The following is a 112,104-nucleotide window of genomic DNA, read 5'->3' on the forward strand; positions in this document are numbered from 1 at the left end:
ATGCGCGCGCACCCCGCGGCGTCCTCCGGGAGCAGCGGGTCCTCGAGCCAGGCGAGGCGCGGGTCTCCCCACTGCGCGATCTCGGCCAGCGCCTCGTCGGCATCGCGCCAGCCGAAGCCGACGTCGACGACGAGACCGGTCCCCGACGGCAGATCATCGCCGAGCAGGGCCAGCAGTTCGCGCATGTATGCCGGATCGGGCATACGCGAGATCTTCACCTGCGACCACCCGTCCGCCTGGGCGAGCACCTCGTCGGCGACCTCTCGAGGCGCACGCGCCGCCGAGGGGTAGGCGGCCACGAGCATCGCGTCGCGCGGGGCGTCCCCCGTGCCGAGCATCCGCCACAGGGGCATCTCCGCCCGTCGCGCGGCGACATCCCACAGCGCGATGTCGACCAGTCCGATCGCTCGGCGCACGAGGCCGACGCGCCCGACGATCGCGGTGCCGCGCAGCATCCGGTCCCATGTCGCGGCCGGATCGTCGGCATCCGCTCCGATCGCGTGCCCCACCACGAGCCGCTCGACGATCTCGGCCATCGGCGCCTCGCGCGACAGGCAGTAGGCGACGCCCGAGAAACCATCGGCGTCGGATGCGCGCACCGCGCTGTACTCGCGCCGGGTCACCGTCATCGCCCCGAGGTGCAGGGGCGCCGGAAGGGGCAGCACCGCCGTCGCCGTGTCGATGCGCGCGATGCCGGTCATGCGGGCTTCTTCGCGAGCGGCACACCGTAGTCGACGAGGAATCCGCCGTCGACGTACAGCGTCTGCCCGTTCATGTAACGCGATTCGTCGGACACGAGAAAGCTCACGGCCGCCGCGATCTCGCTCGCCTCGGCCAACCGCCGGGCCGGGATGCGCGACAGGATCGTGTCGAGGCTGAGCGTGCCCGCCTCGACGCCCTGACGGAACACCCCGGTGTCGACGTAACCCGGGGCGACCGCGTTGACCCGCACGCCGCGCGCGGCCCACTCGGCACCGGCGGTCGCGGTGAGACCGATCACGGCGGCCTTGGTCGTGGCGTACGGCGCGCGTCCGGCCGAGCCGCGCGACGAGATCGACGAGATGTTCACGATGCGGCCATCCCCGCGCTCGAGCATCCGGCGTCCGGCCGCCTGCAGCGCCGAGAAGACGCCGTGCAGGTTCACGTCGACGACCGCCTGCCATTCGCTCCACGTGAGGTCTTCGATCCCGCGATGCCGCTGGATCCCGGCGTTGTTCACGAGAACTTCGATGGGCCCGAGCTCGGCTTCGATGTCGCCGAACACGCGATCGACGCCGTCGTGATCGGTGACGTCGAGCTCGCGCCAGAGGATGCCGGCGGGGTTCTCACCGGCGGTGAGTCCGGGCACGCGATCGGCGGCGACGACGAGGTAGCCGTCGGCCGCGAGACGCTGGCCGATCTCCCAGCCGATGCCGGCGGAACCTCCGGTGACGATGGCGACGAGACGGGTCATTTCTCTCCTGGGGTCGTGGTCGCCAGAAGCGCGGCGACGAGGTCGGTGGCGTGCTTCTCGAGAAGCTCGAGAGCGCCGGGGGCGAGCGGGGTCTGCCAGGCCTGGTAGGCGCCGCGGTCGTAGGCGTCGCGCGTGGGGAGGTACACGAAGCCGGGTCCGTTCGCGAGGTTCATCACGACGATCGGGTTCTCGGGGAACCTCGCGCGCAGGGTCGTCTGCAACCGCGAGTACGCCTCGCCCGGGTGTCCGACGATCACCGCATCGCCGAGACGCCACGCCCACACGGGGTGCGCGACGGTCGGACCGTCGATGTACCCCTCGCGCAGATTGCGCGCGCGCCCGAGGCGCTCCTCGCGGGAGCGCGGATCGATGTCGGCCCACTCGCGCGCCAGATCGTCGAGCGTCGGCAGGTCGCGCAGGGGGAGGGAGACGGATGCCGTGACGCCGGCCGAGCGCCCTTCGTCTCGTCGCTCCGCTCCTCGCTCAGGGACCCGTTTGCGCCCCGCCCACACCGCCAGCGGCGCACCCGACTCGACGATGCGATCGAGCGTGAGTTCCTCGCCCGGAACCGGCAGCGCGTCCACCGCCGCGAGCACGGCGTGCCCGAGCGAGCGGCCGTGACGATCGGCCACCGTCACATCTCCCGTGTACTGCTCGCGCGGGGCGAGTTCGCCCGACGCGCCCTGCACGAACAGGCACGGGGCACCGGTCGCCGCCTCCACGACCTCTCGCATCGCGCCCACGTAGTCGGGCGACACCGCGCGACTCTGCCACGCGAGCGTCGTCGGGTGGCAGGCGTAGTTCACGAGCGTGGCGCGCACGCGACCTGCGACGCTCACCCGACCGATCACGACGGTGTCGTCGGCGACGGCATCCGGGTGGAAACCCACGAGCGCACGCCCGTCGAGATCGAGTTCGCGGTCGGCGGCGAGGGTGCAGTGTCCGGTCGTCCATTCGATCAGGCCGGCCTCGGCGGTGCTCAGCGCCTCGCGTCCGGCCGCGATGCCCGCGGCGGCGAGCGCATCGAGGTACCCGGGGATGAACTCGCCGCCGGGCAGATGCGCGTCGGCGGCGCAGAGCACGGCGCCCGCGTGCGTGTGCGAGAGCGAGAGCATGAGCTGGTCGGGAGCGAGCCCGAGGCCCGCGAGGATCGACCCGCGCACCCCCTGCTCGTCGGCGACCCGCCGCCACCAGGTGCCGTCGACCGCGAGCAGAACACGCGGACGGTCGTCGTCGCCGATCATCGCGAGGGCCGTCAGCTCGAACGGCCGATGCGCGCCCTCGGAGCGCTCCCAGTCGGCGGGCCCCCAGTTCTTGGCGCGGATGCCGGTGGGTGGCGTGATGTCTCGGCGCGCCACCCCGACCCGCAGCGCGCTGCGCGGAATGCGAATGCTGTCACCCAGAGCGGTGTTCATCGTGGGTGCTCCCGTCGTTCGGCCGTCTCATCGACCGATGCCATAGCATCGGTGCGAGCGTGCGACCTCGGAACCCCGAGCTCCGCCGATCGCCGCCCGTTCGGAAGGACTCCCCCGATGCGCACCGTGTCAGACCAGAACATCGCCGAGCAGGTCGCCGACGAGCTGCGCGCCGCGATCCACTCCGGCGAGCTCGCCCCCGGGGAGCGCCTGGTCGAGCGCAAGCTCGCCGACCGCCTCGGCGTCAGCCACATCCCGGTGCGCGAAGCCCTCACGCGGCTCGCCGAGGAGCGGCTCATCGTGCGCGAACCCCGCCGGGGTGCACGGGTCGCGGAGTTGACGGCATCCGATCTCGACGACATCTCGAGCCTGCGCATCGTGCTCGAGCAGTTCATGGCGATCCGGGTGCAGGAGCGGTGGAACGCGGATGCCGCGACGCGCCTCGAGACGATCGTCACCGCGATGGGCGCCGCCGCCCCCGGCGACGTCGACGAGGTGCTGCGGCAGGACCGGCTGTTCCACGAGACGCTCGCGGAACTGGCGGAGCACCGCTTCCTCGACGAGGTCAGCGCGCAGCTGCGCGGACGCATCGCCGGGTTCATCCGCGCCGCGAACGCCGCCCTCGACGTCGACGAGCAGGAGGAGCACGTGCGCAGCCACCAGGTGATCGTCGACGCGCTCGCGAGCGGCGACCCCGACCGCGTGCGCACCGTCGTCGCCGGGCACATCGCCCGAGCGGTCGAACGCATCACCCCGACGACAGGAGCAGACGCATGACCGCCAGAACGATCGTCCTCACCGGAGCATCCGACGGCATCGGCGCGGCCGCGGCCCGCCAGCTCGCCGCGACCGATCACCGGCTGATCCTCGTGGGGCGCTCGCCCGAGAAGACGAAGGCCGTGGCCGACGACACCGGCGCCGAGTACTTCTTCGCCGACTTCGCCCGCCTCGACGACGTGCGCGAGCTGGCCGCGAAGCTGACGGATGCCGTGGGCGCCGACGGCATCCACGTGCTGGCGAACAACGCCGGCGGCATCTTCGGCGACCGCACGCCCACGGTCGACGGTTTCGAGAAGACCATCCAGGTCAACCACCTCGCGCCGTTCCTGCTGACGAACCTGCTGATGCCGACGCTGCTGGCGTCGAAGGCGGCGGTGATCAACACGTCGAGCGTCGGGCACCGGCTCTTCGGGCACATCGACGTCGACGACCTCGACAACTCGAAGAAGTTCAGCGCCAACAAGGCCTACGGCGACGCGAAGCTCGCGAACGTGCTCTTCACGAAGAGCCTGCACACGAAGTTCCACCCCGACGGCTTGAGCTCGGTCGCCTTCCACCCCGGCACCGTGCAGACGAACTTCGCCTCGGACTCGTCGAGCCTGATGCGGCTCGTCTACCGGAGTTTCCTCGGCAGGCTGCTGCTCACGAGCACAGAGGAGGGCGGCGCGATCCTGCGCTGGTTCATCGAGGGAACCCCCGATGAGACGTGGTTCTCGGGCGCCTACTACGACGAGCGCACGCTGTCGTCGAAGACCAACCCGCAGGTCGACGACCCCGCCCTCGCCGAGGCCCTCTGGCAGCGCAGCGCGGAGCTCGTCGGGCTGTAGGGGATCCGGCGACTTCGATACTCTTCCGGAATGCCTCTCGCACTCGTCACCGGAGCCGCACGGTCGAACAGCATCGCCGCGGGAATCGTGCCCCGCCTGCGCGCCGACGGCTGGACCGTCGTGACCAGCGACCTCGACAGCGGCGACCACCCCGCCGACCTCTCCGACCCGGCCGCGCCCGAAGCCCTGATCGACCGTGTGCGTCGCGACCACGGCGAGCTCTCGGCCCTGGTCCTGAGCCATGCCCACGACGTGGAGTCGGGCATCCTCGACACGACCGCCGAGAGCTTCGACCGGCACGTCGCGGTCAATGCGCGTGCGAGCCTGCTGCTCATCGCCGCCTTCGCGCGTCAGGTCGGGCCCGACGGCGGTGCGGTCGTGGCCTTCACCAGCGACCACACCACCGGCAACCTCCCCTACGGAGCATCCAAGGGCGCACTCGACCGCATCGTGATCTCGGCCGCCCGCGAGCTGGGCCCGCAGGGCATCTCGGCGAACGTCGTCAACCCGGGGCCGATCGACACCGGATGGATGGACGACGAGATCCGCGATGCGCTGACCCCGATGCATCCGCTCGGCCGTGCGGGCACGCCGCGAGACATCGCCGGCATCACCGCCTTCCTGCTCTCGCCCGAGGGTCGGTGGATCTCCGGCCAACTCCTGCACACCGACGGCGGCTTCTCGGCCCGCTACTGACGCGGATGCCGCGCGGCGGGGCCCTTCGACAAGCTCAGGGACCCAGGTCTGCGCGCGGCGGGGCCCTTCGACAAGCTCAGGGACCCGGTCGCAAGAAACTGGGGCGCTGAGCCTGTCGAAGCGCCCGCCACGCATGAGCACCTCAGACCGTGACGTTCGCGGTGTCGACGACGCGGTCGCCCGCGGCGGGGAAGGCCGTGCGCGTCACGCCGGACTCGACGTTGGCGGTGTGCACGAGCGTCGACGACGACCCGAAAGCCCCGTCGCCGAGTTCGATCGCGCCGCCCTCGAAGCGGTTGCCGACCGCACGGTAGTGCGTGGCGCCGGTGGTGATCGACACGTGCGTCGCCGCCCCCTCGGCGCGGAACGTGCTGTCGGACAGCGCCACGTGCAGCTCGCCCGCTCCGGTGCGCGCCAGGCCCGTGCCGCCGACGTTCACGACGTCCGACCCCGCGACCTCGATGGTCTGGCGCTCGCCCCGCGCCGCCGCCACACGGGCGTTGCGCAGGGTCGAGCCCTCGAACCGCAGCCGCTCCGACTGCGACACGATCGGTGCGGCGTCGTCCGCTCCCACGAGCGTCGACCCCCGGAACGTCACGGCACCCGGGCCCGTGATCTTCAGTCCGCCCACTCCGTTGAGCACCGTGTCGACGAAGGTGACCGGGGTGGTGACGGCCGCACTCGTCAGCTCGCCGCCGGCCGCGACGAAGGTGACGTGCGAGCCCTCGATGAGGTTCGGCCGCGACGAGGCATCCGACTGCTGGGTGATGATGAGCGTGTCGGATGCCGTGCACCCGCGCAGCTGCGCACCGTCGGCGTTGATCCACAGCATGCCGGAGCCCGCGAGCGACGGCTTGCCGATGACCTGCACGTCTTCGAGCGTGAGGTCGGTGATGCGCACGCGGGCGACGAACCACGAGCACACGTGCTTGCGCACCGTGATGCGCTTGGCCGCCGAACCCCATGCCGCACCGGAGTTCGCGAAGGTCATGAGCCCCGAGTTGCCGGTGTAGGTGAGGTCGTGCTCGTACTGGCCGTGGGTGACGAACGGTCCCTGGTCGTCACCGTCGCCGTGGCAGTTCTCGACGAGGCAGTAGGCGCTCGCGGTGAAGTCGTTGAGGTGGCGCGCGTTGGCCGTATGGCAGTTCGCGACGTAGCCGTAGAGGCAGTAGATCTGCTGCGTCAGGTACCCGGCACCACCCCAGGTCACCGAGGTGGGGTTCTTGAGCGTGCAGCTCACGGTCGAGTAGTAGGTGTTCCAGCGGCGCTGGATCAGCGGCCAGAAGGTGCCGGTTCCGTCGATGTGGTCGACGTCGCAGCGCACCGCGTACTCGAAGGCGAGGGGGTGCGACCCGGTGTACTCGTCGGTCCCGGTGCCGAGGAACTTCAGGTTCGAGACCGTCACGTCCTGCACGGGCAGCACGTGACGCCAGGTCATCGTGCGGTCGGCGGCGAGCGGCCAGCCGTTCTTGTAGTTGATGCGGATGTGCGTGCCGTCGACGATCTGCGTCACCTGCACCAGTCTCTGCAGCTCGCGCTCCCAGCGGCCGGCGAGCGCGTTCACCTCGGCCGCGTACCAGTCGCCGACCGTGAAGAACGACGAATCGGCGACCGGGAAGACGTCGCCGAGGTCGGGCACGACCTCGTTCAGGCGCGCCTCCTGCGCCGCACCCGTCACCTCGCCCTGGAAGAACATCACGGCGGCGAACGGGTCGTCCTTGCCGGCGTTCTCGATGCCGACGGTCGTCATCAGGTGGTTGCCGAAATCGAAGGCGATGCCCGAGCGGCGGAAGATGTGCCGACGCACGAAGTTGAGGTCGCTGTGCGCCTCGACGCGGTGGATGCTCGGATCGTTCACCATCGCATCGAGCGCATCATCGGCGTTCACGCTCGCGTCCATGATCCCGAACGCGCGGAAGTCGACGACGCCGTGATGCACGAGCACCCACGCGCCCTCCTTCCGCGCGGCGATGACGGTGCCGCCGTTCACGGCCGGGGCGTCCTTTTTCACGAACCGGTAGAGGCCGTTGCCACCGTCACCCGGCGCCGCGTAACCGCTCGTGCGTACGAGGTCGCCCGCCTTGCCCTTCAGCGAGGGCAGGTCGGTCGCGAGACCGGCGTTGCCGACGTCCTTCGAGCCCGAAGAGCTCATCGGCGCCACCGGGCCGGCGGCCTGCGCGGGTGTCTGCACCGCGACCGCCGCCACACCGCCGAGGGCGGCGGCGCCGAACCCGGCGAGCAGCATGCGTCTGCTGCGCAGCGCGGCGGTCGAGGTGGTGCTGTCGGTGTCGTGCGTGATCGTCATGTCGTACCTCCTTGCGGCAGCGTGGCCGCGGTCGGGCGTGCGGCCTCGCGGTCGTCACGCAACATCCGGTTCAGTCCCCAGAGCCCCCAGAGGTCTTCGGTTTCATGCCATCGACGCCAAGTGCGCGCGATCGACGGCATGGGCGAGCGGTCGACCCGAAGCGAAGCGATCGAGCTCGTCGGCCACGATGCGCCCCTGGCGCAGCCGGCCCTCGGTCGTGCCGGCCGCCCGGTGCGGCGTGAGCAGCGCGCCGGTCAGCGTGCGCAGCGGATGCTCCGCACCGAGGGGCTCCTCGTCGAACACGTCGATCGCGGCGCTGAGACGCCCCGCTCGCACCTCGTCGACGAGCGCCTCCTCATCGACGAGCCAGGAGCGCGCGGTGTTCACGAGACCGGCGCCGTCGGGCATCAGAGCCAGTTCCCGGCGTCCGATGAGATGGTGGGTCTCGGGCAGCGTCGGCGCGTGCACGGCGACGATCCGCGCCCGCTCCATGGCGGCGTCGAGCGTGACGAGTTCGGCACCCAGAGCGGATGCCGCGGCCCGATCGAGCGTCGGGTCGACGAGCAGCGGACGCGCGCCCAGCAGCCGGATGAGTTCGAGGTAGGCGCGACCCGTGCGCGATGCCCCGATCACCGCGATCGGGGCATCGAGGATCTCGTGCTGCGCCGGGACGCCCGCGTCCCAGCCGCCGCCCCGCAGCCCGTTGTGCATCTCGGGCACGCGATGCAGCAGCGCGAGCGTGAAGGCGAGCGACACCTCCGCGACCGATCGCGCCATGCCCGCCCCCGCCTGCGTGACGACGACGCCCCGGTCGAACAGCTCCGCGGTCGCGAACGCCTTGATCGAGGCACCCGTGTGCGCGACGAGCTCGAGCCGCGGCATCCGGTCGAGCACGGCGGCGTCGAACGGATCGATGCCCCAGCTCGTGATCACGACGCGCACCTCGTCGAGCGGCGCATCCGTCAGCCGGTCCACCCGCACGAACGATCCCCCCAGCCGCCCGGCGACCCCCTCGAGGCGATCGGCATCGTCGGGCGAGAAGAACTCCGCGTACAGCGCCTCGGACACCACTGCGACCACGACGGGGAGGGCGCTCATCGCAACCAGTCCTCGCGGTGCGCGGCGATGAACGCGTCGTCGTTCAGCGCGGGGTAGGCCCGGCGTACGCGGGCGATCTCCTCGGCCTGCCCGGGGGAGAGGCCCTCGGCGGGGTCGAGGCACCAGGTGCCCTCGAGCAGACCCTGCTGTCGCAGCATCTCGTGCACTCCCGCGATCACGCCGTGGAAGTCGTTGCCCGGGTCGAACACCGCCTGGTTGACGTCGACCATGTCGGAGGCGAGGAGGCTCAGCTCGCGATAGGCCGTGGCATCCCCCGCCATCGCACGGTGCGCCTTCTCGAGCAGCGCGACCGCGGCGCGCGTGCCGACGGCCCACTGGCCGAGCAGTCCGCCGACGAAGCGCAGCGTGCGCGGCCCGTCGGGCGACTCGACGTGGAACTCCGCGAGCAGGTCGGCGACGATCGCATCGTCGTTGCCGGTGTACAGCGCGATCGCGTCGGCACGACCGGATGCCGCGACCCCGCGCACCAGTTCGAGGGTGCGGTAGCGGTCGAAGGGCGCCGCTTTCACGGCCACGACCGCGGGGATCGCCGCGAACTCGCGCCAGAAGTCGCGGTCGAGAACCGGGCCGCCGATCGCGGTCTGCAGGTAGAAGCCTACGAGCGGCAGCACCTCGCCGACGGCGCGGGCGCGGTCGAGCAGCGCGCGCTCGTCGGCACCCGCGACGCGCGGGCTGATGAGCACCGCGTCGTAGCCGAGCGAGCGTGCGAGCTCGGCTTCGGCGACCGCCTGCGCGGTGTCGCCGGCCACCCCGGCGATGCGCACGAGAGCGGGATCGGAGCGGGCATCCATCTCTTCGGCCGCGAGCGCGAGCACCGGCTCGAAGAGGGCGTGCTCGGGGTCGCGGATCTCGAACTGCGTGGTGTGCACGCCGACGGCGAGGCCCCCGGCCCCGGCGTCGAGGTAGTAGCGCGACAGGGCGCGCTGGCGACGCTCGTCGAGTGCGCGATCGGCGGTCAGTGCGAGCGGATGCGCGGGGATCACCGCGCCGCGGGCCAGAGTGGCCGCGGCTTCGGGACGCAGCGACGGCACGGTCGCGGTACGCGCGGCGGAGGTCGCCATCAGAACTTCCCGTCCCGCACGGCCCACTTGGTGGGCTTGGCGATCATGGGCAGGCCGCCCGCGATCCAGTCGGCCTGCATCGCGATGAGCGTCTCGGCCGACACCGACGGGTAGCCGAACAGCGCCATGCACCGACGCGCATCGCTGAGCAGCGCGGTCGGCTGGGGCTCGTCGACGAGGTCGACCTCGCGGTCGAACAGCGCTCCGAAGCGGCTGGCGATCGACTCGACGCTCAGCAGCTCGGGACCGGTGAGGTTGATCGTGAACGGGTCGGTGGAGGCGTGGTTCAGACTGCGCAGCACCACCTCGTTCGCGTACCCCTGCCAGATCACGTTGACGTTGGCGGTGGCGACCGACACCGGCTCACCCGCGTTCACCGCGCTGCCGATGTCGGCGAGCACGCCGTAGCGCAGATCGACGGCGTAGTTGAGGCGGAGGATCGCGACCTTCGTCCCGCGCTCCTGCGCACCGAACTCGAACACCCGCTCGCGTCCGAGGCACGACTGCGCGTACTCGCCGATCGGTGCGGGAGCGAGCTCTTCCGATGCTCCGCCCGACGACGCCGGCACGAAGGGGTAGACGTTCCCGGTCGACAGCACCGAGATCGCGCTGTCGCGGTAGCGGCGGGCGACCCGGTCGGGCAGCGCCGCGTTGACCTCCCACGCCCACGAGGCGTTGGTCGCGGCCCCGAACTTCGCCCCCACCATGAACACCACGTTCGGGGCATCCGGCAGCGACGAGAAGTCGTCGTTCTCGATGAGGTCGAACGGCACGACGCGCACGCCGGCCTTCTCGAGGCGCGCACGGATCTCGGCGTCGCCGAACCGCGAGACGGCGTAGACCGCATCGGCCTCACGGCCCGCGGCATCCATTCCCCGACGGGCCAGCATCGCGAGGGTCGGGCCCATCTTTCCGCCGGCCCCGAGGATGACGAGGTCGCCCGAACCGCTCGCGAGGTCGTCGACGAGCGCGTCGCTCGGTGTCGCGAGGGCCTCCTCGAGATCGGCCTCGGAGGTGAAGTGGCGCTGAGGCATGTGGTGCTTTCCCTTCTTCTCAGCTGGTGTCTCTAGCCCTTGATGCCGGTGCCCGTGACGCCCTCCTGCACGTAGCGCTGAGCGATCAGGTACGCGAGGAAGATGGGCAGCAGCGCGACGACCGACCCCGCGAGCATCGTGCTCAACGGGACGTTCTGCTGCTGCAGCGACGAGATGCCGACGGTGAGGGTGAACATCGAGTTCGACTTGGCGATGATGAGCGGCCACAGGAAGTCGTTCCAGTGCCACAGGAACACGAAGATGCCGAGGGTCGCGAGGATCGGCTTGCACAGCGGCAGGACGATGCGCAGGAAGATGCGGAACTCGCCCGCACCGTCGATCCGCGCGGCCTCGAACAGTTCGTCGGGCAGCCCCTGGATGAACTGGCGCATGAGGAACACGGCCTGCGCGTTCGCGAGCGTCGGCAGGATGAGGCCCCAGTAGGTGTCGATGCCGCCGAGGTTCGCCATCAGGATGAACGTCGGGATGAGGGTGACGTGGAACGGCACCATCACCATCGCGAGGAACGACCAGAACATCACCTCCTTGCCGCGGAAGCGCTTCTTGGCGAACGCGTACCCGGCGAGCGCCGACAGGAACAGCACGGCGACGACCGAGACGAGCGAGTAGACGAGCGTGTTGAACAGCCAGCCGAGGATGTTCTGCCCGCCGAGCACCTGCTCGTAGGACTCGAAGGAGATGTCGGTCCAGGGGATCAGCGATCCGGGAAGGTCGACCACCATGCCGGGCTTGAGGCTCAGCACGACCATGGCGTAGAAGGGGAAGAAGCTCAGGATGCCGGCGAGGCTCAGCCAGATCCACCGCACGACCACGCCCATGCGGGTCGGTTCGAGGGCGCGGAACGAGCGATGGCGGCGCGGGGCGGCCGGTTTCTGCGGCGGCGCCGAGACCGGCGTCTGCGTGGGCGGCTGGATCAGGGCGGTCATTTCTGCTTTCCGATCACGAGGCGCTGGATGAGGGCGACCACGAGGGTCATCACGAAGAGGGCGACACCGACCGCGGCCGCGTAGCCGTAGTCGAAGTACCGGAAGCCCTGGTCGTAGAGCAGGTAGACGAGCGAGTAGCTGGCGTTCGCCGGCCCACCCTGGGTCATCACGTAGATGACGTCGAAGACCTGGAAGGCGGCGGTCGTCTCGATCACCGCGAGGAAGAAGAACGTCGGGCGCAGGTACGGCAGCACGATGTAGCGGAAGCGTTTCCACGCCCCTGCCCCGTCGACCAGCGCCGCCTCCTCGAGCTCGCGAGGGACGTCCTGCAGGGCCGCGATGATGATCATCATGCCGTAGCCGAACCGCGACCAGACGCCCACGACGACGATCGCGGGGATGACGAGCACGGTGCTGCCGAGCCACGAGCCGCCGAGCCCGAGCGGAGCCATGAGCTGCGACCAGGGCCCGTTGCTCGAGAAGATCCAGACGAAGATGCTGCCCGCGAGCACGAGCGAGGTGATGACGGGGAGGAAGAAGATCGACCGGAAGAACCGCGCACCGCGGAACGCGCGTCGCACCCCCAGCGCCATGATCGTCGAGAGCGCCAGGGAGATCGGCACGGCGAAGACGGTGTAGACGAGCGTCGTGCCCATCGCCCGCCAGAAGAGCGGATCGGCGACGAGTCGCTGGAAGTGGTCGAGTCCCCGCCACGCGATCTCACCGGAGATGTCGTAGTCGAAGAAGCTCAGCGCGACGCCGGCGATGCTGGGGCCGAAGCGGAACGCGATGAAGAGCAGGAAGGCGGGGAGCACGAAGAGGTACGCCACCCGCGCCTCGCGCCGGGCGAGCAGGCGGGTCACCGTGCCCTGCGGCTTCTTCGGCATGGTTGCCGTCGTCATGAGAACCTCACGTCGGGTCGGGAAGGGACGGGGGTGCGCAGCGGATGCCGCGGCGCACCCCCGTGGTCACTACTTGATGAGCGGGGCCGCGGCGGTCGCGGCATCCTTCAGCGCGTCGGCCGGGGACTTCTGACCCAGCAGCGCCGCCTGGATCTCGGGGGCGAGCACGCCCATGAGCGCACGCGAGCTCTCGTTCAGCTCGCCCACCGTCGTGTCGGGCACGTACTTCTCGACCTCGCCGAGGAGCGGGTCGTCGGCGTAGAGCGGCTCGGTGGTGCTGAGCGCCGAGAAGTACCCGGCGGCGGTGAGGTAGGGCTCGACGACCTCGGCGCTGGTGGCGTACTCGGCGAACTTCGCCGCGGCATCCTGCGCCTTCGATCCCTTGAGCACCGAGAGCGAACCGGCCGTGCCGTAGGCCACCGACTTCTCATCGGTGAGCGGAGCGAGCACCTTGACGTTCTCCTCGCCCCAGAACGGAGCGACCTCGGTCACGCCGTTGTTCCAGGTGCAGGCGACCTTGCCCTGAGCGATCGCGGTCTGCTCGAGCGGCACGTTGGTGGTGAGCGCCTCGGGGTCGAGGGCCCCCGCCTCGGCCAGATCGGTGATGAAGGTGAGCGCCTCTTCGCCGGCCTTGCTGTCGAAGCCGACTTCGCCGTCGTCGTAGACCTGTCCCCCGGCCTGCCAGAGCAGCGGGTAGAAGGTGAGGTTGAGGGTGTTCTCCGCCGACGCCGGGTAGTTCAGCACGTACATGTCGGCCGCCGTGAACTCCGGCGCGATGTCGATGATGTCGTCCCAGGTCTCGGGGTACTCGGTCACGCCCGCGGCCTCGAAGGCGGCGGCGTTGCAGATGAGCGGCTGGGCGCTGGTCAGGATCGGCGCCCCGAGGATGTCGCCGTCGATCGTGACGGACTCCTTGACGTTGGGGAGCAGGTCGTCCTGCCGCTGCTCGCTGAGCAGGTCGTTGAGCGGGGCGATCGACGACTGGTACGCCGACAGCTGGTCGGGGATGAGGTAGACCACGTCCGGACCCTTGCCCGCGGCGATCGCCGTCTGCAGGGACTCGTCGCGGTTGGCCCACGGGAAGATCTCGTAGTTCACGTCGATGCCGTCGTTCTCGGCCTCGAAGGCCTCGATCGTCGAGTCCCAGAAGTCCTTGTGCACCGCCTCGTCGGCGATGACCGGGTAGAGCCAGACCGTGATGCTCTGGTCTCCTTCAGCGGTGCTTCCTCCGCCGGCCGAACATCCGGCCAACAGGGTGGCGGTCGCGACTCCCGCGACGACGCCGGTGATCTTGCTGACGCGCATGGTGCTCCTTTGCTTGAACCGTGCTGAGTACGGTTCATTATGACATCGGGATGGGATAATTCGTCAAGGACAAGTTCTCAGACGGTTGTTTCCGCCGTGTTTCCGGCTCGAGAACGTCCGAGCCTGATCTGAGAATCCGGTGTGCTAACTTGTTCGCACACCGACCACGTCGATGAAGAGAGGACCGCACATGGGCGTGTCAGGCCAGCTGTCGATCGTCGCGCGATCCGCGCTGCAGCTCCGCGATGGCGGGCCCTCGACGGTCAACGACCTCTCCCGGTCGCTCGAGATCTCGCGCACCTCGGTCGAGAACGCCGTGTCGGTGCTGAGCGATTCGGGGCTGATCGTCGACGCCCCCGTCGCGAGCGTCGGCGGAGCCGGCCGCCCCGCGCGGCACTACTCGTTCCACGCCGAGGCGGGCACCGTCGTCGGAGTCGACATCGGCGTCGCGAGCGTGCGCGTGCTCCTCTCCGACCTCGCCGGCCGCGTGATCGCCCAGCGCAGCTTCCCCGGGGTCGAAGCGCACCCCGACGGCGCCGCCAAGCTCGCGGCCGTGATCGACGACGTGCGGCAGACACTGGGCGGAGCATCCGTCGCCTCGTCCCGCGTGCGGGCCATCGGCGTCTCGCTCCCCGGTCTGGTCGACGACGCCGGCCGCGTGGTGCTCTCGGTCGTGATCCCCGAGTGGTCGGGGGCCGACATCGGTGCGCAGCTGCGTCAGGCGTTCGGCTGCCCCGTCTCGGTCGACAACGGCGTGCGACTCGCCGCGGTCGCCGAGCACCACCTCGGGGTGGCACAGCTCGTCGACGACGTCATCTACCTCTCGGTGGGTAACCGCATCTCGATGGGACTCATCCTCGGCGGGCGCCCGCGGCGCGGCATCCACAACGCCGCCGGCGACATCGGCCGCCTCGCCTTCCGCGGCCTCAACACCGAGACCGGGCAGATCTCGTGGCGCACCGCCCCGACGGCCGCGGAGGTGTTCGCCGCCGCGCGGGCCGGGGACCGTGCCGCGCAGGACGAGCTGGACGACTTCATCGAGGAACTCGCGCACGGCATCGCGACCCTCACGATGACCGTCGACCCCGCCATGATCGTGATCGGCGGCGGTCTGTCGGCGGCGCACGAGCAGCTGCTCGATCCACTGCGCCAGGCGCTCCCCCGGCATCTGGGACTGCCGTTCCAGGTGCCCCTCGCCGAAGCGCGCCTCGGCGGCGAGGCCGCGGCGCACGGCGCGGTCGTGCACGCCTTCCAGCGGCACGCCGCCGACATCTACGGCATCGACGACATGCCGGTGCCGCCCATCACCCCGCTGCCGCACGACACGGCATCCCCCACCCCCGAGGAGACGAAGTGAGCACCCTGAAGGTCGGACTCATCGGAGCCGGCGGCATCTCGCGCGTGCACGCCGACGCCTGGAGGGCGCTGGGCGCACAGGGCTACGTGACCTCGCTGGCGGGTGCCGAGGAGATCGCCGAGGAGTACGGGTTCGAGCTCGTCGCCGATGTCGACGCGCTGATCGACCTGGTCGACCTCGTCGACATCGTGACTCCCAGCAGCACGCACGCCGACTTCGCGCTGCGCGCCATCGCCGCCGGCCGCGACGTCGTCTGCGAGAAGCCGCTGGCGGCGACGTCGATCGACGCCGCACGGGTGACGGATGCCGCGGCCGCCGCGGGTGTGCGCCTCTTCCCCGCGCACGTCGTGCGTTACATGGGCGAGTACGCGCAGATCAAGGCCGCCGTCGACGCGGGGCGCATCGGAACTCTCGCCGTGCAGCGGTTCAGCCGGGCCGGTGCCGCGCCGCAGTCGCCGTGGTTCTTCTCCGAGAGCGCGGGAGGCGGGTTGATCCGCGACCTCATGATCCACGACATCGACCAGGCCCTGTGGTTCGCGGGAGACGTGTCGCAGGTGTTCGCGGTGCAGAACCCGCCGACGATCGACGACCGCGTGCCCGCTCCCGTCACCTCGCACATCGTGCTGACGCACGCGAACGGGGTCATCAGCCACATCCACGGCAGCTGGGTCGCGCCCGGCATCCCGTTCCGTACGAGCGTCGAGGTCGCGGGCTCCGAAGGACGCCTGCGATACGACAGCGCCGAGGACCGCACGCTGCGCACGGATGCCGCAGCCCTCCCCGGTGCCACCGACTACCTGCCGCCGATGTCGCCGCAGGACAGCCCGTACTACGCCGAGATCGCCGATTTCGTGGCAGCGCTGCGCGAAGGGCGGGAGGCGCGGGTGACACCGGCCGACGGCATCCGCGCGGTCGCCGTCGCCGAGGCGGCAATCGCGTCGATCACCGCCGGGACGCCCGTCTCCCCCATTCCCTCGCCGACCGAGGAGGTCGTCCGATGACCACGCCCCTGCGGATCGCCGTGCTGTCGTTCGCGCATACGCACGCCCTCAGCTACGTGCACGCCCTGTCGGCGATGCCCGGCATCGAGCTGATCGCGACCGACCCCGACGGGGCAGCGGCGCCGGATGACGCGCCGCGCGGGGCCGCACTGGCCGCCGAGCTCGGCGTCGCGTACGTCGAGACTTACGACGAGGCGTTCGCCTGGAAGCCGGATGCCGTCGTCGTCGCGGCCGAGAACTCCCGGCACCGGGCGCTGGTCGAGCGCGCCGCCGCCGAAGGAGTGCACGTGCTGTGCGAGAAGCCGCTCGCGACGACGGTCGAGGATGCCGTCGCGATGCGCACCGCCTGCGACGACGCCGGAGTGATCCTGATGGTCGCCTACCCCGTGCGCTTCGCGCCCGCCGTGCGCGACGCGATCGCCGAGCTGCGCAGCGGACGCCTCGGCCGGGTGCTCGGTGTCACCGGCATCAACAACGGCAAGCTGCCGCAGGATCGCGCGTGGTTCACCGACCCGTCGCTGGCCGGCGGCGGGGCTCTCGTCGACCACGTCGTGCACTGCGCCGATCTGCTCGACGACCTTCTGGGTGAGCGCGCCGCGTCGGTGAGGGCCGTGTCGAACGGCATCCTGCACGGCCAGCGCGACCTCGCCGTCGAGACCGGAGGGCTCGTGACCCTGCAGTACCCGAGCGGCGTCATCGCCACGATCGACTGCTCGTGGAGCTGGCCGATGAGTTCGGCGACCTGGGGCGGACTCACCCTGCAGGTCGTCGCCGAGCGCGGCACCGTCACCGTCAGCCCGTTCGCGAAGGGTGTGGCCGGTCACGACGCCGCGGGCGAGACCTGGGACCCGATCGGCGCCGATCTCGACGCCCTGCTGCTCGAGGAGTTCGTCGCGTCCGTGCGCGCCGGGCGTCAGCCGCAACCCGACGCCGGTGTCGGCATCCGCACCGTCGAGATCGTGAAGGCCGCCCAGGCCTCCGCCGCTCGCGCGGGCGAGGTCGTCACCCTGTAGCCCGGCTGGCCCTTCGCTGAACTGGGTCTCTGAGCCTTGCCGGCAGCCCCCACCCCGCTCCGGGCGGAGATCATCGCGTCGGGCGGAAGCATCCACCCGATTCCTCCGCCCAACGCCGAGTTCTCCGCCCGAGACGTCGCCCCTCCCCCGCGCACAACGCAGGAGTTCTCCCGCAGCACAGGAGCGGATGCCGCACACACTCCTCCGTTGCGCGAGAACTCCTCCCGAGCGCGCGGGCGGGATGCTTCGGCAGGCTCAGCGACCCAGTTCCTAGACCCGCAGCGCCCCTGCGCTGAACTCGGTCCCTGCGCCTGTCGAAGGGTCCCAGCACGCAGAAACCTGCCAGAACCGAGGAGTATGCTCTCCCCTTGGGTCGAGTGACCCGATGAGTCCCGAAAGGCGGTGATGGCGATGTCCGACGATAGTAACGACGCCGCCCTCGCTGCGTCGCGACTCCCTGCGCTCGCGCGTTGAGCATCCGCTCCGCGTTCGCACGTCGATCTCCGCAGTCCCGGGTGGCGTCCTCCGCATCCTGACGAACCCGCGCACCCGACCCCGGTCGGTGTGCGCCTGCGAGAGAAGAAGCACTCCCATGGCCCTGATCGACAACGGCGTGTACGTCCACGGACGTCGCGTGGAGACCCCCCAGAACCTCGACGAGACCTACCGCATCCTCGACTCCGTCGGTGGCATCGCGTGGATCGGCCTCTACCGACCGAGCCCCGAAGAGGTCGCCTCGGTCGCGCGCGAGTTCGATCTGCATCCGCTCGCCGTCGAAGACGCGCTCTCGGGCCACCAGCGCTCCAAGGTCGAGCGCTACGGCGACACGCTCTTCGCGGTGCTGCGGCCGGCGCGCTACCGCGACGAGCAGGAGTCCGTCGAGTTCGGCGAGCTGCACCTGTTCGTCGGCCCCGACTTCGTGGTGACGATTCGCCATGCCGAGTCGCCCGACCTCGCGGCCGTGCGGCGGCGGATGGAGGCGCACCCGGAGCTGCTCGCGATGGGACCCGAAGCCGTGCTCTACGCGATCCTGGACGAGGTCGTCGACGAGTACGAGCCGATCGTCGCAGGGCTCGAGAACGACATCGACGAGATCGAGGACCAGCTCTTCGGCGACAGCGACGACGACGCGCTCTCCCGGCGTATCTACGAGCTCTCGCGCGAGGTCATCAACTTCCAGCGGGCGGTGCACCCGCTCACCGGCATGCTCGAGTGGCTGCGCCGAGGGTCCGACAAGTACCGCATCGACGAGGAACTGCAGCGGTCGCTGCGCGACGTGCTCGACCACACGATCCGCGTGAACGAGCGGGTCGACTCGTTCCGCGCGATCCTCGAGAACGCCCTGCGCGTGCACTCCGCCCTCGTCGCGCGGCGCCAGACCGACACGAGCATCGCCCAGAACGACGAGATCAAGAAGATCTCCTCGTGGGCGGCGATCATCTTCGCCCCGACTCTCGTCGGCACCGTCTACGGCATGAACTTCGAGGTCATGCCCGAGCTGCACTGGGCGTTCGGCTACCCGCTCGCTCTCGGCGCAATGGCGGCGTTCGCGATCGGTCTCTTCGGGATCTTCAAGTACAAGCGCTGGCTCTGAGCGCGGCGGCGCGCGCCCCGGGAGGAGAACTCGGCTTCCGCAGGAGGCATCCGCTCTTTCGATCCTGCGGAGCGTGAGATCTCCTCCCGTTGCGTGGCCGCATGCACGACGTCGGATGCTGTGGATAGGGTCGGAGGCGTGTCCGACACCACCGCCCCCACCGCCGCGTCCGATCTCGCCCGCCTCGCCGACCTGCTCGCGGGCGGCGACCCGCTGACCTGGGTGATCACCGGAGACTCGATCACCCACGGCCTCGTCTTCACGCAGGGCGGCCGCAGCTACACCGAGCACCTGCACGAACTCGTTCGCGGTGAGCTCGAGCGGGTGCGCGACATCGTCGTGAACTCGGCGATCAGCGGGCATCGGATCGTCGACATCCTCGGAGACTTCGAGCGCCGGGTGTCGTCGTGGCGGCCCGACGTCGTGACGCTGATGATCGGCACGAACGACCTCTCGACCGGTGGACCGCAGCCGGTCGTCTCGCCCGAGGAGTATGCCGCCTCGCTGCGCGAGTTCGTCGCACGGGTGCGGGCGCTCGGCGCGATCGCGGTGCTGCAGACCCCGCCGCCGATCGACGTCGCCAACGCCCCGGAGCGCGCCCGTGTCGCCGAATTCGCGGATGCCGTGCGGCAGGTCGCCGCGAGCGAAGACGTCATCCTCGTCGATCAGTACGCCCGGCTCATCGAGCTCGGCGCCGGCGGAATCCCGTGGGGGCTGATGGGCGACCCGTTCCACCCGAACGCGGCCGGGCACGCCGCCCTCGCGCTCGAGATCGCGACGGTGCTCGGCATCCGCCCGAAGCCGGAGCGCTCACGCACGCTGCCGCTGCTCGAGGCGCAGGTCGGCGCGGCGCGCATCTACAGCTGAGCGGTCGCGCGGGGTGCCCCTTCGACAGGCTCAGGGACCCCGTGGGGCGGAAGAAACTGGGTCGCTGAGCCTGTCGAAGCGTCCCGCGGGCAAGAACCTTAGGCGTCGTCGCGGCTGATGTGGTCGAGCAGCGCGTCGCCCGAGGCGAAGGAGATCGTCTCGACCCCGTCGTCTTCGGCGACCTCGACGCCGTCGACCTCGAGTTCCTCGTCGAGCTGCACGAGGATGCGCGAGTCGGGGAACTGCCGCGGGGCATCGAACGACACGAGCACGGCATCCGCGAAGACGACGACCGACGCAGCCTCCATGTCATCGCGCAGGTCGATGCGCTCGCTGACCTCGGACTCGCCGACGGCCTCCTCGATGTCGGACGCGGCCTCGTCGACGATGGCCCGCCAGCGCTTCTCGGTGATCGACAGGATGCGCTCGACTCCCGCGACCAGCTCGTCGACGTCGGCCTCGGCATCCGCATCGCCGTCTTCGATCTCGGGGTCGATGTTGACGGTGACGTCGGTGCCGGCGGCCTCGAGGTGGGCGCGGCCGTGCACGATGCCGTCCTCGGCGACCGGTTCGTCGAGGTGGCCGCTCTCGATGACGGCGGCCAGGAGTTCGTCGAGTGCAGTGGTCATGTTCCCATCCTTGCCGACAACTCCCGTCTCCGGTCTGGCTATGATTAATTCATGTCGTCAAGTAACCCCGTTCCGGACAGCGCCGTTCCGGAAGCCACGCACCTGCGCAACGGAGGCGTGAGCCTCGTCGTCAAGACCGACGTGTTCGGCGCCCCGACCATCGCGCACTGGGGTGCACCGCTGACGGATGCCGACGTCCCCGGCCTCCTCGCGACCGCCACCCCGGCCGTGATGAACAGCTCCCTCGACGTCGCCCGCTCGTTCTCGATCGCGCCCGGCCGCGCGCACGGATGGTCGGGCACCCCGGCGATCGAGGCGACCGCAGCGGATGCCGTGATCGACGGGTTCGCGCGGACGCGGACGGTGCAGACGGATGCCGCGAGCGCGAGCTTCGTGCTGGTGGATGCCCGCGCCACCGTCGAGGCGACGTTCACGTTCGCGCTCGACGAGGCCGGTGTGCTGCACTCCTCCGTGGTCCTCGAGAACATCGGCGCCGAGCATCCGGTCGACGTCGCCGCCGTGCGCTCCCTGCTGCCGCTTCCCGCCCGCGCCGCCGAGGTCGTCGACTTCACGGGCCGCTGGACGAACGAGAAGGTGTCGCAGCGCGCGGCGATCCACGACGGCACCTGGCTGCGATCGTCGCGTCGCGGACGCCCCGGCCACGACTCCTCGTTCCTGACCCTGACCGGCACCGAGGGCTTCCGCTTCCGCTCGGGCGAGGTCTGGGCCGCGCACCTCGCGTGGGGCGGCAACCAGGAGATGCTGGTCGAGCGTCTGCCCGAGGGCGCCGGAGCCCACCGCTCGGTGCTCGGCGGCGGCGAACTCGTCGATGCGGGCGAGGTGCGCCTGCAGCCCGGCGAGACGTACGGCTCTCCCGAGCTGCTCTCGACCTGGAGCGACGAGGGGATCGACGGTGTGACCGCCCGGTTCCACGCGTCGATCCGGTCGCGTCCGAGCCACCCGAAGACGCCGCGGCCGCTGCTGCTCAACACGTGGGAAGCTGTCTACTTCGACCACGACCTCGACACCCTCACCGCGCTCGCGACGACCGCCGCCGAGCTGGGCGTGGAGCGGTTCGTGCTCGACGACGGCTGGTTCCGCGGACGCCGAGACGACCATGCGGGCCTCGGCGACTGGTTCATCGACGACGACGTGTGGCCCGAGGGGCTCGCACCGCTCTCGGCGCGCGTGCACGACCTCGGCCTCGAGTTCGGCCTGTGGTTCGAGCCCGAGATGGTAAACCCCGACTCCGACCTGGCGCGACAGCATCCGGACTGGCTGCTCGGCGAGAACCCGCTGCTCGCCTCGCGCCACCAGTTCGTGCTCGACTTCTCGCGCGACGACGTCGTCGACTACATCGTCGAGCGGCTCGATGACGTGATCACGCGCGCCCGCGTGGACTTCGTCAAGTGGGACCACAATCGCGACCTGCACGCCTCGCTCGACGCGCGCGGCCGCCGCCGCGTGCACGCCCACACGCTCGGGGTGTACCGCGTGCTCGACGAGATCCGTCGCCGGCATCCGCGTCTCGAGATCGAATCGTGCGCCTCGGGCGGAGGCCGCACCGACCTCGGCACCCTCGCCCGCACCGACCGCGTCTGGGCGTCGGACTGCAACGACCCGATCGAGCGCCAGAGCATCCAGCGCGGCACGCAGACGCTGCTGCCGCCCGAGCTGATCGGCGCGCACGTCGGCCCGACGGTCTCGCACACCACCGGTCGGCACGCGTCGTTCGCGTTCCGCGCCGCGACCGCCCTGTTCGGTCACGCCGGCCTCGAGTGGGATCTCACGACGGCATCCGACGACGACCGCGCCGCGATCGCCGCCTGGACCGCCCTGTACCGCGAGCTCCGGGGACTGCTGCACTCGGGCGTCACGGTGCGCGGCGACGATGTCGACCCCGGCAGCCTTCTGCACGGCGTCGTGAGCGCCGACCGCGAGGAGGCCGTGTTCGCGTGGGTGCGCACCGAGACCAGCGCGACCGCGCAGTCGCCGCGCGTGCCGATCCCCGGCCTCGACCCCGCGACGACGTACCGCGTGCGCGTGCGCGACGAGATCGGCGCGGCGCACCGCCACCAGGTCGCCGACCCGGCGTGGCTCGCAGCATCCGACCTCACCGTCACGGGCGCGGTGCTCGCGCAGGGCCTCCCCCTGCCGGTGCTGAACCCCGGCAACGCACTGCTCCTGCACTTCACGGCCGTCTGACCCGCGGCATCAGCCCACCCCGGCCCGGCACGCTCTGCGTTGACAAGGAAACTGAGTTGACTCATAATTGAGTCAACTCGACCTTGGGAGACGCTACATGCGCGCGTTCGCGTTCGACACCTACTCACAGCCGCTGCACGAAGTCGCAGCGCCCGAGCCCGAACTCGGCGTGCGCGACGTGCTCGTGCGCGTCGAGGCGGCCGGCGTCAACCAGTTGGACGAGAAGATCCGCGCGGGCGAATTCAAGGCGATCCTGCCCTCCCCGCTGCCCCTCGTCCTCGGTCACGACGTCGCCGGCACCGTGCTGCGCGTGGGCTCGGAGGTCAGGGGATTCGCCGTGGGCGACCACGTGTTCGCCCGTCCCCGCGACCAGCGGATCGGAACGTTCGCCGAGCGCATCGCGATCGACCAGGCCGACCTCGCCCCCGCGCCCACGTCGATCGGCATCGTCGAGGCCGCATCACTGCCGCTCGTGGCACTGACGGCATGGCAGGCACTCGTCGAGAGGGCGAACGTGCAGGCCGGTCAAAAGGTGCTCATCCACGCCGGCGCCGGCGGAGTCGGCTCGATCGCGATCCAGCTCGCGAAGCATCTCGGCGCGCACGTGGCCACCACAGCATCCGTGAAGAACGCGGACTTCGTGCGCGAACTCGGGGCCGACGTGGTGATCGACTACCGTACCCAGGACTTCGAGAAAGAACTCTCGGGTTACGACCTCGTACTCGACAGCCTCGGCGGTGAGAACCTCGAGAAGTCGCTGCGCGTCCTGCGCCCCGGCGGAAAGGCGATCGGGATCGCGGGGCCTCCCGACCCCGCCTTCGCTCGCGCGGCGGGACTCAACCCCCTCCTCCGCCTCGCGATCGCGGCGCTGAGCCGCAAGGTCCGCGCGCGGGCGAAGAAGCTCGGCGTCGGCTACGAGTTCCTGTGGATGAGGGCCGACGGCTCGCAGCTGCGGGAGATCGCCGCGCTCGTCGACAGCGGCAGCATCCGCCCCGTCGTGGGCGCGGCGTTCCCGTTCGACGAGACCCCGCAGGCCCTGGCCGCGCTCACGCGCGGCGGCCTGCGCGGCAAGGTCGTCGTCACGGGGGCGGGGGCGGTCGCTTGACCCGCCCCTGCACCATCGAGCGCGGACGGAGAGGAACTCGATCATGACCGCAGACACCCCACCCATCACCTCCTACGCGCAGGCGCCGACCCGATCGATCACGGTCGACGGCAAGAAGTTCGCGTACCGCGAGCTGGGTCCCACGGAGGATGTACCGGTCGTCTTCTTCACGCATCTCGCCGCGACCCTCGACAACTGGGATCCGCGCATCGTCGACACCATCGCGAAGACTCGGCACGTCATCACGTTCGATCAGCAGGGCGTCGGCGCGTCAGGCGGCACCGTGCCGCCCACGCTCGAGGAAGCCGCAGACGATGCGTATGCGTTCATCCGCCGGCTCGGCTACGACACCATCGACGTCTTCGGGTTCTCGATGGGCGGAATGATCGCCCAGGACCTGGTCGTCGCGCATCCCGAACTCGTGCGCAAGCTCGTGCTCACCGGCACGGGACCGCGGGGCGGAAAAGACATGGACAAGGTCGTGGGTGTGACGTACTGGGACATCTTCCGGTCGGCCCTCACCCGATCCGACCCCAAGGAGTTCCTCTTCTTCAACCGCGACGCGATCGGCAAGCGGGCAAGCAAGGCGTTCGTCGAGCGTCTCAAGGAACGCGCGATCGACCGGGATGCGCCCATCGGAAACAAGGCGTTCAGCACGCAGCTCAAGGCGATCCAGCGCTTCGGCCGCTCCGCCCCGTCGAACCTGTCGGTGATCACGCAGCCGACGCTCATCGCCAACGGTGACAACGACCGCATGGTGCCGTCGGTCCTCTCCGAGGATCTGCACCGGCGCATCGCGGGGTCGGAGCTGATCATCTACCCGAACTCCGGGCACGGCGGCATCTTCCAGTACTGGGAGAAGTTCGCCCCGATGGCCGCGAGGTTCCTCGCCGCCTGACGGCCTTCGGCATGCGAAAGAGGGCGCCACCGCTCGGTGGCGCCCTCTTTGTCGCAGAAGGCTCAGCCCTGCGCGAGCTGCGGATAGACCACCTCGAGCGGAGCCGAGAGTCCGGCCTTGGCCTGCACCGAGGTCTGGTCGGCGAGAACCTCGTACCCGCCGGCCTCGAGCGTGTCGAAGATCTGGGTGACGAGGTCGGCCGGGTCGAGCTTGGGGCTGGTGGCGTGCGCCGCCATCGCGGTGTCGACGTAGCCGACGTGCACGCCGACGACCTGCACCCCGGCGGGCTGCAGCTCGAGCCGCAGCGAGTTGGTGGCCGACCAGAGGGCCGCCTTCGTCGCCGAGTAGATGCCGGCGACGGCGTACCACGACAGGGCCGAGTGGATATCGATGATGGCGGTCTCCCCGCCGTGCGCCGAGAGCAGCGGGGCGAAGGCCCGAGCGAGGAACAGCGGTCCGAGGAAGTTCGTCTCGACGTTGTGGCGGATCTCCTCGTCGGTGTGGGTGAGGATGCCGGGGGTGGGCGTCGAGGCACCGGCGTTGTTCACGAGCACCGTGACGTCGGATGCCGCGGCGACGACGGCCGCGATCGACGCCGGGTCCGTGACGTCGAGAGTGAGCGGAACGACGCGCGGGTCCGCCCACTCGCGGGGCTGGCGGGCGGTCGCATAGACCTTCGCGGCGCCCCGGGCGAGTGCCTGCTCGACGAGATGCGTTCCGATGCCTCCGTTCGCTCCGGTGACGAGGACGACGGCGTGGGTGAGGGAGGTCATCAGGACTTCTTTCGGCTCGTGGAACAATGATTCCTGTCGCTCGTGGCCCGCACGATCGCGACTAAACTCATAACTGAGCCTGGTCAGAATCTATTCCAAGGGGAGTCTCGTGCCCGCAGAGAGCGCACCCGTCGGAAGACGCGAACGGAACAAGCAGCAGAAGCTCGAGCGCATCGTGGCCGCGGCCGCCGAGCTCTTCTCCGAGCGCGGCGTCGACGAGGTGACGACGCAGCAGATCGCCGATGCGGCGGACATCGGCACCGGCACCCTGTTCCTGTACGCCAAGACCAAGGGCGAGCTCCTGCTGCTCGTGCAGAACTCGCACTACGCCGACGCGCTCGAGCGCGGCCGCGCGGCATCCGCCGATGCCCGCACGCCCCTCGACGGCATGATGGCGCTGGCGACGCCCATCATCGAGTGCAATCGGGTGCAGGTCGAGAACGGGCGCACCTACCTGCGCGAGATGGTCTTCGGCGACCCGACCGAACCGCATCACGCCGCGGCACTCGCCATCGTCGGGGAGACCGAGCAGGCTCTCGCCGAGACCCTCTCCCGCCTCGCAGGCGTCGCCGCCGCCGAGGCCTCGGCCCTGGCGCGGGTGGTCTCGTCGATCATGTTCCTCACCATGGCGTCCAGCGATGCCGAGGTCGACGTCGCGCAGATCGTCGAGGGAGTCCGCACGCAGATCTCGGCGATCCTTCCCCGCTGACCACGCCCACAGCCTTTTCGAAGATGGGCTAGCGGGACCCCCGGCACACCGATATCTTGGCCGCATCTGCAGTCGAGAGCGGGGTGGCTCATGTCTCATGTGGTGGCAACCGGAGCGGGCAAGGCGATGATGGAGCGTCGGAATGATCCGACGCACGACTACATCCTCGGTCTCACACGCAAGAAGAGACCGAGGGTCCTCTTCGTGGGCACGGCGACCGGAGACGACGCCGCGTACATCGTGAGCTTCTACTCGACGTACGACTCCGACCGGTGCGCGCCGCACCACCTTCCGCTCTTCCACCGCGCGGTCGACGATCTCGCCGGCTTCGTGAAGGGCTTCGACGTGATCCACGTCGGCGGCGGCAACACCGCCAACATGCTCGACGTGTGGAAGCGGCAGGGCCTCGACGAGATCATGCGCGAGATGTGGGAGGACCCCGACTCGAACGTCGTGTTCACGGGCGGCAGCGCCGGCGGCATCTGCTGGTTCGAGGGCGGAACCACCGACAGCTACGGTCCGACCCTCCAGGTGCTCCCCGAAGGACTCGGGTTCCTGCACGGCAGCTTCTGCCCGCACTACGACGCCGAGGACCAGCGGCGCCCGCTCTTCCACGACTCGCTGCTGAGCGGTGAGCTCGCGACGGGCTACGCGGTCGGCAACCTGCAGTCGCTGCACTTCGAGAACGCCGACTTCGTCACCGCGATCAGCCCGGCCGAGAACCCCCTGGCCCTGCGGGTCGAGGCCATCGACGGACGCATCGTCGAGACCGAGCTCGCGACCGAGATCCTCACGGGCACCGGCCCCATCACGCGGGGACCGTCGTCATGAACGACAACGTGTGGATCCTCATCGCGCAGCTGATCGTCGTCATCCTCGCGATCTACATGGGCACCCGCACGAGCGGGATCGGCCTGGGCGTCTGGGGACTCGTCGGCGTCGCCGTGCTGATCTTCGTCTTCGGCGAAGCGCCCGGCAACGCCCCGGTGGATGCCGTCTTCATCGTCATCACGGTCATCACCGCGGCATCCACGATGCAGGCGGCCGGAGGCATCGACTGGATGGTGTCGGTCGCGGCGAAGGTGATCCGGCGCAAACCGAAGTCGGTGGTGTTCCTCGCGCCCGCCATGTCGTTCCTCTTCACGGTCGGCGCGGGCACCGGCAACATCTTCTACCCGCTGCTCCCCGTGATCTACGACGTGTCGTACCAGCAGAAGATCCGCCCCGAACGGGCGCTGTCGGTCTCGGCGGTCGCCTCGCAGGTCGGCATCCTCTGCTCGCCCGTCTCGGCCGCCACCGCGTCGATGGTGGTGCTGCTCGCGCCGCAGGGCGTCGACCTCGGTGGGCTGCTGCTCATCATGTGGCCGGCATCCATCGCGGGCCTGTTCGTCGCCGCGCTCGTCATGATGCGCCACGGCAAGGACCTCGAAGACGACCCCGAGTTCCAGCGCCGTCTGGCCGACAAGCAGATCCAGCCGCCGACGGTGGATGCCCACGAGAACAAGCTCGCCCCGACCGCGGTGCTCTCCGCCGCGCTGTTCCTCATCGGCGTCGGCGTGATCGTGTTCTTCGGACTCTTCGAAGGCCTTCGTCCGGTGATCGGCACCGACGACTCCGGCGACCCGGTGCGACTCAGCGTCACCGTGATCATCGAGGTCGTGATGGGTGTGATCGCGGCGCTGATCTTCGTGTTCTGCAAGGTCAGGGCATCCGATGTGCCGAAGCAGCCGACGTTCCCCGCCGGCCTCGTCGGTGCGATCGCCCTCTTCGGTATCGCGTGGCTCGCCAACACCTTCGTCGCCGCGAACCAGACCCTCATCGTCGACGGGCTCGGCTCGGTGGTCTCGGGGTCGTCGGCGTTCCTCGGGGCGCTGCTGTTCGCGCTGGCGCTGTTCGCTGTCGCGATGCTCACCACCAGCCAGTCGAGTGCGACCAACGCGATCGTACCGATCGGCATCACGATCGGCCTACCCGCACCTCTGCTGGTGGGGCTCTGGCCGTCGACCATGGGCATCTACACGCTGCCCGCCAACGGCAGCCAGGTCGCGACCGTCGCGTTCGACCAGACCGGCACGACGAAGATGGGAAAGTACGTCTTCGACCACTCGTTCCAGCTGCCGAACCTCGTGTACGTCGGCGTCGCGATCATCGTCGGAGTCATGCTGTCGTTCCTGTTCTCGTGACATGACGGCGCACGCGCAGGGCGGGCCGGCGGCATGACGGATGCCGTCGACCGCTCGGCCCTGCGCCAGTTCCTGCTCGGGTTGGCGCAGGGGATGAACGCCTCGGCCGAATCGGTCGACCGCATCCGCGACACGATGACCGAGGTCGCCGACGCCTACGGGGGCGACGACACCGACTTCGTGGTGCTGCCGACGATCATCCTCGTCGAGACGGGTGACGACGAGGAGTCGCGGGTCGCGATCCGCTCGGCGACGAACGCCTCGTTCCGCTTCGATCAGATCGCCGCGCTGTACGAGCTGATCGCGCGGGCCAGGGCCGGCGAAGTGCCACCGCTCGACGGCATCCGTCGCCTGAACGAGATCGGCGCGATGCGCCCGCGCCTCGGCTGGGTCACCCGCACGTTCGGCCACGCCGTGCTGACGACGGGCCTCGCGCTGCTGCTCACCCCCACCTGGCAGGGCGCGATCGTCGCGTTCGTGCTGGGTGCGGGGATCGGGCTGCTCAAGCTCGTACGCTCGCCCACCCTGCAGCTCGTGCTGCCGATCGCCGCCGCGTTCGTGTGCGCGACGGCGGTGTTCCTGCTCGCCGAGGTGATCGAGATCGGCGACCCGATCCGCCTGCTCATCGCGCCGCTGGTGACGTTCCTGCCCGGCGGGGTGCTCACCACCGCGACCGTCGAGCTCGCCGCGGGGCAGATGATCTCGGGGGCGTCGAGACTGGTCTACGGCTTCGTGCAACTCGCACTGCTGGCCTTCGGCATCCTCGCCGCCGGCACCGTGATCGGCGTCGAATCCCGCTCGTACGAGCCCCTCGCCGCGAGCGCCTTCCTGCCGTGGTGGGTGGCGCTCATCGGCATCCTGGTCTTCGCCCTCGGCAACTACCTGCATTTCTCGGCACCCGCGTCGACGTTCCGATGGGTGCTGCTCGCTCTGATCGCCGCCTACAGCGGCCAGTGGGCGGGGTCGGTGCTGCTCGGCGCGACGATGGGCGGATTCATCGGTGCGGTCGCCATGACGCTCGTCGTGTTCTGGATCGCCTCGCTCCGCCACGGCGCCCCCGCGCAGATCACGTTCCTGCCGGCGTTCTGGCTGCTCGTTCCGGGAGCCGCGGGGCTCGTCGGGCTCACCGAGGCGGTCGCCACCGACAGCGGACTCGCCGACTTCCTGGCCGCTCTCGTCTCGGTCATGTCGATCGCGCTGGGCGTGCTGATCGGCACGGCGCTGTATCGGGTCGTGCACCACGGGGCCGAGGAGATCGTGCAGTTCGTGGTGCCGCCGCCGACGGTCGTCGCCGAGGCCCCGCGCGGCGTGTGGGACCGGCTGCTGCCCTGGCGGCGGCGCTAGGGATCCGTCACGATCTCCGAAGTGGTGCGGCCACGCGCGGCACCACGGCCGCCGCGGCGAGGGCCAGGGCGATGCCGAGCAGGGTCATGCCCAGGCGCTCGAGGAACCAGTGCGCGGGCGCGTCGCCCTCAGGACCCATGAGGAACGACAGCACGATCAGCGTTGAGAACAGCGGGAACACGTACCAGCGACTGCCCGCGGTGCCCGTCGCCGCCGCCAGCACGACGACCACGATCACGGCGAACACGGCCGACGGCGGCGAGAGGGCGGCGACCGCGAGGGCCAGCACCGCACCGATGAGCACCGAGAGCGCGCGCCCCCACCCCCGCGACACCAGCGCGGCATGCGCCGGTCGGCTCACCATGAGCGCCGCGACGCACGCCCACCCCGGGTGGTCGACGCCGAGGGCGAAGCCGCACGCCGCGGCGAGCGCACCCGCGATCCCGATCTGGATGCCGTACACGAGCATCGCCCCGCGGGTGGCGGGCGGGGCGACGGGGCGCACGGCGGACTCCCGAGCCGGCCAGAGCAGCGAGACGAGGAACGCGTAGACGGTGCCCGCGAGGATAAGCAGCGCAGCACCCGCCCCCTCGCCGATCGAGGCGAACGAGAGCCCGACGCCGATCAACGGCAGCCCGAGCACGAGCACGGGGGTCGCGAGGCGACGGGAGCGGTCGGCCGCGAGCAGCGCCACGGCCACGCAGAGCACGAAGATCACGCAGACGGCGAGTGCCGGCATCCGTCCGATCACCGATCCGACGAAGATGGCCGCCGCCGCGATGGCGCCGACCACGAGGCCGCGCGCCCGCTGCGGCCGGGTCGCCGCCACTCCCAGTCCGGCCGCCGGGAGCACACCGACCGCGAGCGTGAGCCCGGTCGTGAAGCCGTCGACGGGGTCGGCGAGCATCGCGATCCCGGCGGGCACCCCGAGCACCGCCCCGTGCAGGGCGTTCCGCCACGACCACGCGACCGCCGACGCCATGTCCCCCACTCTGGCCCGTCCGGCCGGGCGGCACCACCACCTCACCTCCCGCTGCCCGCACGACTTCGGAGATCCGACCCGACACCCCGGCCACGGATGCCGTCGACTCGGTGTGTCTCCTCGAGTCTCCGACGTTGTGCCGGGGCGGGCCCCGACGGCTCGGCAGCGGAGGAGGACCGGGTACGGCCCCGACGCACGGAGCGCCCCGGACCCGAGGGTCCGAGGCGCTCCGGTGTCGCGCGCGGATCAGCTCCGGAGTGCGCGACGGAAGGCCAGCACGGATGCTCCGACGAGGAGCAGGATCGCGCCCACGCCGCCGACGAGCCACGGGGCGTCGCCGCCGGTGATGGCGAGGGTCGCGCCGGTCTGCGCGACGGGTGCATCCGGCGTCTCGGGCAGCACCGGCGCAGCGACGACCGAGAGCGAAGCCGAGTCGCTCCCGGCGATGGGGTCGCCGTGCGGATCGGTCGCCGTGCCGCTCGCGTCGTTGGTGACGGTGCCGATATCGGCGACCGCGGCCTCGTACTCGACCGTGCAGGTGAGCGTCTCACCGGGAGCGAGCGTGACCGGTGCGCTCTTGTCGCAGGTCAGCTCGTCGAGCGGCGTCGCGCCCGTGAAGTCGACGTCCGAGAGTTCCACGTCCGACAGCGTCAGGGTGCCCGCGTTCGTGGCGGTCAGCGTGTACAGCACGGTGTCGCCGACGGCCGCGGTCGGGCTGTCGACCGTCTTCACGACGTCGAGCAGTCCGGTGCCCGGGGTGTCGAGCAGCGCGGTCGAGGAGTTCGCATCGACGGTCACCGAGGTGCCCACCACGCCGGCCGACGCGGTCGCCTCGTTCGAGACCAGGCCCTCATCGATGTCGGCCTGGGTCACGACGTACGGGGCCTGGCACGTGGTCGACTCGCCGACCGCGAGCGTGGTGACCGGGCAGACGATGTCGCCCAGCTCGCCCGTGCCCGTGAACGTCGTCTCATCGATCACGAGGTTCTCGACGGGCAGTGCGCCGTCGTTGGTGACCGCGAAGTCGTAGACGACCGTGTCGCCGACGGATGCCGTGGCGGGCGAGACCGACTTGACGAGGCCGAGCGACGCCTGCTTGGCGGTGTTCGTCACGACGCAGTCGACCGAGTCACCCGCGGCGAGCGTGAGCTGCTGCGCCGGATCGGTGCCGTTCGGGAGCACGGTGGTGCTGCCCTCGGTGTTGTTGGTGCACGTCCACGCCGCGTCGTAGTAGTCCAGCGGGCTCGGCGCTCCGGCCGTGGCCGCCTCGGAGAGCGTGAACGCCCCGCTCGGGATCACGGTGGTCGCGGAGGTGGCGGCGGTGTCATCGGCGCCGGTCGTGGCGGTCGCAAGGGCGACGCCCTCCGGCGAGGCGACCTGCACGTCGAACGAGTCGAGCGGGTCGACGCGACCGTCGACACTCTTCTCGAGCGTGAGCGTGGAGGTGCGGATGCCGAAGGCGAGCGCTTCGCGCTCACCGGCCGAGTTCAGGAAGAGCGTGCCGGAGATCGAGGTGGCCGACGGAGCGGCCAGGATGGTGCCGAAGGCGCTCGTGGTTCCGGCGTTCGCCGGGTTGCACACCGCGGCGCGCGTTCCGTCGCCGGCGAGCGGGATCGTGCATCCCCCGCCCGAGGTGATCGGCGTCGTGCTGTCGATCATCGTGAGCGGCTGATCCGAGTCCCAGAAGATCCGCTCGCCCAGCGAGCCGACGATGGCGTCGGGGGGTCTCGGGGGCGGCCGTGACCAGGTCGTAGCCGGTCACCGGCACGCCCTTCAGCGTGACCTCGAAGTCGACGATGTTGATCTGCACCGAGCCGAACGAGGCGCCGCGGTTGGCGTAGAGGTAGGGCAGGCCCGGGATGCCGTCGTAGTAGTCCCAGTTGCCCATCGGGAAGAACGGGTCGGTCGACGGTCGCGCCTCGACGCCGCGCGGCTGCCACCCCATGCCCGTGGGCCGCTGGGTGACCGTGTAGGCGATGTCGTACTCGCCGAGCGTGGTCTCGAACCGCTGCCCCTCCGCGGTCAGGCCGATGGACTGGTCGTATCCGGCGAAATCGAACCAGCAGATCGAGTCGGTGAACTTGCCGCCGGTGCCCTCCTCCGCGTAGCCGCATGTCGCATCGATGGGCGCCGCGGTCGCCGGTGCGGCCGCCACCCCCGTGAGCAGCAGCGACACCAGCGTCGCCGCACCGGCCAGCGCCGATATCTTCGTGAACTTCATTTCTCCCCCTGGAGTTGTGACGGGCAGCGGCGCCCCATCGACGCCTTCCCGTTGATCAACAACGAGGCAGGGACCGGTGTCTGACGATGTAACCGGTATTCAGTGTTGCTAAGTACCGGTACCTAGTGTTACTTTGTACCGGTACCCAGTATCACTGAGTACCGACGGATGAGAGGGAGGCGAACCTGATGGGCAAGCAGATGACCGAGATGCTCAAGGGCACCCTGGAGGGCATCGTGCTGGCGCTCCTCGCCGAGCAGCCGGCTTACGGATACGACATCACCGCACGCCTGCGCGAGCACGGCTTCACCGACACCGCCGAGGGCACCGTGTACGCGCTGCTGGTGCGGATCGAGCAGCGCGGGCTCGTCGACGTCGAGAAGGTGCCCAGCGAGAAGGGCCCGCCCCGCAAGGTGTACACGCTCAACGCGCAGGGCACCCACGAGCTGGCGGAGTTCTGGAAGACCTGGAACCTGCTCGCGCGACGGATCGACGGCCTGAACCCCGCGATCACGAACGACACGAACACCCCGAACGACACGAACGACACCCACACCACGAAAGAGGAGAACTGACATGGCTGCGAAGTGGATCGAAGCGCTCACCGGATCGCTCGAGCAGAAGAAGCAGTACCGCGACGCGAAGAAGCGGATCGACGCCCTCCCCGAGCCCTACCGCTCGGTGGCGAACGCCCAGCACCGCTACTCGATGTACTACGGCGGCATCACCGACGGCGACACCCTGGTGCAGATCTTCCTCGGCCTCGCCGACCTGTGGGAGCGGGCCGCGATCGACGGCACTCCGATCTCGGCGATCGTGGGCGACGACCCCGTCGAGTTCGCCGAGACCTACGCCGAGTCGTACGGCGGAGTGCAGTGGATCGACAAGGAGCGGGCGCGCCTGATCAAGGCCGTCGACGAAGCGAGAGACGAGGAGAAGGAGTCATGACCGCAGCGATCACCGTCACCGGTATCGAGAAGTCCTACAAGGACCTCCACGTGCTGAAGGGCGTCGACTTCGAGGTCGAGGCGGGGTCGATCTTCGCCCTGCTCGGCTCGAACGGCGCCGGCAAGACGACCATGGTGCGCATCCTCTCGACGCTGCTGACGGCGGATGCCGGCACGGCGAACGTGCGTGGACACGACGTCGCGAGCGACCCGCTGAAGGTGCGCGAGACGATCAGCCTGACCGGCCAGTTCGCCGCCGTCGACGAGATCCTCACGGGACGCGAGAACCTCGTGCTCGTCGCGAAGCTGCGGCATCTGCCCGGCGCGGGACGGATCGCCGACGATCTGCTCGCCCGCTTCCGCTTGACGGATGCCGGGGGCCGGAAGGTCGGCACCTACTCCGGCGGCATGCGCCGCCGCCTCGACATCGCGATGAGCCTCATCGGCGACCCCGCAGTCATCTACCTCGACGAGCCCACCACGGGTCTCGACCCCGAGGCCCGCCTCGAGGTGTGGCAGGTCGTGAAGGACCTCGCGCACACCGGCACCACCGTGCTGCTCACCACCCAGTACCTCGACGAGGCCGAGCAGCTCGCCGATCGCATCGCGATCCTGCACGAGGGCCGCATCATCGCGAACGGCACGCTCGCCGAGCTGAAGGCACTGCTGCCTCCCGCGAAGGTCGAGTACGTCGAGAAGCAGCCGACGCTCGAGGAGATCTTCCTCTCGCTGGTCGGCCCGAGCGCCCCGAAGGAGGACGCAGCATGAGCACGCACTTCGCCGCCGACACGGCGACCCTCACCGGCCGGTCGATGCGGCACATCTTCCGCAGCGCCGACACCATCATCACCACGGCGGTCACCCCGATCGCCCTGATGCTCCTGTTCGTGTACGTCTTCGGCGGGGCTCTGCGTCAGAGCACCGGCCAGGAGAACTACGTGAACTATCTGCTCCCCGGCATCCTGCTCATCGCGATCGCGTCGGGCATCGCCTACACGGCGTTCCGGCTCTTCACCGACCTGCAGAGCGGCATCTTCGAGCGCTTCCACTCCATGCCGATCGCCCGATCGAGCGTGCTGTGGGCGCACGTGCTCACCTCGCTCGTCGCGAACGGCATCACCCTGGCGATCATCTTCGGCGTCGGGTTCCTGATGGGTTTCCGCACCGGGGCGAGCGTCGGAGCATGGTTCGCGGTCATCGGCATCCTGCTGCTGTTCACCCTGGCGCTCACCTGGCTGGCGATCATCGCCGGACTCAGCGCCAAGACGGTCGACGGGGCGAGCGCGTTCTCGTACCCGCTGATCTTCCTGCCGTTCATCAGCTCGGCCTTCGTGCCGACCGACACGATGCCCGGGCCCGTGCGCTGGTTCGCCGAGAACCAGCCGGTCACGTCGATCGTGAACACAATCCAGGCGCTGTTCGCCGGCGAGCCCGTGGGGTCCGCGATCTGGGTCGCCCTCGCCTGGTGCGTCGGTATCCTGATCGTCGCGTACGCCTTCGCGATGCTCGCCTACCGCCGCAAGGTGCGGTGACCCGAGGCATCATCGTTCCGGCGGAGAAAACACCGATGGGCGGAGGATTCGAGAAGAATCCTCCGCCCATCGGCGAGAAATCCGCCCATCGCGTTGCAGCGCGGGGCGAGACAGAGCGTCAGATCAGCTGACGACCCAGTCGAAGTCCGCGCCGTGCTCCTCGAGCCACGCGTCGACCGCTTCGGCTTCCTTGCCCTCGCCGTACTCGTTCACGACGAGGTCCTCGAGCGAACCGTACTGGGCGTCGTCGAGCTTGATCTGCTCGATCAGCTCCGCGGCCTCGGGGAACTCCTCGGCGAAGCCCTTCGTTCCCAGGAAGTGCAGGGCCTCGGGGTCGCCCATGGCACCCTTCGGGTCTTCGAGGTCCTTCACGGGGAAGGCGTCGTTGGCCCAGAACGGACGCCACAGCGTCACGACGATGTCCTCCTGCTTGTCGGTCGCCGACTTCAGCTCGGTGAGCATCGCGGCGGTCGACGAGGTGACGAGCTCGTACTCGCTGTCGAGGCCGTACTCGGGCAGCATCGACTGGGTCTGCGCGGTGAGACCGGCACCCGGCTCGATGCCGTAGATCTTGCCGTCGAGCTCTGCGCCCTTGCCGGCGAGGTCCTCGATCGAGTTCAGCTCCGAGTACTCCGGAACCGCGATCGTGAGCTTGGCGTTGTCGTAGTAGGCGCCGAGGTCTTCGATGTCGTCGCCGTAGGTGTCCATGTAGGACTTGTGGGTGAGCTCGGGCCAGGCCGACGGGTAGATGTCGACGTCACCCTGCGCGAGGCCGGTGTACAGCGGGCCGGCCTCGGTGAGCGTCTTCATCTCGACCGTGTAGCCGATCTTCTCGAGCTGGTCCTGCAGCAGGTACGCGGTGCTCAGGCCGTCGGTCCACGACGGCAGGAATCCGAGCGTGATCGTGCCCTTGTCGCCCGAGCCGGCGTCGCCGCTGTCGGAGCCGCCTCCGGTGCCGCCCATGCCGTCGCCGCTGCAACCGGCGAGCGTCAGGGATGCTGCGGCGCCGATCGCCGCGATGGTCAGGAGCTTCTTCTTCATGTGTATCTCTCTCGTCACGTATGGATGTGTGCCGTGTTGCGGGTACTGCAGTGGTGCTTCGGAAGGGAAGACGTCAGGCGGTGGTGACCGGGGCGCGGTGCGGCGACGCGACGTGGCGCTCGGCCTCGTCGGCGGCATCCGTCGCATCCGTCGAACCGGACGACGAAGCGGATGCCGTGGCACCGCGCTGCTTCGCCTTGCGACGCGCGAGCATGCCGAGCAGCGACGACGGGTTCTCCCCCAGCGTGCCCAACGCCGCGGTCACGCGGTCGAGGAAGACGGCGATGAGCACGACGCCCAGGCCGGCCTCGACGCCCTTGGCGATGTTGATGGTCGAGATCGCTTCGACGACGAGCTTTCCGAGGCCGTCGGCGCCCGCCATACCGGCGATGACCGCCATCGACAGGGCGAGCATGATGACCTGGTTGACGCCGGCGAGGATGGTCGGCATCGCGAGCGGCAGCTGGATGCCGCGCAGGATCTGCCCCGGCTTGGCGCCGAAGGCCTGTCCGGCCTCGACGGTCTCGGAATCGACACCGCGGATGCCGAGTTCGGTCAGTCGCACGCCCGGAGGCAGTGCGAAGATCACGGTCGCGACGAGGCCCGGCACGACGCCGATGCTGAAGAACACGATCGCGGGGATCAGGTAGACGAAGGCGGGCATCGTCTGCATGAAGTCGAGCACCGGCTTGAGGATCGCACGAACGGTGGCGTTGCGGGCGGACCAGATGCCGAGCGGGATCGCGATGACGACGGCGATCACGGCGGCGACGAGCACCAGCGCGAGCGTCTGCATCGCGGGCACCCAGAGGTTCATCGCGACGATCAGACCGAACGACACGACAGTGCCGATCGCGAGCTGCCACGAACGCACCAGCCACGCGATGAGCGCGGCGATCACGATGATGACGATGAAGTGCGGGCTGAGCAGCGCGCGCGTCAGACCGTCGACGAGGAACGAGACGACGAACGAGATCGCACCGAGGAAACCGTCGAGGTTGTCCTTGATCCAGTCGACACCGGCAGCGACCCACGTACCGAGGGGAATGCGGAAGTCCATCAGCGCACCTCCTCACTCGTGGGGGCGTCCCCGTAGACCTGGGCCCCTGAGCCTGTCGAAGGGTCCGCCGTCCAGCCGTCGTCGAGCACGGCGTCGATCTCGGCCTGCGGCATCGGCAGCAGGGGCAGCGTGAGCTCGCCCGTCGCACCGGGGCCGGGGCCGAGGGCTGCGAGCAGGGTCACGCGCGGGATGACACCGGCGAGTCGGCCGGCGGCATCCGTCACCGCGAGGGGCAGCGGCGACTCGACCGCGGGCACGAACAGATTCATGAGCACCTCGTCCTCGCTCACGCTCTGCGGCACGGGCTTGATGATGTCGCGCAGGGTCGAGGTGCCCTTGCGCACGAGCTTGACGGCATCCCGGTCGGTCACGATGCCGACGAGCTGCCGGTCGCGGCCGACGACGTAGGTCGCCGACATGTAGGCGTCGCGCATCTGGCGCAGCGCGGTGCGCGGGCCGGCTCCCTCGGCGACGACGGGGCGCGGACGCTCCATCACGTTGCCGGCGGTGAGCACGCGGGCGCGGTCGACGTCCTGCACGAACTGCTCGACGTAGTCGTTGGCCGGGTCGGTGAGGATGTCTTCCGGCGTGCCGATCTGCACGATGCGGCCGTCGCGCATGACCGCGATCCGGTCGCCGAGGAACATCGCCTCGTTGAGGTCGTGCGTGATGAACACGATCGTCTTGTGCAGCTTCTGCTGCAGTTCGAGCAGCTGCTCCTGCATCTCGCGGCGGATGAGCGGGTCGAGGGCGCTGAACGCCTCGTCCATCAGCAGGATGTCGCTGTCGGCGGCGAGCGCACGGGCGATGCCGACGCGCTGCTGCATTCCGCCCGAGAGCTCGGAGGGCAGCTTCTCGCCCTGGCCCTCGAGGCCCACGAGCGACAGGATCTCCTCGGCCTTCGCGAGGCGCTCGGCCTTGGCGACGCCCTTGAGCTCGAGCGGGTAGGCGACGTTCGCGGCGACCGTGCGGTGCGGCAGCAGGGCGAAGTGCTGGAAGACCATCGACACGCGGTCGCGGCGGATCTCGCGCAGACGCGACGCCGGGATGCCGGTGATCGGGTCGCCGTTCACCGTGACAGATCCGTCGGTGGCGGGGTGCAGGCCGTTGAGCATGCGGATGATGGTGGACTTCCCGGAGCCGGAGAGCCCCATGATGACGAAGATTTCACCGCGGTTGACGGTGAAGCTGGCGTCGATGACGGCGGCGGTTCCCGCCTCGGCGACCTGCGTTCGGCTCTCGCCCGCCTTCAGCCGGCGGACGGCCTGGTTCGGATTCTTCCCGAACACCTTGAAAAGATTGCGCGCTTCTAGAACGGTTTCGGACACGTTTCCCCTGCGGCTCGCCTTCGGGTGGCTGAGCCTGCTTCGGTTACGCCCGGGTGATGCTCTCGAGGCCGTTCGACATGTCTGCTGTGGCGGCACGGACGGCGGATTTCGGATCCACCGCGATAGAGCAACGACCGTACGTCCACGCCTCTTCGCAGCACAGCTCATCGAAAGAAGGACGTGGCCGCGGACTGGTCTTCGGGCCGTCAGGCCCACAGACCAACGTAACGAAATGGCCGGTCAGGGGCAAATCCGGTCTATCGGCATACTCATAGAATCGCGTGCTGACCGGGGAATTGCTCGGGCATCTAGCGAATCTCGAGCGGGCGTGCCGCGAGCGTTTCCCGTGCCCCCTGAGGGGTCGAGACACGCCGTGCGGCGGCATCCGATCGCGGCGTGTTTTGACCCCTCAGCGCGGGCGACGGATGCTGCGCGTCACCGTGAACTTCGGCGTGCGGTGCAGCTGCTCGGTCGGGCCGATCAGACGGGTCAGCTCGGCCCGGTATCCGAGTGACGAATTGAACACCGTGAAGAGCTCTCCGCCGGGTCGGAGCACACGAGCGGATGCCTCGAACAGGCGCGTCGCCGCGCCCGTGTGCACGCTCGCCCCGAGGTGGAACGGCGGGTTGAGCAGCACGACGTCGACGGATGCCGTCGGCACCTCGGAGGCCGCATCGTCGTGGGTCACCGTGACCCGGTCGGCGACGCCGTTCGCGACGACGGTCGCACGGGCGGAGGCGACGGCTGCGGCCGAGCGATCGGTCGCGATCACGCGGGCATCCGGGTGCGCCCGGGCGTACGAGACGGCGAGGGCTCCGGTGCCGCAGCCCAGGTCGAGGACCTGAGCGCCCTTCGTCGGTTCCTGAGCGCCCTTCGTCTCGTCGCTGCGCTCCTCGCTCAGGGACCGCGAAGCGAGACGAAGGGCCCCACCCCGCAGCACGTCGAGCAGCACCCGCGTCCCGATATCGAGCTTCGCCCCGGCGAACGCCCCGCCGTGCGCGACGAGCGTCAACCCGTCATGCGTGGCCATCACCGGGAAAGGCCGCGCGACCGGCACTTCCTTCGGATCCGACGCGATGACGAGTCGCGACTTCCGCTCGGCGCGCTGCGCCTGCACGATGCCGAAGCTGCGCCCGATCACCTCGTTCTGCGCGATGGTCATGTGCTTCACGCGCCCGCCGGCGACGAGCACCGCATCGGGGGCGGCCCAGCGGGCCACGGCATCCGCGATCTCCTCGAGCTCGGCGAGCGCCTTCGGCAGCTGCAGCAGCACGAGTCGCGCGCCGTCGAGCAGCGACCTGTCGAGTTCGTGCGCGACGAAGCCGTCGATCCCGAGGTCGGCGGCGTTGCGGTCGAGCGCACGGCGACCGGTCGCCAGATCATGGTGCACGCGGATGCCGCGCAGCCCGGCATCGGTCAGCGCGAGCGTGATCGCCCCGTACTCGTCGCCGATGACCGCGACCTCCGGGCCGGCGACACCGCGCTCCACGGCGAGCGCGAGCGCACGCTCGGTGAGGAGCAGGTCGGTCGCGTCGTGCGCCTGCAGGTTCTCGGCCTCGACATCGGGCAAGCGACGCAGGCGGCTGTAGGGGAACTCCGGCACCCGTTCACTGTACGCGGGGCCCTCCGTCTCGTCGCTGCGCGGTTCCTGAGCGAGCGAAGCGAGACGAAGGGCTCCTCGCTCAGGAACCAGGGTCCGGGACGCTTCAACAGGCTCAGCGACCCAGGGTTCAGCAGCTGGGTCCCTGAGCTTGTCGAAGGGCCCACCACGAGAGAGCCCTCAGAAGAACGTGCGCACGAGCTCCACGACGCGGTCCGACTCGGCCGACTCGACGACGGGCAGGAAGTGCCACTTGTCGAACGCGGTGCACGGGTGCGAGAGGCCGAGGGCGACGACGTCGCCGATCGCGACGTCCGCCCCGCGCAGGAACGTGTGCTGGTCGTTCATCGCGGTGATGGATGCCCCGGCGAGCGGCGCGAGCGCCTCACCGAGATCCCCGGCGACCCCGTGCACGACGGGCAGCCCCTCGTCGAAGGGGAAGTCGCGCTTGCCGCCGTCGAGCAGGGCGAGCGCGGGCTCGGGGTGCGAGACGACCCGCGCGTAGCCGCGCATCGCCGAGCGGAACGCCCCGCCCGCCTCCGTGCCGGGGAACGTCGCGTCGAGAGGCGAGATGCCGCGGTAGAAGCCGTCGTCGTGCACGATGTACGCGCCCGATCGCAGCGTGAACCGGGTGCGGGAGTCGCGGGCGATCGCGGGCGCGTAGACCTCGGCGACCAGGTCGAAATAAGCGCTGCCGCCCGCTGTGACGAAGACATCGCCCTCGTCGTAGAGGTCGCCGAGGGCCTCGTGCACGACGAGCTGGTCGGCCAGGTAGGCGCGAACGGCGGCGAGCGCGGCATCCGATCGGTCGTGCCCGAGCGCGCCCTCGTAGCCGCCGACGCCGGCGAGGCGGAGCACATCGGATGCCGCGATCCGACGCCCGATCTCGATCGCCGCCTCGACGCTCCGGGCGCCGGTGCGCCCGCCCTCCGCTCCCAGTTCGACGCAGACGTCGACCCGACGCGGCACACCCGTCTCGCGCAGGGTGCGCTCCATCGCGTCGACGGTCTCGAGGGAGTCCGCCCAGCTCACGAAGCGGAAGTCGGGGTCGGCGAGCTCGCCCGCGAGCCACCGCAGCGAGCGCGCATCGACGACGGCGTTCGCGAGCATGACGCCGTCGAGGCCGAAGGTGCGGGCGGTGCGCACCTGGCCCATGGTCGCGAGGGTGATGCCGGGGCATCCGATGTCGAGCTGACGCTGCCAGAGCGCGGGTGCCATGGTCGTCTTGCCGTGGGGCATGAGCTGCAGGCCTCGGGCGGAGGTCCAGTCGGCCATCACCGCGAGGTTGTGGCGCATCGCGGCGTCGTCGAGCGCGATGATCGGCGTCCAGAACTCCGACAGCCGGGGCCCGGTCGCGAGGAACTCGTCGACGGTCAGCCCGATCGCTCGCTCGGGGATTCCCTTGTCGCGTGCGGTGAGGCGCTCGTCGCCCCACCCGTCCTGAAGCCGTGCCATGGGGTGTCCTTCGCGTGGGGTTCGTCGGGGGTCCTTACGAATCTACGCGACCGAGGGGTTGACAACACTCCCGGTTAAGGGGTTAGTTAGTCATGTAAGTAACCCCCTAACCCGTGGAGGACGCGTGATCGAAGAAGGCAAGCCCCTCTTCCTCCAGATCGCCGAGCAGATCGAGGACTCGATCGTCGACGGTTCGCTGGCCGAGGAGGCCCAGGCGCCCTCGACCAATGAGCTCGCCGCGTTCTACCGCATCAACCCCGCCACCGCAGCGAAAGGAGTCGCGATGCTCACCGACAAGGGCGTCATCTACAAGCGCCGCGGGATCGGCATGTTCGTCGCCGACGGCGCCCGCGAGCGCCTCCTCGGCGAGCGCCGCGCCGCCTTCGCCGACCGGTACATCGACCCGCTGATCACCGAGGCCCGCACCCTGGGTCTCGACGCCGACGACCTCGCCGCGCTGCTCGCCGAGCGCGCGGCACGAACCTCCACCGCACGAGAAGGGAAGACCCCCGCATGACCACCGTCATCGAGGTGCAGAACCTCACCAAGCGCTACAAGGACACCCGGGCGCTCGACGACGTGTCGCTCTCGCTCGAGGGCGGCCACATCTACGGCCTCCTCGGTCGCAACGGCGCCGGCAAGACGACGCTCATGTCGATCCTCACCGCCCAGAACTTCGAGACCTCGGGCTCGGTGCGGGTGTTCGGCGAGCACCCGTACGAGAACTCCCGCGTGCTCAGCCGCATCTGCTTCGTGCGCGAGAGCCAGAAGTACCCCGACGACGCGTACCCGAGGCACGCCTTCACGGCCGCCCGCCTGTTCTTTCCGAACTGGGACCAGGCCCTCGCCGACGAACTCATCGCCGAGTTCCAGCTGCCCATGAAGCAGACGATCAAGAAGCTCTCGCGCGGCCAGCTCTCGGCGGTCGGAGTCATCATCGGGCTCGCCTCGCGCGCCGAGCTGACGTTCTTCGACGAGCCCTACCTGGGGCTCGACGCCGTCGCCCGGCAGATCTTCTACGACCGCCTCATCGAGGACTACGCCGAACACCCGCGCACCATCATCCTGTCGTCGCACCTGATCGACGAGGTGTCGAACCTCATCGAGAAGGTCATCGTGATCGACCAGGGGCGCATCCTCCTCAACGACGACACGGATGCCGTGCGCGACCGTGCCGTGACCGTCGTCGGCGACGCCGCCGCCGTCGACTCCTGGGTCGGTGACCGGGAAGTCCTCCACCGCGAGTCGCTCGGGCGCGTGGCATCCGTCACCGTGCTCGGCGCCCTCTCTCCCGCCGAGCGCGCCGAGGTCTCCGGACTCGGGCTCGACCTCGCGCCCATCTCTCTCCAGCAGTTGATCGTCCGACTCACCCAGAAGGCCGAGACCTCCTCGGCCGTGAAGGAAGGGGCATTCTGATGCGACGCACGTTCAACGTCGTCCGCCTGCAGCTCATCAACCGGCAGACCTTCATCTGGGTGCCGCTGATCATCCTCGGATCCGCCGTCGTGATCTCGGTGCTCATCTACGCGATGATCCCGACCTCGGGCCCCAAGTACGGCGGAGGCGGTCAGGCCCCGCTGTGGTACTTCTTCGCGCTCGGCCTGTCGTCCATGACGCTCACGTTCCCGTTCTCGCAGGCGATGAGCGTCACGCGCCGGGAGTTCTTCGTCGGAACTCTCCTCACCGCGGTTCTCGGCAGCACCTTCCTCGGGATCATCTTCCTGATCGGTGGTGCGATCGAGACCCTCACCGACGGCTACGGCATCAACGGCTACGTGTTCTATCTTCCGTGGCTCTGGGAGGCCGGCCCGCTCGGAGCGTTCACGGTCTACTTCGCGTTGGCCCTGCTCCTCTTCGTGATCGGCTTCACCGGAGCGACGATCTACAAGAGCTGGGGCCCGACGGTGCTCACCGTGGTGGGCGTGGGCCTCGCGCTCGTGCTCATCGGCCTGGCCTTCCTGGCCACTCGGCTCGAGCTCTGGGGGGAGGTCGGCGCCGCGTTCCTCGACGCCGGCGCACTCGGCATCGCACTGTGGGGACTGCTCGCGGCCGCGATCCTCGCCGCGATCTCGTTCCTCGCCTTCCGCCGCGCGAAGCCGTAGCGCCGGGCCTCCCGCATGGGGGATGCTTCGACAGGCTCAGCAACCCAGTAGCCCCGCACACGTACTGGGTCCCTGAGCCTGTCGAAGGGTCCCACCCCGCACAACTTCGATCAGATCGTGTCGTCGGCGCCGATCACGTCGATCTGCCAGTGGCGACCGGCGGGGTCGGCGTCGTCGTGCGCCTTCTGCGCCTCATCGAGCACGTCGTTCACACGGATCATGGCCTTCTCGAACTCGGCCTCGGTGAGCCGGATCGTGCGCTGCGAGAAGGTCGCGTGCACCTCGGCCGTGCGCCCGGCGACGTACTCGGGCGTCCACGCGATCACGCGGCGGAAGAGATCCTGATGCTCTTCGGCGATGGCCGAGATCACGGCGGTTCCGAGAGCCTCGTCGACGACGGGGTTCTCAGGGCCGCCGACGTTGAGCGCCCCCTTGCGGCTCGTCCACACGCGGTCGCGGCGGTCGCGCGCGTGTTCGGGCGCCTCGACGATGAGTCCGGCATCCGCCAACGCCCGCAGATGGAAGCTGACACTGTTGGCAGGCACCTCGAGCTCGGCGGCGATGTCGGCGGCGCGCAGGTGCTCATGGCGCGAGAACAGGCGCAGGATGCGGCGGCGCAGCGGGTTCGCGAACGCCTTGAGCATCGCCGAGGTCATCCACTCGGCATCCGCCGCGGTCTCGTCGTCAGCCATGCGCCGAGTCTATCCGCACCCGAATTTGCGCAATATTAGTTGCGCAACTATTCTTGCGGATCTACCATCGAGCCATGACCACCGCGACCGCCCCGCACCGCCTGTGGCGGAACACCCGCTATCTCACCTGGCTCGTGAGCGACACGAGCAAGGGTCTCGCCGCCGCACTGTCGGGCTTCGCGATCCCCCTCCTCGCCCTCATCGTCACCGACGACCCCGCACAGGCCGGCATCATCGCCGGGGCCGGACTCGTCGCCCGCCTGCTCACGACCCTGGTCGGCGGGGTGCTCGCCGACCGCCACCGCCGCGTCGTGCTGATGCTCGTCGGCTCACTGCTCGGTATCGCGCTCGCCACGGCGTTCACCCTGCTCGCGGCGAGCGAGGCGCTCACCTTCAGCGCACTGTTCGCGATCAACCTGCTGCTCGCGGCACGCAGCGGGCTCTTCGACGTGGCCGGCGAGAGCGCGCTGAAAGAGATCGTCCCCGACGACGCCATGGGCCGCGCGCAGGCCGCCAACCAGGGGCGGGATGCCGCGCTGCAGCTCGCGGGCGGACCGCTCGGCGGCGTGCTGCTCGGCGTCGGCGGGTGGCTGGTCGGCCTCGTCATGACGCTCTGCCATCTGATCGCCGCGGGCACCGCGTGGGTGCTCGCGCGGGGCGGCTCGCGCACGACGCGCGAGAACGGAGACGAACAGACGGATGCTCGGCACGTCGCGCTCGGACACGCCGCGGATGCCGCGGGCGGTCCGGGTTTTCGCAGCGGGGTCCGTGAAATGGGCGAGGCGTTCCGCTGGTTGTTCTCCCGCCCGGACCTCGGCGGAGTGCTCGCGATCACCACGATCGTGAACCTCGGGTTCAACGCCGCGATCACCACGACCATCTACGCGCTGCAGCAGGCCGGGCACTCCGAACTGCTGATCGGGGCGCTGAGCGCCGGCGTCGGGGCCGTGATGCTGGTCGGAGCCGTGATCGCCCCGCTGCTGGTTCCACGCATCGGCGCCGGCATCCTGACCATCACCGCCCTGTCGGTGGTCGCGGTCGCCACCGTCGCGCTGTCATGGATGGTCGAGCCGTGGGCGATCATCGCCGTGCTCGGCGCGGCGGTGCTGCTCGTGCCCGCCCTCAACGCCGGGATGATGGGCTACTTCATGGTCGCGACCCCGAGCCGCCTGCTGGGGCGCGCGAACAGCGCCGCCGGGGTGCTGGGCATGGGGGCGATGCCGCTCGGACCGCTGATCGCCGGATTCGGGCTCGCCTGGATCGGCCGTCAGAACACGATCCTGGTGTGCGCGGCGCTCTGCGCGGTCGCGGTCGCGCTGGCGATCGGCAACCGCGCACTGCGCGCCCTGCCGGTCGAGGCGCGGTGGGCCGAGCACGCCCGCCGCTACGAAGCCTGAGCCCTCAGCATCCGCCGGCGCCTCGAAACCCACCGGAACCGACGAGACCCACCCCTATCGACGTCGCGGACGATGGGTCTCGGCGCGATCGATGGGCCTCGACGAACGGATGCCCGAATTCCTCGGCGCCCGACTTACAGCGCGCCCGTGAGCGCGGCGATGCCGGCGAGCAGTGAGAGCAGGGCGAGGGTCAGCGCGATCGAGATCAGCACGATGTGCACGATCAGGAACTTCGTGGCCTTGCCGTTCGCGTCCTTGGCACGCGGGTCCTTCGCGACACGGCGGAGGAACTGCGGCCACGCGATCGCGTTGAAGGCGGCGTTGAGGAACAGGATGACGGCGAGAAGGGTCACCCGTCCACCGTATCGGCCCGGCATGACGTCATCCGTTCCCCGGATTCCTGGACTCCGACCAATCACGTCATGTATCAGAAACCTCTTGCCGTGCTCCTGGTAGGTGTGCTCACAATGTCTTTCATGATCGACGGTGCTCCCGGCACCGCGCTCGATCCTGCGTCGGACGACGGTCCCCCTCGCTGGCAGCATGCGGCGAACCTGTTCGACGCATGGCGCGAGGGCGACGGTCGCGCGATGGACGGGCTCGTCCGCTTGATGACGCCCGTGCTGTGGCATGTCGTCCGGGCGTATGGACTCGAGCGCTCACTCGCCGAAGACGTGGTGCAGACCACATGGATGCGTTTGGTGCGCGGTCACGCGGCGATCTCCGATGCGCAGGCTGTCTCGGCCTGGCTCACGACGACCGCCCGTCGCGAGGCCTGGCGCGTGGGCAAGGCCCACGGACGCGTCGACACGGCGGATGCCGACGACCTCGACGCCCTTCTGCCGGTGCAGGACTCGGCCGAGGAGCGGGCGGCGATCGCGGATGAGCGGCGGCAACTCTGGAACGCCGTGCGTCGACTGGCCGAACGGTGCCAGCGCCTGCTGCGGGTGGTCGCGTTCGAGGACCGCCCGGACTACGCCCGCCTCGCCCAGGATCTCGCGATGCCGGTGGGGAGCATCGGCCCGACGCGGCAGCGGTGCCTGGCGAAACTGCGCTCGCTGCTCGACACCGCCCCGCGGGCGGAGGGGATCGCATGAGCACCCACGATGACGCCCTGTTCGCCGAGCTGCGGGCGATGTGGCGCGATGCCGACCCCGTGCCCGACACGCTCGTCGATCGGATGATCGCGGCTGTCGCCGCCGACGGGCTGAGCCAGGAGTACGCGCTGCTGACGCTCATCGAGGATCACCTCGGCGCAGTGCGCGGAGACACGGATGCCCTGACGTTGCAGTTCAGCGACGGCACGACGAGCATCCTGCTGCACGTCACGGCGAGCGCGGGCGGCCTGCGCCGCGTCGACGGGTGGGTCGACACGGCGGCCGCCGAGGTCGTGCTCGCGCAGGGCGAGGAGGGCTCGGCGAGCGAGACGATCCGCACGACCGCACCCGCCGAGACCGGACGGTTCGTGTTCGACGAGGTCCCCGCGGGCATGACCACGGTGCGCCTGACCACCACGGTCGGCGGCGAGGCGCGCACTCTCGCGACGCCGCGCTTCGAACTCTGACCGCCGTGACGCCGCGGCCGCTGTATCGCCGTAATCGCTGTACCGCTGTAGATCGCTGTAACCGCTGTGAGCTGTGGCGGTGCCCGCCGACCCGACGGGCACCGGGGATGGAACGCGGGGAAGGACCCGCGCAGGAAGGGATGACGCATGGAGCAGCCGAGAGGGTGGAGTTGGCAGGACCGGGCGGAGGGATCGATCAGGCGCGGCACGGCGCTCGATCCGAGTGTGGAGCCGGTCGACGGCATCCGCGCGTTCCCCACCGCGTACCTGCCCACGCGCCTGCTGATCACGCAGGACCTCGAGAACGGGGAGGAGTACGACCGCGAGCTGCGCACGTTGCGCGATGCGGCCGACTCCTTCGGATGGACGCTCGAGATCGAGGCATCCGATCGTGAGAACGCCGGCGAGCTGCTGCCCGGCGTTCCCGGCTTCCTCCGCGCGCGCCTGACCACCCCCGAAGAGCCGACCGGCGGCGAATCCCCGGTCGCTCCGGATGCCTGGCGCGTGCTGCAGCGCGCCCGCCGCATGTCGCGCTCGACCATGCCGCGCACGAGCCTCGAGCACGTGCTGTCGATCGATCCGGTCGGCCTCAATCCGTTCAGCCGCACGAATCCCTTCAGCCGTACCAACCCGTTCAGCCGCACGAATCCCGTGCGCGGGGCCGGCGCGGGAGGCAGCGACGACTACCTCGAACCGGGTCGCGGCGCGCGGCAGCCGGTGAGCTGGCTGGGCCCTGCGCCCCGGCGCGGACCCGACCCGACGACGGGCCGGCGCCCCGTGGTGGCGGTGCTCGACACCGGCTGCGGGGTGCACGACTGGCTGCCCGACGACATCGTCACCCGGCACGTCGAGCTCGACGGGGTGCCGATCGGCCTGACCGACGACGCGGATCCCGAGCGCTACCCCGACCTGTACGGGCAGCTCGACGGTGAGATCGACGCGGTCGCCGGGCACGGCACGTTCATCGCGGGCATCGTGCGCCAGACCGCTCCGGATGCCGACATCCTCTCGGTGCGCGTCGCCGGGGCGCTCGGGGTGATCGACGAGAGCGACCTGCTGACGACGCTCGCGCAGGTGATCGAGCTGCTGCGGAGGTATCGCGAGGACCCGAAGACCGGGCATCCGATCGACGTGCTCAACCTGTCGCTCGGGTACTACCACGAGACCCCGGAGGACGGTCTCTACAGCCGCACCCTCTACGCGCTGCTCGCCAAGGCGCGGGAGCTCGGCTGCGTGGTGGTGTGCTCGGCCGGCAACGATGCGATCGACCGCCCATCGTTCCCCGCGTCGCTGTGGGCGTGGCCGGGGGCCGACAACGGCATCGCCCGCGACCGCTGGGCGCCGCTCGTCTCGGTCGGGGCGCTCAACCCCTCGGCCCGGTCGGTGGCGCTGTTCTCGAACGTCGGACCGTGGGTGCGGCTGTACGCCCCGGGGGCCGCGGTCGTCAGCACGTCGCCGGCGTTCGTGGGCGGTCAGCAGGCGATGACGCGGGCCGACATCGACGGGCTGCGGCGCGAGACGATCGATCCCGACGACTACCGTGGCGGCTTCGCGGTGTGGAGCGGCACGTCGTTCGCGGCACCGTACGTCGCGGGCCGGATCGCCGCGCTCCTGGGCGAGGTCTCGGTGGCGGATGTCGACGCGGATGCCGTCGACGCCGCCGTGACCTCGGTGGTCGCCGACCTCCCCTCGCCGGTCGACTAGGCCTCCCCCTGGGGCATCGGCTGGGGCCCTGAGACTGTCGACGGGTCCCAGCCAGCCGGCGACAGGACTTCCCCCCGGGTGCCGCGACCCGGCATTCTGGGGGGATGCCCCTGTCCGCGAGCGAACTGCACCGGCGCGGGGTCGAAGCGGCCAACGCCCGACGGTTCGCGGCGGCCCGTCGCGCCCTCGACGACGCCGCGGCCCGCACCGACGACGCCGACCTGCGGGCACGGATCGACGGCACCCGGGCGTACGTGCAGGCGCAGACGGGGCATCCGTCCGAGGCCGAGCAGCTGTGCCGCGAGGCGCTCGATCGCGCGGGGCTCAGCGACGCGACCGTCGCACTGCTGAGCGGGCAGCTCGGCACGCTGCTCATGCACGGCGGCACCCTCGCCGAGGCCGAGGTCATGCTCAGCCGCGCGATCGACGCGCTGGGAGCGACCGGCGACGAGAGCACCGAGCTCGCGAACTGCCTCATGAACCGTTCGATGGTGCGGATGCAGCGGCACGAGCTCGCGGCATCGACCGATGACCTGCACCGGGCCGTCGCGGTCTACGAGGCGAACGGCGACGAGGAACCCCTCGCCGAGGCCCGCCACAACCTCGGCTACGCGGCGCTGCTCGGTGGCGACCTCGTGACCGCGCTGTCGCTCATGACCGCCTCGCGTCCGGTGTTCGCTGCGACCAGCGACCTCGCGACGGCGATCAGCGACCTCGACCGCGCCGAGGTGCTGCGCGATGCCGGGCTGACGACCGAGGCCGAGACCCTGCTCGCCCGGGTGGCCGGGCAGTTCGGGGCGCAGCGGATGCCGCAGGCCCGGGGCGAGGCGGAGTTCCACCTGTCGCGTTCCCTGATGCGGCACGACCCGGTGGCGGCCGAGCGCATGGCACGCACCGCGGCTCGCCGTTTCGCCGCCCTCGGCAGTGCGGGCTGGGCGGCGCGCGCCGACGCCGTGCGCCTCGAGTCGCGGCTGCGCACCCGCCCCTCGGGCCGCAGTGCGCGCATCGACGATGACATCGAGCGCACGGCATCCGCTCTCGCGCACGGCGGCTTCCGCACCGAGGCGACCGCCCTGCGCCTCGACGCGCGCCGCGACGGCAGCGGACGGATGCCGCGCGTCGATGCGAGCGCCCCCACACCGCTGCGGCTGAGGGCGCACGAGGTGCGCGCAGCCCGGGCGGCGGCGGGCGGTCGCCACACGGCGGCCCTGCGCGCGGCGACCGAGGGACTCGACCTGCTCACCTCGTGGCAGCAGTCGTTCGGCGCGCTCGACCTGCAGGCGTCCGTCGCGATGCACGGCACGGATCTGATGTTCGCGGGGCTCCGGGCGGCGGCGAGGACGCGCGACCCCGCCGTGCTGTTCGAGTGGGCGGAGCGCGCCCGTCACCTCAGCCACCAGGTCGCGCCGGTGCGTCCGCCGGTCGACGACGCACAGGCATCCGATCTCGCCGAGCTGCGGATGCTGCGCGCCGACCTCGCCGGTGCCGACTGGACGACCGACGCCCGCGTGCGCGTGCTGCGCGACCGGGTGCGCGAGCGGCAGTGGGCGGCGACCGGCGCCGGGGAGACCCGCGGGCGCCTCGATCTCCCCGGCGCCCGCGCGCACCTCGACCCCGGCACGGCACTGCTCGCGTACCTCTACACGGGCGATGAGCTGCTGTGCGTGGCGACGACGGCATCCGGAGCAACGGTCGTCGACCTGTCGTGGCCGCGCGTGCGCGCCGCGATGGACGGGCTCCGTGCCGACCTCGACGTCGCCGCCCTCACCCGGGGCGGCCCCCTGTCCGCGCTGATCGAGCGCTCGCTGGCCGTGCGCCTGCAGACCCTCGACAACGAGCTCCTCACCCCCGTGCGCGCCGCGGTGAACCCGGCGGATGCGCAGCGCATCGTCATCACCCTGCCCGGCGTACTGGCCGGTGTGCCGTGGGCGATGCTGCCCGGCATGCACGGCGTGCCCTTCACGGTCGCGACCTCGGCGTCGCGCTGGGCCGAGGTGCGCACCCGCCGCGCGACGGGTCGTCGCCCGGAACGCATCGGCTTCGCCACCGGTCCGCGCGTGCCCCGCGCCGGGGAAGAGGTGCAACGCGCACGCGCGGCCTGGGCGACGACGGATGCCGCGACCCCCACGCTCCTCGGAGGCGAGGCGACGGTGTCGGCCGTGACCGAGCTGGCCGGGGCGTCCGATCTGCTGCACATCGCCGCGCACGGGCGGCACTCCGCCGACAACCCCCTGTTCTCGGGCTTCGAGCTCGCCGACGGCACGCTGTTCGGTTACGACGTCGACCTGATCCCGACGGCCCCCGAGACGGTCATCCTCTCGGCGTGCGAGCTGGGCCGTTCGGCGGTGCGCTGGGGCGAGGAGGCGCTCGGCATGACGCGGGTGTGGCTGCACGCCGGCACCCGCTGCGTGATCGCCGCCCCCGTCACCGTGCCCGACGACGTCGCGTGCGAGTTGCTCGCCACGGTGCACGGACACCTCGCCGACGGCATGGACCCCGCGCCCGCCCTCGCCGTCGCCGCGCAGGAGACCGGGCATCGGGCGCCGTTCCAGTGCCACGGCGCCGGGTTCTGAGGTTTTTCGAGTTTTTCTCGACGCGATGTATCACGAGGGGCGCGAGGCGCTCCTGTTCTTCGGAAGGTGTCGAACGCGGGAGGCTCCGAGCACCGGAGTCGGGAGGACGCGGTCGAGGGGGGTTCATCCGTGCACTGGGGAGTGCGGGAGGGCGACGACCGGCACCGACTGCTCAGAGATCACCGCGGCTCGGCTCCGTGATGACCTCGGAAGGGTCCGGCGGACGGGGAACGCCGGGCCCTTCGTCCGTCTGCGGTGAAAGACTGGGGTCATGAAGATCGTCGTCATCGGAGCATCCGGAAGCATCGGCCGCGTCGTCTCGGGCACGCTCGAATCCCGCGGGCACGAGGTGATCCGCGCGTCGCGCACCGGCGAGGTGCGCGTCGATCTGGCGGATGCCGCGTCGATCGCCGCCCTGTTCGTCGAGGTGAACGACATCGACGCCGTGGTCGTGGCGGCGGGCTCCGTGCCGTTCAAGCACCTCACCGAACTCGACCGCGACGACTACACGGCGGCGTTCCTCGGCAAGACGCTTCCGCAGATCGAGGTCGTGCGTCAGGCGATCACGCACCTGCGCGACGGCGGATCGGTCACGCTCACCAGCGGCGTGCTGTCGCGCGACCCGATCGCCACCGGCGCCGCGGCCGCGATGGCCAACGGTGCGCTCGAGTCGTTCGTGATCACGGCGGCCGCCGAGGCGCCCCGCGGCATCCGCATCAACGCGGTCTCGCCCGACGTGCTCGAGAACTCCCCCGGCTATCACCGGCTGTTCGCCGGTCATCGCCCGGTCGGCGACGACGAGATCGGTCGCGCCTACACCCTCGCGGTGGAGGGCCTCGAGACGGGTCGGACCATCACGGTCTGACCGACGGGTTGGGCGACGGCCTGGCGGGCGGTCGGGTCGGCTGGCTCGGTCAGCGTGACTCGGCTGCCGCGGTGTGGTGACGGATGACCTCGGCCACCACGAAGTTGAACCACTTCTCGGCGAACTCGGGGTCGAGGTGCGCCTCCTCGGCGAGCGCGCGCAGGCGGGCGACCTGCTGCTCCTCGCGGCCGGGGTCGGAGGCGGGCATGTCGTACTCGGCCTTGAGGTGACCGACCTGCTGAGTCGCCCGGAAGCGCTCGGCGAGCATGAAGATCAGCGCGGCGTCGATGTTGTCGATGCTGGCACGCAGGCGCAGCAGTTCGGCCTTCGGATCCTGTGGCGCGGTCATGCCTCCACTCTAGAGCGCGAGCGAACGCCGGTGATCGGATGCCGGGCACCGCTATCGTGAGCACATGAGCAACGAGAAGCCGCCGGCATCCGCGCCCTCCGACGACGCCGCGGCGGCGGACGAGCACTCGCCGACCGCGGCACCGGTTGCGGCGCCGGCGAACGCGTCGAGCGCGCCGGCTGCGTCGCACTCGCAGCGGGCCGTCGTGATCGAGCCGATGACGCCGAGCCGCTCGTTCTGGACCCGCATCGACCGCCCCTTCGTCTTCGGCTTCCTGGTGACTCTCGGCGGCCTCGGTGCGCTCGTGCTCGGGCTCGCGGTCACGAGCCTGTCGACCGTGCTCATCTACATCGCCCTCGCCCTCTTCGCCGCCCTCGGGCTCGACCCGTCGGTGCGCTTCCTCGAGCGCCGCGGGCTCTCCCGGGCGATCTCGGTCGTGATCGTGATCCTGTCGCTGATCGTCGTCGTGGCGCTGATCCTCTGGATGGTGCTGCCGATCGTGATCGAGCAGATCGCGAGCTTCGTGCGATCGGTCCCCGGGATGATCGCCGACTTCCAGCGCAGCGATCTCTACGCCACGCTCGACGACCAGTTCGGCGACCAGTTCCAGGGCCTCGTGGCCGACGTGCAGAAGTTCCTCACCGACCCCGGCAACATTGCCAGCATCGGCGGCGGCGCACTGCAGGTCGGAGCATCCATCGCCTCGGGGATCTCGGGTGTGATCGTGGTGCTCGTGCTCACCCTGTACTTCGTGGCGACTCTGCCGGGAATGAAGCAGAGCATGCTGCGCCTGATCCCCGCCCGTGACCGCGACCGCGCCGGCGACATCACCGACCAGATCACCGATTCGGTGGGTGGGTACGTGATGGGCATGGTCGTGCTCGCGTTCTTCAATGCGATCCTCGCGCTGCTGCTCTACACGTTCCTGGGGCTGCCGTTCCCGCCGCTCATGGCGACGGTCGCGTTCTGCATCACGCTGATCCCCCTCGTCGGATCGGTGATGTTCTGGATCATCGGCACGGGCCTCGCGCTCTTCACCGACCCGCTCGGTGCGCTGATCTTCGCGGCGATCTACCTCGTCTACATGCAGATCGAGGCGTACGTCATCACTCCGCGCGTCATGAACAAGGCGATCGCGATCCCCGGCTCGCTCGTGGTGATCGGCGCCCTCGCCGGTGGCACGCTGCTCGGTCTGCTCGGGGCTCTCGTGGCGGTGCCGGTGGCGGCATCCATCCTCATCATCATCAAGCAGGTCTGGGTCCCGAGGCAGGACGCCCGGGTGTAGCGGAAGCGGATCCTCCGTCGGAGCCCGCCTCTCGCACGCCCCTCGCGCATCCCCTCTCGGAGCCGCGCCGAAACCCACCACGAGCCACGTCGGTGACGATGGGTCTCGACGGGGGTGATGGTTTCGACGGGTCCCCGGATGCCGGGGATGGATGCCGGGACGGATGCCGGGCACACGCAGAAGTGCCCGGACCCATCGGGCCCGGGCACTTCTCGTGATGCGGTCAGGAGGTCAGATCAGACCCTGGTCCTCGAGCCACTTCTTGGCGATGTCCTTCGACGACTGCTGGTCGACCGTGCTGAGCACGTTCAGCGACACGAGCTCCTCGGCGGTGAGCTTGGCGCTGACCTCGTTGAGCACGTCGGAGACCTCGTCGGCGATGTCGCTCGACACGATCGGCACGACGTTCGACGAGATGATCAGGTTCTCGGGGTCTTCGAGGGCCACGATGTCTTCGGTCTCGAAGGCCGGGTCGGCGGTGTAGATGTCGGCGACCTGGATCTCGCCGGCGAGCAGCGACTCGAGCGTGCTCGGGCCGGTGGCCGAGAACTGCAGGTCCACGCCGTAGACATCCTTGGCCGCAGACGGGCTGTACGGGCGCTGCTCGAACTCGGGAGCCGCACCGATGGTGACGGGCGACGGAGCCTTCGACAGGTCGGCGATCGAGGTGATGCCGTACTCGTCGGCGAAGCTCTTGAGCACCGTGTAGGTGTCCTGGTCGGATGCCTCGGCGAAGTCGAGAGCCGTCAGGCTGTCGGGCAGGGCGTCCTGCAGGGCGGCGTAGACATCGTCGGGGCTGGTGACGTCGACCCCGTCCTTCGACAGGTACTCGAGCAGGCTGCCCGTGTACTCGGGGAAGACGTTGATCGCGCCGGACTCGACCTCGGGCATGTACGCGTCGCGCTGACCGATGTTGAGCTGCGTCTCGACGTCGAAACCGGCGTTCGAGAGGGCCTGGGCGTAGATCTCGGCGATGATCTCGTTCGAGTAGTACGCCTGCGAGCCGACGACGATCGTGTCGCCGCTGCCGGAACCGGCGCTGTCGGACGGCTCGTCGAGCGGGTTGCTTCCGCCGCAGGCCGACAGGGTGAGCGCGGCCGCGGCGACAAGGCCGACGGCGAGGACGGAGCGCTTGCCTCGTGCTGTGAACATGGATTTCCTCTTCTCTGGAAACTGCTGGGACTTCGAGTGCTGTGGATTCAGGTGGATGACGCCGGGCGGTGCTCAGGCGGTGGCGGGTGCGGGTTCGGAACTGGTGGCGGATGCCGTGGCCGAGCCGGTGCGGGAAGCCGCGGTCCGGCTCGATCGCTTACCGTCGGCGCGCGGCCCACCGCCGCGGAGCCCGGCGGGAACGGCGGCGCGCTGCGCGGTGGCGAGGAGCAGATCGACGATCAGGGCGAGCACCGCGACGATGATCGCGCCCGCGAGCACCTGGTCGAACCGGCGCAGCGGGATGCCCTGGATGATCGGCCAGCCGAGACCGCCGAGGTTCACATAGGCGGCGATCGTGACGGTCGCGATGACCTGCAGGAGCGCCGAGCGGATGCCGCCGACCAGCAGCGGCAGGCCGAGGGGCACCTCGACCTTCCAGAACACCTGCCAGCCGGTCATGCCCATCGCCTTGGCGGCGTCGAGTGTGCGCCGATCGATCGCTTCGAGGCCGGTGTAGGCACCGGCGAGCAGCGAGGGGATCGCGAGGAGCACGAAGGTGATGATCGCGGCCTCGGGGATGCGGAGCACTCCGAGCAGGAGCACGAGCAGCACCATGAGTCCGAACGAGGGGATGGCGCGCGCGGCGCCCGAGACGGCGACCGCCACCTCGCGTCCGCGGCCCGTGTGCCCGATCAGCCACCCGATCGGGATCGCGATCGCCGCGGCGATCAGTACCGAGATCGCGGTGAGAGCGAGGTGCTCGCCGAGCAGCTTGGGCAGCGCGTAGGTGCCGGCCCACTGGGCGGGGGCGAAGATCCAGGCGAAGGCTTCGACGAAGAGGTTCATGCGGGAGCCCCCACGGCGATCGCGCGGCTCGCGGTGGCCTTCGAGGCCGCCCGGGTCCACGGCATGAGCGCGCGGCCGATCAGCAGCAGGATCAGGTCGATCACGAGGGCGATGACGACGACCGCGATCACCCCGGCGAAGACCTCGGCGATGATGCGCCGTTCGAGGCCGTTCGTGAAGAGGTAGCCGAGGTTCGTGACGCCGATCAGGATGCCGACGGTGGCGAGCGAGATCGTGCTGACCGCGGTCACCCGGAGTCCGGCGAGGATCACGGGGCCGGCGAGCGGGAACTCGACCGCCCAGAAACGGCGGAAGGGCGCGAACCCGGTGGCCGTCGCCGCCTGGCGCACATCGTCGTCGACCGAGTCGAGGCCGTCGGACACGGCGCGCACGAGGATCGCGATCGCATAGATCGTCAGGGCGATCACGAGGTTCGTCTCGCTGATCGCCGAGTAGCCGAGCGTGGCGGGCAGCAGGATCAGCAGCGCGAGCGAGGGGATCGTGTACAGCAGACCCGTCAGAACGATGATCGGGCCGCGTACGAGTCGGTACCGCCAGGCCACCCAGCCGAGGGGCAGCGAGAGGACGAACCCGAGCACGATCGGCACGATGCTCTGCCGCAGGTGCACCGCGGTGAGCTCGAGGATCAGCCCGAAGTTGTTGACGACCCAGTTCACGGCTGACCGCCCCGCACGGCGCCGAGGGCAGCGGCATCCGGCCCCGCCAGCGGACCGTCGACGTGCTCGGTCTCAGCGACGAGCGCCCCCTGGGTGCGCCCCTCGGAGTCGACGACCACGGTGCCCTGCGGCGTCTGCTTGAGGTGCAGCGCGCGGCGCCCGCGGTCCGCGCCGATGAACGAGGCGACGAAGTCGTCGGCCGGGTTCTCGATGATCTCGCTCGGCGAGCCCACCTGCACCACTCGCGCGCCCTTGTCGAGGATGACGACCTGGTCGCCGAGCAGGAACGCCTCGTCGATGTCGTGCGTGACGAACACGACCGTCTTGTCGAGCTCGTGCTGCAGCCGCAGGGTCTCCTGCTGCAGATCGGCGCGCACGATCGGGTCGACGGCGCCGAACGGTTCGTCCATGAGCAGGATGTTCGGGTCGGCGGCGAGACCGCGGGCCACACCCACGCGCTGCTGCTGACCGCCCGAGAGCTGGCTGGGGTAGCGCTCGGCGAGCTTCTGGTCGAGACCGACCGTGTCGAGCAGCTCACGGGAGCGCGCGTACGCCTCGGACTTCTTCACGCCGTTCAGACGCAGCACGGTCGAGACGTTGTCGATGACCGTGAAGTGGGGCATCAGTCCCGAGTTCTGCATGACGTAGCCGATGCGACGGCGCAGCTGCACCGGGTCGCCGCCGAGCACGCTCTCGCCGTCGATCTCGACGTCGCCCGAGGTCGGCTCGACCATGCGGTTGATCATGCGCAGCAGCGTCGTCTTGCCGCAGCCCGACGAGCCCACGAACACCGTCGTCTTGCGCGACGGCAGCACCAGGCTGAAGTCGTTCACGGCCACGGTGCCGTCGGGGAACTGCTTGGTGACGTTGCGGAATTCGATCATGGGTGGTCTCCCGTCGGGGGATCGATGCAGGGCGCGACGATGGCGGGCATGTGTGCGGCGGGTTCTACGACGACGAGCGGATGCCGTCGCCGGTCAGGTCGAGACCTCGACGCTCGGGTCGAACGCGACGTAGCCCGAGAAGTCGCCGCCGACGCGCTCGAAAGCGGTCGGGTACGGCGTCGGGTACGACCACGCGAGGTCTTTGTGCAGCTCTCCGTCGACCTCGACGGAGAAGTACTGCGCCGCACCCTTCCAGGGGCACGTGTACGGCGTCGGGCTCTCGACGAGCGCGCCCGGCGTGATCGACGCCGGCGGGAAGTACCAGTTGCCCTCGATGCGGAAGAGGTCGGCTTCGTCGGCCTCGGCGATCACGGTTCCTGCGAGTACAGCCTTCATGGTTCTGCCTCCTGGGATGTGGGTTAGAGCGTATAAGAGGTCGCCGACATTGCGGCGGGGGTTGTGCGCACGGCCGTCAATGTGAGAAATAAAGCGCACAGCGAAGCATCCGCCGTCACTCCCTGTTCGGAGCGTCGGCCGATTCGGATCGGATGCCGCAGCGCCTCCGTCGACGCCCCGGCCCGGCGGCTCACGCCGAGGCCCGCCCGTAGCCCTCGAGCAGGCGCAGCCAGACCTCGCTCACCGTCGGATACGAGGGCACGGCGTGCCACAGGCGCTTGATCGGCACCTCGCCGACGACCGCGATCGTCGCGGCCTGCACCAGTTCGGCGACCTCCGGGCCGACGAACGTCGCACCGAGCACGACGTCGCGCGCGGTGTCGACGACGAGCCGGGCCTGCCCCTCGAACCCGTCCTCGTAGAGGCTCGCCCCGGCCACCCAGCCCAGGTCGTAGTCGACGACCTTCACCTCGTGGCCCGCATCGCGTGCGGCCTTCTCGGTGAGCCCGACCGACCCCACCTCGGGGATCGAGAAGGTCACCTGCGGAACCGCGGCGTGGTCTGCGGTGGCGGCGTGGCGACCCCACTCGTCGGCATCCACCGGCTCATCCTTCGCCCGGGCGGCGATCACATCGCCCGCCGCGCGCGCCTGGTACTTGCCCTGGTGCGTGAGCAGCACCCGGCCGTTGACGTCGCCGACCGCGTACAGCCAGTCCGAACCGGGCACCCGCAGGGTGTCGTCGACCTCGATCCACGTGCCGGGCTCGAGGCCCGCCGTCTCGAGGCCGATGTCGCCGCTGCGCGGCGAACGCCCCGTCGCCACGAGCACCTCGCTCGCGGTGACCTCGCTGTCGTCGTCGAGGGTGATCGTGACGCCGGCGTCATCGCGCCACACGGCCGACGTGCCCGTGTTCAGCCGCACGTCGACGCCGAGCTCGCGCAGCCCCGCCGCGACGCGCTCGCCCGCGAACGGCTCCATGCCGCCCAGCAGGTCGCTGCGTGCGATGAGGGTGACCGTCGATCCGAGCGCGGCGTAGGCCGTCGCCATCTCGACCGCGACCACACCGCCGCCGATCACGGCCAGCGAGTCCGGAAGCTCCTCGGCGCTCGTGGCCTCGCGGCTCGTCCACGGAGAAGCCTCGCGCAAACCGGGGATCGGCGGCACGACGGCATCCGAACCCGTGCTGATCGCGACCGCGTGGCGGGCATGCAGCACGCGCGTGCCGCCGTCGGCATCGGTCACCGTGACCTCGCGCTCGCCCGTCAGGCGCCCGTGCCCGCGGGCCAGATCGATGTGCGCCGACTCGAGCCACTTCACCTGGCCGTCGTCCGACCAGTTGCTCGTGAAGGAGTCGCGGCGCGCGAAGACCGCACGCACGTCGAGAGCACCGGTCACCGCCTCTTTCGCGCCGGCGACGTGCTGGGCCGCGCGCAGCGCCTGGGCCGAGCGCAACAGCGCCTTCGACGGCATGCACGCCCAGTACGAGCACTCCCCGCCGACCAGCTCGCTCTCGACGATGATCGCCGTGAGACCTCCCTGCACCGCGCGGTCCGCGACGTTCTCGCCGACCGGTCCTCCGCCCAGCACGATCAGGTCGTACTCGTTCGTCTTGTCTGCAGTCATCGCTTCGCACCTCTCCGCGCAACAGTCTCGCTGAACAGCAACGTCGTGTCACGGGGTGGTTGTTCCCCGACGCGCCGGGTACGGTATGCGCCGCGCGGGGTTCACAACTCCTGAGAAACCGGGCCGCGCCGGCGCTGGGGGTACGAAACCCGCCAGATCGGGACCGATTCTCCGGAGTTGTGCACCGCTTCTCCGGCCGAGGGCGTACCCAACTCAGGAAGAACCGGCCAGAACCGCCCGAAACAAGCCGAATCCGGCGAGATCCGAGCCTTCTTCCTGAGTTGGGTACACACGCCGAGCCGGACCGAAGCCCCGGCGCCCGGGTCAGCGCACCGGCAGGATGTGCGTCGGCGTCGCGGCGGGAGCCTGGTGGCGGATGCCGAGGGGCGCGCCCGTGCGCTCGTCGAGGTCGATCAGGCTGATCGAGTCGGACCGCTGCCCGGCGACCACGAGCTTGCCCTCGAACACCAGGTGATGGCGCGGCCAGTCGACGCCGGAGTCGGCGAGCGCGATGGATTCGAGGCGCTCACCTCCGCCGAGCACGCGCAGCGCCGCGATCGTGTTGCTGCCGCGCAGGGCCGTGTACAGGAAGGCGCCGTCGCGGGTGCGGGCGAGCTCGGCGGGGAAGTCGACGCCGACCTCGGCGATGGGACTCGACAGGGTCGACGACACGACGGCCCACGACCCGCTCGGGGTCTCGGCGAGGGTGAACACCTCGCACGAGTACTCCGTGACGATGTGCAGATGCCCGCTCGGGTGCACCACCATGTGACGCGGACCGACGCCGAGCGGCAGGATCACCTCGTGGTCGAGGCGCAGCCCGGTGCCCGACAGCCGCCAGAAGCGCACGAGGTCGAAGCCGAGGTCGGTCGTGACGATACGCCCGTCCGGCAGGAACACCGCCGAGTGGGCGTGCGAAGCGCGAGCGGGCAGACCGTAGGGATCGGATGCCGCCGCACCCACGCCCGGCTCCTCGCGCACCGCGTCGGGGTCTTCGTCCTCGCCGAACAGTGCCGCGCGCAGCGCCGCCGCAGCATCCGCCTTCGCCGGCACGATGCGCCCGTCGGTCGCGAGGCCGAATCGCACGACCCGACCGTCGCCGTAGCAGCTGGCGATCAGCGTCGCCCCGTCGCGCGAGACGGCCAAGTGGCACACGGCGTCACCCGCCTGCACCGGGCCGCCGAGCGGGGCGAGCGATCCCTCGCCCGAGCGCACGAAGGCCTGCACCGCGCCCTCGTGCTCGAGCGCCGCATAGACGACGTCGAGCGCCGGATGCTGCGCCAACCACGACGGCGAGGATGCCGTCGCCGCGAGGTCGCGGTAGCCGAGCGTCATGGCTTCGCGGCCATCGTCTCCGGCAAGGAATCCGATCCCCTCGGCGGAGCCGTCCATCTCGGGGCCGTAGCCCCCGAGCCAGAAACGGGTCACGGGGTCAGTCGACGAGGTCGTGGCGCACGACCACCTGGTCGCGCTCCGGGCCCACGCCGATGACCGAGATGCGCGTGTTGCTCATCTTCTCGAGCGCGAGCACGTAGTCCTGCGCGTTCTTGGGCAGGTCGTCGAAGGTGCGGGCGACCGAGATGTCTTCGCTCCAGCCGGGGAAGTACTCGAGGATCGGCGTCGCGTGGTGGAAGTCGGTCTGGTTGACCGGCACCTCGTCGAAGCGCTCGCCGTCGACGTCGTAGGCGACGCACACGGGGATCTGCTCGAGTCCGGTGAGGATGTCGAGCTTGGTGAGTACGAGGTCGGTGATGCCGTTGACGCGCGTGGCGTAGCGGGTGATCGGGGCGTCGTACCAGCCGACGCGGCGCGGACGGCCGGTGGTGGTGCCGAACTCGAAGCCGCGCGAGCGCAGCCATTCGCCCTGCTCGTCGAAGAGCTCGGTCGGGAACGGACCCGATCCGACGCGGGTCGTGTACGCCTTGACGATGCCGACGATGCGGTCGAGCGCACCGGGACCGACGCCCGAACCGGTGGCCGCGCCACCCGCGGTCGCCGACGACGACGTCACGAACGGGTAGGTGCCGTGGTCGACGTCGAGCATGGTGGCCTGGCCGCCCTCGAACACGACGACCTCGCCGCGGTCGAGCGCCTCGGCGAGCAGATAGCCGGTGTCGGCGACCAGCGGGCGCAGCCGCTCGGCATACGAGAGCAGGTCTTCGACGATCTCGTCGACCGTGATGGCGCGGCGGTTGAAGATCTTCACCAACAGGTGGTTCTTCTGGTCGAGCGCACCCTCGACCTTCTGGCGCAGGATGTTCTCGTCGAACAGATCTTGCACGCGGATGCCGACGCGGTTGATCTTGTCGGCGTAGGCCGGTCCGATGCCGCGTCCGGTGGTACCGATCATGCGCTTGCCGAGGAAGCGCTCGGTGACCTTGTCGAGCGTGCGGTGGTACTGGGTGATGATGTGCGCGTTGGCGCTCACCTTCAGGCGCGACACGTCGATGCCGCGGGCGCCGAGCGCCTCGAGCTCGTGGAAGAGCACCTCGAGGTCGACGACGACGCCGTTGCCGATGACCGGCGTCACGCCGGGGGAGAGGATGCCGGAGGGCAGCAGGTGCAGGGCGTACTTCTCGTTGCCCACCACGACGGTGTGCCCGGCGTTGTTGCCGCCGTTGAACTTCACGACCCAGTCGGTGCGGTCACCGAGCAGATCGGTGGCCTTGCCCTTTCCTTCGTCGCCCCACTGCACGCCGACGATAACGATTCCTGGCATGGGTGTCCCCCTTGCTTTCGCCGGGTTTGCACCGGCTGATGAGCTGGCCCTTGTCGGGCTCCCCCATCCTATCGAAGGGGCCGACATCGCCTTCGGCGAGGTCCTGGCGGGATATGGACGGATGCTGTCGCTCCCGCGCATCGCGGATGTCGGAGGCCCCTGTCACCATCGGAGGATGTCGAAGACCGCTCCCCTCACCGGCGACCTGCCGGGCACGAAGCCCCGGCAGGGACCGCTCGTGCTGATCGCCGCCCTCGTGACGGTCGTGCTCTGGGCGTCGGCGTTCATCGGCATCCGCGGGGCGGGTCCGCACTTCGACCCGGGTGCGCTCGCGCTGCTGCGCATGGCGGTCGGCAGTCTCGTTCTCGCGATCATCGCGGTGCGCCACGGCATCCGTCTGCCCGCTCGCCGGCACTTGTGGCTGGTCGCGGTGTGGGGCGTCGGGTGGTTCTGCGTCTACAACCTGGCGCTCAACGCCGCCGAGCGCACGCTCGACGCGGGCACGGCGGCGATGGTGGTGAACCTCGCACCGCTGATGGTCGTGGTGTTCAGCGGACTCTTCCTGCGCGAGGGGTTCCCGAAGCCGCTGATCATCGGGGCGCCGATCGCGTTCCTCGGCGTCGTGCTGATCGGCATGAACTCGCAGGCGGCCGAGGGTGAGGGCCCCGATCTCACAGGGCTGCTGCTGGCCCTGCTCGCCGCGGTCATGTACGCGGGGTGCACGCTGCTGCAGAAGCATCTGCTGAGCGCCGGGTCCGATGCGACCACGCTCACCTGGCTCGGCGCGATGGCCGGCACCGTCGCGCTGCTGCCGTGGACGGGCAGCCTGATCGGTGCGATGCAGAGCGCTCCCCTCGGCTCGACCCTCTGGGTCGTCTACCTCGGCATCTTCCCCACGGCGATCGCCTTCACGACCTGGGCCTACGTGCTGCAGCGCAGCACCGCGGGGCAGACCTCCGCCACGACCTACGTCGTGCCCGCGGTCGCGATCCTGATGTCGTGGGCGATCCTCGGCGAAGTGCCGACCCCGCTGATGTTCCTCGGCGGCGCGCTCTGCCTGCTGGGTGTGCTCGTGACGCGGTTGCGGTGGGGGCGGCGGGGCTGACTCAGGCGTATCGATATACCGATCGCCATAGCGAATCCGGCCGAATCCGGCCGAATCCGCCCGAATTCGGCGCCCCACTTAGCGATATTCCGACAAGCCCGCGTCCAGAGTGGGAAACCGCCCGGAGATGCCGGAGTTCGTCCATTTCACGGCTACGGTGTCCGACGGTTCGACCGCCAGAGTGTCGAGCACGGAACGTCGGAGGAACGATGAAAACTGTGTGGCCCTTCGTGCGGATCGTCGCCGCCCTACTCGCGCTCGCGGCACTCGCGCGGCAGCTCACACGCGAGATCGCGACCGCCCAGGCGGCGACGACCGAATGGGGACGCGACATCCCCACCGCGGTCTCGAACTTCTTCAGTTTCTTCACCACGCTCTCCGGTCTCATCGCGGCCATCGTCCTGCTGATCGCCGCGGGGTGGATGCTGCGCACCCGCCGCAGCGACGACACGGAACCCCGCTGGCTCGCCGTGCTGCTCGCCTACGCGAGCACCTACATGATCACGACCGGCATCGTCTACAACCTGCTGCTCCGCGACATCCCCTCGCACAGCGCGACCGAGGCGTGGACGAGCGAGACGCTGCACGTCGTGCTCCCGATCGTGATGCTGCTCGACGTTCTCTTCGCACCGCGCCGCCGCGCACTCGGTTGGGGCACCGCGCTCCTCGCCGTGGTCTTCCCGATCGCGTGGGGCGGCTACACACTGGTTCGCGGGCCGTTCATCACCGACCCGTTCACCGCCACGCCCTACTGGTACCCGTACCCGTTCCTCGACCCGAACACCTCGAGCTGGGCCTCGGTGGGCCTGTACGTCGCCGCCATCGCGGCCGCGATCGTCGTCATCTCGCTCATCGTCGTCGGGATCGGGCGCCTCCGCGGCGCGCGAAAGCGTCACTAGGTCGCGCCGTTCGCCTCACCGCGACCTGTTCCGCCTCACCGCGACCCGATCGACCCCCGCGACAGACTCAGCGCCGCCAACCGGTCGGCGGCGAGCGTGCGCTTGAGCTCGAGCGATTCGCCGATCTCCGCCGCCAGACGCGGGCGCGTGCGGATCAGCTCGTCGACCGTCGCGAGCGGCAGCACCACGACCGTGAGGATCTCGCCGGCGACGGTGACCGCCTGCGTGCGTTCGCGGGTGAGGGCTGTCTGACCGATGATGTCGCCCTTCTCGGCCGCCGCGAACTCCACCCGCCCGCCGTCGACCTCGAGCGACAGGATCGCCCGGCCCGACACCACGACCCGCACCTCGTCGGGCACGACGCCGCTCGGCAGCACGATCTCGCCGACCCCGTAGCGCTCGAGCGACGAGGCCGTGAGCAGTGCCTCGAGGTCGTCGTCGCGCAGGTGCAGTGTCGACGCGATCGACCGCAGGGCCTCGGCGAGACGCCCGGGCTCGGCGATCGGATCGGTGGCGTCGCCGTCGAGCGCGAAGCCGTGGCGGCGCGCGGCGTACCAGAGCCAGGAGAGGTACGTCGACAGGGCGCGCGAAGCATCCGACGGCCCCGCCACCGGGATCGCGACGCCGTATGCCCCGGCGCCGGAGTAGCTGACGGATGCCCGTTCCCGCGCGACCTTCATCGGCAGGGCGTCGGCGACCTCGACGAGCAGCGCCATCACCTCGTGCGGCGGATCGTCGGTCGAGAACTTCACCGAGGTCGACGCGGAGTAGGGCCCGTCGGGCTCGCTGAGGTTGGTGAACGACGCACCGGAGAGGCTGGAGTTCGGCACGATCTGGATGCCGGAGCCGGTGTCGATGTGCACCGCGCGCCAGTTCACCTCGACGACCCGCCCGCGAACACCCGCCGCATCGAGGAAGTCCCCGATCTTGAACGGCTGCTCGAACAGCAGGAGCAAGCCCGAGATCACACCTCCCACCGCGTTCTGCAGCGCGAGGCCGATCACGATCGACCCGACCCCCAGGGCCGTGAAGAGACCGCCCACGTCGGCATCCCATACCCACGAGAACAGCAGGGCGAGGCCCAGCGCGACGAGCACCAGCCGGGCGATCTCGACGAAGATCGTCGGGATGCGCTTGCGCCACGAGTCCTCGGCGGCGTGCGCGAACAACGCCACGTTGAACGACGACAGCAGCAACAGGATCACCAGGAACCCGAACACGGTGGCGACCACACGGGTCCACACCTGCTCGGCGGGCGACTGGATCGCGAACGCCAACAGGGCGAACAGCGCACCGACCGGGATCACGCCGTTGCGCAGCAGTCGCAGCGGCCCGGCGAGTGCATTGTTGCGACGACGGAGCCCGTTGATCAGCTCGGTGAGGACGACCAGCAGCACCGGCACGCCCACGGCGAGCGCGATGACCCACCATCCCCAGCCGTCGCGGAACGCGTCCTCGAACATGTCAGGCCACCTTCCAGACCGTCTCGGTCGTGCCGCGGGCCTCGACGGTGCCCGCTTCGGTGAACGAGAAGATCTCGCGGGTGCGGTCGTAGACGGTCTGGCTCACGTAGACGCCCGGTTCGCCCGTGACCGATCGCACCCGGTAGGCGAGGTTCACGGCATCTCCCCACAGGTCGTAGGCGAGGCTCGTGCGGGCGACGAGCCCGCTCGTGACCGTGCCGGTATCGACACCAGCGCGCAGGCCGATCGACGACCCGTTCTGCGCGTTGAAGCGCTCGATCACCCCGAGCAGGTTCTTCGCGAACTCGACGCTGCGGCGCACGTTGTCGACGCGCGGCACGATCAATCCCGACGAGGCGAGGTACCCGCCGCGCAGGGTGCGCACCTTCTCGACCCCGGCCTTCTCGGCGGCCTCGTCGAAACCGCGCATGAGGGTGTTGAGGTGGCCGATCTCCTGCTCGGCCGAGAGCCCGCGCGCGTAGTCGTCGAAGCCGACGAGCTCGGCGAACACGACCGACACGTTCTCGTGCGCCTCCGAGATCGTCTCGTCGCCCTGTTTGTACTTCGCGGCGACGCTCTCGGGCATGAGCGTGAGCAGCAGCTTCTCGTTCTCGGCCTGCTGCTCATCGATGAGCTCCTGTTTGATGCGCAGGCTCGACGCCATGTCGTTGAACGCACTGCCCAGGTCGCCGAACTCGTCGCGCGCGCCCTGCGGCACCTGCACGTCGAGATCGCCCTCGGCGACCCGGTGCACCGCGCCGACGAGGCGGTGGATGGGTCGGGTGAAGACCTGGGCGAGCAACAGCGACAGCAGCGAGACGCCGAGCAGGATGCCGAGGAGCGACAGCAGCACGATGCGGGTGAAGTCGGCCACGGGGGCGAACGCCTCCGACGAGTCGATCCGGGCGATGATGACCCAGTCGAGTCCATCGACCTCCAGCGGGGCGTACGCGGTGACGCTGTCGATGCCGAGGTACCCGGGGCCCGTCGTGGTGCCGGTCCTGCCCGCCTGCGCCTCCGCCACCGCCCGCGTGTTGATCGGCTGGAGGAGCACCGTTCCCTGCACCTCGACGATGCGCTTCGCAACGCTCGGTGGGGTGCCGCCGTCGATCGCGAGCTGCTCGTAGTTCTCGGGGTCTTCGATGAGGCGCCGCGAGTCGCTGCGCATGAGGTCGTCGAGACCCACGAGGTACACCTCGCCCGTGTCGCCGAGACCCTGCTCCTTCCAGCCCTCCGACCCCGTCGTCAGGTCGTTGATCGTCTCCAACGACACCTGCAGGGCGAGGGCGCCGGTGATGCGGCTGTCGTTGCCGATGGGCGAGACCACCCACATCGTCGGCACGTTCAGCGAGGGGATCCAGCGTTCGAAGTCGGTGAGCACGACGGTGCTGACGGAGTTCGTGGCGATGGCATCCGCGTATGCCTGAGCGAGCATCGTGTCACGGTACGGACCCGTGTTCAGGTTGCTGCCGAGCTCGACGCCCTTGTACGCCGAGAAGACGATGTCGCCGTCGAGGTTGAGCAGGAGCGCGTCCTCGTAGTCGGCCTGCTCTATGAGCCGTCCGAGGTAGTCACCGTAGCGCTCGGTCGCTGCGGAGTAGGACGATCCGTCCTCGGCATCATTGTCGTTGAGCAGGGTGTCGTAATCGGCGTCGAAGTCGAGGTTCTGCGTGGTGAAGCGCGTCTGCAGGAACTGCCCGGCGTTCGACTCGGGGATGAAGGCGCTGTCACCGTACTGCTCGCCGGCACGCCCCTCCAGCGCGGGAATGAAGGTGTCGGAGTAGTAGGACTCGAGCTGCGCGCGCTCGTCGGCGGTGACCTCGCGCTGCTCCAGCTCCTCGTACCCCGCGTTCACGGTGGTCGAGAGCGTCTGCGCACTGAGGTTGCGCGACTGCAGCGAGGCATCCTTCTTGACGGCCTCGATCGCGTCGGTGACCTCGGCCGCGCGCATCGAGCGGATGGTGATGAGCTGATCGACCGCCGCGTCGTGCAGCGACTGGCGTCCGTTGATGAACCCCACGGCACCGACGATGACCGACGAGACGAGGCTCACCGCCAGGAGCATGATGAGCAGTTTCGACTGGATGCTGAGCCCGGGGCGCAGGCGCCGCAGTCGCCGTTCCGTCTTCTCCCCGACCGTGCCCTGCTCGCTCATCCGCGTCCTCCGTCGTCATCCGTGAGCGCGTCCCCACTCGGAGGTTATCGATATACCAACTCCATGCAAATGGTTTTTTCGCCTGATGTCATCGGTCTTCTACCGATACATTGGCGGCGGAGGCATGATGACGACTTGGTGGCCCTACCTGCGGATCGCCGCAGCCCTTCTCGGAGCGGCGGCGCTCGTGCGGCAGATCACGGTGTCGATCACGAACGCGCATTCGTCGACCACCGAGTGGGGTTCGCACGTGCCGACCGTCGTGGCGAACTTCTTCAGCTTCTTCACCGTGCTGTCGAACATCGGCGCCGTGGTCTCCCTGACGATCGCCGCGATCTGGATGATCCGCACGCGCCGCGACGACACCCCCGAACCCCGCTGGTTGGCCACGCTGCTCGTCTGCACCAGCACCTACATGATCGTCACGGGCATCGTCTACAACCTGCTCCTCCGGTACATCAACCTCGACGGGGTCTCGGAGGTGTGGACCAACGAGACGCTGCACGTGATCGTGCCGCTCGTCATGCTCCTCGATGTGCTCTTCGCGCCCCGTCGGCGCGCACTGCCGTGGAGCGCGGCCCTCATCGCCGTGATCTTCCCGCTGGTATGGACCGTCTACACGATGGTGCGCGCGAACTTCATCACGGGCCCGATCACCGGGAACCCGTGGTGGTACCCCTATCCGTTCCTCGACCCGCACGGCCCCGGCGGATGGGGCTCGGTCGTCGTCTACATCATCGGGATCGCGATCGGCATCATCGCCGTCGCCGCCGGTGTGGTCTGGGTGGGTCGTCGCCGAGGCATCCGCGTTCCCTGATCCGACGGGGCGCTCGGCCGATGGGGACTCCTCCCCATCGGCTCCGAGCCGGCGCGTCGGTGGATGCGGTTACCCTGGTGCGGGGGAAGGACGCGATGTTTCCCCGCGTGATCGAGGAGACTGCAGATGAACGAGCCCTACGCGCCGGACCCGTCGACGAATACGGCCCCTCCGCCCCCGCCCGCGCCTCCCGCGCCGGCACCCGCGCTTCGCAGCGAACAGCGCGACGCGCCGACGCCGCCTCCTCCCGCCGCGGCGGCGACGCCCCCGACGTTCCCGGCATCCGCTCCCGCCGCAGCTGCACAGGCCCCGTCATCCGCCCCGGCTCCGAAAGCGGATGCCGCGCCCAGGACGGCCCCGTCCGACGCGGAGATCTCGCGGGCGAGCGACGTGCTGAAGGTCGTCTCCGACGCCTACTCCGCGAAGATGGTGGGCCAGGAGCGCCTGCGCATGAGCCTGCTCATCTCACTCATCGCCGGCGGCCACATCCTGCTCGAGAGCGTGCCCGGCCTCGCCAAGACGACCGCCGCGAGCACCCTCGCCGACACGGTCAAGGCGCAGTTCAAGCGCATCCAGTGCACGCCCGACCTGCTGCCGAGCGACATCACGGGCAACCAGATCTACGACGCGGCGACCGGCTCGTTCCGCACCGTGCTCGGCCCCGTGCACGCCAACTTCGTGCTGCTCGACGAGATCAACCGATCGAGCGCCAAGACCCAGAGCGCCATGCTCGAGGCGATGCAGGAGCACCAGACCACGATCGGCGGTGAGGTGCACCACCTGCCGAAGCCCTTCCTCGTGATCGCGACGCAGAACCCGATCGAGCAGGAGGGCACCTACGAGCTGCCCGAGGCGCAGATGGACCGCTTCCTGCTCAAGGAGATCGTCGAGTACCCGAGCCCCGCCGAGGAGTTCGAGATCCTCGGCCGCATCGACTCCGGTGTGCTCGACCCCGACCGGCACGTCTCGAGCGCGATCTCGCTCGACGACGTCCACATGCTGCAGGACGTGGCCAGCCGCATCTACGTCGACCCCGCGATCCGCAACTACATCGTGTCGATCGCGTACGTCACGCGTAACCCCGCACCGTACATCGGCGACGACCGCGCCCGGTTCATCAAGTACGGCGCGAGCCCCCGCGCGAGCATCGCGTTCCTGCAGGCGTCGCGCGCCCTCGCCCTGCTCAAGGGTCGCTCGCACGTGCTGCCCGAAGACATCCGCGAGCTGCGCCACCTCGTGCTGCGCCACCGCGTGCTGCTGACGTTCGAGGCCGACGCCGAGGGCATCCGCAGCGAGGAGATCATCGACCAGATCTTCGCCGCCGTCCCCACTCCCTGACCCGGTCGCCGAGCCCGGAACCGTCGCCCCGCACCGGAACAGAAGCCCATGCCCAGTCTGATCACGCAGGTGAAGAGCAAGCTCTTCCTGCACTCGTCGCGCAAGTCGATGCACGCGCTCGACGGTGCGCACGCGTCGCTGCTGCGCGGGCGCAGCCTGGACTTCGAAGACCTGCGCAAGTACGAATACGGCGACCAGGTGCGCGACATCGACTGGCGCGCGACGGCCCGCCTGGGCACGCCGCTGGTGAAGCGATCGCGGGCGATGCGCATGCAGACGGTGCTGTTCGTCGTCGACACCGGGCGCTCGATGACGGCCCTCGCGGCCGACGAACGCCCGAAGAAGGACCTCGCGATCATGGCGGCCGGTGCTCTCGGCATCCTGACCCTGCGTCACGGCGACGACTTCACCACGGTGTACGGCGATGCCTCGCGCGCGCGTCGCCTGCCCCCCGGTCGCAGCGAGGGCGCGCTCGAGCACGCACTGCGCACGATCAGCCGGGCGACGGACGAGAGCACGGTTCCCAACGACCGCGACGGCCTGCTCTCGTACGTCACCCGCACGGTGTCGCGGCGCATGATCGTCGCCGTCATCACCGACGAGGCGCCCATCACGAGCGAGACCGAGCGGATGCTGCGCCGGCTGCGCGTGCAGCACGACGTGCTGTGGCTCACCCTCCGCGACGCGGATCCGGTGCTCGATCACGCGACCGGGCGTATCCGCAGCGACGTCGACAGCAGCTGGGACGTGCCGGACTTCGTGCAGGGCGATGCGGCGATCGTGCGCCAGCTCACCGCGCAGGCGCAGGCCGAGGAGGCGCACCTCGCCGAGACCCTGAAGCGCCTCGAGATCGGCCACGCCGTGCTCGAGGGTCAGGAGTCGGCCGTCCCCCAGCTGCTGCGCCTGCTCCACGGGGCGCTCAGCCGATCCGGCGGGAGGTCGAATGCCCGGGTCTGATGAGCTCTACCCGCCGGCGCAGTACGGCTGGGGCTGGGTGCTGCTCGCGTTCGGCATCCTCGCCATGCTGATCGTGGGCGCGTGGCTCGTGATCGCCCTCACGAAGCAGCGCCGCCCCGCCGACCGTCTCGGCATCGAGCAGCCGCAGCTGCTCACGGGCGACGTGCTCAGCCAGTTGCGCGTGGAGTACCTCGACCGCGTGCAGCAGATCGAGACCGACTACCGCGAGAAGCGGCTCTCGCCCCGCAACGCCAACCTCGAGCTGAGCCGCGTGGTGCGCACCTTCGTCAACGAGTACAGCGGCCTCGAGGCCCCGGTGCTCGCCCTCGACGACCTCGTCTCCCGTGGAGTGCACCCCGCCCTGATCGACGCGATGCGCCGGCACTACTATCCGAGCATCTTCCGCCAGGGCCCGCCGATCGATCCTCTCGCCGGCGCCGAGGCGGCGCGGACGGTGGTGCGCTCATGGCACTAGCGAACGGCTGGCTCATCATCGTCGCGGCCGCGGTCGTGATCGCCGCCCTCGGCATCGGTCTCGCGCTCGGACTGCGCAGCCGCGGGCAGTCCACGGGAACCGACCGCGCACGCATCGCCCGCGCGGAGCGTCTGCGCGCGCTGCCCGCGTTCCGCGAAGCGCTCTCCCGACGGATCATCGCCCTGAGCGGCATCCTGCTCCTGGGCGCGCTCACGGTCATCACGGCCGGTGTCGTGGCCGCCCGGCCGATGTCCTCCCAGACGATCCAGCCCGTCAACACGAGCCGCGACATCATGCTCTGCCTCGACGTCTCGGGATCGATGTCGGAGGTCGACGTCGAGGTGCTGACGGTGTTCGAAGAGCTGCTCGACGGCTTCGAGGGCGAGCGCATCGGGCTGACGATCTTCAACAGCTCGCCGGTGCAGATCTTCCCGCTCACCGACGACTACGACTTCATCCGCACGCACCTCGAGAGCATGCGCGAGAGCTTCGACTACGTCGATCAGATCCCCGAGCACTGGGTCGGCACGCTCAACGGCAACGGCGCCTCGCTGATCGGTGACGGGCTCGCCGCCTGCGCGATGGGCTTCGACCACCCCGACGACGAGCGTTCGCGCTCGGTGATCTTCGCGACCGACAACGAGATCAACGGCGCGTCGATCGTGACGCTCGAAGAGGCCGCGAACTACGCCGCGTCGAACGGCGTGCGCGTGTTCGCGCTGAACCCCGTCGAGGGCAAGGACGCGGATGTGAGCGCCGAACTCGCCGCGGCGGCCGAAGCGACGGGCGGTCAGGCCTACGGACTGCGCGACACGACCACGGTCGGTGACATCGTCGAGCAGGTGCGCGAGCAGGATGCGACCGAGCTCCGCGGCGAGGCGCAGGTGGTGTGGACCGACGCCCCCGATCTGTGGATCGTGGTCGTCTCGATCGCGCTGCTGTCGTTCGTGGTGCTGCTGTGGAGGGTGCGACTGTGATCTTCCAACCCGCCATCAACGTCTTCCTGCTCCTGCTGCTGTTCGCCCCGATCGCCGCGCTCGTGGTGTGGGTGCTCGTGCGCGCGCCGAAGGACGCGGGGCGCTCGACCGCCCAGACGCGCAACCACCGTCTGCTCTGGGCGCTGCGGTTGGCCGCGGTGCTCGCCTGCTTCGTCATGCTGCTGCGCCCCGGCATCCCCGGCGGCGCCACGCAGACCCTCGCGACCGACACCGACATCGTGCTGGTGGTCGACACGACCGCGAGCATCGTCGCCGAGGACTGGGCCGACGGCGAGCCGCGCCTCGACGGCGTGCGCGCCGACATGCGCACGATCATCGCCGAGTACCCGGGCGCGCGCTTCGCGCTGCTCACCTTCGACGCCGCCGCCGAACTGCGGATGCCGTTGACCACCGACACCACGGCGCTGGTCGGGTCTCTCGACGTGCTGCGCCCCGAGGTCACGAGCCAGTCGCGCGGAAGCTCGATCGGCATCGCCGCGACCCTGCTCGGGCAGACGCTCGCGTCGGCGGCCGAGTCGTCGCCCGACCGCTCGCGCATGGTGTTCTACTTCGGCGACGGCGAGCAGACCGTGTCGTCGGACCCCGAGTCGTTCGCCGCGAGCGCGCCCTACATCGACGCCGGCGCGGTGTTCGGGTACGGCACCGCCGAGGGCGGGCCCATGCGCATCACCAGCGGCGGCGTCGACGGAAAGGATGCCGGGTACATCCAGTACCAGGGCTCCGATGCGCTGTCGGTCGTCGATGAGCAGAACCTGCAGGCGCTGGCCGCCGAACTCGGCGTCGAGTACGAGCACCGCACAGCCGACACCGAGCCGAAGCTGCCCGAGGCGCCGACGACCACCACGAACTACGCCGAATCGGGCGAGGTCGGCAACGTGACCGAGCTCTACTGGATCGCGGCGCTCGTGCTCATCGTGCTGCTCGGGATCGAACTGGCGCGCGCGGCCATGCTGATCGCCCGCCTGCGCGGCTTGCGCACCCCGAAGGGAGGCACGGCATGACCGACGCTCCGTCCGCCACCGCGACCGACCCGCAGGCCGCGGCCGCGCAACTGCTCGCCTCGAACCGTCGGCGCCGCAGCATCCGTCGATGGATCGCGATCGGTTCGCTGCCCCTCGTGCTGGTGTCGCTGTTCTTCGTGGGCAAGATCCTCAGCATGTACGCGTTCGCGCACCAGGCGATCAGCGCCTATGTCGTCGACGACTACGCGGGCTCCGAGGCGGCGGCCGAGGGCCAGGAGTTCCTCAACTTCTTCGAGCCGTACAAGGCCCCCTTCAACGTCGGCACCGCGCTCGCGGGCGCCGAGGAACTGCCCGAGGCACGCACGAAGCTCGAAGAGGCCCTCGACCTGGCGACGGGCCTGGAGGTCTGCGCCGTGCGCGTCAACCTCTCGCTCGTGATCGAGCGGATGGGCGATGCGGCCCGCGAGGGCGGCGACGGCGCCGGTGCGGCCCAGCTGTACGCCGAGGCGCTGACGATCGTCGTCGAGACGCCCGAGGAGTGCAACAGCGAAGAGGCCGAGAACCAGTCGTCCGATCCGGATCGCGACATGGGCGAGAGCCTCGACGACTCCGAGGAGCGCCTGAAGGAGAAGCAGCAGCAGGAGCAGGAGCAGCAGCCCGACCCGCAGGAGGGCGAGGAGCAGCAGGAGCAGCCGCAGCAGCCCGACGAGCAGAAGCTCGACGACCTCAAGGACAAGCTCGACCAGGGCACGCAGGAGCGCGACCAGCAGCAGGGCGGCGACGAGCCCGGCTCGGGAACGGACAGGCCATGGTGATGGATCACGAGAGCCAGCGCGCCCGCTACCTCGCGGGCGCCGAAGGTGCGCCACCCGTTCCGCCGCCCGGCGGCTACCGCGGTGCGCGCCGCGGCACCGGACCGCAGGAGGCACCGGCGTTCCCGACGTTCGTGTCGGTGGCCGACGGCGACGACGAGCGCCGGTCGGCGAACGCGATCGGATGGATCGCCCTGCTCGCCAGCATCCTGTTCGCCATCGTGCTGCTGGGCACGATGCTCGCCGGCGGCACCGACCTGCTCTACGGCGTCACGATGCTCGCCCTGCAGCTCGTGCTCGTCGCGGTCATCATCGCGGCGATCGCCACGAAGCGGGGGCGGATGCTCGGCGCGATCGCCCTCGTCATCGCGGTGCTGTTCAACGTCGCCACCGTCGGCGGGCTCAGCGCCCTGCAATCGTCGGCCAGCGGCAACTACGACGGATCGAAGTCCGACGAGCAGAAGCACGCCGAGGCCTACCCCGGCATCAAGGGCACCGACAACCAGGACGTGCTGAACCAGCAGTCGCTCGAGGAGGTGCGCGCCGAGGCCGACAGCCTCTTCGCCGACGTGCGCCAGCGCCTCAGCGACGAGTTCGGCTACACCTGGACGCAGTTCACCGACGAAGACCTGCGGCCCGAGCGCAACGGCTACGGCGGGGAGTCGATGCTCTACGAGTACGGTTCGTCGGGCTGGGCGACCATCGAACCGGTCCAGGACTACGCGCGCAAACAGCAGGTCATGTCCGTGATCGATCAGGTCGTGCAGGAGCACGGCATGTACGGTCTGTACGCCTTCAACGACCCGACCGGATCGGGCATCGACCCGACGATGATCGAGAAGCTCTACGGCAGCGACGACCCGCGCACCCAGCACACGTGGGAGTCGTACACCGAGAACTACCCCGATCCGCTGCGCTTCTATGCGACGATCTACGACCTGTCGAACGACACGGACGGCGGATTCAGAACCGAGCGCGAGGCGCAGAACGCGCGCACCGGCGAGCCGGTCGAGGGACTGCAGCTGTTCGTGATCGCGAGCGCCGTGCTCAGTGACGACGACCGCGACGAGTTCGAGAAGAAGATCCAGGAGTACCCCGGGTTCTGAGGCCCGGGGCCGCTGCCCCTCGCTGGGTCGCTGAGCCTGTCGAAGCGTCCCACCCCCGCCGAGGCGCTCAGCTCGCGAGCGCGAGACCCGCGGCGAGCGCGAAGCCCAGAACGGTCGCGAGACCGGTCGACTCCTTGGCCTTGGACTGGGCCTCCGGCACCATCGAATCGACGAGCATCACGAGCAGCGCCCCGGCCGCGAAACCGCTGGCCGCGGTGCGGAATGCGTCGCCGGTGATGCTCGCGAGGCCGAAGCCCGCGACGGTCGCGGCGGCGCAGATCACGGCGACGCCGGCCCACAGCAGCAGTACGCGCGAGCGCTTCATGCCGCCGTCGAGCAGGTCGGCGGCCGAGCCGATCGATTCGGGCAGGTTGGAGACGAGGATGGCGACGACGAGCGCGATGCTCACCGGTTCGCCGGCCGCGAGGCCGATGCCGAGCACGAGCTGCTCCGGGATGCCGTCGAGCAGTGCACCGACGGCGAGTTGTCCGCCGCCCGCGTCGCCCTTCTTCTTCGCGGCGCGCGCGTCGAGGATGCGTGCGGCGACGTAGTAACTGATCGCGCCGAGGGCGACGCCGATGACCAGAGGGAACGGGCCCCCGCGATCGAGGCCCTCCTCCCAGAGCTCGAAGGCGATCGAGGCCATGAGCGCGCCCGCACCGAAGCCGAGCACGATGCCCAGCCAGCGCGGCGGCCATTTCCGCAGCATCGCGAGCACGGCACCGATGAACAGCGGCGCCGCCGCGACCACGCCCCACAGCACTGCTGCGCCCATGAGCACCTCCGTGGCCCACTCTGGCACGACAGCGCGCCGACGGCATCCGCCTCTCCCATACGGAGGAGATCTCTCTCCCATACGGAGGAGATCTCTCGCTCCGCAGGACGGATTCGAGGATTCCCTCCTCCGTTGCGTGCGATCTCCTCCGCTGCATGCGCCGGAGCCGGCAGCCGCACGCCGGCAGCCGGGCGCCGGCAGCAGTCCGGAATGGACCGCAGCCGGATGCCGTCACGCATTCGGGAGCGACACGCCGCCCGCCGTAGACTGGAGGGTATGTCCAAGGTCCTCCAGTCCCTGCCCGTCGGCGAGCGCGTCGGCATCGCCTTCTCCGGAGGACTCGACACCTCCGTCGCCGTCGCGTGGATGCGCGAGAAGGGCGCCGTGCCCTATACGTACACCGGCGACCTCGGGCAGTACGACGAAGACGACATCGAGTCGATCCCGGGCCGTGCGCTCGAGTACGGCGCCGAGGCCTCGCGCCTGGTCGACGCCAAGACCGCGCTGGTCGAAGAGGGCTTCGTGGCGCTCTCGTGCGGTGCGTTCCACATCCGCTCGGGCGGCAAGACCTACTTCAACACCACTCCCCTCGGACGCGCGGTGACCGGCACGATGCTGGTGCGCGCCATGAAGGAGGACGGCGTCGACATCTGGGGCGACGGCTCCACCTACAAGGGCAACGACATCGAGCGGTTCTACCGCTACGGCCTGCTCGCCAACCCGCGTCTGCGCGTCTACAAGCCGTGGCTCGACGCCGACTTCGTGACCGAGCTCGGCGGGCGCAAGGAGATGAGCGACTGGCTCGTCGCCCGCGACTTCCCGTACCGCGACTCGGCCGAGAAGGCCTACTCGACCGACGCCAACATCTGGGGCGCGACGCACGAGGCCAAGACCCTCGAGCACCTGAACGTCTCGCTCGAGACCGTCGACCCGATCATGGGCGTGAAGTTCTGGGACCCGTCGGTCGCGATCGACAGCGAAGACGTCACCGTGACGTTCGAGGCCGGCCGCCCGGTCGCCCTCAACGGCGTCGAGTTCTCCGACCCGGTCGCGCTCGTGCGCGAGGCGAACACGATCGGCGGACGCCACGGCCTCGGCATGAGCGACCAGATCGAGAACCGCATCATCGAGGCGAAGTCGCGCGGCATCTACGAGGCCCCCGGCATGGCCCTGCTGTTCATCGCCTACGAGCGCCTGGTCAACGGCATCCTGAACGAAGACACCCTCGCGACGTACCACGAGCAGGGCCGCCGCCTCGGTCGCCTGATGTACGAGGGTCGCTGGCTCGAGCCGCAGTCGCTCATGCTGCGCGAGTCGATCCAGCGCTGGGTCGGCCTCACGATCTCCGGATCGGTGACGATCCGTCTGCGCCGCGGTGACGACTGGACCATCCTCGACACCGTCTCGCCGAACCTGTCGTACGGCCCCGAGAAGCTGTCGATGGAGCGCGTCGGCGATGCGGCCTTCGGCCCGGTCGACCGCATCGGCCAGCTCACCATGCGCAACCTCGACATCGCCGACTCGCGTGCCCGCCTCGAGCAGTACGCGGGCCTCGGCCTCGTCGGCGGCGCCACGGGCGAGCTCGTCGGTCGCGTGACCGCCGGCGAGTCGGGCGAGATCACGGGTGCGGTCGAAGAGGTCGACGAGAACCTCGCCGACGCGGTCGACACGGCTTCCGAAGGCGCGGCCTTCGACTCCGGCACGGACTGACCCCTCGCGGGTTTCGATCAGGGGGCGGATGCTGCGGCATCCGCCCCCTTTTCCGTGCGGTCTCGCGGAGTGCGTGACACGAGCGGATGCTGTGAGTCCGTCGAGTTATCTTGCACACAGCCGTGCACATTAAGTACACTCGAATCCATGACCACCCGCGCACCCCGTCGCGACGCCATCGAGAACCGCGCCGGCATCCTCGACGCCGCCCGTTCCGCGCTCTCCGTCGACCCCTATGCCTCGGTCGACGTGATCGCCCGCAGCGCCGGCCTCTCGCGCCGCACCCTCTACGGCCACTTCGACGACCGCGAAGCCCTCATCCGCGAACTCATCTCGACCGGCGCCCAGCGCTTCAACGCCATCGCCGAATCCGTGACCGATGCCGACGCCCGCCTCGCCCTCGCCCGCCTCACGGCACGCCTCTGGCACGAGGCCGCGCACGTGCAGGTCGCCGCCGCCCTCGCGCTCGACGAGGCGCACGTGCAGCACACGGCCGACGCCCTCGCCCCGCTGCGCCGCACGGTCGCCGCCCTGGTACGCCGCGGCCAGGACGACGGCAGCTTCCGCAGCGACCTCGCCGCCCCCACCCTCGCCCGTCTCATCGAGGAGATCGCGCGCACGGTCATCTCCCGCACGGATGCCGCGAGCACGGGCGCCGCGAACCTCGCCGTCCGCGCGGTGCTCAGCATCGCCGGGCTCTCGTGGCGCGAAGCCGATGAGCTGCTCGCCGCCCACCCCGACATCGTCACCGGCCCGACGGAGGTCCCCGCATGAGGATCACCCTGCACGACGTGAGCAAGGGCAAGAACGGCCAGGCCCTCCCGCCCACGACTCTCGAGTTCCACACCGGCGAGGTGCGGTACGCCCTCGCCGAGACCGAGCAGCGCCCGACCGTCCTCGGCCTGATCGCGAGCGGACGCATGCGCCCCGAGACCGGTCGCGTCACGATCGATGACTCCGAGAGCGCCAGGGAGCTGCGCCGCCGGGTCGCCCTCGTCGACGCCCCCGACGTCAGCGACCCGCACCCCGACATCTCGCTCGCGGGCGTCGTCGGCGAGGAACTGATGTTCGCCGGGCTCGGCGCGACGCCGCTGCACGCCAAGCGCTGGCTGTCGCAGCTCGGGTACGCCGAGCTCGCCTCGGTGCCGATCGGCAACATCGACCCCTCGGCGCGCGTGCGCATCCTGTGCGAGCTCGCGGTGCTGCGCGACGGGACGGATGCCGTCGTGCTCGTGTCGCCCGACCGGCACGGCGGCTCGCCCGACGGCTGGTGGCGCATCGCCGCCGAGTTCGCCGAGCGCGGGTTCGCGATGCTCGTGATCCTCGGCGGTTCGGCAGCCGTGGCGCTGGAGCGGATGCAGGAGCTCGGCGCGGTCAACGCCTCCGGCCCGGTCGAGCCACTCGTGCTCGAGCCGGAAGCGGATGCCGACGCAGAAGCGGATGCCGAAGAAGCCCGGTCCCTGAGCGAGGAGCGCAGCGACGAGACGGCGGGCGCTCAGGAACCCGAACCCGAAGAAGCCCGGCCCCTGAGCGAGGAGCGCAGCGACGAGACGAAGGGCCGCACCACAGACCCCGACCCCGACCCCGACGACGAAGACGAAGACGACACGAACGGAGCCGCCTCATGAAGGTTCCCGCGATGATCGCGGCCGAGCTGCGGCGGCTGACGGCGAGCAAGATGGGCATCATCGCGCTCATCGCGCTCGTGTGCGTGCCGATCCTCTACGGCGGCCTCTACCTCTGGGCGAACCAGGACCCCTACGCCAAGTTCCCCGAGGTGCCGGTTGCACTCGTCGTCGACGATGCGGGCGCGCCGTCCACGGCATCCGACGCCGCCGCCGGCGACACCGTCAACTACGGCGAGGACGTCGCCGACAACCTCATCGACGGCAACGCCTTCGACTGGCAGCGGATGACGGCCGACGAAGCAGCGGATGCCCTGCGCCACGGCACCGTCGACTTCACCGTGACCATCCCCTCCGACTTCTCGACGGCGCTGACCTCGGCCGCGGGCGACGACCCGCACCAGGCCCGCATCGACCTCGAGACCAACGACGCGAACAACTACCTCGCATCGTCGATGGGCACGCAGGCGGTCGAGAAGATCCGCAGCTCGGTGGCCGAGATGGTCGGCAGCGAGGCGGCCGAGCGGCTGCTCACCGGGCTCAGCGACATCCGCGACAGCCTCGTGACCGCGACCGACGGGGCGACGCAGCTGACCGACGGCGCGAACACCGCCGCCACGGGCAGCGCGACCCTCGCCGACGGCACGGCCCAGCTGGCCGACGGCACCGCGCAGCTCGCCTCCGGCGCCCAGACCCTGGCGACCGGGGCGCAGTCCCTCGCCGACGGCGCCGCGCAGGTGAGCGACGGCAACCGCCAGCTCGCCGACATCGCCGACCGGGCGGGCTCGGTCGTGCAGCAGGCGACGGATGCCCTGCCGCAGGTGCGCACCGACATCACGACGATCCTCACCGATCAGGGCCTCACGCCCGAGGAGATCGACCAGGTGCTCGCGAAGCTCGACCCGCTCGCGACCCGGCTGCAGGACGGCAACGCGACCGTGCAGGCGGATGTCGGCAAGATCGATCAGCTCGCGGATGGCGCGGCACAGGTCGCGTCCGGAGCGGCGACGCTCTCGACCGGCGCCTCGAGCCTCGCCACCGGTGCGGGCACGGTCGCGGAGGGCGCGGCATCCGCCAACGACGGCGCGGCGCAGCTGCGCGACGGACTGAGCACCCTCGCCGGCGGAGCGGCCGAACTGCGCGACGGCTTGGCATCCGGTGTCGACCAGATCCCGGCATCCACCCCCGAGCTGCGCAGCCTGCAGGCCGACACGATCGCCGACCCGGTGAAGGTGTCGAGCGACAAGGTCGCCTCGGCCGAGGACTATGGTGCCGGGCTCGCCCCGTTCTTCGCCGCCCTCTCGGCCTGGATCGGCATCTACGCGCTGTTCCTCATCGTCAAGCCGATCTCGCGGCGCGCGATCACCGCGCTGCACTCCCCGATCCGCATCACGCTCGCCGGGTGGCTGACGCCCGCGGCGCTCGGCGCGGTGCAGATGGTGGGGCTCATGGGCATCCTCGCGCTCACCCTCGGGTTCACGTTCAACCATCCGCTCGGCACCCTCGGGGTGCTGGTGTTCGCCTCGGCGACGTTCGCGGCGATCATCCTCGCGCTCAACGTGTGGTTGGGCTCGGTGGGGCAATTCCTCGGGCTCGTGCTCATGGTGCTGCAACTCGTCACCGCCGGCGGTACGTTCCCCTGGCAGACGCTGCCCGCCCCGCTCGCGGCACTGCACCACGTGCTGCCGCTCGGCTACGTCGTCGATGCGATGCGGCAACTGATGTACGGGGGTGATCTCGCCCGAGCGGGCGGCGACCTGATCGTGCTCGGCATCTGGTTGGTCGGTGCGCTGCTGTTCGCGATGATCGGCGTGACACGCATGACGCATCGGCGCACGCTGCGCGACCTGCAGCCCAGCCTCATCGGCTGAGGTCCGGCGCGGGGCGGGGGCTGAGTCCCCGGCACGGGGCGGGAGGCCGTCTCTACTAACGTGGAACGGTGCCCACCAGCTATCTCGCCCCCGCCGGGACCCCCGTCACGCTCCTCGAGTTCGAGCACGCCGGGTCGACACTGATCGCCGAGACCTTCGGCGAGGGCGAGCCGACGTTCCTTCTGCTGCACGGCATCGGCATGGGGCGCAGCGTCTACCTCGACATCGCGCAGCGGCTCCCGGGTCGGCTCATCGCGCTCGACCTGCCGGGGTTCGGCGAGGCCCCCGAACCCACCCGCACCCTCACGATGGAGCGCCACGCCGACCTCGTCGCGGCATACCTCCGGCACACGGGCGAGGGACCCGTCGTGGTGATCGGGCACTCGATGGGCAGCCAGATCGCGGCGGAGCTCGCGGCACGGCATCCGCTCCTCGTCTCGGGCGTCGTGCTCGCCGGGCCCACCGTCGACAAGACCAAACGCAACCTCGCGGCGCAGGGCTCGTACCTGATGCGCGACCTGATGGGCGAGCGACCGCTGGTAATCTGGCGCGGCGCGCGCGAGTACCTGCGCGGCGGGCCGCACCTGATCCGCAAGATCAGGGCCACGATCGCTCACCAGCCCGAGAAGGCGTTCGTGCGCATCACGGTGCCGGTGCTCGTGCTGCGCGGTGAAGACGACCCGCTCGCGCCGATGAGCTGGTGCCGTGCGATCCTCGATGCGATCCCCGGTGCTCGGCTCGAGGTGATCCCCGACCACGGGCACGGCACGCTGATCAGCGACTCCGAGCCCGCCGCCCGCCTGATCGAGGGCTTCGCCGCCGAGTTGTGAGGGGCGTGGCGCAGCGCGCATAACTCCGGAGAAAGGTCGCACGCACCGGCCACATGCTCGCGGTAGCCACATCGACGGCGCTTTCTCCGGAGTTATGAACAGAGCGTCCAGAGCGAACGCTCGGACGAGCGCACTCCTCCCCCTCACCGGCCACCGGTCTCGGACGTCGACAACTCCGGAATTCTGCGCGCTCTCGCCCCCTTTACGAGCGCAAGTGCGCGCTGAGCCCCTGAGTATCCGGAATTATGAACGCCGGCCGCGTCCGCCACGCATGCCAAGAGCAGCCATCACGTCGATCACGGCACCTCGCACGATGTCCGGTCGCTCCATGACGTCCGTTGCAAGCGGTCGAATCGTGACGTAGCCGCGTGCGGCAGCAGCCAGGTCACGTCTCCGATCCTCGACCTGCGCAAGCCATCCTTCGTGAAACTCCCTGCTGTCGCACTCGATGATCAACCACCCCTCGATGACGAAGTCCACCCGCCCGACTCCTTCTATGCGCACCTGCGTCTCGTACTCCGCGCCGATCGCCTTCAGGATGAGGCGCATGAAGGTCTCCGGCCCCGACTCTGCGGTCGCATCGACGAGGGAAAGAAGGCGGGCGTAGCGCTGCGGCAACCCGTCGAAGATTGTGGCGAGTTGTCTCCGAGTCAGAAGCCTGTGGTGGAGCAGGCTGTCGAGCGTCGCCAGTGCACCACGAGGCGTCTGGCATCTGATCGCATGTCGGACGACATCCTCGAATGCCGCCGCATGCAGGGGCGCCGGCACGGACGACGGTGCGCTCCAATGCAGCCGAGTGCGTGCTGAGCCAGGCGGTCGCACGCGCGACGCGTCGGGTGCGAGTTGCACGTGCAGGCCCGAGGCCCGATGCACGAAGATTCCGATCGCCACGAGAAGCGACAGGCAGGACAGTCGTCCACCGATGCGCACGGCCTCTGCGACCTCGGCCGCGATGTCCGGATACGCATAGCGATCTCGTCGCAGTCGTAGCAGCGCTCCCGCCTCGACGGCCCGCGTGATCGAGCGCCCGCTCACCCCGCGAGCGAGCAAATTCGATCGCGTGAACACGCAGGGCGCATACACCTCTACGACTCGATCTCTGACGGCTTTCTTGCTGTTTCGCACCACAGCAGTGTGTGCGGCGGGGGGCCTGCGCTACTCACGTATCGCGGACATCGGAACAAGTCCGGCACACTGGCGCACCGTGGAGGAGTAGTGGCGCCCTCCCAGCTTGTTCATGACTCCGGAGAAACTGATGGGATGGCGCTCAGGACAGCAGATTCAGGTGGATAGTGCCTGATTATCCGGAGTTGTGAACACACGCCCCCGCGCACTACCCCGCGGCGGGCGGGGTCTGCTTGGCGTCGGCGAGCTCGTCGACGACGAGGTGGCGCTGATCGGCGGAGCCGTTGCGGTAGGCCTGGCGTCCGACCATGTGCGCCGAGAGCGGGGCGGTCGCGAACTGCATGAGCACGATCGGGGCGACCAGCAGCAGCCCCAGCAGGATGCCGCCGACGCTGCGCTGCGCGAGGGCGACCGCGAGGCAGATGAACACGAGTCCGAGCACCTGCGGCTTCGTGGCGGCGTGGAGCCGCGACGGCACATCGCGGAAGTGCAGCAGTCCGACCGCTGCCGAGAGGCAGAGCAGCGCGCCGAGCAGGATGAGCACGAGCACCGTCACGTCGATGACGGCGTCGGGGATGACGAGACCGAAGATGTTCATGGCGTCGTGTTGTCCCTTCGTGCGACGAAGCGGGCGACCGAGATCGATCCGAAGACGCCGATCGCGGCGATGATGAGCAGCACCGGGATGCTGCGCGTATGGCCGTTGATCGCCATCTCGGCACCGAGCACGCACATGACCTCGGTGAGCAGCACGTCGGAGGCGACCGCACGGTCGAGGATCGTGGGCCCGCGGAAGATGCGGATGACGGTGAGGATCGCGGCGATGCCGAACACCACCATGATCACGAGCAGCAGGATGTTCACCGGGCACCGCCCTTCGTCGAAGACCCGGCGGCGGTCGCGCGTGCCCGCTCATCGGCCTTGAGCGCACGATACTGCGCGGGATCGCCGAGCGCACGCACCACCCGCTGCTCCCAGCGCAGCACGATGCGGCGCTGCTTCTCGACGTCGTCCATCCCATCCACGCCGATCACGTGCATGTAGAGAACGCGGCGATCACGATCGGCCTCGACCACGAGCGAGCCCGGCACGAGCGACGACACGACCGCGACGTGCGTCATGACGAGGTCGTCGGCGTGGCGCAGCGGCACCGCGATGATGGCGGTGCCCGGCTGCTTGCGGAAGTCGAAGACCTGGATGGCGACGGTGACGGCGCCTCGCAGCAGCGCCCACAGGAACTGCACCACGAACAGCGCGGCGTAGAAGACGTTGACCCGCCCCGACAGCTCGACCGTCGGCAGGCGGAACACCCGGGTCACGAACACCGCGACGACGAGTCCGGAGACGAACGCCAGCAGCGTGAACTGCCCCCACAGCAGCATCCACAGCACGACCAGCCAGGCCAGGAACGGCAGCTGGGCGCGCAGGTCGCGCCAGAAGTGGCGCTTGCCCTCGGGACTCATCCGCCCACCTCCTCTTCGAGCTGCACGAGGTTGACGGGCTGCAGCAGCGTCTCGCCGATGCGGTCGCAGAGCTCGTAGAGCGGGCCCGCGAAGACGGTGAGCGCGACGGTGACCCCGACCATGCCGGCGGTCGCGAGCGTCATGATCTTGGGGATACGGCGACGCTCCTGCTGCTCATCGGCGGCGGGCGCGTTGCCGAGGTACGAGATGCGTCCCTCGGTCTCGGTCGAGTCCTCCTCCTCACGCCAGAACGCGAGGTTCCAGGCGCGCATGAGCGCGTACAGGGTGAGGAGCGAGGTGAGGATGCCGCCCATGATCAGCACGATCATGAGCGGGGTGCCGACGGATGCCGCGGCCTCGAAGAGTGCGAACTTGCCGATGAACCCGGAGAAGGGTGGCAACCCGCCGAGGTTGATCGCGGGGATGAAGTAGAGCACCGCGATCACCGGCGCGATCTTCAGCAGCCCCTTGACCCGCAGGATCGAGGTGCTGCCGGCTCTTCGTTCGATCAGTCCCACGGCGAGGAACAGGGTCGTCTGCACGACGATGTGGTGCACGATGTAGTACACCGTGGCGCCGATGGCCGCGGGCGTCGCGATCGCGAGACCGAAGATCATGTACCCGACGTGGCTGACGAGTGTGAACGACAGGATTCGTTTGAGCTCGGCTTGCGCGACGGCACCGAGCACGCCGACGACCATGGTCGCCAGCGCGATGATCAACAGCAGCGTGTCGATGCTGTTCGAGGCGAACAGCTGCGTCTCGGTGCGGATGAGCGCGTAGACGCCGACCTTGGTCAGCAATCCGGCGAAGACGGCGGTGACCGGGGCGGGCGCGGTCGGGTAGGAGTCGGGCAGCCAGAACGACACCGGGAAGATGGCGGCCTTGATGCCGAACGCCACGACGAGCATGAGGTGCAGCACGAGCTGCGTCTCCTGCGGCAGCTCGGCCATGCGCTCGGCGATCTGCGCCATGTTGACCGTGCCGACGGCTCCGTAGATCATCGCGATCGACGCGAGGAACAGGATCGACGACACGAGCGACACCACGATGTACACGGCGCCGGTGCGGATGCGCGACTCGGTGCTGCCCAGCGTGATCAGCACGTACGAGGCCACGAGCAGGATCTCGAAGCCGACGTACAGATTGAATAGGTCGCCCGCGATGAAGGCGTTGAAGATGCCCGCCGCGAGGATCAGGTACGAGGGGTTGAAGATAGAGATCGGGGTCTCGTCGGTGCCGTCGGCGGCCCCCTGGCCGATCGAGAAGAGGAGCACGGCGAGCAGCACGATGCTCGAGATCAGCACGAGGAGGGCGGCGAGCCGATCGACGTAGAGCACGATGCCGAACGGCACCGGCCATCCGCCCACCGACACCGCCATCGGGGTGTCGCCGGCGTCGACGGCGACCAGCAGCACGGCGGCGATCACCGAGACGGCGGCGAGCGTCACGACGGTGACGAACACCTGCAGGCGCGCGTTGCGACCGAAGACGAGCGTGATCGCGGCGCCCAGCAGCGGGAGCCCGACGAGGAGGGGGACCAGAACGCTCATCGGCGATCCTCCTCATCGGTGTGCTCGGGGGCGTGGTCGTCGGATGCTTCGGCATCCGTCTCATCGACGGATTCGGTCTCCACCTCGTCGTCGTCGGGAGGCGCCGATTCGGCATCGAGGACGCCCGCGGAGGCATCCGCCCCGTACGAGCCGTACGCCCGATCGACGGGCGCGTCGTCTTGGATCGAGGAGTGGTCGCGCATGTGGAGCACCGTGATCGGCGCGGTCTGCACGCCGACGAAGTCGGTGGTGGCCTCGTCGTCGTCGGACTCGGACTCGTCGTCCATGAGATCTTCGTCGGCGTCGGTGCGCTCGCGCAGCGCGATGTCGGCCTCGTCGTCTTCGACCGTGTCGGCCTGGCCCAGCTGCCAGGATCGGTAGATGAGCGCGAGCATGAATGCCGAGACCGCGAACGTGATGACGATGGCGGTGAGGGTGAGCGCCTGCGGGAGCGGGTCGCTGATCTCGCCGTCGACGCCGTAGAACGGAGCGCGTCCGGGCACGCCCATGACGATCATCAGCAGCAGGTTCGTCGCGTTGCCGAGCAGCAGGAATCCGATGAGCACTCGGGTCAGGCTGCGCTCGAGCATCGCGTACACGCCACAGGCGAAGAGCACGGCCATGATCACGATGAGGGTGAGCGAGACGTCCATCAGTGGGCACCCCGCCTCTCACGCGAGACCATCGGCGCATCGCGCAGCGCCTGGGTCTGACGGTCGACCTCGGCCCCGAGGCTGCGCAGCACGTCGAGCACGAGGCCGATGACTACGAGGTAGACGCCCACGTCGAAGATCGTCGAGGTGACGAACTCCATGTGGCCGAAGCCGGGGATCTCCCACTCCCAGAACGTGCTGGTGAGCGGCGCCTGGCCGAAGAACAGGGGGATCAGCGCGCTGCCGACCGCGAGGATGAGGCCCGCGCCGAGCAGACGTCCCGCGTCGGTGGGTGCGGCTGCTCCGAGCTCCCAGCGGCCACCCGCGATGTAGCGCATGACGAGCGCCATGCCCGCGACGAGACCGCCGGCGAAACCGCCGCCGGGGAGGTTGTGACCGGAGAAGAGCAGGAAGATCGACACCACGATGATGGTGTGGAACAGCACGCGGACGATCACCTCGAGCAGGATCGACCGGTTCTCGGGCTTCATCTTCGTTCCGCCGACGAGCCAGGCCCGGGGGCTGCTCTCGTTCTCGGTGGTCTGGAAACGGATGCCTTCGGTCGTCTCGACCAGCGGGCGGCTCTGCGTGCGGCGGCGCTTCGACCGCGGCAGCTTGAGGGTGGCGGCGAGCATGTCGGCGCGATGGGTGACGAAGACGAGCGAGGCCACACCGGTCGCGGCGAGCACGAGCACCGACAGCTCACCCATCGTGTCCCATCCACGAAGGTCGACCAGGGCGACGTTGACGACGTTCTTGCCGTGGCCGATCTCGTAGGCGAGCTGCGCGAACGAGGTGGAGATGGGCTCGTGGATGCGCGACTGCGTGGCGACCACGGCGACGAGCGCCATCGTGAGACCGACGCCCACCGCGAGCAGCGCCCGCGGGATGCGCCCGACCGAGGCGTTGTGCTCGCCCATCTTCGAGGGCAGGCGGCGCAGCACGAGGGCGAAGGTCACCATCGTGACGGTCTCGACGAGGATCTGCGTGAGCGCGAGGTCGGGGGCACCGCTGGTCGCGAACAGCACCACCATGCCGAGGCCCGTGACCGACACGAGCACGACTCCGGTGTAGCGCTTCTGCGCCCGCACCGCGAAGAGACCGGCGGCGGCCATGATCGGCGCCACGACGATCTGCACCGGCGTGTGCCAGGCCGACAACTGGAAGCGGTCGATGTCGGTCGCGACGAGCGCCGTGACCTCGGCGGCGACGAACACCACGAAGATCGTGCCGACGTACACGGGCAGCGAACCGCGCTGGGTGAGGGTCGTGCTGAGCACCGACAGCCGGTCGACACCGCGCATGACGAAGTAGTAGACATCGGCTGCGGTGAACGGCAGCAGGCGGGCCTTGCGGTCCCAGCCCGTGCGGCGGGAGAGCAGGAAGATCCCGAAGCCCAGCACGATCGACAGGATCGAGATGCCGAGCGCCGGCTCGAAGCCGTGCCAGAGGGCGAGGTGCCCCGGGCCTTCGACGGCCAGCCCCTCGGCGTCGAGGCCGGGGGTCGCCGTGACCGCGTATCCCTGCAGCGCGACGTCGAGCGCGGGAGCGCCGATGCCGGCGGCGAGCGTGACACCCGCGAGGATGATCGGCGCCGACAGGAACCCGACGGGCGGGTCGGGCCAGGGGGTGTCCGGCATCCGATCGCCCTGCGCGTCGCGCTTGGTCCAGAAGGCTCCCCAGAGGAAGCGCACGCCATATGCCGCAGTGAGCATGGATCCGAGGATCACGCCGATCAGGGCGACGAGTCCCCACGCGGATCCGCCGATTGCATCGTCGAGCAGGGCGGTGAGCGTCGATTCCTTCGCCACGAAACCGAGGGTCGGGGCGATGCCGGCCATGGAGGCGATCGAGATGAACGCCGCCGTCGTCATGACCGGGGCCTGCCGGCCCACGCCCGAGAGCTCGTTGATGTCACGCGTCGAGAGCTGACGGTCGATCACACCCACGATGAGGAACAGTGCCGACTTGAACAGCGCGTGGCCGATGACCAGCGCGAGCCCCGCCAGCGCCGCGGCCTGCGTGCCGTAGCCGACGACCACGGCGAAGAAACCGAGCTGGCTGACGGTGCCGAAGGCGAGGATACGCTTGAGGTCGGTCTCGCGCAGCGCCTGGAACCCGCCGATCAGCATCGTCAGGATGCCGAGGCTGATCACGATCGGACGCCAGGTGGGGCTCAGCGCGAAGATCGGCGCGAAGCGCGCGATGAGGTAGATACCCGCCTTCACCATCGCGGCGGCGTGCAGGTAGGCGCTCACCGGAGTGGGAGCGGCCATCGCACCGGGCAGCCAGAAGTGGAACGGGAAGATCGCCGACTTGCTGATCGCGCCGATCAGGAGCATGACGATCGCGGCATCGATCATCGGACCGGTCGGCACCTCGGCGAGGATCTCGCGGATGCTCGACGTTCCGGCATCGACCACCAGCAGCACGACGCCGACGAACATCACGAGTCCGCCGAGCGTGGTGACCAGCAGCGCCTGCAGCGCGGCACGACGGCTGGCCGCGCGACGGCGGTAGTGACCGATGAGGAGGTACGAGAGGATGCTCGTCACCTCCCAGAACATGACGAGCATGACCAGGTCGTCGGTGAGCACGAGGCCGTACATCGCGCCGGCGAAGCCCAGCAGAACGCCCGCGAACTGGCCGATCCCGGCCGATTCGTCGTGGAAGTACCAGCGGCAGTAGAGGAGAACCAGCGAACCGACGCCCGTGACGATGAGCGTGAGCACCCAGCCGAGCACGTCCATGTTCATCGACAGGTTCAGCCCGAGCTGCGGGATCCACGACACCGAGACGAACGGGGAGTCACCGTCGATCACCTGCGGCGTCATCACCAGCGCGTGGACGAATGCCGCCGCGGGAATGAGAGCGGCGATCGCGAATGCCTGAGACCCCAGCCAGCGCACCAGAACGGGCATCAGGAGAGACCCGAGGAGGAACACGGCGAGGAGCGTCAGCATATACGCGGCTCCTCAGGGCTCGTCGGCCGGGGGAAAACGGCGCAGGCGGGCGGGTGTCTGGTTCTATTCTACCTGGCGTTAGGGAACCGTTAGGCCGCGGCCCTTCGTCTCGTCGCTTCGCTCCTCGCTCAGGAACCGCGAAGCGAGACGATGGGCGCCCCGGGAGCTACTCCGAGCGCGCCGCGAGCACCGGGCCGAGGCGGGCGTAGGAGTTGGTGATGTGGGTGAGCATGGCGGCTGCCGCCGCATCCGCATCGCGATCGCGCAGCGCGGAGAGGATCTTCTCGTGCTCGCTGACCGTGTCGTCTTCGAAGTCGTGGCGGAAGTTGAGCCGGTAGAGGTGCATGTGCGAGCGCAGCCGCACGATCGCCTCCGAGAGCAGCGGGCTCTGGGCGTGCTCGGCGATGAGGTGGTGGAAGTGCAGGTCCTCGTCGATGAAGCGGCGGTAGTTCTCGAAGTGCTCGTCGTCGTCGGGGGCGGATGCCGTGCGCATCTGCGCCACCGAGGCCGCGAGCTCGGCCTCGGTCTCGGCGTCGATGTGCGTCGTCGCGCGGCGTGCCGCTTCGGGCTCGAGGAGTTCGCGCATGTCGTAGAGGTCGCGCAGGCCGTCGGCATCGAGCAGCGGGGTGGCGACGTAGCCCTTGAGCGCGCGCTTGATCACGAGCCCCTCGGACTCGAGGCGGGTGAGTGCTTCGCGCACCGGGGTCGGCGAGACGTCGAGGTCGCGGGCGACCGCGTCGATGTTCACGCGGGCACCGGGTTCGATCACCCGGTCCATGAGCAGCCCGAGCACGGCGTCGTAGACGTCGTCGACGAGGGCACGGCGGGCGGGCAGAGCCCGTGGTCCACGGGCTTCGTCGTCGCTGAACATGAGTCTCATCGTACGGGTTGCCCTTCTCGCGCCCGCGGCTGCCGCGCGGAGGCATCCGTTCCCAGCAGCCCCTGCTCCTGCAGTTCGCGCCAGACCTCCTCCGGCACCGGTCGGTCGGCGAGCGCGCTGTTCTGCGCGAGCTGGGCGGCGCTGGCCCCGCCCAGCACGACGGCGGCGACGGCCGGATGCCGCAGCGGGAACTGCACCGCGAGCTCGGGCAGCGTGCGCCCGTGCCGATGCGCGATGCGCGCGATCTCCTGCGCGCGCTCGACGACCGTGCGGTCGGCGGGACCGTAATCGAACAGGCTCCCCTGCCCGGGGGTATCGGTCGCGAGGATGCCGGAGTTGAAGACGGCCGCGGCGAGCACCGAGACATCGCGCTCGGCGGCGAGGGGCAGCAGGTCGTCGCCGGCGGACTGGTCGAGCAGCGTCCAACGCCCGGCGACCATCATCACGTCGGCATCCGTCTCGCGCACGAACCGGGCGAGCATCGCGCTCTGGTTCATGCCCGCCCCGAACGAGCGGATCACGCCCTGGTCGCGCAGCTCGCTGAGCGCGGGGAAGGCGCCGTCGAGGGCTTCACGCTCGAAGTCGTCGGGGTCGTGCACCAGCACCAGGTCGATCCGATCGAGGCCGAGCCGCGTGAGCGAGTCGTCGATCGAGCGCAGCACCCCGTCGCGCGAGTAGTCGCGCACGCGCCGATGATCGGCGGGCACGACGAACAGGTTGTCGATGTCGGTGCGGCCCGCGGCATCCTGCGGCACGAGCAGCCGTCCGACCTTGGTCGAGACGATGTACTCCTCGCGCGGCAGCGGGTGCAGGCTCTCGCCCAACCGCCGTTCGGCCAGACCGAGACCGTAGTGCGGGGCGACGTCGAAGTAGCGGATGCCGCCGGCCCACGCCGCGGGCACCACCTCGGGCCAGGCGTCGTCGGCGAGCGCGCTGTAGAGGTTGCCGAGCGCGGCCGCGCCGTACCCGATCGGCGGGGCCGAGAGTCCGCCGCGACCGATGCGCACGGGAACGGGGCGGGTCACGAGACGATCAACCGCCCGAGCGCCTCGTCGTCCCACGCGATGCCGAGGCCCGCCGTGGTCGGCGCCCAGCCGCGACCGCCCTCGATGCGCAGCTCGTCGGTGGTGACGGCCCGCAGCTGCGGGATGTGCTCGAGGTAGAGGGCGTTCGGGATGGCGCACACGAGCGACACGTGCAGCTCCATGAGGAAGTGCGGGGCGACGGGGGCGTTGAACGATTCGGCCAGGTGCGCGATCTTGAGCCAGGGCGTGATGCCGCCGACCCGGGCGACATCGGGCTGCACGATCGAGGCGCCGCCGCGCTGCAGGTGCTCGCGGAAGTGGCCGATCGAGTACATGCTCTCGCCGACCGCGATCGGCACCGAGGTCGACCGGGCGAGCTGGCGATGGCCCTCGATGTCTTCCGCGGGCAACGGCTCCTCGAACCAGAAAACATCCACCTGCTCGAACAGGCGCGCACGGCGCACCGCCTCCGACACCGTGAACGACTGGTTGGCGTCGACCATGATGTCGAGGTCGTCGCCGACGGCGTCGCGCACGGCCCGCAGACGCTCGAGGTCCTGGTGACCGCGGGGCTTGCCGACCTTGATCTTCACCCCGCCCATGCCGCGCTCCTTCGAGGCGACCGCGTGCGCGACGAGCTCGTCGACGGTGAGGTGCAGCCATCCGCCCTCGGTGTCGTACATCGGGATCGACGGCGAGGCTCCCCCGCCGGCGACCCACAGCGGCAGGCCGGCGCGGCGGGTCTTCGCATCCCACACCGCCGTGTCGACCGCGGCGAGCGCGAGCGCGGTGATCGGCCCGACGGTGGTGGCGCGGGTGATGCCGAACAGCGCGAGCCACACCGCTTCGGGCCTCTCGGCCTCCAGCCCGATGAGTGCGGGCAGGAGCGTCTCGCGCAGCAGGCTCAGCACCGCCCCGCCGCCCGTGCCGATCGTGTAGCTGTAGCCCACACCCTCGGTGCCGTCGGCGGTGCGGATCCGCACGAAGATCGTCTCCTGCTTGACGAAGGTCTGCAGGGCGTCGGTGCGCACGGTCTCGACCGGCAGGTCGACGAGCTGCGCCTCGACGTGCACGATCCGGCTGCCCGCCGTCACATCGGCGACGGCCGTGGTGGTGGTGGCGTCGAGGATGCTCGAGCCGGTGTTCTGCGATGCGTTCATCATCGTCCTCCGAGTCCGCCCAGGGTGACCCCCTTGATGAGCTGCCGTTGCAGCAGCAGCACGAGGATCAACGAGGGGATGACGGCGAGCGTCGACGCCGCCATGAGTAGCGACCATTGCGTGCCGAACTGGCCGGTGAACATCCCCAGCCCGAGCGGCACGGTCGCCATGTCCTGTGTGTTGATGATGATCAGCGGCCACAGGTACGAGTTCCAGTAACCGATGAACGAGAAGACCGCGAGCACGCTCAGCGGTGCGACCAGCTGCGGCAGCAGCACCGACCAGAGCGTGCGCAGGCGCGAGGCGCCGTCGATGAGCGCGGCCTCCTCGTACTCGATCGGGATCGTGAGGAAGAACTGGCGCATGAGGAACGTGCCGAACGCGGTGAAGGCGAACGGGATGATGAGCGCGCCGTAGGTGTCGTTCCAGCCCCAGCTGTTGATCATGATGAACAGCGGCACGACGAGCACCTCCTGCGGCAGCACGAGCGTGAGCACGAACAGCAGGAAGAGCTTGTCGCGGAACTTGAAGCGCAGCCGCGAGAAGGCATAGGCCGAGAGCACGGCGACGACGACCGAGAGCGCGGCACCGGCGATCGCGACGATGAGCCCGTTGAGGATGAAGCGCCCGAAGGGCACGACCGTCCACGCCTCGACGAAGTTCGCCCAGCGGATCTCGGACCCGAAGATCTGCGGCGTCGCCGTGAAGACCTCGTTCTCGGGCTTGAGGGCGGTGAGGAACATCCAGATGAAGGGGAACGCGAAGATCAGCGCGACGAGCGCGATCGCGGCGGTGTTCAGCCACTCCTTGAGGGTCGATCGGCGCTGGTGCCGACGGCGCGGCAGGATCAGCAGCGCGGTCGCCGAGAGGTCACGATCACTCATAGTTCACCCACTTGCGCTGGCCGACGAACTGCAGGGCCGTGATGAGCATCACCACGACGAAGAGGATCCACGCGAGGGCGGAGGCGTAGCCGAGCCGGTCGAAGACGAAGCCGTTGCGGTAGAGGTACAGCACGAACGTGTTGGTGCTCTCGCCCGGGCCGCCCTGTGTGAGGAACAGCGGTTGGACGAAGACCTGGAAGGCGCCGATCATCGTCATGGTCGAGCAGAAGAAGAGCGAGGGCGAGAGCAGCGGGAGGATGATGTACCGCAGTCGTTGCCAGGCGCTGGTGCCGTCGATGCGGGATGCCTCGAGCAGCTCTTTCGGGATGGCGCTGAGTCCCGCCGACAGCACGATGACGTTGTAGCCGAACGACTGCCACACCGACATCGCGATCACCGAGGGCAGCGCCCAGGCCGAGTCGGAGAGCCAGTTGGGTCCGTCGATGCCGACGGTGGCGAGCATCGAGTTCACGAGCCCGTCCTGCGAGAGCAGCAGCCGCCAGACGAGGGCGTTCGCGACCATCGGGGTGATGACCGGGAGGAAGAAGATCACGCGCCACGCTCCCGCGGCCTTCATACGGGTATTGAGCCAGAGCGAGATCGTGAGAGCGACGAACAGGTTCAGCGCCGTGTAGACCACGGCGAAGATGACCGTGTTGCCGAGCACCGTGTAGAAGGTCGGGTCGCGGAACAGCTTGACGTAGTTCTCGAGGCCGATGAAATCCGGGTTTCCGAACAGCTTCCAGTCGAAGAGGCTGATGAAGGCCGACCCGAACAGCGGGGTGAGGATGAAGAGGACGAACCCGATCATCCCGGGGGCGAGGAACGCGACCGCCACCCACCCGTTCCCGCGCCGACGCGGCAGCCGCGGCCCCGGCGGGGCGGGGGCGCCGATGGGCACCCCCGCCACGCCGGGCATCGCGGAGGAGGCCGTGGCCTCGCTCCGGTCGCTCATGATCGCCATCCGCTCAGCCCGCGACCGAGTTCGTGATCGTGTCCATGATCTCCTCCGCCGTCAGCTCACCCCGGTAGCCCTGCACGCCGTACTGCGTCATCAGGGTCTCGACCTGGTTCCAGGTCGGGGTGGTGCGCTGCGGGGTCGCGTTCGAGAGCAGAGCCTCGACCACCTCCGACGAGCCCTCGGTCTTGCCCTCGGCCCAGGCCGGGAGCGCCTCGATGCGAGCGGGGACGATGCCGCGGGCCTCGGCCTGCTTCTCCTGCACCGAGAGCGAGGTGAGCGCCTCGATGGCCGCGAACGCCTCGTCGGGGCGGTCGCAGTTCGCCGCGATGCCGAAGCCGGAGCCGGCGGTCATCGCCGCGGCCTCACCGCTGGTCGACGGAACGATCGAGACGCCGAGGGTGAAGTCCGCGGCATCCGCGAAGCTGCCGTACATCCACGGCCCCTCGATGAGCATCGGCACCTCGCCGCTGGTGAAGGCCTGCTGCGAGACCTCCGAGCCGTCGGCGGCCTCGGGGGCCTTCGCGACGCCCTCGACCGCGACGAGGTCGAAGAAGCTCTGGATCTGCTCGACGAACTCGGGGTTGGTGAGGTCGAGCTCGCCGTCCTCGGTGACCGCGGGCACGCCGTCGGCCAGCGACCACGCGTTCGGGATGAAGATGCCGGGCGCGAGCGCGAGGCCCTTCTTGTCGCCGTCGGTGAGGGCCTTGGCATCCGACACGAACTGGTCGCGCGTGTAGGTCGCACCCGGCAGTTCGAGGCCGGCGGCCTGGAACGCCTCGACGTTGTAGAAGAGCACGATGGGCTCGGCGTCGTAGGGGATCGCACGGATCGTGCCGTCGACCGTCATGCCGCTGAGCATCGACTCGTCGATGTTCTCGATGTCGAAGCCGCTCTTCTCGATCAGGTCGTCGAGGGGCATGAGCAGGTCGCCGAGCTCCTGTGCACGGGCGGCCTGGGTCGTGAGCAGGCAGGGCGGGTTGGCACCCGAGAGGCGGGTCTTCACCTTGGTCCAGTAGTCGGAGAAGCTCGGCCCCTCGACCGAGATGTCGAGGTCGGGATCCTCGGCCTGCGCCCCGGAGATGAAGTCGGCCCACTGGGCCTGGTCGCCCTCGCTGGCGGCCCAGGTGTAGAGCACGAGCGGGCCGCTGGCCTCGCCGCCGCCTCCCCCGCCGCCGCCGCCGCTCGCGCACCCCGCGAGAGCGAGGGCGCTGAGGCCGGCGACGCCGGTGAGGATGAGGCGCTTCGCGCGCCGGTTCGAGACTGCATTCATACTGACTGCCTCCTTCATTGGATGCTGCAACTGATGCGTGTGTTGTTGAGGGGGTACTGCTCGGGTTACTGCGGTACTGCTCGGATCACTCGGGGATCACTCGGGTATCACTCGGTGGAGAAGTCGATGGCGACGACGTCGATGAGGGCACCGCTGGGGGATGCCGGCGCGACGATGCGCAGCTCGCCGGAGTCGTCGCCGGCGGTGGAGGCCTCGTGCACCTCGAAGCTGGCGTCGTGCTGCAGCTCGAGGCCGTCGGCGAGCCGGTGCACGCGGGTGATCCGCCGCACCGGCAGACCGCGCACGATGATCTCGTCGACCGGGATCGCGGTCAGGTGCAGGTAGAGGCGCCCTTCGCGGGCGGTGGTCGGACCGTGGAAATCGATGCCCTGCGTGGGCTCCACGCCGATCACGGACTCGGCGTGCGCCTGCATCCAGTCGGCGAACTCCTGCAGGCGCTCGTTCTCGACCTCGGGCAGCGTTCCGTCGGGGCCGGGGCCGACGTTGAGCAGCAGGTTGCCGCCGCGCTCGACCACGTCGATGAGGGTCACCAGCAGCGACCGCGCCGACTTCTCGTTGTCCGGGTGCGTGCGCCAGGCCCAGTGGTCGCCGATCGTGAGGCACAGCTCCCACGGACCGGTGGGCACCGTGAGCGGGAACCCCTGCTCGGGCGTGCGGTAGTCGCCCTGCCCGGGGAGGCGGTCGTTGATCACGACGTCGGGCTGCAGCTCCTTGATCAGGCGACGCAGACCCGGAGCGGTCCACTCCGCCGCCGAGCGCTCCCAGTCGCCGTCGAACCAGAGCAGGTCGATCGTGCCGTAGTTCGTGAGCAGCTCGGTCAGCTGCGCCCGCACGTACTCGAGGTAGCGCGACCACTCCTCGGGGCTGGAGCGACGGTGACGATCGGTGGCATCCGGGGTGTCGGCGAACTCGGGCATGCCGGCGGCGGGCCAGTGCTCGAGCTTGTAGGGCAGGTCTTCATCGCGGAACGCCGGGTAGTCGGGGTGGTTCCAGTCCGGGAGGCTGTAGTAGATGCCGACCTTGAGCCCCTCGGCGCGCACGGCGTCGACGAACTCGCGGGTGATGTCGCGACCGAAGGGGCCGTGCTCGACCCCGAAGTCCGACTGCTCCGTGAAGAACATGTTGTATCCGGCATGGTGGCGCGCGGTGAAGACGACGTACGTGGCACCGGCCGCCTTCGCGCGGCGAGCGAGGTCGGCGGCATCCCAGTTCTGCGGGTCGAACGTGGGCGCGGTGGCCTGGTATTCGGCGACGGTCACCGCGTCGTCGACGGCATCCACGCCCGGGATGATCGAGCGGCCGACCAGCGGCCAGGAGATCTCGATGCCCTGCTGGGATGCCTGGTCCCAGTGCACGAAGATGCCGAAGCCCGCGCCGCTGAACCATTCACCGCCGGGGATGCGGGTGGTGGGGCGTCGGAAGTCTGCCGGTGTCATTGAAGCTCCTCGTTGAGTTCCAGATTTCCTATAGGATAGGTGATAGTCGAAGCAGTTCACAAGGGTGTGACGAAAGGTGCCGATGATGGCCATGTTCAAGACCGATCCTGTTCGCCCCGCGGAGTACCGCGCGTTCGAGCGCCCGCTGCCGGAGTGGTTCCGCGGTTCGGCGCTGGGGATCTTCGTGCACTGGGGGCCGTACTCGGTGCCCGCCTGGGCCGAGCCGACGGGCGAGCTCGGGGCCGTGCCGCGCGAGGAGTGGTACGCCCACAACCCCTACGCCGAGTGGTACGCCAACACGATCCGCATCGAGGGATCGCCCGCGCAGCGGCACCAGCAGGAGGTGCACGGCGGAGCCCCCTACGACGATTTCCTCGACCAGTGGAAGGCCGAGGAGTTCGACGCCGACGAGGTGCTCGCGGTCGTCGCCGCGACCGGCGCCGGCTACTTCATCCCCACCACCAAGCACCACGATGGCGTCACCCTGTGGGACGCCCCAGCCACCGACGGGCGCAACACCGTCGCCCGCGGACCGCAGCGCGACCTGATCGCCGAGTTCGCCGACGCCACCCGCGCCCGCGGCCTGCGTTTCGGTGTCTACTACTCCGGCGGTCTCGACTGGCACTTCTCCGATCTGCCGCCCATCGACCGCGACGACGCCCCGGCCCCCGACGACCTCGCCTACGCCGAGTACGCGCACGATCACGTCATCGACCTCATCGACCGCTACCGCCCCGACATCCTCTGGGGCGACATCCGCTGGCCGCAGGCCGGGATCGAACCCGGGCCGAAGAGCCTCGCGCACGCGTTCCAGGCGTTCTATGACGCGGTTCCCGAGGGCGTCGTCAACGACCGGTGGGGCGAGTCGCACTGGGACTTCCGCACCAGCGAGTACGTGCACGGCACCGCGGTCGAGGTCGGCGAGGCGTGGGAGAACTGCCGCGGCATCGGCCTCTCGTTCGGGCACAACCGCAACGAGGGACCGGAGCACCTCCTCACCGCCGACGAGGCCGTGCGCCTGCTCGTCGACGTCGTGTCGCGCGGCGGCAACCTGCTGCTGAACATCGGACTCGAGGCATCCGGTCGCATCCCCGACGCGCAGCGGCAGACGCTCGAGGGGCTGGGCGAGTGGAACCAGCGGTTCGGGCATGCCGTCTTCGGCGCCCGGCCCGAGCCGCGCCTGCAGCCATCCGACGAGCCGTGGGTGCGCTGGACCCGCACCGACGGCGCCGTACACGCCGTGACCGATCAGCGCGGAAGCATCCGCCTGCCCGATCCCGACGGCCTGCTCGACGAGACGAGCGCGCGCATCGGTGACGAGCCGGTCTCGGCGTCGCGCGACGGAGATGCCATCGTGGTGGAAGCAGCGGATGCCGCGACCCCCGTCGCGATCTCCTTCCGCCCGCGCGACTGACCCGCACGACCGACGAAAGGATGCCCATGCGCATCGCCCTGCACTCCGAGATCCGCGACGGCGCGGTCGACGACTACCGCACGCACCACGCCCGGATCCCGGATGCCCTCGCGGCGACGTTCGCGCGCATCGGCATCCACGACTGGACGATCTGGCGGTCGGGACAGCGGCTGTTCCACCTGGTCGAGTGCGACGACTGGGATGCCGCGGTCGCCGCGCTTGACGAGGACCCGGCGAACGCCGAGTGGCAGAAGGACATCGGCCGCTTCGTCGAGCTGTTCCGCGGAGCCGACGGCACCGAGGGCTTCGCCCCGATCGAACAGGTCTGGGACCTCCGCGCCCAGGTCTCTTAGTTCCGCAGGGCGGGCCCTTCGACAGGCTCAGGGACCCAGTAGTGGGTCGCTGACAAGAACTGGGTCGCTGAGCCTGTCGAAGCGTCCCCCACGAGAACACCTTTAGTGCGGCGCTCTCAGAACAGCCCCACGAACGCCGTCACCAACAGCACGCCGCCGACCACGATCATGAACGCGCCCACCACCGCTATGCGCACGGGCGGTCGCCCGCGGAGCATGTCATCGGCCAAGGGTTCTCCGTAGAAGAGACGGATGCCGCGGTAGATGAGCCGCGCGAAAGAGCGCCGCACGAGGATCGCGATGATCCCGACGGCGACGAGCACTCCCCCGATGATGAAGTCCGGATTCACTCGCACGGCTCCGCGCTGTACGACCGGTCCGCGCGCATCCATCCGTCCGGCTGCCAGTCCTCGATCGACGCGACATCATCCTCGAAGAAGAACTGAGCGAACGACTGCACACCATCAACTTCGAGAGTGACAGCGATGTTGTCCGGATCCGAGGGGTATCCGGAATCGGCCGTGACGGTCAGCCCCGCGGGGAGCGCGGCGGTGTCGATGACCGATCCGCCGACGATCTCCGCCGAGCCCGACGCTTCGAACGAAACGTCGCCGCGCGCGGTGTTCGATCGCCGCGCCACCCACATGTCAACGAAGACGAGCGTTCCGGGATCACCGCAGTATGCAACGGCAAGATTTCCGTCCACCTTCGACAGCTTCAGTGGCGCGTCCGTGTACTCGCCAGGGAAAGGGAGGTTGCAGCCGGTGAGCCCGACAGCGAGAATCCCCGCTAGACCAATACCGGCGCAGATCCTCCGCATGCGGTGAACATTCCCCTGAGGCGTCGTCTCGCGGTTCCGCACGACGGCCCCGTCGACCCCACCACCGTCGTGGTTCACCCGCACGGCTCTTCGCTGTACGAACCGTCCGCGCGCATCCATCCGTCCGGCTGCCAGTCCTCGATCGACGCGACATCATCCGCGAAGAAGAACTGAACGCTCGACTTCATACCGTCGACCTCGACAGTGACGTCTATGTTGTCCAAGTCTGCGGGGAATCCTGAGTCGTCCGCGACGGTCATTCCGGAGGGGAGGGAGGAAGGCCCGATGATCGTTCCGGTGAGAATCTCCGCCGTTCCTGACGCTTTGAAGGCGACCTCACCATACGAGGTGTCCGACCGTTGCGCCCACCACATAACGACATAGACGAGCGTCCCGGGATCGCCGCAGTAGGCAATGGCCGGGCTCCCATCCACCTTCGACAACTTCAGCGGCGAGTTCGTGTACTCGCCCGGGAACGGGAGGTTGCACCCGGTGAGCCCGACAGCGAGCATCCCCGCTAGGCCGATACCGGCGCAGATCCTCCGCATGCGCTGACTATACAACCGGGGCCTCGTCGGGCGGTCGAGTGGAGCGGGGCCCTTCGACAGGCTCAGGGACCCAGCTCGCGTTCATCGCACCCCACGGGGTCGCTGAGCGTCACCCCACTGGGTCGCTGAGCCTGTCGAAGCGTCCCCCACGAGAACACTGTCGTGGCAGAGTAAGCCCGTGATGCGGACGTGGGTGCGAGAGCTCGGGGGCTGGGTGATGGCCGCCGCCGTGGCGCTCATCGTCGCCGCATCCGTCGCCTCCTCCGGCCGAGCCGACCTGCTGTTCCGCGACGGCGACTCGCTCATCGTGGCGATGCTCTCGCGTTCGCTGCTCGCCGGCGACTCGCTCGACTGGGCGATGTCGAGCGTGCTGTTCCTGCCCGAGACGGCGGTCTTCACCGGTCTCGACGCGGCCCTGCCGCTGGACCCGAACGCGCTCTTCGCCGTGAGCGCGGTCGTGAACCTGCTCGCCCTCTACGGCGCGCTTCGGCTCGTCGCCGGACGACGGCGCGAAAGCCGCGCACCGGTCGCCTGGTCGCTGGTCGCCCTCGCCGCGTTCGGCGCGCTCGCGATGACCGAGACCTCCGCCTCGCGCGACGCCCTCGAACTCGCCTCGCTGCAGCTCACGACCACGTACTACTCGGGGACCGTCGTCGGGGTCGTGCTCGTGCTCGGCATCGCCCGACGGATGCTCGACGGCGCCCGCCTCGTGCCGATGTCTCTCGTGCTCGGCGCCGTCACCCTCGTCTCGACGCTGTCGAACCCGCTGTTCGCCGCCTGGGCGACCGTGCCGCTCGGTGCGATCGCGATCGCAGGCTCCCTGCGCGCAGTAACGAGACGGCGGATGCTGACCGTTCTCGCTGCACTCATCGGCGGCACGGCACTCGGGTTCGCCGCGCGTATTCCGTTTTCGGCATGGATCGCGAACACCGGTGCCGGATACGCCCAGCCCGACCTCTGGCGCGAGTCGATCGGCTACTACGGAGACCTGCTCGCGGCGCGTCTCTCGACTCCGCTCGGCGTCGTCGGGCTCCTCCTCGTCCTCGCCCTGATCACGCGGGCCGTCGTGCAGACCGTGCGGGTCGACGACCCCGGCTCGCGATTCGTCGCCGTGGCTGCCTGGGTGTTGCCACTGCTGGTCGCCGTCGGCGCGATCGCGCTCGGCACGCACGCCGCGCGCTACCTGCAACCGCTCGCGTTCGCCCCGGTGCTCGCGTTCGTGGCGATGCCGAGCACGCTGCGGATGCCGGCACGACTCCGGCGACAGGCGGCGGCGGTCGCGGCGCTGATCCTGCTGGTCGGCGGCGGCCTCAGCATCCCCCGCCTGAGCGACGCCGCGAACGCACCCGATGCGGATGCCGCGTGCGTGACCGACTGGGTCGAGGCATCCGCCCGCACCGGCGCCGGGCAGTTCTGGACCGTTCGTCTGCCCAAGCTCCACCTCGACGACCCGTCGCAGCTCGTGCAGGTCGACCATCAGCTCAACGGCTACGCGTGGCTCGTGAACCGGACGGACTTCGACGCCGGCACCGTGTCGTTCCTCGTCGAGGATGCCCAGACGGTCGCGTGGGAACTGCCGATCCAAGCGATTCCCGACGAGGTCGTCGACTGCGGCCGCTACCGGATCCTCGACTTCGGCGAGACGGAACTGCCCCTGGGGCCGCAGCGCAGTTGACGTGCTGCGTGGTGGGTGCTTCGACAGGCTCAGCAACCCAGTTCTCGGCTCAGCAACCCAGTTTCCGCTACTGGGTCCCTGAGCCTGTCGAAGGGCCCCACCCCGAGAAGGGCCTCAGCGCGCCGGAACCCCGGTCGTCGTCCCGGGCCGGAACACGCATGTCAGGTTCTGCGTCTCCCCGGCCTCTCCGCCGAGCATCCGCGCGATCTGCTCGCCGGCGGCGCGCCCCTTCTCGACGGCCGGCTGCACGGTGGTGGTGAGCGACTGCCCGCCGAGCCCATCGATCGCGATGCCGTCGAACCCGGCGACCGACACGTCCTCCGGCACCCGCAGGCCGAGTTCCTCCGCGGCGCGGATCACGCCGACCGCGAGCAGGTCGCTCTGCGCGAGCACGGCGGTGGGCCGGGTCGCGGCGTCGGCGAGCAGCATCCGTCCGATGACGATGCCCTCGTCGATGAAGCTGCCGGATGCCGAGATCGCCGGAGCATCGGGGAAGACGCGACGCATGCCCTCGAGCCGGTCGACGGTCACCCCGACGGTCGCGGCGGCGAGGCGCTCGGGCGTGACGGGCCCGCGTTCGCGGTCGTGGCCGAGCGTGAGGGTGATGAGGGCGACTTCTCGATGCCCGAGGTCGTAGACGTGCTGGGCGACCTCGGCCGAGGCATCCGCGTTGTCGAGCGCGATGCGGGGGATCGTGCCGTCGCCCGGGTCGCCCTCGATCACGACCACCGGCAGGCCGCGACCGCGCACCACCTCGACGGACTCGCGCGTGCGACCCGACCAGCCGATCAGCACGTAGGCGTCGACCGGTGCGCTGGCGAGGCCGGGGCCGTCTTCGCCCGGCTCGTCGCGCATGAGCAGGATGCCGGCGCTGAGCTCGGCGAGCCCGTCGGCGAGACCGTCCATCATGGCGGTGGTGACGGGATCGAGGAAGGCGTTGCGCAGGTGCCCCTCGAAGACGACGGCGACGATGCCGCTGCGTCCGAGTCGTAGCGAGGCGGCTCGCGGATCGGGGCCCGCGTAGCCGAGGTCGGCGGCGGCGGCGAGCACGCGCTCGCGGGTGGCGTCGGCGACCTTGGCCTTGCCACTGAAGACGACGGATGCCGTCGACGTCGCGACTCCTGCCTCACGGGCGACGTCGGCGATGGTCGCGCGCCGAGGCGGCTCCTGACTGCTCATGCTTCGAGAATAGCCCGCCCGCCTTTCCGCGCGTCGAATCGATTCGATAGGATGACGCCCATGGATGCCGTCCTCACCCGCTCGCAGTTCGTCCGCTGGCGAGCCGCGATCTTCGCGATCTTCATGGCCAGCGGTCTGTCGATCGCCACGTGGGCGTCGCGCGTCCCCAGCATCAAGGCCGATCTCGACCTCGACAACGCGCAGGTCGGACTCATCCTGCTCGGCATGGGCATCGCGTCGATCATCGGCATCTCGACGAGCCCCGCCGTCATGGCCCGCACCGGAGCGCGCGTCGGCATGCTCGCGACGATGCTGATGTTCTCGGCCGGCATCGCGCTCGTCGGATTCGGGTCGACCGTGTTCGGCTCGGTGCCGCTCGTGCTCGCCGGCATGGTGCTCTTCGGATTCGGCAACGGATGCCTCGACGTCATGATGAACGTCGAGGCCACGGCGATCGAGCAGCAGATGGGCAAGACCGTGCTGCCGGTCTTCCACGCGTTCTTCAGCTTCGGCACTGTCATCGGGGCGGGAATCGGCGCCCTCGCGGCCTGGCTGCAGCTCACCGTCGCGACCCACGCGGGCATCATGGGCATACTGCTCGCTCTCGTCGCCGTCGCCACTTTCCTGCAGGTCCCGGTACGCAAGGCCGCGCTCGATCCCGAACCCGCCGAGAAGCCCGCCTGGCGCGAGCGCCTGCACACCTCGCTCGAGGCGTGGCGCGAGCCGCGCACCTACCTCCTCGGCGTCGTCATGCTGGGCATGGCCTTCGCCGAGGGCGGCGCGAACGACTGGATCGCTCTTGGCACCGAGCAGGGTCACGGTTTCACGACGGGCACCGGTGCCATCGCCCTCGCCGTCTTCTCGGTCGGGATGACCGTGGTGCGCCTGTTCGGCGGACCCCTCGTCGACCGCTTCGGCCGGGTGGCGGTGCTGCGCGTGCTCGCGGTGTCGGCGGCGAGCGGTGTGCTGCTGTTCATCCTCGCCCCGAACCTGCCCCTGGTGCTGGTCGGCGCGGCGCTCTGGGGCATCGGCGCCTCGCTCGGCTTCCCGATCGGCATGTCGGCCGCGGCCGACGACCCCGCCAAGGCCGCAGCCCGTGTCAGCGCCGCCGCGACCATCGGCTACGTCGCCTTCCTCGGCGGTCCACCCGTACTCGGTTTCATCAGCGAGCACATCGGCCTGCTCAACACGCTGTTCATCCTTGTCGTGCTGATCGTGGCATCCGGCCTGTTCTCCGGCGCCGCCCGCCCGCTCCGCGCCGACGAGAAGGTGTCTGCGACGAAGTAGGCGCGTCGGCCACGCGGCATCCGCCTGCCGCTGCGCCCTCCGACACTCAACCCGCGAGACGATCCCGTCGACCGTGCGTCGAAGGTGAGCACCCGCACCCCACCCCTGCGCAGACTCGCGAACCCGTCGCGCGAGAACCCGCGCGCGACGAAGTAGGCTCGTCGGGTGCGTCTCGTCATCGCCCGCTGCTCGGTCGACTACACCGGTCGGCTCAATGCCCATCTCCCGCTTGCCACGCGTCTGCTCGTGCACAAGGGAGACGGGAGTCTGCTCGTGCACTCCGACGGCGGCAGCTACAAGCCGCTGAACTGGATGAGCCCGCCGTGCACCCTCACCACCGAGGAGCCCGGCGAGGAAGAAGCGAGCGCCGGAGTCGTCGAGGTGTGGCGGGTCAGCCACAAGAAGACCGGCGATGCGCTGCGCGTGCAGATCTACGAGGTCATCCACGACACGTCGCACGAGCTCGGCATCGACCCCGGCCTGCAGAAGGACGGCGTCGAGGCCGACCTGCAGCGCCTCCTCGCCGAGCAGGTCGAGCGCATCTCCGAGGGCGCGACGCTCGTGCGCCGCGAGTATCCGACGGCGATCGGTCCGGTCGACCTGCTGGTGCGGGATGCCGACGGCGCCGCCATCGCGGTCGAGATCAAGCGCCGCGGCGACATCGACGGCGTCGAGCAGCTCACCCGCTACCTCGAGCTCCTCGGCCGAGACCCGCACCTCTCCCCCGTGCAGGGCGTGTTCGCCGCGCAGGAGATCAAGCCGCAGGCGCGCGTGCTCGCCGAGGACCGCGGCATCCGCTGCCTCGTTCTCGACTACGACGATATGAAGGGCATCGAGTCGGGCATCCCCCGCCTGTTCTGACGCCTGCCCCCACCTGCACGTCCGTGCACCGTGTGCGATCACGCGCCCCGCGCCCCATAGGCTGGAGGGCATGGCCTCCTCCCCTTACTCCTGCGTGTTGTGGGATGTCGATGGCACGATCGTCGACGCCTCGGTGGGCATTCTGCGCCGCCTGAACGTCGCCCTCACCCACTTCGGGCACCCGGCGCCGACGCGCGAGCAGCTCGTGCACTGGATCGGGCCGCCCATGTTCCGGTCGTTCCAGGACCAGGCGGGCATGACGCCCGAGCAGTCCGCCGAGGCCGTGTCGTTCTACCGCACGCTCGGCAAGGCCGACGGCTACACGACCGACGTCACCACCTACCCCGGGGTGACCGACCTGATCCACGACGTGCACGCCGCCGGCATCCCGCAGGCGACCGCGAGCTCGAAGCCCGAGAACCAGGTCGACGCCCTGATCGATCACTTCGACCTGCGCGCCGACTTCGTCACGACGGTCGGAGCGACGCCCGACGAGTCGACCCTCGCCTCGAAGACCGACATCGTGGCCGAGGCGCTGCGCCGCCTCGAAGAGCGCGGCGCCGACGTCTCGCGCCCGGTGCTCATCGGCGATCGTCACCACGACGTCGAGGGCGGCAATGCCAACGGCGTTCCCGTGATCTTCGTCGAGTGGGGCTTCAGCGACGCGCACGAGGGTGACGACGCGGCGTTCCGCGCAGCATCCGTCGACGAGCTGCGCGCACTGCTGCTCTCGGCCTGACGCCGATCGGTCGCGTACCCAACTCAGGAAGACTCGACCGATCGGGCGCGATTCGGGCCGGATCCGGCGGAAATCGCCCGTTCTTCCTGAGTTAGTGCACGCCGACCGACGCGTCGCCCGCCCCGGAATCACCCCGAAAAGCACAAAGCTCCCCGCCGGATGTCACCGATGGCGACGGATCCGGTCGGGGAGCGATGCTCCTGCCCGCTCAGAGGGGGCGGATGTTCTCTGCCTGCAGGCCCTTGGGGCCCTGCGCCACGTCGAACTCGACTCGCTGGTTCTCTTCGAGAGACCGGTAGCCGGAGGAATCGATTGCGGAGTAGTGCGCGAAGACGTCAGCGCCTCCGTCGTCGGGGGAGATGAAGCCGAAGCCCTTCTCCGAGTTGAACCACTTGACCGTGCCCTGGGTGCTCATGTACTGCCTGTTCTGCTGGAAAAAATAGCCGACGCAGGGATGCACCGACATCGCTAACGCTAGTGGAGGAGACCCCGAGGGCAATAGCCGCAATCAGAAGGTAATCCAAATGTTGCACGAGCGGCACGGTAGCGGGGGCGTCGTGCGCCGACGCCCCCGAGGACGGACCCTCGCTCAGAAAATGGTGTGGCCCTCACCGCGGGGGGAGCGATGAGGGCCGAAGACGACCGGAGGGTGCGTCAGATTCCACTGTACCTCTTTTTTTGGATCCGTGTCCCCCATTTGGGGGACAAATCTCAAAAAAAGTGCAATCATGTCGATAGCGGCCCCCTCGAGTAGCCCATTGGGGACTGACCTACTCGAGAGGGCCCAATCGCATGCACGGATCGTCTTGCCTCTGGGGAAGGCTTCCCGTCTTCTGGGGAAAGACGGAGACGATCGATCCCCATGTGCATGCATCTTCACCATAGGGGAGGAAGCACGAACACGCTACGACGGGGGCCGTGGCGGAAGCGGCAAGGGTGGGGAGACTGATCCGCAAGGATCGCAGGTTTCGGGAAGAGGCGGGGCGGACAGCACGGGGGCACCTCCGGCGTTCCGCCTCTCCCGAATCCGCGAGGCGCTCGAAGCTGAGTAGCCTGAGCGGGTGACCATGCTGAACAAGGACATGACGCTGTGCATCTCGCTGTCGGCTCGACCGAGCAACAACGGCACGCGCTTCCACAACTTCCTCTACGAGGCCCTCGACCTCAACTGGATCTACAAGGCCTTCGCGCCGACCGATCTCGCCCAGGCGATCGCGGGCGTGCGCGGCCTCGGCATCCGCGGGTGCGCGATCTCGATGCCCTATAAGGAAGACGTCATCGCGCTCGTCGACCGCATGGACGAGTCGGCGTCGGCGATCGACTCGGTCAACACGATCGTGAACGACGACGGCGTGCTCACCGCGTACAACACCGACTACTCGGCCATCGCCCAGTTGATCGAGGAGAACGGCTTGGATGCCACAGCCTCGGTGCTGCTGAAGGGATCGGGCGGCATGGCCAAGGCCACAGCCGCCGCATTCCGCGACGCCGGATTCGCGAACGTGACCATCGTCGCCCGCAACGAGCGGGCAGGGCGCACCCTCGCCGACCTGTACGGCTTCGCCTGGCAGGCGGATGCCGGAGACAGCACCGCCGACATCATCGTGAACATCACCCCGATCGGCATGGCCGGCGGGCCCGATGAGCACACGCTGTCGTTCTCGGAGGAGGCGGTGGCCGCGGCATCCGTCGTCTTCGACGTCGTGGCGCTGCCCGCCGAGACGCCGCTCGTGCGCGCGGGCCGCGCGGCGGGGAAGACGGTCATCAGCGGCGCCGAGGTCGCGACGCGGCAGGCGCTCGAGCAGTTCGTGCTGTACACGGGCATCCGCCCGTCGGCCGAGCTGGTGCGCCAGGCCGAGGAGTTCATGCGCGCGCAGTGACGGGCGCCCTTCGTCTCGCTCCGCTCGCTCAGGGACCGGTGCCGAACGCCGGTTCCTGAGCGAGGAGCGCAGCGACGAGACGAAGAGCCGAGACTCAGACGCCGACGACCTCGCTCTCCTCGGCCCGGGGCACACCGTGCGCACGATGCGCAGCGGATGCCGCGAACACCATGATCACCAGGGCGGATGCCGTGATCGCCGCGCCGATCCAGATGGGGGAGGTGTAGCCGAGCCCGGCGGCGATCCCCACCCCTCCGGCCCAGGCTCCGAGCGCGTTGCCGACGTTGAACGCGCCGATGTTCGCGCCCGAGGCGAGCGTCGGCGCACCACCCGCGAACTGCATGATGCGGCTCTGCAGCGCGGGAACGGTGCCGAAGCCGAAGCCGCCCATCGCGACGAGGATCACCATCGTCGCGGGCTGCGACCACGCGAGCAGGGCGAACGCGACGAGCACGACGACGAGCGCCGCGATGAAGAGAAGGAGCGTGCGGTCGATCGAGCGGTCGGCGAGGCGTCCGCCGATCGCGTTACCGGCCACGAGGCCGACGCCGAAGAGCACGAGCAGCCACGGCACGGCGGCGGTGTCGAAGCCGGAGACTCCGGTGAGCGTGTAGGCGACGTAGGTGAAGGCGCCGAACATGCCGCCGAAGGCGAGCACCGTGATGACGAGCGACAGCCACACCTGCCCGGACCGGAACGCCGAGAGCTCGCTCCGCAGGCTCACGACCGCGTCGGCGGAGCGCGGGGCCTTCACGACCGCGGCGATGCCGATCAGGGCGACGACACCGATGACGGTGATCACCCAGAACGTCGCACGCCAGCCGAACTGCTGGCCAATGAAGGTGCCGAACGGCACGCCCAGCACGTTCGCCGCGGTGAGGCCCGTGAACATGATCGAGATCGCACCGGCCTTCTTGTCGGGGGCGACGAGCTCGGAGGCGACGACCGAGCCGATGCCGAAGAACGCCCCGTGGCACAGCGCCGCGACGATGCGTCCGATCATGGCGCCGGCGTAGTCGGGAGCCATCGCGGTGAGGGCGTTGCCGGCGATGAACAGCAGGAGCAGCCCGATGAGCACGGCCTTGCGCGGCAGCCGCACCGTGGCGGCGGTGACGACGAGCGCTCCGACCGCGACGCTCAGCGCGTAGCCGGAGATGAGCCAGCCGGCGGTGGCCTCGCTCACGGCGAAGTCGGCGGCGACCTCGGGCAGCAGGCCCATGATCACGAACTCGGTGAGTCCGATCCCGAAGGCGCCGAGGGCGAGTGCGATGAGTCCGAGTGGCATGGTGGTGCTCCGTGGTGCTCTGATAAGGTAGTTGCAGACGCGGGATATTGCGTCCGGAACACAATGATTGCACGCGCAAGTAGTTTGCGCAAGCAACGACTTTCGGAGGTCACCATGGGCATCTCGGACGACGCCGTCGAGATCCGCGCACGAGGCTGGCGCACGCTCGCCGCGCTGCACGGGATCATCGAGGCCGAACTCGAACGCGCACTCGGAGCATCCGTCGGCCTGTCGGTCGTCGAGTACACCGTGCTCGACGCGCTCAGCCGTCAGGACGGCTGGCACATGCGGATGCAGCAGCTCGCGCGCGCGACCGCCCTCAGTCCCAGCGCCACCACCCGCCTCGTGACCCGCCTCGAAGATCGCGGGCTGCTGACCCGCATCCTCTGCGCCGACGATCGCCGCGGCATCTACACCGAGCTGACCGCCGCCGGGCGTGCGCTGTACGACCAGGCGCACCCGATCCACGACGAGACCCTCGAGCGCACGCTCGGCGACGCCATGGATCAGCCCGAGCTCGCCCCCGTCGTGCACGCCCTGCAGGGGAGTTCCGCGCTGGCGTGAGTCTCGCGGCGGGGCGCTTCGACGGGCTCAGCGACCCAGTTGCGTGCACGGCGACCCAGTTTCAGACGCAGCGACCCGTTGCAGAGGCTGGGTCCCTGAGCCTGTCGAAGGGTCCCACACCGCGGATAGCCTGTTCGGATGAAGACGATCGGTGTTCTCGGCGGCATGAGCTGGGAGTCCTCCCTCGAGTGGTACCGGCTCGCGAACGAGCGGGTCGCCGCACGACTCGGCGGCTACCACTCGGCCCGCATCCTGCTCGACTCGCTCGACTTCGCCGAGATCGAGGCGTTGCAGGCGCAGGACGACTGGGACTCCGCGGGCGCTCTCCTCGCCGATCGCGCCCGCGCGCTCGAGGCAGCAGGTGCCGAGATCCTCGTGCTTGCGACCAACACCATGCACCTCGTCGCCGACCGGATCACGGATGCCGTCGGCATCCCCTTCCTGCACATCGCTGATGCCGCCGGCGCGGCGGCGTCGGGCGCGGGGCTCGCCACCGTCGGCCTGCTCGGCACCGCCTTCACGATGGAGAAGCCGTTCTACGCCGAGAAGCTCGCGGCGCACGGCATCCGCACCCTCGTTCCGGATGCCGACGACCGCCGCACCGTGCATGCCGTGATCTACGACGAACTGGTGCACGGCGTCGTGCGCGACGAGTCACGACGGGCGTACGTCGAGGTCGTCGACCGGCTGATCGCGCGCGGCGCGGAGGGCATCGTCCTCGGCTGCACCGAGATCGAGCTGCTGCTCACGGCCGACGACGTGCCGGTGCCCGTGTTCCCGACGACCTCGCTGCACGTGGATGCCGCGATCGCGGCGGCGCTGGCCGACTAGCCGATTACTCCGCGCCCCACGGACCGGTCACGACGACCTTCCCGATCGTGCGCGAGGTCTCGACGAGCGCATGCGCCTCGCGAAGGGTCGCCGCATCGAGCGGCGAGAGAGTGGTCGTGAGCGTCGTGCTCACCTCCCCGGCGTCGAGGAGACCGGCGACGCGCGTGAGCAGTTCGTGCTGGTAGTCGTCGTCGGGCTCGTGGATGGGCCGGGTGAACATGAGCTCCCAGTGCCACGTGACGCTCTTGCCCTTGAGCGCGTCGATGCTGCCACCGGTCTCGTCGATCGACACGACCTCGCCGCGGGGGCGGATGACCGCGGCGATGGCGTCGATGTTGCCCGGGGTGAACGAGGTGAAGACGTAGTCGACGCCCCCCGGTGCGATCTCGCGGACGGCGTCGGCGAAGTCGCGCCCGACGACGTGGTCGGCGCCCATCCGCGCCACCCATTCCTCCGACTCCGGACGGGAGGCCACGGCGATCACCGTGAGTCGCGTCAGCGCCCGGGCGAACTGGATGATCAGCGACCCGACCCCGCCCGCAGCACCGATCACGAGCAGGGTGCCCTCGCTGTCGGCGTCGAGGCGGAGCCGATCGAACAACGCTTCCCAGGCGGTGATCGCCGTGAGCGGCACGGCGGCGGCCTCGGCATCCGTCAGCGACTCCGGTGCCGCGCCGACGATGTTCTCGTTCACGAGTTGGAACTGCGCGTCCGATCCCGCACGGTCGACCTGACCGGCGTAGAAGACGCGGTCACCCACGGCGAAGCGACGAGCGTCCTCGCCGACGGCGACGACGCGGCCGACGGCGTCGAAGCCGAGCACACGCGGGGCATCCCCCTTCTTCGCACGGCCGCGATT

General features: G+C 69.7%; 108 protein-coding genes (2 of these 108 running past the window's edge). 53 read left to right on the forward strand and 55 right to left on the reverse strand.

Translation table 11 applies throughout. The annotated features are described in order from the left end of the window. The 3 genes in view from KZC52_RS09815 to KZC52_RS09825 are tightly spaced (each overlapping or abutting the next) and all read right to left on the reverse strand, a layout consistent with a single transcriptional unit that may run on beyond the window. Positions 1-701 carry the 5' portion of a mandelate racemase/muconate lactonizing enzyme family protein gene (locus KZC52_RS09815; protein WP_247623864.1) on the reverse strand. Its footprint begins 397 nt before the window's first position, so only the first 701 of its 1,098 coding nucleotides appear in the window; the start codon lies at positions 699-701; the stop codon falls past the left edge of the window. Then, on the reverse strand, positions 698-1,453 hold the full coding sequence (locus tag KZC52_RS09820; RefSeq protein ID WP_247623865.1) for an SDR family NAD(P)-dependent oxidoreductase: 756 nt from the start codon (positions 1,451-1,453) through the stop codon (positions 698-700). The genes KZC52_RS09815 and KZC52_RS09820 overlap by 4 nt, the downstream gene beginning before the upstream one ends. Next, the gene (locus tag KZC52_RS09825; protein ID WP_247623866.1) at positions 1,450-2,868 is read right to left on the reverse strand and encodes a hypothetical protein; all 1,419 of its coding nucleotides are present in this window, start codon (positions 2,866-2,868) and stop codon (positions 1,450-1,452) included. The genes KZC52_RS09820 and KZC52_RS09825 overlap by 4 nt, the downstream gene beginning before the upstream one ends. Before the next feature lie 117 nt (positions 2,869-2,985). Between KZC52_RS09825 and KZC52_RS09830 the strand changes: the two genes are divergently transcribed. Genes KZC52_RS09830 through KZC52_RS09840 form a run of 3 tightly spaced genes read left to right on the forward strand, consistent with a single transcriptional unit; the run spans position 2,986 to position 5,171 of the window. After that, positions 2,986-3,645, forward strand: coding sequence for a GntR family transcriptional regulator (locus tag KZC52_RS09830; protein WP_247623867.1), 660 nt, complete (start codon positions 2,986-2,988; stop codon positions 3,643-3,645). Further along, the gene (locus tag KZC52_RS09835; protein WP_247623868.1) at positions 3,642-4,475 is read left to right on the forward strand and encodes an SDR family NAD(P)-dependent oxidoreductase; all 834 of its coding nucleotides are present in this window, start codon (positions 3,642-3,644) and stop codon (positions 4,473-4,475) included. Before KZC52_RS09830 ends, KZC52_RS09835 begins: the two co-directional genes overlap by 4 nt. Positions 4,476-4,505: 30 nt before the next feature. Then, positions 4,506-5,171: an SDR family oxidoreductase gene (locus KZC52_RS09840; protein ID WP_247623869.1), complete on the forward strand. Its 666-nt coding sequence runs from the start codon at positions 4,506-4,508 to the stop codon at positions 5,169-5,171. 142 nt (positions 5,172-5,313) lie between these two features. Here KZC52_RS09840 and KZC52_RS09845 read toward each other — a convergent pair whose 3' ends face one another. The 7 genes from KZC52_RS09845 to KZC52_RS09875 all read right to left on the reverse strand — a co-directional run bounded on the left by KZC52_RS09845 (position 5,314) and on the right by KZC52_RS09875 (position 13,844). Continuing rightward, positions 5,314-7,476 (reverse strand): peptidase C14, encoded by a 2,163-nt coding sequence (locus tag KZC52_RS09845; protein ID WP_247623870.1) that lies wholly within the window; start codon positions 7,474-7,476, stop codon positions 5,314-5,316. A 102-nt stretch (positions 7,477-7,578) separates the two neighbouring features. Beyond that, a complete protein-coding gene (locus tag KZC52_RS09850; RefSeq protein ID WP_247623871.1) occupies positions 7,579-8,574 on the reverse strand; it encodes a hydroxyacid dehydrogenase in 996 nt (331 codons plus the stop codon). Further along, positions 8,571-9,656 carry a dihydrodipicolinate synthase family protein gene (locus KZC52_RS09855; RefSeq protein WP_247623872.1) on the reverse strand — a complete coding sequence of 362 codons (1,086 nt, stop codon included), beginning with the start codon at positions 9,654-9,656 and terminating at the stop codon, positions 8,571-8,573. Before KZC52_RS09855 ends, KZC52_RS09850 begins: the two co-directional genes overlap by 4 nt. Then, complete coding sequence (locus tag KZC52_RS09860; RefSeq protein WP_247623873.1) at positions 9,656-10,690, reverse strand: NAD-dependent epimerase/dehydratase family protein; 1,035 nt, start codon at positions 10,688-10,690, stop codon at positions 9,656-9,658. The genes KZC52_RS09855 and KZC52_RS09860 overlap by 1 nt, the downstream gene beginning before the upstream one ends. Positions 10,691-10,722: 32 nt before the next feature. Then, entirely contained in the window at positions 10,723-11,637 is a 915-nt protein-coding gene (locus KZC52_RS09865; RefSeq protein WP_247623874.1) for a carbohydrate ABC transporter permease, read from the reverse strand. After that, positions 11,634-12,539 (reverse strand): carbohydrate ABC transporter permease, encoded by a 906-nt coding sequence (locus KZC52_RS09870; protein WP_247623875.1) that lies wholly within the window; start codon positions 12,537-12,539, stop codon positions 11,634-11,636. Before KZC52_RS09870 ends, KZC52_RS09865 begins: the two co-directional genes overlap by 4 nt. Before the next feature lie 69 nt (positions 12,540-12,608). Further along, on the reverse strand, positions 12,609-13,844 hold the full coding sequence (locus tag KZC52_RS09875; protein ID WP_247623876.1) for an ABC transporter substrate-binding protein: 1,236 nt from the start codon (positions 13,842-13,844) through the stop codon (positions 12,609-12,611). A gap of 190 nt (positions 13,845-14,034) precedes the next feature. Between KZC52_RS09875 and KZC52_RS09880 the strand changes: the two genes are divergently transcribed. The 5 genes from KZC52_RS09880 to KZC52_RS09900 all read left to right on the forward strand — a co-directional run bounded on the left by KZC52_RS09880 (position 14,035) and on the right by KZC52_RS09900 (position 19,676). Beyond that, positions 14,035-15,201, forward strand: a complete 1,167-nt coding sequence (locus tag KZC52_RS09880) for an ROK family transcriptional regulator (RefSeq protein WP_247623877.1) — start codon at positions 14,035-14,037, stop codon at positions 15,199-15,201. Next, a complete protein-coding gene (locus KZC52_RS09885) occupies positions 15,198-16,202 on the forward strand; it encodes a Gfo/Idh/MocA family protein (protein ID WP_247623878.1) in 1,005 nt (334 codons plus the stop codon). Before KZC52_RS09880 ends, KZC52_RS09885 begins: the two co-directional genes overlap by 4 nt. Continuing rightward, complete coding sequence (locus KZC52_RS09890; protein ID WP_247623879.1) at positions 16,199-17,215, forward strand: Gfo/Idh/MocA family protein; 1,017 nt, start codon at positions 16,199-16,201, stop codon at positions 17,213-17,215. Before KZC52_RS09885 ends, KZC52_RS09890 begins: the two co-directional genes overlap by 4 nt. Before the next feature lie 592 nt (positions 17,216-17,807). After that, a complete protein-coding gene (gene corA / locus KZC52_RS09895; protein ID WP_247623880.1) occupies positions 17,808-18,809 on the forward strand; it encodes a magnesium/cobalt transporter CorA in 1,002 nt (333 codons plus the stop codon). Between the two features lie 138 nt (positions 18,810-18,947). After that, positions 18,948-19,676, forward strand: a complete 729-nt coding sequence (locus KZC52_RS09900; protein ID WP_247623881.1) for an SGNH/GDSL hydrolase family protein — start codon at positions 18,948-18,950, stop codon at positions 19,674-19,676. Between the two features lie 98 nt (positions 19,677-19,774). Here the strand turns inward: KZC52_RS09900 and KZC52_RS09905 are convergent, their stop codons facing one another. Beyond that, positions 19,775-20,305 (reverse strand): cytochrome C5, encoded by a 531-nt coding sequence (locus tag KZC52_RS09905; protein WP_247623882.1) that lies wholly within the window; start codon positions 20,303-20,305, stop codon positions 19,775-19,777. A 51-nt stretch (positions 20,306-20,356) separates the two neighbouring features. Between KZC52_RS09905 and KZC52_RS09910 the strand changes: the two genes are divergently transcribed. The 3 genes from KZC52_RS09910 (at position 20,357) to KZC52_RS09920 (ending at position 24,513) form a co-directional block, all read left to right on the forward strand. Further along, positions 20,357-22,510 (forward strand): alpha-galactosidase, encoded by a 2,154-nt coding sequence (locus tag KZC52_RS09910; protein WP_247623883.1) that lies wholly within the window; start codon positions 20,357-20,359, stop codon positions 22,508-22,510. A gap of 97 nt (positions 22,511-22,607) precedes the next feature. Continuing rightward, entirely contained in the window at positions 22,608-23,615 is a 1,008-nt protein-coding gene (locus tag KZC52_RS09915; protein ID WP_247623884.1) for an NADP-dependent oxidoreductase, read from the forward strand. 43 nt (positions 23,616-23,658) lie between these two features. Further along, entirely contained in the window at positions 23,659-24,513 is an 855-nt protein-coding gene (locus tag KZC52_RS09920; protein WP_247623885.1) for an alpha/beta fold hydrolase, read from the forward strand. Between the two features lie 62 nt (positions 24,514-24,575). Here the strand turns inward: KZC52_RS09920 and KZC52_RS09925 are convergent, their stop codons facing one another. After that, positions 24,576-25,286, reverse strand: a complete 711-nt coding sequence (locus KZC52_RS09925; RefSeq protein WP_247623886.1) for an SDR family oxidoreductase — start codon at positions 25,284-25,286, stop codon at positions 24,576-24,578. Between the two features lie 109 nt (positions 25,287-25,395). Between KZC52_RS09925 and KZC52_RS09930 the strand changes: the two genes are divergently transcribed. The 4 genes from KZC52_RS09930 (at position 25,396) to KZC52_RS09945 (ending at position 29,522) form a co-directional block, all read left to right on the forward strand. Next, entirely contained in the window at positions 25,396-25,995 is a 600-nt protein-coding gene (locus tag KZC52_RS09930) for a TetR/AcrR family transcriptional regulator (protein WP_247623887.1), read from the forward strand. Between the two features lie 102 nt (positions 25,996-26,097). Continuing rightward, positions 26,098-26,826, forward strand: a complete 729-nt coding sequence (locus KZC52_RS09935) for a Type 1 glutamine amidotransferase-like domain-containing protein (RefSeq protein ID WP_247623888.1) — start codon at positions 26,098-26,100, stop codon at positions 26,824-26,826. After that, a complete protein-coding gene (locus KZC52_RS09940) occupies positions 26,823-28,178 on the forward strand; it encodes an anaerobic C4-dicarboxylate transporter family protein (protein WP_247623889.1) in 1,356 nt (451 codons plus the stop codon). Before KZC52_RS09935 ends, KZC52_RS09940 begins: the two co-directional genes overlap by 4 nt. A gap of 33 nt (positions 28,179-28,211) precedes the next feature. Beyond that, the gene (locus tag KZC52_RS09945) at positions 28,212-29,522 is read left to right on the forward strand and encodes a threonine/serine exporter family protein (RefSeq protein ID WP_247623890.1); all 1,311 of its coding nucleotides are present in this window, start codon (positions 28,212-28,214) and stop codon (positions 29,520-29,522) included. Between the two features lie 7 nt (positions 29,523-29,529). Here KZC52_RS09945 and KZC52_RS09950 read toward each other — a convergent pair whose 3' ends face one another. From KZC52_RS09950 to KZC52_RS09960, 3 genes are all read right to left on the reverse strand, one after another. Further along, complete coding sequence (locus tag KZC52_RS09950) at positions 29,530-30,504, reverse strand: FUSC family protein (protein ID WP_247623891.1); 975 nt, start codon at positions 30,502-30,504, stop codon at positions 29,530-29,532. 246 nt (positions 30,505-30,750) lie between these two features. Further along, positions 30,751-32,085, reverse strand: coding sequence for a CLIPPER-2 domain-containing protein (locus KZC52_RS09955; RefSeq protein WP_247624740.1), 1,335 nt, complete (start codon positions 32,083-32,085; stop codon positions 30,751-30,753). Beyond that, the gene (locus KZC52_RS09960; protein ID WP_247623892.1) at positions 31,979-32,725 is read right to left on the reverse strand and encodes a hypothetical protein; all 747 of its coding nucleotides are present in this window, start codon (positions 32,723-32,725) and stop codon (positions 31,979-31,981) included. The genes KZC52_RS09955 and KZC52_RS09960 overlap by 107 nt, the downstream gene beginning before the upstream one ends. Before the next feature lie 188 nt (positions 32,726-32,913). On the opposite strand from KZC52_RS09960, the gene KZC52_RS09965 reads away from it, so the two are divergent. From KZC52_RS09965 to KZC52_RS09980, 4 genes are read left to right on the forward strand one after another with little or no spacing between them, the layout of a single operon-like run. Further along, positions 32,914-33,300, forward strand: coding sequence for a PadR family transcriptional regulator (locus KZC52_RS09965; RefSeq protein WP_247623893.1), 387 nt, complete (start codon positions 32,914-32,916; stop codon positions 33,298-33,300). Between the two features lies 1 nt (position 33,301). Beyond that, on the forward strand, positions 33,302-33,673 hold the full coding sequence (locus KZC52_RS09970; protein WP_247623894.1) for a DUF1048 domain-containing protein: 372 nt from the start codon (positions 33,302-33,304) through the stop codon (positions 33,671-33,673). After that, complete coding sequence (locus KZC52_RS09975; RefSeq protein WP_247623895.1) at positions 33,670-34,440, forward strand: ABC transporter ATP-binding protein; 771 nt, start codon at positions 33,670-33,672, stop codon at positions 34,438-34,440. Before KZC52_RS09970 ends, KZC52_RS09975 begins: the two co-directional genes overlap by 4 nt. Next, positions 34,437-35,204 carry an ABC transporter permease gene (locus tag KZC52_RS09980; protein ID WP_247623896.1) on the forward strand — a complete coding sequence of 256 codons (768 nt, stop codon included), beginning with the start codon at positions 34,437-34,439 and terminating at the stop codon, positions 35,202-35,204. The genes KZC52_RS09975 and KZC52_RS09980 overlap by 4 nt, the downstream gene beginning before the upstream one ends. A 123-nt stretch (positions 35,205-35,327) precedes the next feature. Here the strand turns inward: KZC52_RS09980 and KZC52_RS09985 are convergent, their stop codons facing one another. The 5 genes from KZC52_RS09985 to KZC52_RS10005 all read right to left on the reverse strand — a co-directional run bounded on the left by KZC52_RS09985 (position 35,328) and on the right by KZC52_RS10005 (position 41,688). Continuing rightward, the gene (locus KZC52_RS09985) at positions 35,328-36,245 is read right to left on the reverse strand and encodes a glycine betaine ABC transporter substrate-binding protein (RefSeq protein WP_247623897.1); all 918 of its coding nucleotides are present in this window, start codon (positions 36,243-36,245) and stop codon (positions 35,328-35,330) included. A gap of 73 nt (positions 36,246-36,318) precedes the next feature. Further along, positions 36,319-37,308, reverse strand: coding sequence for an ABC transporter permease (locus tag KZC52_RS09990; RefSeq protein WP_247624741.1), 990 nt, complete (start codon positions 37,306-37,308; stop codon positions 36,319-36,321). Next, the gene (locus KZC52_RS09995) at positions 37,305-38,633 is read right to left on the reverse strand and encodes a quaternary amine ABC transporter ATP-binding protein (protein ID WP_247623898.1); all 1,329 of its coding nucleotides are present in this window, start codon (positions 38,631-38,633) and stop codon (positions 37,305-37,307) included. The genes KZC52_RS09990 and KZC52_RS09995 overlap by 4 nt, the downstream gene beginning before the upstream one ends. Before the next feature lie 409 nt (positions 38,634-39,042). Next, on the reverse strand, positions 39,043-40,236 hold the full coding sequence (locus tag KZC52_RS10000; RefSeq protein ID WP_247623899.1) for a class I SAM-dependent methyltransferase: 1,194 nt from the start codon (positions 40,234-40,236) through the stop codon (positions 39,043-39,045). Between the two features lie 177 nt (positions 40,237-40,413). Next, complete coding sequence (locus tag KZC52_RS10005; RefSeq protein WP_247623900.1) at positions 40,414-41,688, reverse strand: type III PLP-dependent enzyme domain-containing protein; 1,275 nt, start codon at positions 41,686-41,688, stop codon at positions 40,414-40,416. 124 nt (positions 41,689-41,812) lie between these two features. Here KZC52_RS10005 and KZC52_RS10010 point away from each other — a divergent pair, with 124 nt between their 5' ends. Genes KZC52_RS10010 through KZC52_RS10020 form a run of 3 tightly spaced genes read left to right on the forward strand, consistent with a single transcriptional unit; the run spans position 41,813 to position 43,790 of the window. Further along, a complete protein-coding gene (locus KZC52_RS10010; protein WP_247623901.1) occupies positions 41,813-42,205 on the forward strand; it encodes a GntR family transcriptional regulator in 393 nt (130 codons plus the stop codon). Continuing rightward, positions 42,202-43,104: an ABC transporter ATP-binding protein gene (locus KZC52_RS10015; RefSeq protein ID WP_247623902.1), complete on the forward strand. Its 903-nt coding sequence runs from the start codon at positions 42,202-42,204 to the stop codon at positions 43,102-43,104. Before KZC52_RS10010 ends, KZC52_RS10015 begins: the two co-directional genes overlap by 4 nt. Beyond that, on the forward strand, positions 43,104-43,790 hold the full coding sequence (locus tag KZC52_RS10020) for a hypothetical protein (protein WP_247623903.1): 687 nt from the start codon (positions 43,104-43,106) through the stop codon (positions 43,788-43,790). The genes KZC52_RS10015 and KZC52_RS10020 overlap by 1 nt, the downstream gene beginning before the upstream one ends. Before the next feature lie 110 nt (positions 43,791-43,900). Here KZC52_RS10020 and KZC52_RS10025 read toward each other — a convergent pair whose 3' ends face one another. Beyond that, on the reverse strand, positions 43,901-44,482 hold the full coding sequence (locus KZC52_RS10025; protein ID WP_247623904.1) for an ArsR/SmtB family transcription factor: 582 nt from the start codon (positions 44,480-44,482) through the stop codon (positions 43,901-43,903). Between the two features lie 74 nt (positions 44,483-44,556). On the opposite strand from KZC52_RS10025, the gene KZC52_RS10030 reads away from it, so the two are divergent. After that, positions 44,557-45,879, forward strand: a complete 1,323-nt coding sequence (locus KZC52_RS10030; RefSeq protein WP_247623905.1) for an MFS transporter — start codon at positions 44,557-44,559, stop codon at positions 45,877-45,879. A gap of 134 nt (positions 45,880-46,013) precedes the next feature. On the opposite strand, the gene KZC52_RS10035 is transcribed toward KZC52_RS10030, so the two are convergent. Then, the gene (locus KZC52_RS10035; protein ID WP_247623906.1) at positions 46,014-46,232 is read right to left on the reverse strand and encodes an SCO4848 family membrane protein; all 219 of its coding nucleotides are present in this window, start codon (positions 46,230-46,232) and stop codon (positions 46,014-46,016) included. A gap of 123 nt (positions 46,233-46,355) precedes the next feature. Here KZC52_RS10035 and KZC52_RS10040 point away from each other — a divergent pair, with 123 nt between their 5' ends. The 5 genes from KZC52_RS10040 (at position 46,356) to KZC52_RS10060 (ending at position 52,585) form a co-directional block, all read left to right on the forward strand. Then, positions 46,356-46,976, forward strand: coding sequence for an RNA polymerase sigma factor (locus KZC52_RS10040; protein ID WP_247623907.1), 621 nt, complete (start codon positions 46,356-46,358; stop codon positions 46,974-46,976). Next, the gene (locus tag KZC52_RS10045) at positions 46,973-47,443 is read left to right on the forward strand and encodes a hypothetical protein (protein ID WP_247623908.1); all 471 of its coding nucleotides are present in this window, start codon (positions 46,973-46,975) and stop codon (positions 47,441-47,443) included. Before KZC52_RS10040 ends, KZC52_RS10045 begins: the two co-directional genes overlap by 4 nt. Positions 47,444-47,590: 147 nt before the next feature. Then, a complete protein-coding gene (locus KZC52_RS10050) occupies positions 47,591-49,147 on the forward strand; it encodes a S8 family peptidase (RefSeq protein WP_247623909.1) in 1,557 nt (518 codons plus the stop codon). Positions 49,148-49,251: 104 nt separating this feature from the next. Continuing rightward, entirely contained in the window at positions 49,252-51,720 is a 2,469-nt protein-coding gene (locus KZC52_RS10055) for a CHAT domain-containing protein (RefSeq protein ID WP_247623910.1), read from the forward strand. A gap of 271 nt (positions 51,721-51,991) precedes the next feature. After that, the gene (locus KZC52_RS10060) at positions 51,992-52,585 is read left to right on the forward strand and encodes a short chain dehydrogenase (protein ID WP_247623911.1); all 594 of its coding nucleotides are present in this window, start codon (positions 51,992-51,994) and stop codon (positions 52,583-52,585) included. Between the two features lie 49 nt (positions 52,586-52,634). Here the strand turns inward: KZC52_RS10060 and KZC52_RS10065 are convergent, their stop codons facing one another. After that, positions 52,635-52,934, reverse strand: coding sequence for a chorismate mutase (locus KZC52_RS10065; protein ID WP_247623912.1), 300 nt, complete (start codon positions 52,932-52,934; stop codon positions 52,635-52,637). A 64-nt stretch (positions 52,935-52,998) separates the two neighbouring features. On the opposite strand from KZC52_RS10065, the gene KZC52_RS10070 reads away from it, so the two are divergent. Next, complete coding sequence (locus tag KZC52_RS10070; RefSeq protein ID WP_247623913.1) at positions 52,999-54,219, forward strand: AI-2E family transporter; 1,221 nt, start codon at positions 52,999-53,001, stop codon at positions 54,217-54,219. A gap of 231 nt (positions 54,220-54,450) precedes the next feature. Here the strand turns inward: KZC52_RS10070 and KZC52_RS10075 are convergent, their stop codons facing one another. The 8 genes from KZC52_RS10075 to KZC52_RS10110 all read right to left on the reverse strand — a co-directional run bounded on the left by KZC52_RS10075 (position 54,451) and on the right by KZC52_RS10110 (position 62,517). Further along, positions 54,451-55,371, reverse strand: a complete 921-nt coding sequence (locus KZC52_RS10075) for an ABC transporter substrate-binding protein (protein WP_247623914.1) — start codon at positions 55,369-55,371, stop codon at positions 54,451-54,453. Between the two features lie 72 nt (positions 55,372-55,443). After that, the gene (locus KZC52_RS10080) at positions 55,444-56,217 is read right to left on the reverse strand and encodes an ABC transporter permease (protein WP_247623915.1); all 774 of its coding nucleotides are present in this window, start codon (positions 56,215-56,217) and stop codon (positions 55,444-55,446) included. Further along, positions 56,214-56,894, reverse strand: a complete 681-nt coding sequence (locus tag KZC52_RS10085) for an ABC transporter permease (protein ID WP_247623916.1) — start codon at positions 56,892-56,894, stop codon at positions 56,214-56,216. Before KZC52_RS10085 ends, KZC52_RS10080 begins: the two co-directional genes overlap by 4 nt. Further along, positions 56,891-57,778 carry an ABC transporter ATP-binding protein gene (locus KZC52_RS10090; RefSeq protein WP_247623917.1) on the reverse strand — a complete coding sequence of 296 codons (888 nt, stop codon included), beginning with the start codon at positions 57,776-57,778 and terminating at the stop codon, positions 56,891-56,893. The genes KZC52_RS10085 and KZC52_RS10090 overlap by 4 nt, the downstream gene beginning before the upstream one ends. Positions 57,779-57,871: 93 nt before the next feature. Beyond that, on the reverse strand, positions 57,872-58,174 hold the full coding sequence (locus tag KZC52_RS10095) for a DUF427 domain-containing protein (protein WP_247623918.1): 303 nt from the start codon (positions 58,172-58,174) through the stop codon (positions 57,872-57,874). A gap of 190 nt (positions 58,175-58,364) precedes the next feature. Continuing rightward, entirely contained in the window at positions 58,365-59,798 is a 1,434-nt protein-coding gene (locus tag KZC52_RS10100) for a dihydrolipoyl dehydrogenase family protein (RefSeq protein ID WP_247623919.1), read from the reverse strand. Positions 59,799-60,122: 324 nt separating this feature from the next. Next, positions 60,123-61,226 carry a lactonase family protein gene (locus tag KZC52_RS10105; RefSeq protein ID WP_247623920.1) on the reverse strand — a complete coding sequence of 368 codons (1,104 nt, stop codon included), beginning with the start codon at positions 61,224-61,226 and terminating at the stop codon, positions 60,123-60,125. 4 nt (positions 61,227-61,230) lie between these two features. Further along, positions 61,231-62,517, reverse strand: coding sequence for an adenylosuccinate synthase (locus KZC52_RS10110; protein ID WP_247623921.1), 1,287 nt, complete (start codon positions 62,515-62,517; stop codon positions 61,231-61,233). Positions 62,518-62,692: 175 nt separating this feature from the next. Here KZC52_RS10110 and KZC52_RS10115 point away from each other — a divergent pair, with 175 nt between their 5' ends. Both KZC52_RS10115 and KZC52_RS10120 read left to right on the forward strand, forming a co-directional pair. After that, positions 62,693-63,622 (forward strand): DMT family transporter, encoded by a 930-nt coding sequence (locus KZC52_RS10115; protein WP_247623922.1) that lies wholly within the window; start codon positions 62,693-62,695, stop codon positions 63,620-63,622. A gap of 209 nt (positions 63,623-63,831) precedes the next feature. Beyond that, positions 63,832-64,521 carry a Pr6Pr family membrane protein gene (locus KZC52_RS10120; RefSeq protein WP_247623923.1) on the forward strand — a complete coding sequence of 230 codons (690 nt, stop codon included), beginning with the start codon at positions 63,832-63,834 and terminating at the stop codon, positions 64,519-64,521. Between the two features lie 35 nt (positions 64,522-64,556). Here the strand turns inward: KZC52_RS10120 and KZC52_RS10125 are convergent, their stop codons facing one another. Together KZC52_RS10125 and KZC52_RS10130 are read right to left on the reverse strand one after the other, a co-directional pair. Further along, positions 64,557-65,984 (reverse strand): mechanosensitive ion channel domain-containing protein, encoded by a 1,428-nt coding sequence (locus tag KZC52_RS10125; RefSeq protein ID WP_247623924.1) that lies wholly within the window; start codon positions 65,982-65,984, stop codon positions 64,557-64,559. A 1-nt stretch (position 65,985) separates the two neighbouring features. Further along, positions 65,986-68,139: an adenylate/guanylate cyclase domain-containing protein gene (locus KZC52_RS10130; RefSeq protein WP_247623925.1), complete on the reverse strand. Its 2,154-nt coding sequence runs from the start codon at positions 68,137-68,139 to the stop codon at positions 65,986-65,988. 127 nt (positions 68,140-68,266) lie between these two features. On the opposite strand from KZC52_RS10130, the gene KZC52_RS10135 reads away from it, so the two are divergent. The 8 genes from KZC52_RS10135 to KZC52_RS10170 all read left to right on the forward strand — a co-directional run bounded on the left by KZC52_RS10135 (position 68,267) and on the right by KZC52_RS10170 (position 75,604). Then, a complete protein-coding gene (locus KZC52_RS10135) occupies positions 68,267-68,956 on the forward strand; it encodes a Pr6Pr family membrane protein (protein WP_247623926.1) in 690 nt (229 codons plus the stop codon). Between the two features lie 126 nt (positions 68,957-69,082). After that, a complete protein-coding gene (locus tag KZC52_RS10140; protein WP_247623927.1) occupies positions 69,083-70,294 on the forward strand; it encodes an AAA family ATPase in 1,212 nt (403 codons plus the stop codon). Positions 70,295-70,342: 48 nt separating this feature from the next. Further along, positions 70,343-71,251: a DUF58 domain-containing protein gene (locus KZC52_RS10145; protein WP_247623928.1), complete on the forward strand. Its 909-nt coding sequence runs from the start codon at positions 70,343-70,345 to the stop codon at positions 71,249-71,251. Beyond that, complete coding sequence (locus KZC52_RS10150) at positions 71,238-71,726, forward strand: hypothetical protein (protein ID WP_247623929.1); 489 nt, start codon at positions 71,238-71,240, stop codon at positions 71,724-71,726. Before KZC52_RS10145 ends, KZC52_RS10150 begins: the two co-directional genes overlap by 14 nt. Continuing rightward, the gene (locus KZC52_RS10155; protein WP_247623930.1) at positions 71,717-72,703 is read left to right on the forward strand and encodes a VWA domain-containing protein; all 987 of its coding nucleotides are present in this window, start codon (positions 71,717-71,719) and stop codon (positions 72,701-72,703) included. The genes KZC52_RS10150 and KZC52_RS10155 overlap by 10 nt, the downstream gene beginning before the upstream one ends. After that, a complete protein-coding gene (locus KZC52_RS10160; RefSeq protein ID WP_247623931.1) occupies positions 72,700-73,725 on the forward strand; it encodes a vWA domain-containing protein in 1,026 nt (341 codons plus the stop codon). Before KZC52_RS10155 ends, KZC52_RS10160 begins: the two co-directional genes overlap by 4 nt. After that, positions 73,722-74,501 carry a hypothetical protein gene (locus KZC52_RS10165; RefSeq protein WP_247623932.1) on the forward strand — a complete coding sequence of 260 codons (780 nt, stop codon included), beginning with the start codon at positions 73,722-73,724 and terminating at the stop codon, positions 74,499-74,501. Before KZC52_RS10160 ends, KZC52_RS10165 begins: the two co-directional genes overlap by 4 nt. Beyond that, positions 74,501-75,604, forward strand: a complete 1,104-nt coding sequence (locus KZC52_RS10170; RefSeq protein ID WP_247623933.1) for a DUF4064 domain-containing protein — start codon at positions 74,501-74,503, stop codon at positions 75,602-75,604. The genes KZC52_RS10165 and KZC52_RS10170 overlap by 1 nt, the downstream gene beginning before the upstream one ends. Positions 75,605-75,671: 67 nt before the next feature. On the opposite strand, the gene KZC52_RS10175 is transcribed toward KZC52_RS10170, so the two are convergent. Then, on the reverse strand, positions 75,672-76,379 hold the full coding sequence (locus KZC52_RS10175) for a ZIP family metal transporter (protein WP_247623934.1): 708 nt from the start codon (positions 76,377-76,379) through the stop codon (positions 75,672-75,674). Positions 76,380-76,655: 276 nt separating this feature from the next. Between KZC52_RS10175 and argG the strand changes: the two genes are divergently transcribed. The 5 genes from argG to KZC52_RS10200 all read left to right on the forward strand — a co-directional run bounded on the left by argG (position 76,656) and on the right by KZC52_RS10200 (position 82,415). Continuing rightward, positions 76,656-78,089, forward strand: a complete 1,434-nt coding sequence (argG, locus tag KZC52_RS10180; RefSeq protein ID WP_247623935.1) for an argininosuccinate synthase — start codon at positions 76,656-76,658, stop codon at positions 78,087-78,089. Between the two features lie 147 nt (positions 78,090-78,236). Next, positions 78,237-78,863, forward strand: a complete 627-nt coding sequence (locus KZC52_RS10185; protein WP_247623936.1) for a TetR/AcrR family transcriptional regulator — start codon at positions 78,237-78,239, stop codon at positions 78,861-78,863. Then, positions 78,860-79,717, forward strand: coding sequence for a hypothetical protein (locus KZC52_RS10190; RefSeq protein WP_247623937.1), 858 nt, complete (start codon positions 78,860-78,862; stop codon positions 79,715-79,717). Before KZC52_RS10185 ends, KZC52_RS10190 begins: the two co-directional genes overlap by 4 nt. Next, on the forward strand, positions 79,714-81,585 hold the full coding sequence (locus KZC52_RS10195) for a YhgE/Pip family protein (protein ID WP_247623938.1): 1,872 nt from the start codon (positions 79,714-79,716) through the stop codon (positions 81,583-81,585). The genes KZC52_RS10190 and KZC52_RS10195 overlap by 4 nt, the downstream gene beginning before the upstream one ends. A gap of 68 nt (positions 81,586-81,653) precedes the next feature. After that, entirely contained in the window at positions 81,654-82,415 is a 762-nt protein-coding gene (locus KZC52_RS10200; protein WP_247623939.1) for an alpha/beta fold hydrolase, read from the forward strand. Positions 82,416-82,658: 243 nt separating this feature from the next. Here the strand turns inward: KZC52_RS10200 and KZC52_RS10205 are convergent, their stop codons facing one another. The 14 genes from KZC52_RS10205 to KZC52_RS10270 form a co-directional block, all read right to left on the reverse strand. Next, a complete protein-coding gene (locus tag KZC52_RS10205) occupies positions 82,659-83,540 on the reverse strand; it encodes a type IV toxin-antitoxin system AbiEi family antitoxin domain-containing protein (RefSeq protein ID WP_247623940.1) in 882 nt (293 codons plus the stop codon). A gap of 208 nt (positions 83,541-83,748) precedes the next feature. After that, complete coding sequence (mnhG, locus tag KZC52_RS10210; protein ID WP_247623941.1) at positions 83,749-84,138, reverse strand: monovalent cation/H(+) antiporter subunit G; 390 nt, start codon at positions 84,136-84,138, stop codon at positions 83,749-83,751. Beyond that, positions 84,135-84,404, reverse strand: a complete 270-nt coding sequence (locus KZC52_RS10215) for an MrpF/PhaF family protein (RefSeq protein WP_247623942.1) — start codon at positions 84,402-84,404, stop codon at positions 84,135-84,137. The genes mnhG and KZC52_RS10215 overlap by 4 nt, the downstream gene beginning before the upstream one ends. Continuing rightward, on the reverse strand, positions 84,401-85,003 hold the full coding sequence (locus KZC52_RS10220; RefSeq protein WP_247623943.1) for a Na+/H+ antiporter subunit E: 603 nt from the start codon (positions 85,001-85,003) through the stop codon (positions 84,401-84,403). Before KZC52_RS10220 ends, KZC52_RS10215 begins: the two co-directional genes overlap by 4 nt. Next, positions 85,000-86,556 (reverse strand): Na+/H+ antiporter subunit D, encoded by a 1,557-nt coding sequence (locus KZC52_RS10225; protein ID WP_247623944.1) that lies wholly within the window; start codon positions 86,554-86,556, stop codon positions 85,000-85,002. Before KZC52_RS10225 ends, KZC52_RS10220 begins: the two co-directional genes overlap by 4 nt. Then, entirely contained in the window at positions 86,553-87,209 is a 657-nt protein-coding gene (locus tag KZC52_RS10230) for a Na(+)/H(+) antiporter subunit C (RefSeq protein WP_247623945.1), read from the reverse strand. The genes KZC52_RS10225 and KZC52_RS10230 overlap by 4 nt, the downstream gene beginning before the upstream one ends. Then, positions 87,209-90,172 (reverse strand): Na+/H+ antiporter subunit A, encoded by a 2,964-nt coding sequence (locus KZC52_RS10235; RefSeq protein WP_247623946.1) that lies wholly within the window; start codon positions 90,170-90,172, stop codon positions 87,209-87,211. The genes KZC52_RS10230 and KZC52_RS10235 overlap by 1 nt, the downstream gene beginning before the upstream one ends. Before the next feature lie 166 nt (positions 90,173-90,338). Continuing rightward, positions 90,339-91,043, reverse strand: coding sequence for a GntR family transcriptional regulator (locus KZC52_RS10240; protein WP_247623947.1), 705 nt, complete (start codon positions 91,041-91,043; stop codon positions 90,339-90,341). A 5-nt stretch (positions 91,044-91,048) separates the two neighbouring features. Further along, positions 91,049-92,077, reverse strand: a complete 1,029-nt coding sequence (locus KZC52_RS10245) for an aldo/keto reductase (protein ID WP_247623948.1) — start codon at positions 92,075-92,077, stop codon at positions 91,049-91,051. Then, positions 92,074-93,237 carry a mandelate racemase/muconate lactonizing enzyme family protein gene (locus KZC52_RS10250; protein ID WP_247623949.1) on the reverse strand — a complete coding sequence of 388 codons (1,164 nt, stop codon included), beginning with the start codon at positions 93,235-93,237 and terminating at the stop codon, positions 92,074-92,076. The genes KZC52_RS10245 and KZC52_RS10250 overlap by 4 nt, the downstream gene beginning before the upstream one ends. Then, positions 93,237-94,121: a carbohydrate ABC transporter permease gene (locus KZC52_RS10255; RefSeq protein WP_247623950.1), complete on the reverse strand. Its 885-nt coding sequence runs from the start codon at positions 94,119-94,121 to the stop codon at positions 93,237-93,239. Before KZC52_RS10255 ends, KZC52_RS10250 begins: the two co-directional genes overlap by 1 nt. Then, complete coding sequence (locus KZC52_RS10260) at positions 94,114-95,076, reverse strand: carbohydrate ABC transporter permease (RefSeq protein ID WP_247623951.1); 963 nt, start codon at positions 95,074-95,076, stop codon at positions 94,114-94,116. Before KZC52_RS10260 ends, KZC52_RS10255 begins: the two co-directional genes overlap by 8 nt. A 13-nt stretch (positions 95,077-95,089) precedes the next feature. Next, the gene (locus tag KZC52_RS10265; protein WP_247623952.1) at positions 95,090-96,352 is read right to left on the reverse strand and encodes an ABC transporter substrate-binding protein; all 1,263 of its coding nucleotides are present in this window, start codon (positions 96,350-96,352) and stop codon (positions 95,090-95,092) included. A 107-nt stretch (positions 96,353-96,459) separates the two neighbouring features. Continuing rightward, complete coding sequence (locus KZC52_RS10270) at positions 96,460-97,809, reverse strand: alpha-L-fucosidase (protein ID WP_247623953.1); 1,350 nt, start codon at positions 97,807-97,809, stop codon at positions 96,460-96,462. An 85-nt stretch (positions 97,810-97,894) separates the two neighbouring features. Between KZC52_RS10270 and KZC52_RS10275 the strand changes: the two genes are divergently transcribed. After that, positions 97,895-99,223: an alpha-L-fucosidase gene (locus KZC52_RS10275; protein WP_247623954.1), complete on the forward strand. Its 1,329-nt coding sequence runs from the start codon at positions 97,895-97,897 to the stop codon at positions 99,221-99,223. Between the two features lie 26 nt (positions 99,224-99,249). Continuing rightward, positions 99,250-99,576 (forward strand): L-rhamnose mutarotase, encoded by a 327-nt coding sequence (locus tag KZC52_RS10280; protein ID WP_247623955.1) that lies wholly within the window; start codon positions 99,250-99,252, stop codon positions 99,574-99,576. Positions 99,577-99,692: 116 nt separating this feature from the next. Here KZC52_RS10280 and KZC52_RS10285 read toward each other — a convergent pair whose 3' ends face one another. The 3 genes from KZC52_RS10285 to KZC52_RS10295 are packed head-to-tail and all read right to left on the reverse strand — an operon-like array spanning position 99,693 to position 100,944. Continuing rightward, entirely contained in the window at positions 99,693-99,926 is a 234-nt protein-coding gene (locus KZC52_RS10285) for a hypothetical protein (RefSeq protein ID WP_247623956.1), read from the reverse strand. Further along, entirely contained in the window at positions 99,923-100,474 is a 552-nt protein-coding gene (locus KZC52_RS10290) for a hypothetical protein (protein WP_247623957.1), read from the reverse strand. Before KZC52_RS10290 ends, KZC52_RS10285 begins: the two co-directional genes overlap by 4 nt. Then, complete coding sequence (locus KZC52_RS10295; protein ID WP_247623958.1) at positions 100,471-100,944, reverse strand: hypothetical protein; 474 nt, start codon at positions 100,942-100,944, stop codon at positions 100,471-100,473. The genes KZC52_RS10290 and KZC52_RS10295 overlap by 4 nt, the downstream gene beginning before the upstream one ends. 181 nt (positions 100,945-101,125) lie before the next feature. Here KZC52_RS10295 and KZC52_RS10300 point away from each other — a divergent pair, with 181 nt between their 5' ends. Beyond that, on the forward strand, positions 101,126-102,619 hold the full coding sequence (locus KZC52_RS10300) for a hypothetical protein (RefSeq protein WP_247624742.1): 1,494 nt from the start codon (positions 101,126-101,128) through the stop codon (positions 102,617-102,619). Between the two features lie 114 nt (positions 102,620-102,733). Here the strand turns inward: KZC52_RS10300 and KZC52_RS10305 are convergent, their stop codons facing one another. Continuing rightward, on the reverse strand, positions 102,734-103,798 hold the full coding sequence (locus KZC52_RS10305) for a LacI family DNA-binding transcriptional regulator (protein WP_247623959.1): 1,065 nt from the start codon (positions 103,796-103,798) through the stop codon (positions 102,734-102,736). Positions 103,799-103,858: 60 nt separating this feature from the next. Between KZC52_RS10305 and KZC52_RS10310 the strand changes: the two genes are divergently transcribed. The 3 genes from KZC52_RS10310 to KZC52_RS10320 all read left to right on the forward strand — a co-directional run bounded on the left by KZC52_RS10310 (position 103,859) and on the right by KZC52_RS10320 (position 106,685). After that, on the forward strand, positions 103,859-105,085 hold the full coding sequence (locus KZC52_RS10310) for an MFS transporter (protein ID WP_247623960.1): 1,227 nt from the start codon (positions 103,859-103,861) through the stop codon (positions 105,083-105,085). Between the two features lie 165 nt (positions 105,086-105,250). Then, complete coding sequence (gene nucS, locus KZC52_RS10315; RefSeq protein ID WP_247623961.1) at positions 105,251-105,946, forward strand: endonuclease NucS; 696 nt, start codon at positions 105,251-105,253, stop codon at positions 105,944-105,946. Positions 105,947-106,016: 70 nt separating this feature from the next. Beyond that, on the forward strand, positions 106,017-106,685 hold the full coding sequence (locus KZC52_RS10320; RefSeq protein WP_247623962.1) for an HAD hydrolase-like protein: 669 nt from the start codon (positions 106,017-106,019) through the stop codon (positions 106,683-106,685). Between the two features lie 208 nt (positions 106,686-106,893). Here the strand turns inward: KZC52_RS10320 and KZC52_RS10325 are convergent, their stop codons facing one another. Continuing rightward, positions 106,894-107,100: a cold-shock protein gene (locus tag KZC52_RS10325; protein WP_247623963.1), complete on the reverse strand. Its 207-nt coding sequence runs from the start codon at positions 107,098-107,100 to the stop codon at positions 106,894-106,896. A 646-nt stretch (positions 107,101-107,746) separates the two neighbouring features. On the opposite strand from KZC52_RS10325, the gene KZC52_RS10330 reads away from it, so the two are divergent. Then, on the forward strand, positions 107,747-108,565 hold the full coding sequence (locus KZC52_RS10330) for a shikimate 5-dehydrogenase (RefSeq protein WP_308194253.1): 819 nt from the start codon (positions 107,747-107,749) through the stop codon (positions 108,563-108,565). Between the two features lie 94 nt (positions 108,566-108,659). Here KZC52_RS10330 and KZC52_RS10335 read toward each other — a convergent pair whose 3' ends face one another. Continuing rightward, positions 108,660-109,850: an MFS transporter gene (locus KZC52_RS10335; RefSeq protein WP_247623964.1), complete on the reverse strand. Its 1,191-nt coding sequence runs from the start codon at positions 109,848-109,850 to the stop codon at positions 108,660-108,662. A 114-nt stretch (positions 109,851-109,964) separates the two neighbouring features. On the opposite strand from KZC52_RS10335, the gene KZC52_RS10340 reads away from it, so the two are divergent. Beyond that, on the forward strand, positions 109,965-110,414 hold the full coding sequence (locus KZC52_RS10340) for a MarR family winged helix-turn-helix transcriptional regulator (protein ID WP_247623965.1): 450 nt from the start codon (positions 109,965-109,967) through the stop codon (positions 110,412-110,414). A 138-nt stretch (positions 110,415-110,552) separates the two neighbouring features. Beyond that, the gene (locus KZC52_RS10345; RefSeq protein ID WP_247623966.1) at positions 110,553-111,245 is read left to right on the forward strand and encodes an aspartate/glutamate racemase family protein; all 693 of its coding nucleotides are present in this window, start codon (positions 110,553-110,555) and stop codon (positions 111,243-111,245) included. A 4-nt stretch (positions 111,246-111,249) separates the two neighbouring features. On the opposite strand, the gene KZC52_RS10350 is transcribed toward KZC52_RS10345, so the two are convergent. Next, a protein-coding gene (locus KZC52_RS10350) for a zinc-binding alcohol dehydrogenase family protein (protein WP_247623967.1) crosses the window boundary here: on the reverse strand, positions 111,250-112,104 show its 3' portion. The gene runs 189 nt beyond the window's last position; the window shows 855 of its 1,044 coding nt (coding positions 190-1,044); its start codon lies beyond the right edge, outside the window — the gene reads right to left on this strand; its stop codon occupies positions 111,250-111,252.

Source organism: Microbacterium galbinum (assembly GCF_023091225.1).
Taxonomy (GTDB): domain Bacteria; phylum Actinomycetota; class Actinomycetes; order Actinomycetales; family Microbacteriaceae; genus Microbacterium; species Microbacterium galbinum.

What these genes read in the sequence shown, in the direction of transcription:
- KZC52_RS10170 (WP_247623933.1), top strand. Translation starts at nt 74,501, where the DNA reads ATGGATCACGAGAGCCAGCGCGCCCGCTACCTCGCGGGCGCCGAAGGT.
- KZC52_RS10115 (WP_247623922.1), top strand. Translation starts at nt 62,693, where the DNA reads ATGTCGAAGACCGCTCCCCTCACCGGCGACCTGCCGGGCACGAAGCCC.
- KZC52_RS09820 (WP_247623865.1), bottom strand. Translation starts at nt 1,453, where the DNA reads ATGACCCGTCTCGTCGCCATCGTCACCGGAGGTTCCGCCGGCATCGGC.
- KZC52_RS10190 (WP_247623937.1), top strand. Translation starts at nt 78,860, where the DNA reads ATGAGGATCACCCTGCACGACGTGAGCAAGGGCAAGAACGGCCAGGCC.
- KZC52_RS09870 (WP_247623875.1), bottom strand. Translation starts at nt 12,539, where the DNA reads ATGACGACGGCAACCATGCCGAAGAAGCCGCAGGGCACGGTGACCCGC.
- KZC52_RS10025 (WP_247623904.1), bottom strand. Translation starts at nt 44,482, where the DNA reads ATGGCTGACGACGAGACCGCGGCGGATGCCGAGTGGATGACCTCGGCG.
- KZC52_RS10195 (WP_247623938.1), top strand. Translation starts at nt 79,714, where the DNA reads ATGAAGGTTCCCGCGATGATCGCGGCCGAGCTGCGGCGGCTGACGGCG.
- KZC52_RS10230 (WP_247623945.1), bottom strand. Translation starts at nt 87,209, where the DNA reads ATGGACGTCTCGCTCACCCTCATCGTGATCATGGCCGTGCTCTTCGCC.
- KZC52_RS10260 (WP_247623951.1), bottom strand. Translation starts at nt 95,076, where the DNA reads ATGAGCGACCGGAGCGAGGCCACGGCCTCCTCCGCGATGCCCGGCGTG.
- KZC52_RS10280 (WP_247623955.1), top strand. Translation starts at nt 99,250, where the DNA reads ATGCGCATCGCCCTGCACTCCGAGATCCGCGACGGCGCGGTCGACGAC.
- KZC52_RS10080 (WP_247623915.1), bottom strand. Translation starts at nt 56,217, where the DNA reads ATGAACCTCTTCGTCGAAGCCTTCGCCTGGATCTTCGCCCCCGCCCAG.
- KZC52_RS09985 (WP_247623897.1), bottom strand. Translation starts at nt 36,245, where the DNA reads ATGAAGAAGAAGCTCCTGACCATCGCGGCGATCGGCGCCGCAGCATCC.
- KZC52_RS09850 (WP_247623871.1), bottom strand. Translation starts at nt 8,574, where the DNA reads ATGAGCGCCCTCCCCGTCGTGGTCGCAGTGGTGTCCGAGGCGCTGTAC.
- KZC52_RS10045 (WP_247623908.1), top strand. Translation starts at nt 46,973, where the DNA reads ATGAGCACCCACGATGACGCCCTGTTCGCCGAGCTGCGGGCGATGTGG.
- KZC52_RS09865 (WP_247623874.1), bottom strand. Translation starts at nt 11,637, where the DNA reads ATGACCGCCCTGATCCAGCCGCCCACGCAGACGCCGGTCTCGGCGCCG.
- argG (WP_247623935.1), top strand. Translation starts at nt 76,656, where the DNA reads ATGTCCAAGGTCCTCCAGTCCCTGCCCGTCGGCGAGCGCGTCGGCATC.
- KZC52_RS09835 (WP_247623868.1), top strand. Translation starts at nt 3,642, where the DNA reads ATGACCGCCAGAACGATCGTCCTCACCGGAGCATCCGACGGCATCGGC.
- KZC52_RS10320 (WP_247623962.1), top strand. Translation starts at nt 106,017, where the DNA reads ATGGCCTCCTCCCCTTACTCCTGCGTGTTGTGGGATGTCGATGGCACG.
- KZC52_RS09910 (WP_247623883.1), top strand. Translation starts at nt 20,357, where the DNA reads ATGTCGTCAAGTAACCCCGTTCCGGACAGCGCCGTTCCGGAAGCCACG.
- KZC52_RS10020 (WP_247623903.1), top strand. Translation starts at nt 43,104, where the DNA reads ATGCGACGCACGTTCAACGTCGTCCGCCTGCAGCTCATCAACCGGCAG.
- KZC52_RS10140 (WP_247623927.1), top strand. Translation starts at nt 69,083, where the DNA reads ATGAACGAGCCCTACGCGCCGGACCCGTCGACGAATACGGCCCCTCCG.
- KZC52_RS10225 (WP_247623944.1), bottom strand. Translation starts at nt 86,556, where the DNA reads ATGAGCGTTCTGGTCCCCCTCCTCGTCGGGCTCCCGCTGCTGGGCGCC.
- KZC52_RS10075 (WP_247623914.1), bottom strand. Translation starts at nt 55,371, where the DNA reads ATGTTCACAGCACGAGGCAAGCGCTCCGTCCTCGCCGTCGGCCTTGTC.
- KZC52_RS10240 (WP_247623947.1), bottom strand. Translation starts at nt 91,043, where the DNA reads ATGTTCAGCGACGACGAAGCCCGTGGACCACGGGCTCTGCCCGCCCGC.
- KZC52_RS09925 (WP_247623886.1), bottom strand. Translation starts at nt 25,286, where the DNA reads ATGACCTCCCTCACCCACGCCGTCGTCCTCGTCACCGGAGCGAACGGA.
- KZC52_RS10110 (WP_247623921.1), bottom strand. Translation starts at nt 62,517, where the DNA reads ATGCCAGGAATCGTTATCGTCGGCGTGCAGTGGGGCGACGAAGGAAAG.
- corA (WP_247623880.1), top strand. Translation starts at nt 17,808, where the DNA reads ATGGCCCTGATCGACAACGGCGTGTACGTCCACGGACGTCGCGTGGAG.
- KZC52_RS09825 (WP_247623866.1), bottom strand. Translation starts at nt 2,868, where the DNA reads ATGAACACCGCTCTGGGTGACAGCATTCGCATTCCGCGCAGCGCGCTG.
- KZC52_RS09920 (WP_247623885.1), top strand. Translation starts at nt 23,659, where the DNA reads ATGACCGCAGACACCCCACCCATCACCTCCTACGCGCAGGCGCCGACC.
- KZC52_RS09980 (WP_247623896.1), top strand. Translation starts at nt 34,437, where the DNA reads ATGAGCACGCACTTCGCCGCCGACACGGCGACCCTCACCGGCCGGTCG.
- KZC52_RS10185 (WP_247623936.1), top strand. Translation starts at nt 78,237, where the DNA reads ATGACCACCCGCGCACCCCGTCGCGACGCCATCGAGAACCGCGCCGGC.
- KZC52_RS10165 (WP_247623932.1), top strand. Translation starts at nt 73,722, where the DNA reads ATGACCGACGCTCCGTCCGCCACCGCGACCGACCCGCAGGCCGCGGCC.
- KZC52_RS10120 (WP_247623923.1), top strand. Translation starts at nt 63,832, where the DNA reads ATGAAAACTGTGTGGCCCTTCGTGCGGATCGTCGCCGCCCTACTCGCG.
- KZC52_RS09905 (WP_247623882.1), bottom strand. Translation starts at nt 20,305, where the DNA reads ATGACCACTGCACTCGACGAACTCCTGGCCGCCGTCATCGAGAGCGGC.
- KZC52_RS09940 (WP_247623889.1), top strand. Translation starts at nt 26,823, where the DNA reads ATGAACGACAACGTGTGGATCCTCATCGCGCAGCTGATCGTCGTCATC.
- KZC52_RS10100 (WP_247623919.1), bottom strand. Translation starts at nt 59,798, where the DNA reads ATGACTGCAGACAAGACGAACGAGTACGACCTGATCGTGCTGGGCGGA.
- KZC52_RS10135 (WP_247623926.1), top strand. Translation starts at nt 68,267, where the DNA reads ATGACGACTTGGTGGCCCTACCTGCGGATCGCCGCAGCCCTTCTCGGA.
- KZC52_RS10270 (WP_247623953.1), bottom strand. Translation starts at nt 97,809, where the DNA reads ATGACACCGGCAGACTTCCGACGCCCCACCACCCGCATCCCCGGCGGT.
- KZC52_RS10250 (WP_247623949.1), bottom strand. Translation starts at nt 93,237, where the DNA reads ATGAACGCATCGCAGAACACCGGCTCGAGCATCCTCGACGCCACCACC.
- KZC52_RS09880 (WP_247623877.1), top strand. Translation starts at nt 14,035, where the DNA reads ATGGGCGTGTCAGGCCAGCTGTCGATCGTCGCGCGATCCGCGCTGCAG.
- KZC52_RS10295 (WP_247623958.1), bottom strand. Translation starts at nt 100,944, where the DNA reads ATGCGGAGGATCTGCGCCGGTATCGGCCTAGCGGGGATGCTCGCTGTC.
- KZC52_RS10220 (WP_247623943.1), bottom strand. Translation starts at nt 85,003, where the DNA reads ATGAGTCCCGAGGGCAAGCGCCACTTCTGGCGCGACCTGCGCGCCCAG.
- KZC52_RS10265 (WP_247623952.1), bottom strand. Translation starts at nt 96,352, where the DNA reads ATGAATGCAGTCTCGAACCGGCGCGCGAAGCGCCTCATCCTCACCGGC.
- KZC52_RS10255 (WP_247623950.1), bottom strand. Translation starts at nt 94,121, where the DNA reads ATGAGTGATCGTGACCTCTCGGCGACCGCGCTGCTGATCCTGCCGCGC.
- KZC52_RS10175 (WP_247623934.1), bottom strand. Translation starts at nt 76,379, where the DNA reads ATGGGCGCAGCAGTGCTGTGGGGCGTGGTCGCGGCGGCGCCGCTGTTC.
- KZC52_RS10030 (WP_247623905.1), top strand. Translation starts at nt 44,557, where the DNA reads ATGACCACCGCGACCGCCCCGCACCGCCTGTGGCGGAACACCCGCTAT.
- KZC52_RS10145 (WP_247623928.1), top strand. Translation starts at nt 70,343, where the DNA reads ATGCCCAGTCTGATCACGCAGGTGAAGAGCAAGCTCTTCCTGCACTCG.
- KZC52_RS10325 (WP_247623963.1), bottom strand. Translation starts at nt 107,100, where the DNA reads ATGAGCACCCAGGGCACGGTCAAGTGGTTCAACTCGGAGAAGGGCTTC.
- KZC52_RS09840 (WP_247623869.1), top strand. Translation starts at nt 4,506, where the DNA reads ATGCCTCTCGCACTCGTCACCGGAGCCGCACGGTCGAACAGCATCGCC.
- KZC52_RS10050 (WP_247623909.1), top strand. Translation starts at nt 47,591, where the DNA reads ATGGAGCAGCCGAGAGGGTGGAGTTGGCAGGACCGGGCGGAGGGATCG.
- KZC52_RS10095 (WP_247623918.1), bottom strand. Translation starts at nt 58,174, where the DNA reads ATGAAGGCTGTACTCGCAGGAACCGTGATCGCCGAGGCCGACGAAGCC.
- KZC52_RS10235 (WP_247623946.1), bottom strand. Translation starts at nt 90,172, where the DNA reads ATGCTGACGCTCCTCGCCGTGTTCCTCCTCGGGTCTCTCCTGATGCCC.
- KZC52_RS09845 (WP_247623870.1), bottom strand. Translation starts at nt 7,476, where the DNA reads ATGACGATCACGCACGACACCGACAGCACCACCTCGACCGCCGCGCTG.
- KZC52_RS09970 (WP_247623894.1), top strand. Translation starts at nt 33,302, where the DNA reads ATGGCTGCGAAGTGGATCGAAGCGCTCACCGGATCGCTCGAGCAGAAG.
- KZC52_RS10300 (WP_247624742.1), top strand. Translation starts at nt 101,126, where the DNA reads ATGCGGACGTGGGTGCGAGAGCTCGGGGGCTGGGTGATGGCCGCCGCC.
- KZC52_RS10040 (WP_247623907.1), top strand. Translation starts at nt 46,356, where the DNA reads ATGATCGACGGTGCTCCCGGCACCGCGCTCGATCCTGCGTCGGACGAC.
- KZC52_RS09975 (WP_247623895.1), top strand. Translation starts at nt 33,670, where the DNA reads ATGACCGCAGCGATCACCGTCACCGGTATCGAGAAGTCCTACAAGGAC.
- KZC52_RS10015 (WP_247623902.1), top strand. Translation starts at nt 42,202, where the DNA reads ATGACCACCGTCATCGAGGTGCAGAACCTCACCAAGCGCTACAAGGAC.
- KZC52_RS10065 (WP_247623912.1), bottom strand. Translation starts at nt 52,934, where the DNA reads ATGACCGCGCCACAGGATCCGAAGGCCGAACTGCTGCGCCTGCGTGCC.
- KZC52_RS10305 (WP_247623959.1), bottom strand. Translation starts at nt 103,798, where the DNA reads ATGAGCAGTCAGGAGCCGCCTCGGCGCGCGACCATCGCCGACGTCGCC.
- KZC52_RS10155 (WP_247623930.1), top strand. Translation starts at nt 71,717, where the DNA reads ATGGCACTAGCGAACGGCTGGCTCATCATCGTCGCGGCCGCGGTCGTG.
- KZC52_RS10345 (WP_247623966.1), top strand. Translation starts at nt 110,553, where the DNA reads ATGAAGACGATCGGTGTTCTCGGCGGCATGAGCTGGGAGTCCTCCCTC.
- KZC52_RS10340 (WP_247623965.1), top strand. Translation starts at nt 109,965, where the DNA reads ATGGGCATCTCGGACGACGCCGTCGAGATCCGCGCACGAGGCTGGCGC.
- KZC52_RS10090 (WP_247623917.1), bottom strand. Translation starts at nt 57,778, where the DNA reads ATGATCGAATTCCGCAACGTCACCAAGCAGTTCCCCGACGGCACCGTG.
- KZC52_RS10125 (WP_247623924.1), bottom strand. Translation starts at nt 65,984, where the DNA reads ATGTTCGAGGACGCGTTCCGCGACGGCTGGGGATGGTGGGTCATCGCG.
- KZC52_RS10060 (WP_247623911.1), top strand. Translation starts at nt 51,992, where the DNA reads ATGAAGATCGTCGTCATCGGAGCATCCGGAAGCATCGGCCGCGTCGTC.
- KZC52_RS10310 (WP_247623960.1), top strand. Translation starts at nt 103,859, where the DNA reads ATGGATGCCGTCCTCACCCGCTCGCAGTTCGTCCGCTGGCGAGCCGCG.
- KZC52_RS09960 (WP_247623892.1), bottom strand. Translation starts at nt 32,725, where the DNA reads ATGAAGTTCACGAAGATATCGGCGCTGGCCGGTGCGGCGACGCTGGTG.
- KZC52_RS09855 (WP_247623872.1), bottom strand. Translation starts at nt 9,656, where the DNA reads ATGGCGACCTCCGCCGCGCGTACCGCGACCGTGCCGTCGCTGCGTCCC.
- KZC52_RS10055 (WP_247623910.1), top strand. Translation starts at nt 49,252, where the DNA reads ATGCCCCTGTCCGCGAGCGAACTGCACCGGCGCGGGGTCGAAGCGGCC.
- KZC52_RS10005 (WP_247623900.1), bottom strand. Translation starts at nt 41,688, where the DNA reads ATGGCACGGCTTCAGGACGGGTGGGGCGACGAGCGCCTCACCGCACGC.
- KZC52_RS09950 (WP_247623891.1), bottom strand. Translation starts at nt 30,504, where the DNA reads ATGGCGTCGGCGGTCGCGTGGTCGTGGCGGAACGCCCTGCACGGGGCG.
- KZC52_RS09915 (WP_247623884.1), top strand. Translation starts at nt 22,608, where the DNA reads ATGCGCGCGTTCGCGTTCGACACCTACTCACAGCCGCTGCACGAAGTC.
- KZC52_RS10070 (WP_247623913.1), top strand. Translation starts at nt 52,999, where the DNA reads ATGAGCAACGAGAAGCCGCCGGCATCCGCGCCCTCCGACGACGCCGCG.
- KZC52_RS09830 (WP_247623867.1), top strand. Translation starts at nt 2,986, where the DNA reads ATGCGCACCGTGTCAGACCAGAACATCGCCGAGCAGGTCGCCGACGAG.
- KZC52_RS10335 (WP_247623964.1), bottom strand. Translation starts at nt 109,850, where the DNA reads ATGCCACTCGGACTCATCGCACTCGCCCTCGGCGCCTTCGGGATCGGA.
- KZC52_RS09965 (WP_247623893.1), top strand. Translation starts at nt 32,914, where the DNA reads ATGGGCAAGCAGATGACCGAGATGCTCAAGGGCACCCTGGAGGGCATC.
- mnhG (WP_247623941.1), bottom strand. Translation starts at nt 84,138, where the DNA reads ATGAACATCTTCGGTCTCGTCATCCCCGACGCCGTCATCGACGTGACG.
- KZC52_RS09945 (WP_247623890.1), top strand. Translation starts at nt 28,212, where the DNA reads ATGACGGATGCCGTCGACCGCTCGGCCCTGCGCCAGTTCCTGCTCGGG.
- KZC52_RS10150 (WP_247623929.1), top strand. Translation starts at nt 71,238, where the DNA reads ATGCCCGGGTCTGATGAGCTCTACCCGCCGGCGCAGTACGGCTGGGGC.
- KZC52_RS10275 (WP_247623954.1), top strand. Translation starts at nt 97,895, where the DNA reads ATGGCCATGTTCAAGACCGATCCTGTTCGCCCCGCGGAGTACCGCGCG.
- KZC52_RS09860 (WP_247623873.1), bottom strand. Translation starts at nt 10,690, where the DNA reads ATGCCTCAGCGCCACTTCACCTCCGAGGCCGATCTCGAGGAGGCCCTC.
- KZC52_RS10130 (WP_247623925.1), bottom strand. Translation starts at nt 68,139, where the DNA reads ATGAGCGAGCAGGGCACGGTCGGGGAGAAGACGGAACGGCGACTGCGG.
- KZC52_RS09890 (WP_247623879.1), top strand. Translation starts at nt 16,199, where the DNA reads ATGACCACGCCCCTGCGGATCGCCGTGCTGTCGTTCGCGCATACGCAC.
- KZC52_RS09875 (WP_247623876.1), bottom strand. Translation starts at nt 13,844, where the DNA reads ATGCGCGTCAGCAAGATCACCGGCGTCGTCGCGGGAGTCGCGACCGCC.